96 protein-coding genes and 1 tRNA gene (2 of these 97 cut by a window edge) are annotated in these 115343 nt (G+C 60.2%); 53 read left to right on the plus strand and 44 right to left on the minus strand.

What is annotated here, in order from left to right; translation table 11 throughout:
- On the plus strand, nucleotides 1-134 hold the 3' end of the coding sequence (gene serB, locus K0F88_RS01785; RefSeq protein ID WP_054053330.1) for a phosphoserine phosphatase SerB. Its footprint begins 1081 nt before the window's first position; only the last 134 of its 1215 coding nucleotides appear in the window; its start codon lies beyond the left edge, outside the window; the stop codon is at nucleotides 132-134.
- A gap of 147 nt (nucleotides 135-281) precedes the next feature.
- Here serB and K0F88_RS01790 read toward each other — a convergent pair whose 3' ends face one another.
- Nucleotides 282-2060 (minus strand): molecular chaperone, encoded by a 1779-nt coding sequence (locus K0F88_RS01790; protein WP_094469426.1) that lies wholly within the window; start codon nucleotides 2058-2060, stop codon nucleotides 282-284.
- 198 nt (nucleotides 2061-2258) lie between these two features.
- Here K0F88_RS01790 and K0F88_RS01795 point away from each other — a divergent pair, with 198 nt between their 5' ends.
- Nucleotides 2259-2660, plus strand: a complete 402-nt coding sequence (locus K0F88_RS01795) for a lectin OAA (RefSeq protein WP_219093588.1) — start codon at nucleotides 2259-2261, stop codon at nucleotides 2658-2660.
- Nucleotides 2661-2716: 56 nt separating this feature from the next.
- Here K0F88_RS01795 and asd read toward each other — a convergent pair whose 3' ends face one another.
- Genes asd through K0F88_RS01810 form a run of 3 tightly spaced genes read right to left on the minus strand, consistent with a single transcriptional unit; the run spans nucleotide 2717 to nucleotide 5993 of the window.
- A complete protein-coding gene (asd, locus tag K0F88_RS01800; protein WP_083375180.1) occupies nucleotides 2717-3577 on the minus strand; it encodes an archaetidylserine decarboxylase in 861 nt (286 codons plus the stop codon).
- 18 nt (nucleotides 3578-3595) lie between these two features.
- On the minus strand, nucleotides 3596-4411 hold the full coding sequence (gene rhdA / locus K0F88_RS01805; protein WP_219093591.1) for a thiosulfate sulfurtransferase: 816 nt from the start codon (nucleotides 4409-4411) through the stop codon (nucleotides 3596-3598).
- Nucleotides 4412-4454: 43 nt separating this feature from the next.
- Nucleotides 4455-5993, minus strand: coding sequence for an HDOD domain-containing protein (locus tag K0F88_RS01810; protein ID WP_219093594.1), 1539 nt, complete (start codon nucleotides 5991-5993; stop codon nucleotides 4455-4457).
- Between the two features lie 166 nt (nucleotides 5994-6159).
- Here K0F88_RS01810 and motA point away from each other — a divergent pair, with 166 nt between their 5' ends.
- The 3 genes from motA to K0F88_RS01825 all read left to right on the plus strand — a co-directional run bounded on the left by motA (nucleotide 6160) and on the right by K0F88_RS01825 (nucleotide 9112).
- Entirely contained in the window at nucleotides 6160-7011 is an 852-nt protein-coding gene (motA, locus tag K0F88_RS01815; RefSeq protein WP_219093597.1) for a flagellar motor stator protein MotA, read from the plus strand.
- Nucleotides 7012-7014: 3 nt separating this feature from the next.
- Nucleotides 7015-8049: a flagellar motor protein MotB gene (gene motB / locus K0F88_RS01820; protein WP_219093601.1), complete on the plus strand. Its 1035-nt coding sequence runs from the start codon at nucleotides 7015-7017 to the stop codon at nucleotides 8047-8049.
- 793 nt (nucleotides 8050-8842) lie between these two features.
- On the plus strand, nucleotides 8843-9112 hold the full coding sequence (locus K0F88_RS01825; RefSeq protein ID WP_219093604.1) for a hypothetical protein: 270 nt from the start codon (nucleotides 8843-8845) through the stop codon (nucleotides 9110-9112).
- Nucleotides 9113-9202: 90 nt separating this feature from the next.
- On the opposite strand, the gene rsgA is transcribed toward K0F88_RS01825, so the two are convergent.
- The gene (rsgA, locus tag K0F88_RS01830) at nucleotides 9203-10234 is read right to left on the minus strand and encodes a small ribosomal subunit biogenesis GTPase RsgA (RefSeq protein WP_074873186.1); all 1032 of its coding nucleotides are present in this window, start codon (nucleotides 10232-10234) and stop codon (nucleotides 9203-9205) included.
- A 107-nt stretch (nucleotides 10235-10341) separates the two neighbouring features.
- Between rsgA and orn the strand changes: the two genes are divergently transcribed.
- Nucleotides 10342-10884 (plus strand): oligoribonuclease, encoded by a 543-nt coding sequence (gene orn / locus K0F88_RS01835; RefSeq protein ID WP_008035288.1) that lies wholly within the window; start codon nucleotides 10342-10344, stop codon nucleotides 10882-10884.
- 212 nt (nucleotides 10885-11096) lie between these two features.
- Complete coding sequence (locus K0F88_RS01840) at nucleotides 11097-11708, plus strand: trimeric intracellular cation channel family protein (protein ID WP_007945604.1); 612 nt, start codon at nucleotides 11097-11099, stop codon at nucleotides 11706-11708.
- On the opposite strand, the gene queG is transcribed toward K0F88_RS01840, so the two are convergent.
- Nucleotides 11690-12769, minus strand: coding sequence for a tRNA epoxyqueuosine(34) reductase QueG (queG, locus tag K0F88_RS01845; RefSeq protein ID WP_219093607.1), 1080 nt, complete (start codon nucleotides 12767-12769; stop codon nucleotides 11690-11692). The genes K0F88_RS01840 and queG overlap by 19 nt on opposite strands.
- A 63-nt stretch (nucleotides 12770-12832) precedes the next feature.
- Here queG and K0F88_RS01850 point away from each other — a divergent pair, with 63 nt between their 5' ends.
- The 12 genes from K0F88_RS01850 (at nucleotide 12833) to K0F88_RS01905 (ending at nucleotide 27838) form a co-directional block, all read left to right on the plus strand.
- Nucleotides 12833-14332 carry an NAD(P)H-hydrate dehydratase gene (locus K0F88_RS01850; protein WP_094469415.1) on the plus strand — a complete coding sequence of 500 codons (1500 nt, stop codon included), beginning with the start codon at nucleotides 12833-12835 and terminating at the stop codon, nucleotides 14330-14332.
- On the plus strand, nucleotides 14320-14790 hold the full coding sequence (gene tsaE, locus K0F88_RS01855) for a tRNA (adenosine(37)-N6)-threonylcarbamoyltransferase complex ATPase subunit type 1 TsaE (RefSeq protein ID WP_094469414.1): 471 nt from the start codon (nucleotides 14320-14322) through the stop codon (nucleotides 14788-14790). Before K0F88_RS01850 ends, tsaE begins: the two co-directional genes overlap by 13 nt.
- Nucleotides 14791-16218, plus strand: a complete 1428-nt coding sequence (locus tag K0F88_RS01860; RefSeq protein WP_306823106.1) for an N-acetylmuramoyl-L-alanine amidase — start codon at nucleotides 14791-14793, stop codon at nucleotides 16216-16218.
- Complete coding sequence (gene mutL, locus K0F88_RS01865) at nucleotides 16215-18125, plus strand: DNA mismatch repair endonuclease MutL (RefSeq protein ID WP_374039693.1); 1911 nt, start codon at nucleotides 16215-16217, stop codon at nucleotides 18123-18125. Before K0F88_RS01860 ends, mutL begins: the two co-directional genes overlap by 4 nt.
- Nucleotides 18125-19096, plus strand: coding sequence for a tRNA (adenosine(37)-N6)-dimethylallyltransferase MiaA (gene miaA / locus K0F88_RS01870; protein ID WP_219093609.1), 972 nt, complete (start codon nucleotides 18125-18127; stop codon nucleotides 19094-19096). Before mutL ends, miaA begins: the two co-directional genes overlap by 1 nt.
- A gap of 94 nt (nucleotides 19097-19190) precedes the next feature.
- Nucleotides 19191-19451, plus strand: a complete 261-nt coding sequence (gene hfq, locus K0F88_RS01875; RefSeq protein ID WP_007902656.1) for an RNA chaperone Hfq — start codon at nucleotides 19191-19193, stop codon at nucleotides 19449-19451.
- A 12-nt stretch (nucleotides 19452-19463) separates the two neighbouring features.
- Nucleotides 19464-20765: a ribosome rescue GTPase HflX gene (gene hflX / locus K0F88_RS01880; RefSeq protein ID WP_219093612.1), complete on the plus strand. Its 1302-nt coding sequence runs from the start codon at nucleotides 19464-19466 to the stop codon at nucleotides 20763-20765.
- Nucleotides 20766-20861: 96 nt separating this feature from the next.
- Complete coding sequence (gene hflK / locus K0F88_RS01885; protein WP_219093615.1) at nucleotides 20862-22034, plus strand: FtsH protease activity modulator HflK; 1173 nt, start codon at nucleotides 20862-20864, stop codon at nucleotides 22032-22034.
- Nucleotides 22034-22903 (plus strand): protease modulator HflC, encoded by an 870-nt coding sequence (gene hflC, locus K0F88_RS01890; RefSeq protein ID WP_219093618.1) that lies wholly within the window; start codon nucleotides 22034-22036, stop codon nucleotides 22901-22903. The genes hflK and hflC overlap by 1 nt, the downstream gene beginning before the upstream one ends.
- 315 nt (nucleotides 22904-23218) lie before the next feature.
- Nucleotides 23219-24406 (plus strand): ATP phosphoribosyltransferase regulatory subunit, encoded by a 1188-nt coding sequence (locus K0F88_RS01895; RefSeq protein WP_219093621.1) that lies wholly within the window; start codon nucleotides 23219-23221, stop codon nucleotides 24404-24406.
- A 54-nt stretch (nucleotides 24407-24460) separates the two neighbouring features.
- Nucleotides 24461-25753 carry an adenylosuccinate synthase gene (locus K0F88_RS01900; protein ID WP_010464193.1) on the plus strand — a complete coding sequence of 431 codons (1293 nt, stop codon included), beginning with the start codon at nucleotides 24461-24463 and terminating at the stop codon, nucleotides 25751-25753.
- Nucleotides 25754-25903: 150 nt separating this feature from the next.
- The gene (locus tag K0F88_RS01905) at nucleotides 25904-27838 is read left to right on the plus strand and encodes a methyl-accepting chemotaxis protein (RefSeq protein WP_219093623.1); all 1935 of its coding nucleotides are present in this window, start codon (nucleotides 25904-25906) and stop codon (nucleotides 27836-27838) included.
- A gap of 122 nt (nucleotides 27839-27960) precedes the next feature.
- On the opposite strand, the gene K0F88_RS01910 is transcribed toward K0F88_RS01905, so the two are convergent.
- The 3 genes from K0F88_RS01910 to K0F88_RS01920 form a co-directional block, all read right to left on the minus strand.
- Nucleotides 27961-29526 (minus strand): iron ABC transporter permease, encoded by a 1566-nt coding sequence (locus tag K0F88_RS01910; RefSeq protein WP_219093625.1) that lies wholly within the window; start codon nucleotides 29524-29526, stop codon nucleotides 27961-27963.
- Nucleotides 29526-30536: an extracellular solute-binding protein gene (locus K0F88_RS01915; RefSeq protein ID WP_219093628.1), complete on the minus strand. Its 1011-nt coding sequence runs from the start codon at nucleotides 30534-30536 to the stop codon at nucleotides 29526-29528. The genes K0F88_RS01910 and K0F88_RS01915 overlap by 1 nt, the downstream gene beginning before the upstream one ends.
- Nucleotides 30537-30762: 226 nt before the next feature.
- Nucleotides 30763-30849 (minus strand) — tRNA-Leu (locus K0F88_RS01920).
- A 226-nt stretch (nucleotides 30850-31075) separates the two neighbouring features.
- Between K0F88_RS01920 and rnr the strand changes: the two genes are divergently transcribed.
- The 11 genes from rnr (at nucleotide 31076) to K0F88_RS01975 (ending at nucleotide 47963) form a co-directional block, all read left to right on the plus strand.
- Entirely contained in the window at nucleotides 31076-33706 is a 2631-nt protein-coding gene (gene rnr / locus K0F88_RS01925; protein ID WP_219093631.1) for a ribonuclease R, read from the plus strand.
- Nucleotides 33703-34464, plus strand: a complete 762-nt coding sequence (rlmB, locus tag K0F88_RS01930; protein ID WP_219093634.1) for a 23S rRNA (guanosine(2251)-2'-O)-methyltransferase RlmB — start codon at nucleotides 33703-33705, stop codon at nucleotides 34462-34464. The genes rnr and rlmB overlap by 4 nt, the downstream gene beginning before the upstream one ends.
- A 283-nt stretch (nucleotides 34465-34747) precedes the next feature.
- Entirely contained in the window at nucleotides 34748-35170 is a 423-nt protein-coding gene (gene rpsF / locus K0F88_RS01935) for a 30S ribosomal protein S6 (protein ID WP_003236224.1), read from the plus strand.
- Nucleotides 35171-35198: 28 nt separating this feature from the next.
- Nucleotides 35199-35429: a 30S ribosomal protein S18 gene (gene rpsR / locus K0F88_RS01940; protein WP_002551829.1), complete on the plus strand. Its 231-nt coding sequence runs from the start codon at nucleotides 35199-35201 to the stop codon at nucleotides 35427-35429.
- 36 nt (nucleotides 35430-35465) lie between these two features.
- Complete coding sequence (locus K0F88_RS01945; protein ID WP_219093637.1) at nucleotides 35466-36359, plus strand: hypothetical protein; 894 nt, start codon at nucleotides 35466-35468, stop codon at nucleotides 36357-36359.
- Between the two features lie 19 nt (nucleotides 36360-36378).
- The gene (gene rplI / locus K0F88_RS01950) at nucleotides 36379-36825 is read left to right on the plus strand and encodes a 50S ribosomal protein L9 (protein ID WP_003197251.1); all 447 of its coding nucleotides are present in this window, start codon (nucleotides 36379-36381) and stop codon (nucleotides 36823-36825) included.
- Between the two features lie 109 nt (nucleotides 36826-36934).
- Nucleotides 36935-38329, plus strand: a complete 1395-nt coding sequence (gene dnaB, locus K0F88_RS01955) for a replicative DNA helicase (protein WP_045061826.1) — start codon at nucleotides 36935-36937, stop codon at nucleotides 38327-38329.
- Nucleotides 38330-38520: 191 nt separating this feature from the next.
- Nucleotides 38521-40824, plus strand: coding sequence for a YgiQ family radical SAM protein (locus K0F88_RS01960; protein ID WP_219093640.1), 2304 nt, complete (start codon nucleotides 38521-38523; stop codon nucleotides 40822-40824).
- 398 nt (nucleotides 40825-41222) lie between these two features.
- Entirely contained in the window at nucleotides 41223-44498 is a 3276-nt protein-coding gene (locus K0F88_RS01965) for a DUF2126 domain-containing protein (protein WP_219093643.1), read from the plus strand.
- An 88-nt stretch (nucleotides 44499-44586) separates the two neighbouring features.
- Nucleotides 44587-47073, plus strand: coding sequence for a circularly permuted type 2 ATP-grasp protein (locus K0F88_RS01970; RefSeq protein ID WP_219093646.1), 2487 nt, complete (start codon nucleotides 44587-44589; stop codon nucleotides 47071-47073).
- Nucleotides 47073-47963 carry a transglutaminase family protein gene (locus tag K0F88_RS01975; protein WP_219093649.1) on the plus strand — a complete coding sequence of 297 codons (891 nt, stop codon included), beginning with the start codon at nucleotides 47073-47075 and terminating at the stop codon, nucleotides 47961-47963. The genes K0F88_RS01970 and K0F88_RS01975 overlap by 1 nt, the downstream gene beginning before the upstream one ends.
- Before the next feature lie 219 nt (nucleotides 47964-48182).
- Here the strand turns inward: K0F88_RS01975 and K0F88_RS01980 are convergent, their stop codons facing one another.
- On the minus strand, nucleotides 48183-48371 hold the full coding sequence (locus K0F88_RS01980; protein WP_007947526.1) for a hypothetical protein: 189 nt from the start codon (nucleotides 48369-48371) through the stop codon (nucleotides 48183-48185).
- 68 nt (nucleotides 48372-48439) lie between these two features.
- The gene (locus K0F88_RS01985; protein WP_219093652.1) at nucleotides 48440-49027 is read right to left on the minus strand and encodes a TIGR00730 family Rossman fold protein; all 588 of its coding nucleotides are present in this window, start codon (nucleotides 49025-49027) and stop codon (nucleotides 48440-48442) included.
- Between the two features lie 343 nt (nucleotides 49028-49370).
- Between K0F88_RS01985 and azu the strand changes: the two genes are divergently transcribed.
- A complete protein-coding gene (gene azu / locus K0F88_RS01990) occupies nucleotides 49371-49817 on the plus strand; it encodes an azurin (protein ID WP_219093655.1) in 447 nt (148 codons plus the stop codon).
- Nucleotides 49818-49982: 165 nt separating this feature from the next.
- On the opposite strand, the gene nadE is transcribed toward azu, so the two are convergent.
- The 3 genes from nadE to K0F88_RS02005 all read right to left on the minus strand — a co-directional run bounded on the left by nadE (nucleotide 49983) and on the right by K0F88_RS02005 (nucleotide 53060).
- Nucleotides 49983-50810, minus strand: coding sequence for an ammonia-dependent NAD(+) synthetase (gene nadE, locus K0F88_RS01995; protein ID WP_219093658.1), 828 nt, complete (start codon nucleotides 50808-50810; stop codon nucleotides 49983-49985).
- Between the two features lie 4 nt (nucleotides 50811-50814).
- Nucleotides 50815-52050, minus strand: a complete 1236-nt coding sequence (gene pncB / locus K0F88_RS02000) for a nicotinate phosphoribosyltransferase (protein WP_219093661.1) — start codon at nucleotides 52048-52050, stop codon at nucleotides 50815-50817.
- A gap of 101 nt (nucleotides 52051-52151) precedes the next feature.
- A complete protein-coding gene (locus tag K0F88_RS02005; RefSeq protein ID WP_219093663.1) occupies nucleotides 52152-53060 on the minus strand; it encodes a LysR family transcriptional regulator in 909 nt (302 codons plus the stop codon).
- A 175-nt stretch (nucleotides 53061-53235) separates the two neighbouring features.
- Here K0F88_RS02005 and K0F88_RS02010 point away from each other — a divergent pair, with 175 nt between their 5' ends.
- The 9 genes from K0F88_RS02010 (at nucleotide 53236) to K0F88_RS02050 (ending at nucleotide 63237) form a co-directional block, all read left to right on the plus strand.
- Complete coding sequence (locus K0F88_RS02010) at nucleotides 53236-54726, plus strand: aldehyde dehydrogenase family protein (RefSeq protein WP_219093666.1); 1491 nt, start codon at nucleotides 53236-53238, stop codon at nucleotides 54724-54726.
- A 162-nt stretch (nucleotides 54727-54888) separates the two neighbouring features.
- Nucleotides 54889-56172 carry an FAD-binding oxidoreductase gene (locus K0F88_RS02015; protein WP_219093669.1) on the plus strand — a complete coding sequence of 428 codons (1284 nt, stop codon included), beginning with the start codon at nucleotides 54889-54891 and terminating at the stop codon, nucleotides 56170-56172.
- Between the two features lie 364 nt (nucleotides 56173-56536).
- Nucleotides 56537-57670: an ABC transporter substrate-binding protein gene (locus K0F88_RS02020; RefSeq protein WP_219093672.1), complete on the plus strand. Its 1134-nt coding sequence runs from the start codon at nucleotides 56537-56539 to the stop codon at nucleotides 57668-57670.
- Nucleotides 57671-57841: 171 nt separating this feature from the next.
- Nucleotides 57842-58756 (plus strand): branched-chain amino acid ABC transporter permease, encoded by a 915-nt coding sequence (locus K0F88_RS02025; protein WP_046064350.1) that lies wholly within the window; start codon nucleotides 57842-57844, stop codon nucleotides 58754-58756.
- 3 nt (nucleotides 58757-58759) lie between these two features.
- A complete protein-coding gene (gene livM / locus K0F88_RS02030; protein WP_219093675.1) occupies nucleotides 58760-60043 on the plus strand; it encodes a high-affinity branched-chain amino acid ABC transporter permease LivM in 1284 nt (427 codons plus the stop codon).
- Complete coding sequence (locus tag K0F88_RS02035) at nucleotides 60040-60915, plus strand: ABC transporter ATP-binding protein (RefSeq protein WP_109627727.1); 876 nt, start codon at nucleotides 60040-60042, stop codon at nucleotides 60913-60915. The genes livM and K0F88_RS02035 overlap by 4 nt, the downstream gene beginning before the upstream one ends.
- Nucleotides 60912-61628 carry an ABC transporter ATP-binding protein gene (locus K0F88_RS02040; protein WP_219093678.1) on the plus strand — a complete coding sequence of 239 codons (717 nt, stop codon included), beginning with the start codon at nucleotides 60912-60914 and terminating at the stop codon, nucleotides 61626-61628. Before K0F88_RS02035 ends, K0F88_RS02040 begins: the two co-directional genes overlap by 4 nt.
- A 329-nt stretch (nucleotides 61629-61957) precedes the next feature.
- Nucleotides 61958-62359 carry a hypothetical protein gene (locus tag K0F88_RS32205; protein WP_255142024.1) on the plus strand — a complete coding sequence of 134 codons (402 nt, stop codon included), beginning with the start codon at nucleotides 61958-61960 and terminating at the stop codon, nucleotides 62357-62359.
- Nucleotides 62360-62469: 110 nt separating this feature from the next.
- Nucleotides 62470-63237 (plus strand): SDR family oxidoreductase, encoded by a 768-nt coding sequence (locus tag K0F88_RS02050; protein WP_219093681.1) that lies wholly within the window; start codon nucleotides 62470-62472, stop codon nucleotides 63235-63237.
- Nucleotides 63238-63359: 122 nt separating this feature from the next.
- On the opposite strand, the gene K0F88_RS02055 is transcribed toward K0F88_RS02050, so the two are convergent.
- The 7 genes from K0F88_RS02055 to K0F88_RS02085 form a co-directional block, all read right to left on the minus strand.
- Nucleotides 63360-64487, minus strand: a complete 1128-nt coding sequence (locus K0F88_RS02055; protein ID WP_219093683.1) for an AGE family epimerase/isomerase — start codon at nucleotides 64485-64487, stop codon at nucleotides 63360-63362.
- Between the two features lie 201 nt (nucleotides 64488-64688).
- Entirely contained in the window at nucleotides 64689-65261 is a 573-nt protein-coding gene (locus K0F88_RS02060; protein WP_094469380.1) for a HupE/UreJ family protein, read from the minus strand.
- A 29-nt stretch (nucleotides 65262-65290) separates the two neighbouring features.
- Nucleotides 65291-65905: an urease accessory protein UreG gene (gene ureG, locus K0F88_RS02065; protein ID WP_219093686.1), complete on the minus strand. Its 615-nt coding sequence runs from the start codon at nucleotides 65903-65905 to the stop codon at nucleotides 65291-65293.
- Between the two features lie 23 nt (nucleotides 65906-65928).
- Entirely contained in the window at nucleotides 65929-66603 is a 675-nt protein-coding gene (locus tag K0F88_RS02070; RefSeq protein WP_219093689.1) for an urease accessory protein UreF, read from the minus strand.
- The gene (gene ureE, locus K0F88_RS02075) at nucleotides 66600-67100 is read right to left on the minus strand and encodes an urease accessory protein UreE (protein ID WP_219093692.1); all 501 of its coding nucleotides are present in this window, start codon (nucleotides 67098-67100) and stop codon (nucleotides 66600-66602) included. Before ureE ends, K0F88_RS02070 begins: the two co-directional genes overlap by 4 nt.
- Before the next feature lie 269 nt (nucleotides 67101-67369).
- Nucleotides 67370-68002 (minus strand): TetR family transcriptional regulator, encoded by a 633-nt coding sequence (locus K0F88_RS02080; protein WP_219093695.1) that lies wholly within the window; start codon nucleotides 68000-68002, stop codon nucleotides 67370-67372.
- Between the two features lie 175 nt (nucleotides 68003-68177).
- Nucleotides 68178-68564, minus strand: a complete 387-nt coding sequence (locus K0F88_RS02085) for a hypothetical protein (protein ID WP_219093698.1) — start codon at nucleotides 68562-68564, stop codon at nucleotides 68178-68180.
- 386 nt (nucleotides 68565-68950) lie between these two features.
- Between K0F88_RS02085 and K0F88_RS02090 the strand changes: the two genes are divergently transcribed.
- The gene (locus K0F88_RS02090; protein WP_219093701.1) at nucleotides 68951-71026 is read left to right on the plus strand and encodes an AsmA family protein; all 2076 of its coding nucleotides are present in this window, start codon (nucleotides 68951-68953) and stop codon (nucleotides 71024-71026) included.
- A gap of 117 nt (nucleotides 71027-71143) precedes the next feature.
- Here the strand turns inward: K0F88_RS02090 and K0F88_RS02095 are convergent, their stop codons facing one another.
- The gene (locus K0F88_RS02095) at nucleotides 71144-72046 is read right to left on the minus strand and encodes a LysR substrate-binding domain-containing protein (RefSeq protein ID WP_094469372.1); all 903 of its coding nucleotides are present in this window, start codon (nucleotides 72044-72046) and stop codon (nucleotides 71144-71146) included.
- 117 nt (nucleotides 72047-72163) lie between these two features.
- Here K0F88_RS02095 and K0F88_RS02100 point away from each other — a divergent pair, with 117 nt between their 5' ends.
- From K0F88_RS02100 to K0F88_RS02110, 3 genes are all read left to right on the plus strand, one after another.
- Nucleotides 72164-72802, plus strand: a complete 639-nt coding sequence (locus tag K0F88_RS02100; protein WP_094469371.1) for an FMN-dependent NADH-azoreductase — start codon at nucleotides 72164-72166, stop codon at nucleotides 72800-72802.
- On the plus strand, nucleotides 72802-73107 hold the full coding sequence (locus K0F88_RS02105; RefSeq protein WP_094469370.1) for a multidrug efflux SMR transporter: 306 nt from the start codon (nucleotides 72802-72804) through the stop codon (nucleotides 73105-73107). Before K0F88_RS02100 ends, K0F88_RS02105 begins: the two co-directional genes overlap by 1 nt.
- A gap of 108 nt (nucleotides 73108-73215) precedes the next feature.
- On the plus strand, nucleotides 73216-74106 hold the full coding sequence (locus K0F88_RS02110; protein ID WP_219093704.1) for a triacylglycerol lipase: 891 nt from the start codon (nucleotides 73216-73218) through the stop codon (nucleotides 74104-74106).
- A gap of 62 nt (nucleotides 74107-74168) precedes the next feature.
- On the opposite strand, the gene K0F88_RS02115 is transcribed toward K0F88_RS02110, so the two are convergent.
- Complete coding sequence (locus K0F88_RS02115; protein WP_219093707.1) at nucleotides 74169-75056, minus strand: DMT family transporter; 888 nt, start codon at nucleotides 75054-75056, stop codon at nucleotides 74169-74171.
- A gap of 97 nt (nucleotides 75057-75153) precedes the next feature.
- Here K0F88_RS02115 and K0F88_RS02120 point away from each other — a divergent pair, with 97 nt between their 5' ends.
- From K0F88_RS02120 to K0F88_RS02135, 4 genes are all read left to right on the plus strand, one after another.
- The gene (locus K0F88_RS02120; RefSeq protein ID WP_094469367.1) at nucleotides 75154-75936 is read left to right on the plus strand and encodes a helix-turn-helix transcriptional regulator; all 783 of its coding nucleotides are present in this window, start codon (nucleotides 75154-75156) and stop codon (nucleotides 75934-75936) included.
- 148 nt (nucleotides 75937-76084) lie between these two features.
- Nucleotides 76085-80485: a dermonecrotic toxin domain-containing protein gene (locus K0F88_RS02125; RefSeq protein WP_255142021.1), complete on the plus strand. Its 4401-nt coding sequence runs from the start codon at nucleotides 76085-76087 to the stop codon at nucleotides 80483-80485.
- A 98-nt stretch (nucleotides 80486-80583) separates the two neighbouring features.
- Complete coding sequence (locus tag K0F88_RS02130; protein ID WP_219093710.1) at nucleotides 80584-80889, plus strand: PsiF family protein; 306 nt, start codon at nucleotides 80584-80586, stop codon at nucleotides 80887-80889.
- A gap of 247 nt (nucleotides 80890-81136) precedes the next feature.
- Complete coding sequence (locus K0F88_RS02135; RefSeq protein ID WP_219093713.1) at nucleotides 81137-82150, plus strand: AI-2E family transporter; 1014 nt, start codon at nucleotides 81137-81139, stop codon at nucleotides 82148-82150.
- Nucleotides 82151-82291: 141 nt separating this feature from the next.
- Here the strand turns inward: K0F88_RS02135 and K0F88_RS02140 are convergent, their stop codons facing one another.
- Nucleotides 82292-83566: an Hsp70 family protein gene (locus K0F88_RS02140; protein ID WP_219093716.1), complete on the minus strand. Its 1275-nt coding sequence runs from the start codon at nucleotides 83564-83566 to the stop codon at nucleotides 82292-82294.
- A gap of 296 nt (nucleotides 83567-83862) precedes the next feature.
- On the opposite strand from K0F88_RS02140, the gene K0F88_RS02145 reads away from it, so the two are divergent.
- Complete coding sequence (locus K0F88_RS02145; protein WP_219093719.1) at nucleotides 83863-84810, plus strand: DnaJ C-terminal domain-containing protein; 948 nt, start codon at nucleotides 83863-83865, stop codon at nucleotides 84808-84810.
- 23 nt (nucleotides 84811-84833) lie between these two features.
- Nucleotides 84834-85139 (plus strand): chaperone modulator CbpM, encoded by a 306-nt coding sequence (locus tag K0F88_RS02150; protein WP_094469361.1) that lies wholly within the window; start codon nucleotides 84834-84836, stop codon nucleotides 85137-85139.
- Nucleotides 85140-85288: 149 nt separating this feature from the next.
- Here the strand turns inward: K0F88_RS02150 and K0F88_RS02155 are convergent, their stop codons facing one another.
- Entirely contained in the window at nucleotides 85289-86416 is a 1128-nt protein-coding gene (locus tag K0F88_RS02155) for a sensor histidine kinase KdpD (protein WP_094469360.1), read from the minus strand.
- A gap of 237 nt (nucleotides 86417-86653) precedes the next feature.
- On the opposite strand from K0F88_RS02155, the gene K0F88_RS02160 reads away from it, so the two are divergent.
- Nucleotides 86654-91939 carry an NEL-type E3 ubiquitin ligase domain-containing protein gene (locus K0F88_RS02160; protein ID WP_094469359.1) on the plus strand — a complete coding sequence of 1762 codons (5286 nt, stop codon included), beginning with the start codon at nucleotides 86654-86656 and terminating at the stop codon, nucleotides 91937-91939.
- Between the two features lie 65 nt (nucleotides 91940-92004).
- On the opposite strand, the gene ureC is transcribed toward K0F88_RS02160, so the two are convergent.
- From ureC to K0F88_RS02225, 13 genes are all read right to left on the minus strand, one after another.
- The gene (gene ureC / locus K0F88_RS02165; RefSeq protein ID WP_219093722.1) at nucleotides 92005-93705 is read right to left on the minus strand and encodes an urease subunit alpha; all 1701 of its coding nucleotides are present in this window, start codon (nucleotides 93703-93705) and stop codon (nucleotides 92005-92007) included.
- 167 nt (nucleotides 93706-93872) lie between these two features.
- On the minus strand, nucleotides 93873-94178 hold the full coding sequence (locus K0F88_RS02170; RefSeq protein ID WP_008146494.1) for an urease subunit beta: 306 nt from the start codon (nucleotides 94176-94178) through the stop codon (nucleotides 93873-93875).
- On the minus strand, nucleotides 94178-94711 hold the full coding sequence (locus K0F88_RS02175) for a GNAT family N-acetyltransferase (RefSeq protein WP_094469357.1): 534 nt from the start codon (nucleotides 94709-94711) through the stop codon (nucleotides 94178-94180). The genes K0F88_RS02170 and K0F88_RS02175 overlap by 1 nt, the downstream gene beginning before the upstream one ends.
- Nucleotides 94712-94717: 6 nt before the next feature.
- Nucleotides 94718-95251, minus strand: a complete 534-nt coding sequence (locus K0F88_RS02180) for a GNAT family N-acetyltransferase (protein ID WP_219093726.1) — start codon at nucleotides 95249-95251, stop codon at nucleotides 94718-94720.
- A gap of 9 nt (nucleotides 95252-95260) precedes the next feature.
- A complete protein-coding gene (ureA, locus tag K0F88_RS02185) occupies nucleotides 95261-95563 on the minus strand; it encodes an urease subunit gamma (RefSeq protein ID WP_007907366.1) in 303 nt (100 codons plus the stop codon).
- 146 nt (nucleotides 95564-95709) lie between these two features.
- Nucleotides 95710-96549, minus strand: coding sequence for an urease accessory protein UreD (locus K0F88_RS02190; RefSeq protein ID WP_219093729.1), 840 nt, complete (start codon nucleotides 96547-96549; stop codon nucleotides 95710-95712).
- A 30-nt stretch (nucleotides 96550-96579) separates the two neighbouring features.
- Nucleotides 96580-97278 carry an urea ABC transporter ATP-binding subunit UrtE gene (gene urtE, locus K0F88_RS02195; RefSeq protein WP_219093732.1) on the minus strand — a complete coding sequence of 233 codons (699 nt, stop codon included), beginning with the start codon at nucleotides 97276-97278 and terminating at the stop codon, nucleotides 96580-96582.
- A 131-nt stretch (nucleotides 97279-97409) separates the two neighbouring features.
- Entirely contained in the window at nucleotides 97410-98279 is an 870-nt protein-coding gene (gene urtD / locus K0F88_RS02200) for an urea ABC transporter ATP-binding protein UrtD (protein ID WP_219093735.1), read from the minus strand.
- Entirely contained in the window at nucleotides 98276-99301 is a 1026-nt protein-coding gene (urtC, locus tag K0F88_RS02205; RefSeq protein WP_257605171.1) for an urea ABC transporter permease subunit UrtC, read from the minus strand. Before urtC ends, urtD begins: the two co-directional genes overlap by 4 nt.
- Nucleotides 99302-99354: 53 nt before the next feature.
- The gene (urtB, locus tag K0F88_RS02210) at nucleotides 99355-100857 is read right to left on the minus strand and encodes an urea ABC transporter permease subunit UrtB (RefSeq protein ID WP_219093738.1); all 1503 of its coding nucleotides are present in this window, start codon (nucleotides 100855-100857) and stop codon (nucleotides 99355-99357) included.
- A gap of 160 nt (nucleotides 100858-101017) precedes the next feature.
- A complete protein-coding gene (gene urtA / locus K0F88_RS02215; protein WP_219093741.1) occupies nucleotides 101018-102283 on the minus strand; it encodes an urea ABC transporter substrate-binding protein in 1266 nt (421 codons plus the stop codon).
- Between the two features lie 226 nt (nucleotides 102284-102509).
- Complete coding sequence (locus tag K0F88_RS02220) at nucleotides 102510-102809, minus strand: hypothetical protein (RefSeq protein WP_219093744.1); 300 nt, start codon at nucleotides 102807-102809, stop codon at nucleotides 102510-102512.
- A 75-nt stretch (nucleotides 102810-102884) separates the two neighbouring features.
- On the minus strand, nucleotides 102885-103256 hold the full coding sequence (locus tag K0F88_RS02225; RefSeq protein ID WP_094470930.1) for a DUF6124 family protein: 372 nt from the start codon (nucleotides 103254-103256) through the stop codon (nucleotides 102885-102887).
- A gap of 442 nt (nucleotides 103257-103698) precedes the next feature.
- Here K0F88_RS02225 and K0F88_RS32210 point away from each other — a divergent pair, with 442 nt between their 5' ends.
- Together K0F88_RS32210 and K0F88_RS02230 are read left to right on the plus strand one after the other, a co-directional pair.
- On the plus strand, nucleotides 103699-104079 hold the full coding sequence (locus tag K0F88_RS32210; RefSeq protein ID WP_257605162.1) for a hypothetical protein: 381 nt from the start codon (nucleotides 103699-103701) through the stop codon (nucleotides 104077-104079).
- Nucleotides 104080-104103: 24 nt separating this feature from the next.
- Nucleotides 104104-108447, plus strand: a complete 4344-nt coding sequence (locus K0F88_RS02230) for a hypothetical protein (RefSeq protein WP_257605163.1) — start codon at nucleotides 104104-104106, stop codon at nucleotides 108445-108447.
- A 58-nt stretch (nucleotides 108448-108505) separates the two neighbouring features.
- On the opposite strand, the gene K0F88_RS02235 is transcribed toward K0F88_RS02230, so the two are convergent.
- The 6 genes from K0F88_RS02235 to K0F88_RS02260 form a co-directional block, all read right to left on the minus strand.
- Nucleotides 108506-109516: an iron ABC transporter permease gene (locus K0F88_RS02235; protein ID WP_219093747.1), complete on the minus strand. Its 1011-nt coding sequence runs from the start codon at nucleotides 109514-109516 to the stop codon at nucleotides 108506-108508.
- Nucleotides 109513-110460, minus strand: coding sequence for an ABC transporter substrate-binding protein (locus tag K0F88_RS02240; RefSeq protein WP_219093750.1), 948 nt, complete (start codon nucleotides 110458-110460; stop codon nucleotides 109513-109515). Before K0F88_RS02240 ends, K0F88_RS02235 begins: the two co-directional genes overlap by 4 nt.
- The gene (locus tag K0F88_RS02245) at nucleotides 110457-111245 is read right to left on the minus strand and encodes an ABC transporter ATP-binding protein (RefSeq protein ID WP_219093752.1); all 789 of its coding nucleotides are present in this window, start codon (nucleotides 111243-111245) and stop codon (nucleotides 110457-110459) included. Before K0F88_RS02245 ends, K0F88_RS02240 begins: the two co-directional genes overlap by 4 nt.
- A 116-nt stretch (nucleotides 111246-111361) precedes the next feature.
- On the minus strand, nucleotides 111362-113482 hold the full coding sequence (locus K0F88_RS02250; protein ID WP_219093755.1) for a TonB-dependent siderophore receptor: 2121 nt from the start codon (nucleotides 113480-113482) through the stop codon (nucleotides 111362-111364).
- A gap of 150 nt (nucleotides 113483-113632) precedes the next feature.
- Nucleotides 113633-115012: a PepSY domain-containing protein gene (locus K0F88_RS02255; RefSeq protein ID WP_219093757.1), complete on the minus strand. Its 1380-nt coding sequence runs from the start codon at nucleotides 115010-115012 to the stop codon at nucleotides 113633-113635.
- 131 nt (nucleotides 115013-115143) lie between these two features.
- Nucleotides 115144-115343 carry the final stretch of a TonB-dependent copper receptor gene (locus tag K0F88_RS02260; protein WP_219093759.1) on the minus strand. Its footprint extends 1918 nt past the window's final position, so 200 of the gene's 2118 nt are visible here — the last part of the coding sequence; the start codon falls outside the window, past its right edge — the gene reads right to left on this strand; its stop codon occupies nucleotides 115144-115146.

Here is a 115343-nt window from a genome sequence, read left to right on the forward strand (position 1 = left end):
CAATTGCCGGCCTGGGCGTGGCGTTCCGGGCCAAACCGCTGGTGAAGCAGTCGGCAAAGCAGGCAATTTCCACCCTTGGGCTGGATGGTGTGCTGTATCTGCTGGGTTTTCGGGATCGCGACGGACAGCTCTGAGTTTCCTCAGGGCTGAAAGGCTCTTGTGGCGAGGGAGCTTGTCGGATCGCCGCACCGTCCCGCTGGGCTGCGAAGCGGCCCCAAAAAAGGACTGCTACGCAGTCCATACGGGAGCAAGCTCCCTCGCCACAGGTATTGGAATCACCCTCAAAGCGATTTCCACAACGAATCAAAATCCTCCTCGACGCCGCTCCCCGCGGCGTTGTCGTTCTTGGTCGCCTCCAGCGAACGATAGGCAAACTGATTGAAGCTGTTGGTGCTCGCCACCCGCCGATCAAGCCCGGCGCGGCGTTCCTGGCCGTTGGTGTTGATCAGCACTTTGCTGCCTTCCTGAAAGGGCAGGCGCGGGGCGAGCAACGTGGCGGGCAGGTCGATGGCGCTGATTTCCGGCAACAACAGGCCACGCAGATATTGACTGTGGTCGTCCCGCGTTCGCACCAGTTGCAACCCGCAAGGCTCGGCGTAGGGCGCGACCTGCTCGATCCCCATCTGCGTCCCGCCGCCCCGCACCTGACGAATCCAGCGCACCACCGCAATACTCCAGCCCTGATTGGCAGAATCCTGAATGCCGACCATCTCGCCAGCCTGTAACTCGGCGGGCACCGCGTTGGGCCACGCCAGGCAATAACCGCCGGGACTGTGGTTGATGACCGGCAGGGCGTAGGTCGGAAAGTGCCGATTGCTATCGGCCGCTTCCTGGCTGTCGTCGTTCTGAAGGTGCGGGTATTCAATTTCTTCGTAGGGCAGCAGGGTATCGGCGCTGCCATGGGGGGCGGCGTCGAACGCCTGGTGCCATTGGTCCTTTCCCTGGTTCGTCGGGGACGCTGCCGAGAACTGCGCGAGTCGGGTGCCGGGGTTTTTCAGAATATCGCTGAACGAACGTTCCCCGCCCAGGTAGAAGTGCAATGCGCTCATGCCCACGCACAAGGTCAAGGTGCCTTGGCCGACTGTGCGTTGAAAACTGCGCTCAGCCGCTTGACCCCAGGCGGCGTGCAGGTGTTGCAGCGTATCCAGGCTGAGCCCGGTCGGCACGGGCAGCGGCGGCGTGCCGTCATTGCCTTGCAGATGTGCTTCGATGGCGGCGACCAGGGGCTGCGGATCAATCCCCAGCAAACCGGCCTGCTGCTCGGCCCTGAACTTCGAACGATAGCGCGGCCCGGTATCGAGGTCCGGCGCGACGGCAAACAAGCCGTCTACGGGTTGGCCGGATTGCAACTTTATCCATTGGCTCCAGGGCTCCAGTACCTCGGCGAGCCGGGCGATCTGGCTCTGGCGCAGTTGATTGCAGCGTGAGGCGCCTAGCAGCAGGGCGGTCACGTAAGTCTCTTCGATGCTCAGGGTTTTGGTCTGGCTGGCCAGTTCATCGCGCAGGCTCAGGTGCTGAAGTTTGAGTGCGCAGGCGATCCGATACAGCTGATGCAGCTCCAGCCACAGGCCTTCCGGTACCGGGCAATAGAGTTGAGTCGAGCGAATCAGCGGCCCGTTCAGGCAATGAATCGCCCGCTGCAACGCTTGGGTCAGCAGCGATGCTCGATCCTTGCTGAAGCGCGGGGTGATGCGCACGACAATCTGTTTGTAACCAATCGCCAAGTGACTTTGCAGGGCCTGGCAGAGGTTGGCGATCTTGCGCGAACGCTCGTCGAGCACAATCGCCTGGTGCAGGAAATGCCGTTCCAGGTGTTTGCAGACGTAATACACCTCGGGTCGCAACAGTTCGAGCAGTTGCAGGCGATTGTCGCTGGGGGTGAGCAGTTGGTTGAGTTCGCTCAAGCCTTGATAGAGCAGGCGAGCGGTTTCACCGATGTTGGCTTTGGGCAGGTTGGCGATCCAGCGCTTGAGGTCGCGTGGTGTCGGTTCACAGAACGACAGGCGCAACTGCGTCGGGATCGGGGCGCGTAGCAGCAGGTGAGGGCTGGTTTCATTCATGCCGTAGAAAAACTCCAACCGGGAAATGGGCAGTGAATGATCTGACTGTAGCAGTTACAGATGTCGACCGTTTGTCTGTCAGTCGAGTGCCGCCCGGGCGTACTACTAATCTGACACACGTGCGACTGGATACGCACGGTCGTGCGGCCTGCTGCCTACGCAGGGCAGGTCTCTTGTAACTTCAAGGAGATGAGGTTCATGTCTAGATACGTAGTGGCAAATCAATGGGGCGGTAGTTCGGCACCCTGGCATCCGGGAGGAGACTGGACGTTAGGTGCGAGGGACAACCAGAACGTGGTCGCGATCGAAATCAAATCGGGCGATGGCGGGAAGAGCTTCACCGGCACCATGACTTACGCGGGTGAAGGTCCCATTGGCTTCAAGGCTCAGCGCACGGGCCAGAACCAGTACAACGTGGAAAATCAGTGGGGCGGCAACGACGCTCCATGGCATCCGGGTAGCAAGTGGGTCATCGGCGGCCGTGATAATCAGAACGTTGTGGCGTTGAGCGTCACCTCCAATGATGGAGGGAAAAACCTCAGTGGCACCAATACCTACGCCAACGAAGGGCCGATCGGCTTTCGTGGACAGATAGAGTAACGGCGCTACCGAAATGTCCGCCCCTTCGAAAACGTTCGACGGGGCGGATCAGCCCATCAGGCTGTTGGCAGGCCCAGCGCCTGGCCCATTTGTACTGGCGACAGGGCACCGAGCCCCTCAGCCCATTTCACTTGGTCCGGCCCGAACAGCACCACGGCGGTCGAACCTAGCTTGAAGCGACCCAGTTCCGCACCTTTTTCCAGATGGATCGGCGCGCGGGCGGCTTCGTCGTAACGGAAGGTTTTCAGCTCGCGTTTCGGCGGCGTTACCAGCCCGGCCCACACGGTTTCAATCGACGCCACGATCATCGCGCCCACCAGCACCACGGCCATTGGCCCGCGCTCGGTGTCGAAAATGCACGCCACGCGTTCGTTGCGGGCAAACAGTTCCGGCACGTTTTCGGCGGTGGTCTGGTTGACCGAGAAAATCCGCCCCGGGATGTAGACCATCTCGCGCAGGGTGCCGGCCAGCGGCATGTGCACGCGGTGATAGTCTTTCGGCGACAGGTAAATCGTCGCGAAATCGCCACCCATGAACGGCGCGGCATTGGCAGCATCACCGCCCAGCAATTCCAGCACGCTGAAGCTGTGGCCCTTGGCCTGGAACACGCGGCCGTGTTCGATCGGGCCGAGTTGGCTGACTGCACCGTCGGCCGGGCTGAGAATGGCACCCGGGGTTTCATCGAGCGGGCGAGCGCCGTCTTTCAAAGCGCGGGTGAAGAACGCGTTGAAGTGCTCGTAAGCGGTGAGGTCTTCGACCAGCGCCTGGGACATGTCCACCTGATAGCGCTTGGCGAACCAGGCGGTAAAGGCGTTCTTGAACCAGCGCACGCGGCATTCGGCAATGCAGCCGGCCAGTCGCGACAGCAAATGGTGAGGCAGCAGGTATTGGCTGAGGATAAACAAACGCTTATTCATTGACTGTCCTTAAAAACCTTAAATCTCTACGGGCGTATCGGGGTGGTTGCCCCATTCGCCCCAGGAACCGGCGTAGCCTTTGACCCGCGGATAACCGAGGGATTTGGCCACCAGATAAGTGAAGCCAGAGCGATGGTGGGTCTGGCAGTGGGTAATGACTTCTTTGTCTTTGGTGATACCGAGTTGTTCCAGGATCTGGGGCATGTCCGTGCGGATGCGCAGGTTGCGCGCCTGATCCATGCCGGCCGTCCATTCGAAATTCACCGCGCCGGGAATATGCCCGGCCTTGGCTGCCAGGACTTTCTCGCCGGAGTATTCCAGCGGGCCGCGCGCGTCCCAGATCGCCAGGTCGGCGGCACCGAGACGGCTTTGCAGGTATTCGCGGGTGGCGGTCGGTTCGTCGTGCAGGGTCAACGCAACCGGGCCTCCAACGGGGGCCGGGACCTGGATCGACATGGGCATGCCTTCTGCCAGCCAGGCTGTCAGGCCACCGTCAAGATAGTGGTAGTTACGATGGCCGATGACATCGAGCAGCCAGATAAAACGCCCGGCCCAGCCGCCGCCTTCGTCGTCATAGACCACGTAGGTCGCATTGGCGTTATGTCCCAACTCACCGAACAACGCTTCGAGTGCCGCTTGCGGCGGCATCAGCCCGGGGGCAGGCGCCTGGCCGAGTTGTGTGCGTTTGGGATCGACAAAACGCGCACCGGGAATATGCCCTTCGGTATAGCGGGCACTGCTGGTCAGGTCCACCAGAATCAGTTCGCGGGACTCAAGGCGAGGGAGCAAGTCGCTCGGCTCGATGACCAGCGCCAAGCCAGAGAAGTCAGACATGTGAGGTCTCCAGAGCACAAAGGGGAGGATTGTAGCGCAGCATTCATTGACCGCGCTGGCTAAAGCTTTGGAGTGCCTTTTCAATGCACTGCGCGGTTTTGCCGAAGGCTTGCACGGTGATTTCCGAAAACGGCCCGCCGCCCTGATCCGCCACAACGACCATGATCACCCGACCATTGTTGACCAGCGAGCGCAGCAGCAGGTGTTCGCCGCGAAACTGCGCGCGCAGGCTGGCGGGTAGCAACGCCGAGAACTGTGCGTTGTTGGCCGGGGTCAATCGCACCTGGGCCTGTTGCGAGAGCAACCGTTGCAGCACGGTGCTCTGACTCACGACCAGATTCAGCCCCGCCGCTTCCTTCGCCAGCCCGGCCGTCTGATGCGCACGCAAATTGGCGTGGGTGCGGTCAGCCATCAAAATCATCACCCGACGCATGCCGCACGCGACCAGGGCGTCCCGGGCCGACGTGGTCAAGTGCATCGCATTGGTGAAGCGGCTCGGCTCGACCAGCAGTTCGGCACATTGTTTACGCCATGCCGTCAGGTCTTCGGTGGTCGGCGCCGGTGCCGGCAGCAACCCGGCGTGAATGCGGTTCACGCCCGAGGGCCAGATCAACGCTATGGCAGGGTGCCAGATGTCCGGCATGGCATGCTGGTGCGCGCTGTTGACGGCTTGTTGATGCAGTTGCTGCTGCACGTCGCTCATCGGCATTTGCAGGTAAAGGCTGGTCAGGTATTGCCAGCGCTCGCTGTGCGGACTGTCCCAGGCCTGTTGCGCCGACAGTGCCAGCCCATTGGCCAGCAACACGGTATTGGCCGGTTGGTTGAGCCAGCGACGCAAAGTCGGATCGTCATCGAGGCGGTTTTGCTGACGCAATGGATGCTCGCTGTCCCGGGCAATGCGCAGGACTTTGACCAGTTCGCGCTGCTCGTTGAGCAGCAGGCGATAACCTTGCTGCACCCAGATCGGCAGGCGCCAGATGTCCACCAGCGCCTGGCAGATGTCCAGCAGGCGAACGCCGAACAATTGCTTTTCGACTTTGCGCGCCGACTCGCCTTTATGGATGACCCGCAACTCCCACTCTTCGAGCAGTTGCGGATGAGTCAACGCCATCGGCCAGAGCGGTGAGAGAAACAGCAGGCTGCCCCAGTGGATGTCCTGCCAGAGCCGCGCCAGCCGACCGGCGAAAAAGCCGTTGGCCTGTTGGGTCGCGTGCTGGCTGATCATCTGCAGCTGACGCAACGCCACCGGGATCTGGGATTGAGGTTCGGCAGGCAACCGGGCGAGCAGTTCCTCAGTGCGTTTCAACCCGAGACGATTGATCGCCACCTCAAGGTTTTCCGCCGGCTCGGTCATGCTGCCGTGGGTGTGGCGATTGGCTTCGCGAATCACGCTCAAGGCCAGTGCCGGGCTGTCCTGCAACAATTCGGCGATGTCGCGAAGCGAGCTGCGATTATCGGCGAGGGCCTTGCAGACACGGTCGTGACTGTCTTGCGGAACCGGCAGGCGCACGCCGTCGAGAAGCTTGACCCAGCCTTCAAGGGTGGTCGGTTTTGGGGTTGGGGTGTTCGTTTCGTTAGCCATGGTTGGACGTGATCATCGTCTGCATTACCTATGCCCGGAGAGGGCTAAATTAGCTTTTCGCTTGAACGGGCTATAGTCTGGCGCAGTTTTGCCGATAAGTAGAAGAAGAGATTTTTTAACTTCCGAATATGACCTTGAACCCGACTCAGTAAGTGCTCTCCTACCTATGGCTAAAATAATCGGCATCATCGTCGTATTCGCGAGCGTGCTCGGCGGATACGTGCTCTCCCACGGCAAGATTGCCGCCCTGATTCAACCTTTCGAGGTGATGATTATCGGTGGTGCGGCCCTCGGTGCATTCCTGCAGGCCAACCCTGGTCACATGTTCAAGCTCGTTCTCAAGAAAGCCTTGGGAATGTTCAGCTCGCGCTTCAGTCACACGTTCTATCTGGAAGTGCTGGGTCTGATTTACGAGATCCTCAACAAAAGCCGCCGCGAAGGCATGATGGCAATCGAAGGCGACATTGAAGACGCCGCCGCGAGCCCGATCTTCGCCAAGTACCCGGCGGTACTGAAAGATGACCGCATGACCGCGTACATCTGCGATTACCTGCGCATCATGTCCTCCGGCAACATGGCTCCCCACGAGCTCGAAGGCCTGTTCGACATGGAGCTGACCAGCCTCAAGGAAGATTTGGATCATCCTTCCCATGCGGTGAACGGCATCGCCGACGCCATGCCCGGTTTCGGTATCGTCGCGGCCGTACTGGGTATCGTGGTGACCATGGCCTCCCTGGGTGAAAGCGACCAGAAAATGATCGGCCTGCACGTGGGTGCGGCACTGGTGGGTACCTTCTTCGGTATTCTCGCCGCCTACGGTTTCTTTGGCCCGTTGGCCCATGCCCTGGCCCACGAAGCCAAGGAAGAACTGAACGTCTACGAAGCCATCAAGGCCTCGCTGGTGGCTTCGGCTTCCGGCATGCCGCCATCGCTGGCGGTGGAGTTCGGCCGCAAGGTTCTGTACCCGGCGCACCGTCCTAGCTTCGCTGAGCTGGAACAAGCGGTTCGCGGTCGCTAAGTCATGGAAAATAACCAGCCGATAATCATCAAGCGCGTAAAAAAATACGCGGCCGGGCATCACGGGGGCTCCTGGAAAATAGCCTTCGCTGACTTCGCGACGGCGATGATGGCGTTCTTCCTGGTGCTGTGGCTGCTGTCTACCGCCACGCCGGAACAGAAGATCGCCATCGCCGGTTACTTCAAGGACCCGGTCGGCTTCACCGAAAGCGGCACGCCGTACATCATCGATCTGGGCGGTTCGCCGACCCTGGCGCCAGAGAACACCCTCAACCCCGAGGTGAAGTCCCAGCCGCAGCCCGACCGCGTCACCGTCGATACTGAACAGGTCGAAGGCATGGCCGAACAGGTCGAGAAGGAACGCCTGGAACTGTTGCTGCAAGAATTGCAGAACAAGGTTGATGAAAATCCGCAGCTGCAAAAATTCAAGGACCAGATCCTGTTCGAAATCACACAGGACGGCTTGCGCATCCAGATCATGGACGCGGAAAACCGGCCGATGTTCGACTCAGGCTCAGCACGTCTAAAACCGTATTTCGAAGACATCCTGCTGGCCATGGCCGACACCATCAAAGCGGTGCCGAACAAGATCAGCATCAGCGGCCACACCGATGCCAAGCCGTACTCGGGCACCGGTGATTTCGGCAACTGGGAACTCTCGGCCAACCGTGCCAACGCCGCTCGCCGTGCGCTGGTCGCTGGCAGCTATCCGGATCAGCAAGTGGCGCGGGTCGTCGGTTATGCCTCGTCGGCGCTGTTCGACCGCGAGAACCCGTTCAACCCGGTCAACCGCCGGATCGACATCGTGGTGCTGACCAAGAAAGCCCAAAAGGCCATTGAAGGTTCGCAAGGTGCTGAACCTGCGCCGGAGCCAACGCCAGCGCAAGGCCAGGGTGGCCCGGGCGAAGTGCCGGCCACGCCGGTCGATCCGAACGCGTTGCCGGCGGATAAACAACCGCTGCCGGCCCATGAGCTTCGCGAGCGTTTGAATATCTTTGAAAACCCGGCGCCGAAACCGGCGGAACCGCCGAAGCAGTGACCTACAAAAAAGCCGACAGAGATGTCGGCTTTTTTGTGCGGCTTTCACGGGTTTGGACGTCACTGCATTTTTCGCGTGGGCATGGCCCCTGTGGGAGCGAGCCCGCTCGCGAAGGCTTTGAGTCAGGCGACGGGGGGAGGGCGGTGTACATATCCATTTCTGCGGTAACGGCCGCCAATGGTTTCGCTCTTACAGCGAGTCACTTTGGAAGAGCCCCAAAGTAACCAAAAGGCTCTTGCCCCTTTCGTTCGGTGCCTCGCTAAGGCTCGGCATGCCCTCGCTCCGGTCCTGCTCCGTGGGCCGCCGCCATCGGCCATCCATGGCCGGGGGCGGCTAACCCGGCATCCATGCCGGGTTGCCCACTACGCAGAACCTCCACTCGGCCTCTCGAGGGGGCGTGCACCGCAACAGCGCCGCGAGGCGGCCTGATAGCCGACCTGATTGTCAGGGGGTGTTTCCCTGTCGGAACCGGTTTGCTGGTGAGATTAGAAGTTGTAGGAACGGTCTGAAATTTTGTGGCGGGGTTCTCAGACTTGCGGGCGTCTGCCTATAGTTTCGCTGTCGCCGACAAATCGGTGATCGACTTTAGCCGGTCGTATCAGATGATGCACAAGCGCCCGTATAATCGCGGCGTTTTTGCTGCCTGGCATCTATGTCTATGGTGGCTGTGCGTGGGACACCTCAGGGTGTGCCGGGTTCATCTGTCCGGTCGGCTAACCCGCGCACAGCTACCACCCCAATTCGTTTAGCCGCGAAAGGGTGGGAGTTTCACCTATCAGATGAGATTCAAGTCATGTCCAAATATCACCCGCTCCAAGGCAATTTCAGCGTCGGTCCGACGCTGTTCATCGACACCGAAGCCAAAATTTCCGACCTTTTGGAAACCGCTACTCACCGAATCAAAGCCGCCCGTAACCTGCTCAACAGTGTCACGTGCCTGTGCGTCAAAGACGCCGAAGGTCACGACCTAGAGCATTTCGCCAATGCTGCGCATATGTTGTTGCAGGATGGGTGTGACGCCTTGGATGCGTTGGGCTGGAGGCTGGAAAAAGCAGCCCCCTGAAACCAGAAAGCCGCGAGATGATCGCGGCTTTTTGTGTCTGCTGCTTTCTGCTGATCATGTTCGTGGCATCACGAACATGATCACGGCTACTTAATAACTGGTTTCCGGCAAACTGGCGATGATCGAGCGATAACTGTTCATCCGTTGCTGCTGCACACGACCCTCTTCCAGTGCCTTGAGCAAGGCGCAACCCGGCTCGCGGTCGTGCTTGCAGTCGCGGAAGCGGCAGGTGCCGATCAAGTCGTTGAACTCGATGAAACCGGCTTCGACGTCGGCGCGGCTGACGTGGCCCAGGCCGAATTCGCGGATACCCGGGGAGTCGATCAACTCACCGCCACCGGGGAAGTGGAACAACCGCGCGGTGGTGGTGGTGTGGGTGCCCTGGCCGGACAGCTCGGACAGCGGGCCGACACGGGCTTCGACTTCAGGCAACAGGGTGTTGACCAACGAGGATTTGCCGACGCCGGACTGGCCGACGAACACGCTGATGTGCCCGTCCAGTTGTGCCTGCAATTGCTCCATGCCATTTCCGTGGTGCGCCGAGACTTCCAGCACCGGGTAACCCAGCGTGCGGTAAACCGCCAGCAAGGCATTTAGCGCGGGGGCGTTCTGCTCGTCGATCAGGTCGAATTTGTTGAGCAGTAGCAGCGGACGAATCCCTGCATGCTCAGCGGCGACGAGATAACGGTCGATCAGGTTCGCGTGAGGCTCGGGCAGCGGGGCGAAGACGATGACAATCATGTCGACGTTGGCCGCAACAGGCTTGAGCTGGCCACGGCTGTCCGGGCGGCAGAGTTCGGTTTTACGCGGCAGTTGCGCCACGATCACACCGATGCCCTGGTTGCCGGCACGCCAGACCACTTGGTCGCCGGTCACCAGCGCTGGCAGGTTGGCGCGCAAATGGCAGCGGAACACCTGGCCGGCTAAATCGCCATCAAGCGCTTCGACTTCGACCTGCACACCGAAGTGCGCGATCACCAGGCCCGTCTGTTCGGGCCCCAGGTCGCCACCCTCGAGTGCTTCGACAGCCGAGGACTCGCGTTTGGCGGCGCGGGCAGCGCGTTCGCCCTGAATCTTTTCGATGCGCCAGTTTTGACGACGATTGAGTTGGCGTTTGGCCATGGGTGTTCCGTATCAAGAATGCAGCGATTAGGTAAAACGGCCGCGAGTTTAGCACGCCCCGGCACCGCCCTAGGCTAAACTGCGCAGCATTGCCTAGGAGCCGACACATGCAAAACCCGCAGAATCTGATCTGGATCGACCTGGAAATGACCGGTCTGAACCCTGATACCGACGTCATCATCGAGATGGCCACCATCGTCACCGACAGTGACCTGAACACCTTGGCCGAAGGTCCGGTGATCGCTATCCACCACAGCGACGAGATTCTCGCCGGCATGGATGAGTGGAACACCCGTCAACATGGCGGCTCCGGGCTGACCCAACGGGTGCGCGACAGCCGCATCAGCATGGCCGAAGCCGAAGCCGAGACCATTGCCTTCCTGGAGAAATGGGTGCCAAAGGGCAAGTCGCCGATCTGTGGCAACAGCATCTGCCAGGACCGTCGCTTCCTTTATACCCACATGAAATCCCTGGAAAGCTTCTTCCATTACCGCAACCTCGACGTGTCGACCCTTAAAGAGCTGGCCGCACGCTGGGCGCCGGACGTGCGCGATAGCTTCAAAAAGGGCAGCACTCACCTGGCCCTGGACGACATCCGCGAGTCCATCGCCGAGCTGCAGCACTACCGCAAGCATTTCATCAAATTCTAAATCTGGAATACGGACTGTAGGCGCCGGCTTGCTGGCGATGGGGCCCTTGAGTACGCCATCGCCAGCAAGCCGGCTCCTACGGGATCTGCGTTGTGCCCGTGGGAGCGAGGCTTGCCCGCGAAGCAGGTAACTCGGCCTTCCTGGGAGATCACCCTCTTTTGGTGCCGGGACTAAATGGCTAGACTGCGCGCCTTTCTGCAAGGACCGCCACCATGTTGCTGATGCTTTACCTGATCGCCATCACCGCCGAAGCCATGACCGGTGCCCTGTCCGCCGGCCGTCGCGGCATGGACTGGTTTGGTGTGGTGCTGATCGCGTGCATCACGGCGCTCGGCGGCGGTTCGGTGCGTGATGTGTTGCTCGGTCACTACCCGCTGACCTGGGTCAAACACCCGGAATACCTGGTGTTGACCTCGATCGCGGCGATGTTCACCGTCTTCGCTGCACGCTGGATGCGACACTTGCGCTCGCTGTTCCTGGTGCTCGACGCCGTGGGGCTGGTGGCATTCACCCTGATTGGCTGCATGACCGCCCTGGAAATGGGCCACGGCATGCTGGTGGCGTCGGTCAGCGGCGTGATCACCGGGGTGTTTGGCGGCATCCTGCGCGACATCTTCTGCAACGACATCCCGCTGATCTTCCGCCGCGAACTCTACGCCAGCGTCTCGTTCGCTGCCGCGTGGTGCTACATGCTCTGCATCTACCTGCAATTACCCGGCGAACAGGCGATTCTGATCACGCTGTTTGGCGGCTTCCTGCTGCGGTTGCTGGCGATTCGATTCCACTGGGAAATGCCGAAGTTCGTTTATAACGACGAAGCCTGACGCTCGGCGTGTTGTTTCAGTGCCCACTCGACATGTTCCCGCACCAGTTCCGACGGATAGTCGCGGCGCGCCTTCAACGCTTCCAGCACCGGAATGCTCGACGGTGCGTTCCCTAGCCCCACTGCGAGATTGCGCAACCAACGCTCGTAACCGGCACGGCGCAGCGGTGATCCTTCGGTGCTGCTGAGGAACCTGTCCTCATCCCACATGAACAGTTCGGCCAATTCGGCGTTGTCCAGGTTGTGCCGTGGCTTGAAGTCGCTTTCGACGGACGGGCGGGCGAAGCGGTTCCACGGACAGACGATCTGGCAGTCATCGCAACCGAACACTCGATTGCCGATCAACGGGCGCAAATCTTCGGGGATCGCGCTTTTTAGTTCGATGGTCAGGTAAGAAATGCAGCGCCGGGCGTCCAGCACATAGGGGCCGACGAAGGCGTTGGTCGGGCAAATGTCCAGGCACGCAGTGCAGCGCCCGCAATGTTCGGTGCTGTGCGGTGGATCGACCGGCAGTGGCAGATCGACAAAGAGTTCGCTGAGGAAGAAGTAACTGCCGGCCTTGCGATTCAACACCAGGGTGTTTTTGCCGATCCAGCCCAGGCCGGCCTTTTCTGCAATGGCCTTTTCCAGCACCGGCGCGCTGTCGACGAAGGCGCGGTAGCCGAACGGCCCGATGACCGCCTGAATTTTTTCTGCCAGGTGTTGCACACGTTTACGGATCAATTTGTGGTAATCGCGGCCCAAGGCATAACGCGATACGTAGGCTTTTTCCGGTTGCGCCAGTAATTGCGCCATTTGGGTGTCACCGGGCAGGTAGTCCATGCGCAGGGAAACTACGCGCAACGTGCCGGGAACGAGCTCTTCGGGATGTGAGCGTTTGCTGCCGTGGGCGCCCATGTAGTCCATTTCGCCGTGGTAGCCGGCCGCAAGCCAGCGCTCCAGGTGCTGCTCATGCTCGGCCAGGTCCAGGCCGCTGATGCCGACTTGCTGAAAGCCCAGCTCGCGGCCCCAATCCTTGATGGATTGGGCGAGGGCGGGCAGGTCTGTAGTAATAGCGGGCATGAGGCGAGAGAAACCGGAGCTGAGGTGCGTATAATTCTGCCAGACATCGGAGCCCGAAGACGCATGCCGCACACTAAAGATGAATTACCCGACGCGCTGTACAGCGCCGCGCACGTGCGAGCCCTCGATGCGAACCTGATCGCGGCCGGCACGCCGGGCTTCGAATTGATGCAGCGGGCAGCGCGAGCGACCTGGCGTGCGCTGGTCCGTCAGTGGCCGTCGGCGAATGAATTGAGCGTGGTGGCCGGTCACGGCAATAACGCGGGCGACGGTTATCTGGTGGCGGTGCTGGCCCGGCGTGCCGGTTGGCATGTGCGGGTGTTGGCGGCCGGTGATCCCCAGCGTTTGCGGGGCGATGCGGCATTGGCCCATGCCGAGGCCGTGTCAGAGGGCATCGCGGTTCAAGCCTTCACTGTGCAGTCGGAGTTGCGTGGGATCGTACTCGACGCCTTGCTCGGCACCGGTTTGACCGGCGAGGTGCGAGAGCCCTTCTCCAGTGCGATTGCCGCGATCAATGCCAGTGGCCTGCCGGTGGCGGCAGTGGATATCCCTTCGGGTTTGTGCGCCGATACCGGGCGCATTTTGGGTTCGGTTGTTCAAGCTGATCTGACCGTGACGTTCATTGGCTTGAAGGTCGGATTGTTCACGGGCGACGCGGCGGATGTGGTCGGCGAGCTGGTGTTCAACGATCTGCAAGCCAGCGCCGAGTCGTTTAACGGGGTCGACATAGATGCACGGCGCCTGACAGCCGGTAACTTGCCGCGTCTGGCGGTTCGCACGCCAACCGCCCATAAAGGCAAATTCGGCCACGTCTTGCTGATCGGCGGTGATCGTGGCTTTGGCGGCGCCATTCTGCTGAGCGCACAAAGTGCCCTGCGCAGTGGTGCGGGCATGGTGTCCGTGGCCACGCGCAGTGAACACGTGCCTGCGGCGTTGGCGAGAATTCCCGAGGCCATGGTGCTGGGCACTTCGTCGGCCAATCAACTGATGGAACTGCTGCAAAAGGTTTCCGTGCTGGTGGTCGGCCCGGGCCTGGGTCAGGCTGCCTGGGGGCGCAGTCTTTTGTCGGCAGCTGCCAATGCGCCGTTGCCGCAAGTCTGGGATGCCGATGCGTTGAATTTGCTGGCTTCAAGCCATATGAGCCTGCCCAAGGGTTGTGTGATCACGCCGCATCCGGGTGAAGCGGCGCGGTTGCTGGGGATCAGCACCGCCGAAGTCCAGGCTGATCGCCCGGCGGCGGCGCATGCATTGAGCAAAAAATATACAGCTGTAGTGATTCTGAAAGGCGCGGGCAGTCTGATTGCCAGCCCCGATGGGCGCCTGTCGTTGTGTCATCAGGGCCATCCGGCCATGGCCACCGCGGGTTTGGGTGATGTGTTGGCCGGTCTGGTTGGTGCGTTGCTGGCCCAGGGCATGGACGCATTCGACGCCGCCTGCCTGGCTGTCTGGCTGCACGCCAATGCCGGCGCGCAACAAGGTAAATCGGGCCGTGGGCTGGCGGCCAGTGATCTGATCCCAGCCATTCGTCAGTTGTTGGAGGAGCAAGCACCGTGTCTGAAGTAACCCTGTACCTGGCCGATGAAGAGGCGATGACCGCATTTGGCGCACGCATCGCACAAACCACCCAAGGGCACGGTCTGATTTTTCTGGAAGGCGATCTGGGGGCGGGGAAAACCACGCTTTCACGGGGCATCATCCGTGGCCTGGGGCATGTCGGCGCGGTAAAAAGTCCGACGTTCACCCTGGTCGAGCCTTACGAGATCGGCGACATCCGGGCCTTCCATTTCGACCTCTATCGCCTGGTCGACCCGGAAGAGCTGGAGTACCTCGGTATCCGCGACTACTTCGATGACGACGCGCTGTGCCTGATCGAATGGCCCCAGAAGGGTGCAGGCTTTTTGCCAAAGCCCGACCTGACCATTACCATTAGCCCGCAAGACAGCGGGCGTTCGCTGAAAATTTTGTCCCAGGGCTCGCGCGGCGAGTCGTGGTGTGCCGCTTTGGCATTGGAATCCAATTAAATGATGGGGTCTGGTATGCGCTTTCGCGCGATGGTAGCTGCCGTAGGGTTGTTGTTTTTGGCGGTGACCGTCAACGCTGTGGCCGAAACAAAGGTCAACAGCGTTCGTTTGTGGCGGGCGCCGGACAACACGCGGTTGGTGTTCGACCTGACCGGGCCGGTGCAACACAGCGTTTTCACCCTGACCTCCCCGGATCGGCTGGTGATCGATATCAATGGTGCGACCCTCGGCGCCCCCCTGAACGTCAATGCTTCGAATACGCCAATCACCGCCATGCGCTCGGCTCAACGCACGCCGACCGACTTGCGCGTGGTCATCGACCTGAAAAAAGCCGTCACGCCAAAAAGCTTCACCCTGGCGCCGAACGCCCAGTACGGCAATCGTCTGGTGGTCGATCTGTTCGATAACGCCGCCGACGCCGCACCGATTCCGCCGCCGACCAACGTTGCGACGGTCGCGCCGGTTCCAGTCACCCCGATAGACCCGCCGGTCAAGCTGCCGCCTGCTCCGGCGGGCAAACGCGACATCATCGTGGTGATCGACGCCGGCCACGGCGGCGAAGACCCGGGTGCCTCGGGCTCTCGCGGTCAGCGTGAAAAAGACGTGGTACTGGCCATCGCCCGCGAATTGCAACGCCAGGTCAACGGCATGAAAGGCTTCCGCGCCGAACTGACCCGTACCGGCGACTACTTCATTCCATTACGCGGCCGTACCGAAATCGCCCGCAAGAAAGGCGCCGACCTGTTCGTCTCGATCCACGCCGATGCCGCGCCTTCCGCTGCTGCGTTCGGTGCGTCGGTGTTTGCCCTGTCTGATCGCGGTGCCACCTCGGAGACGGCCCGCTGGCTGGCCGATAGCGAAAACCGTTCCGACTTGATCGGCGGTGCCGGCAACGTCAGCCTCGACGATAAGGACCGCATGCTCGCGGGCGTGCTCCTCGACTTGTCGATGACCGCTTCCCTGACGTCCAGCCTGAACGTTGGCCAAAAAGTCTTGAGCAACATCGGTCGCGTCACGCCGCTGCACAAACAGCGTGTGGAGCAGGCCGGGTTCATGGTGTTGAAGTCGCCGGACATCCCGTCGATCCTGGTGGAAACCGGGTTCATCTCCAACGCCAACGAAGCGTCCAAGCTTGCCGCAGCGAACCACCAGCAGGCGCTGGCGCGTTCGATCAGCAGTGGCGTGCGCCAGTTCTTCCAGCAGAACCCGCCACCGGGCACCTACATCGCCTGGTTGCGTGATTCCGGCAAGATCGCTCAAGGCCCACGTGATCACCGGGTGAGCCCGGGCGAAACGCTGGCGATGATTGCCGTGCGTTACCAAGTGTCTCCGGCCACCTTGCGCAGCGCCAATAACCTGAAAAGCGACGAGCTGAAAATCGGTCAGACCCTGACCATTCCCGGCACAGAACTGGCGTCCAAAGAATGAATCAGGTGCTGACCAACACGGCTCGCATCGAGCTGCTCAGCCCGCGACTGGCGAACCAGATTGCCGCCGGTGAGGTGGTTGAGCGTCCGGCGTCGGTGATCAAGGAGTTGCTGGAAAACAGCCTCGACTCCGGCGCCCGGCGCATCGATGTCGATGTGGAACAGGGCGGCGTCAAGCTGCTGCGGGTGCGCGATGACGGCAGCGGCATTTCGGCCGATGACTTGCCGCTGGCCCTGGCGCGACACGCCACCAGCAAGATCCGTAACCTCGAAGACCTCGAGCAGGTCATGAGCCTCGGGTTTCGCGGTGAAGCACTCGCCTCGATCAGCTCCGTGGCGCGTCTGACCCTGACGTCCCGCACCAAGGATGCCGATCAGGCCTGGCAAGTCGAGACCGAAGGCCGGGACATGGCGCCTCGTGTGCAGCCGGCGGCCCATCCGGTGGGTACTTCGGTTGAAGTGCGCGACTTGTTCTTCAACACCCCGGCGCGGCGCAAATTCCTCAAGACTGAAAAAACCGAATTCGATCACCTGCAAGAAGTGATCAAACGCCTGGCGCTGGCGCGTTTCGACGTGGCGTTTCATTTGCGCCACAACGGCAAAACCATCCTCAGCCTGCACGAAGCCCATGACGACGCGGCTCGCGCGCGGCGAGTGGCGGCGATTTGCGGTTCAGGTTTCCTGGAGCAGGCGCTGCCGATCGAAATCGAACGCAATGGTCTGCATTTGTGGGGTTGGGTCGGGTTGCCGACGTTCAACCGCAGCCAGGCGGATTTGCAGTATTTCTTTGTGAACGGCCGTGCCGTGCGCGACAAACTGGTGGCCCACGCGGTGCGTCAGGCGTATCGCGACGTACTGTTCAATGGCCGGCATCCGACGTTCGTACTGTTTTTCGAAGTCGATCCGGCCGGTGTCGACGTCAACGTGCACCCAACCAAACACGAAGTGCGCTTCCGTGACGGGCGCATGGTTCACGACTTCCTCTACGGCACTTTGCACCGCGCCTTGGGCGATGTGCGTCCGGATGATCATCTGGCTGCGCCGGTGGCGACGGCGATTGTTCGGCCGACCGGTATCGATGCGGGTGAGTTCGGTCCCCAGGGCGAAATGCGCCTGGCGGCCAATGCCTTGCTGGAACAACCTCAAGCGCAGCCGTCGTTCAATACGACAGCAGGCTCGGGCGCTGGCGCCGGTTATCAGTATCAATACACGCCGCGTCCTCAGTCGGGCGTGCCAGCGGCTGAAGCCCAGGCGGCGTACCGGGAGTTTTTTGCACCTTTGCCAGAGGCAAATGCCGTCGCGCTCCCGGCCGGGCAGGATGATATTCCTCCATTGGGCTACGCATTGGCGCAGCTCAAAGGCATCTACATTCTCTCGGAAAACGCCCAGGGCCTGGTGCTGGTGGACATGCACGCCGCCCACGAACGGATCATGTACGAACGCCTGAAGATCGCCATGGCCAGCGAAGGCCTGAGCGGCCAGCCGCTGTTGGTGCCGGAATCGTTGGCGGTGAGCGAGCGCGAAGGCGATTGTGCCGAAGAAAACGTCGCGTGGTTCCAGCGCCTGGGCTTTGAGCTGCAGCGACTCGGCCCGGAAACACTGGCGATCCGGCAGATTCCGGCCTTGCTCAAGCAAGCCGAAGCCAATCGATTGGTGAGTGACGTGCTGGCAGACCTGATGGAATACGGCACCAGTGACCGTATCCAGGCGCACCTCAACGAACTGCTTGGCACCATGGCCTGCCACGGCGCGATTCGGGCAAACCGGCGTCTGGCGCTGCCGGAAATGAACGGTCTGCTGCGGGACATGGAAAACACCGAGCGCAGCGGTCAATGCAATCATGGCCGACCGACCTGGACCCAATTGGGCCTGGACGATCTGGACAAACTGTTCTTGCGCGGTCGTTGATGAGCCAGCTCCCACCTGCGATTTTCCTGATGGGCCCGACCGCAGCGGGCAAGACTGATCTGGCCATCGAGCTCACCAAGGTCCTGCCTTGCGAGCTGATCAGTGTCGATTCGGCGCTGGTCTATCGCGGTATGGATATCGGCACCGCCAAGCCTTCGAAAGAAACGCTGGCGGAATTCCCGCACCTTTTGATCGATATCCTTGACCCGGCCGAGAGCTATTCGGCGGCGGATTTTCGCCGTGATGCGCTTGAGGCGATGGCCGAGATCACTTCGCGAGGCAAAATTCCGCTGCTTGTAGGCGGCACGATGCTCTACTACAAGGCTTTGGTCGAAGGACTGGCAGAAATGCCGGCGGCCGATCCCGAGGTCCGCGCGCAGATCGAAGAAGAGGCTGCACGCCTTGGCTGGCAAGCCCTGCACGAACAATTGGCGCTCGTTGATCCGGTTTCGGCAGCGCGAATTCATCCGAACGATCCGCAGCGACTCAGTCGAGCGCTGGAAGTTTATCGCGTCAGCGGTCAGAGCATGACCGAGCTGCGACTGAGACAAAGTGCGCAAAGTACTGAAGCAGCCGCTTCGGGACTGCAACAATTGCCCTATACTGTCGCGAACTTGGCCATTGCTCCGGCAAATCGCCAGGTATTGCACGAGCGAATTAAACAAAGATTCACAGTTATGTTGGAACAGGGATTCATTGACGAGGTCGTAGCCCTGCGTAAGCGAAGTGACCTGCATTCCGGGTTGCCGTCTATACGTGCGGTAGGCTACCGACAAGTCTGGGACTACCTGGATGGCAAGCTGACCCAAGCCGAGATGCAGGAGCGTGGAATCATTGCCACGCGCCAATTGGCAAAGCGTCAGTTCACCTGGCTGCGCAGCTGGGCTGATTTACACTGGTTGGACAGCCTGGATTGCGACAATCTGCCGCGCGCCTTGAAATACCTGGGGACCATCTCCATATTGAGCTGAGTCCTTGCAATTGCCGTCTATCCTTGGGGGTGTGACGGCCACAAGCCATCTGTTTACCTATTTTTTATATTGAATCCTTAAAGGAGTGCGGCACATGTCAAAAGGGCATTCGCTACAAGACCCTTACTTGAATACTTTACGTAAAGAGAAAGTTGGGGTGTCCATCTACCTGGTGAACGGGATCAAACTGCAAGGCACGATCGAGTCTTTCGACCAGTTCGTTATCCTGCTGAAGAACACCGTCAGCCAGATGGTTTACAAACACGCTATCTCTACAGTGGTGCCGGTTCGTCCAATTCGTCTGCCTAGCGCAACCGAATCCGAAGCAGGTGACGCTGAGCCAGGTAACGCCTGATAGGAGTCTCCTTTGTTCTTTGAGCGCCACGGTGGTGGTGAGCGAGTGATCCTCGTTCACTTGGATGGACAGGACCCTGAGGCGCGCGAAGATCCGCAGGAGTTTCAGGAGTTGGCTAATTCGGCCGGCGCCGAGACCGTTGCGTTTTTTAACGTGCCGCGTCATCGGCCAACCGCCAAATTCCTGATTGGCAGCGGCAAGGTCGAGGAACTTCGCGACCTGGTCCATGCCGAGAAGGCAGATCTGGTGATCTTCAATCACATCCTCACGCCCAGTCAGGAACGTAACCTCGAACGTGTTTTCGAGTGTCGCGTGATCGACCGCACCGGTCTGATTCTCGATATTTTCGCCCAGCGCGCCCGTACCCATGAAGGCAAGCTCCAGGTAGAACTGGCCCAGCTTGACCACATGAGCACCCGGCTGGTTCGTGGCTGGACTCACCTTGAGCGTCAAGGTGGCGGTATCGGCATGCGTGGCCCGGGTGAAACCCAGCTTGAGACCGACCGCCGTTTGCTGCGGGTTCGCCTGCGACAGATCAAGGGCCGGCTGGAGAAAGTGCGCAGCCAGCGCGAACAGTCGCGACGTGGCCGTATGCGTGCGGATATCCCTACCGTGTCTTTGGTGGGGTATACCAACGCCGGTAAATCCACGCTCTTCAATAATGTGACGAAATCCGACGTGTACGCGGCTGACCAGTTGTTTGCCACGCTGGACCCGACCTTGCGCCGTCTGGAACTGGACGACCTGGGGCCGATTGTCCTGGCAGACACGGTGGGTTTCATTCGCCACTTGCCCCACAAGCTGGTCGAGGCATTTCGGTCTACCCTCGAAGAGTCGAGCAACTCGGACCTGCTGTTGCACGTGATCGATGCGGCCGAACCGGATCGCATGTTGCAGATCGAGCAGGTGATGGTGGTGTTGGGCGAGATTGGTGCCCAGGACTTGCCGATCCTCGAGGTCTATAACAAACTCGATTTGCTTGAAGGCGTTGAGCCACAAATTCAGCGCGACGAAAACGGCAAGCCCCAGCGGGTCTGGCTGTCGGCGCGTGATGGCACTGGTCTGGAATTGCTTGAGCAAGCCATTGCCGAGTTGCTCGGCAGTGAGTTGTTTATCGGTACCTTGCGCTTACCGCAGCGATTCGCTCGACTGCGTGCGCAATTCTTCGAACTCGGAGCGGTGCAGAAAGAAGAACACGACGAAGAAGGTGTCAGCTTGCTGGCCGTTCGATTGCCGCGTTCGGAGCTCAATCGGCTGGTCAGCCGTGAAGGCGTAGTGCCGACGGAGTTCATCGAGCAACACACTTTGCAATAAAAGCCTGAGAAAGCGGTTGTGCCGTGGTGACAGGCATTCTGTAGCATTGGTCGGCGCGCCGTGGGTGCGTCTTTGCTTTATCAGATGGAGAGCGCTATGGCTTGGAATGAGCCGGGTGGCAACTCGAATAATCAGGATCCTTGGGGTGGCAAGCGCCGCAATAACGGCGACCGCAAGGGACCACCGGATCTCGACGAGGCCTTCCGAAAGCTGCAGGAAAGCCTGAACGGGTTGTTCGGTGGTGGTAAGAAACGCGGTGATGACGGCGGTGGTTCGGGCAAGAGTGGCGGCTTCGGCGGCCTGCTCGGCATCGGCCTGGTCGTGTTGGCGGCCGTGTGGCTGTACAGCGCGGTCTACGTAGTCGACGAGCAGGAGCAAGCCGTGGTGCTGCGCTTCGGCAAGTACTACGAAACCGTCGGACCGGGCCTGAACATCTATTTCCCGCCGATCGATCGCAAGTACCTGGAAAACGTCACGCGTGAGCGTGCCTATACCAAGCAGGGTCAAATGCTCACTGAAGACGAGAACATCGTCGAAGTGCCGCTGACCGTGCAGTACAAGATCAGCAACCTGCAGGACTTCGTGCTGAGCGTCGATCAGCCGGAAATCAGCCTGCAGCACGCGACCGAAAGTGCCTTGCGCCATGTGGTGGGTTCCACCGCGATGGACCAGGTGCTGACCGAAGGTCGTGAGTTGATGGCCAGCGAGATCAAGGAGCGTCTGCAACGCTTCATGGATACCTATCGCACCGGTATTACCGTCACTCAGGTCAACGTACAGAGCGCAGCGGCACCGCGTGAAGTGCAGGAAGCCTTCGATGACGTGATCCGTGCCCGTGAAGACGAGCAGCGTTCGCGCAACCAGGCTGAAACCTACGCCAACGGCGTCGTGCCGGAAGCCCGTGGTCAGGCCCAGCGTATTCTCGAGGATGCCAACGGCTACCGTGACGAAACCGTCTCGCGCGCCAAGGGTGAGGCTGATCGCTTCACCAAACTGGTGAGCGAGTACCGCAAGGCCCCTGAAGTGACCCGTGAGCGTCTGTACCTGGACACCATGCAGGAAGTCTTCACCAACACCAGCAAGGTGCTCGTGACCGGCAACAAGAATGGCCAGAGCAATCTGCTGTACTTGCCGCTGGACAAGATGGTCGAAAGTGGTCGCAACACCAGCACTCCGGTGACCGGTGCGGCAGCCACCAGCAATGAAGCGAATGCGCGTGCGGCAGCTGATCTGCAGCAACAGCAAGCACGTACCAGGGAGAGTCGCTGATGAGCAATAAATCGCTGATCGCCCTTATTGTCGGCGTCGTCGTGGCCATCGCTGCCTGGAACTGCTTCTACATCGTGGCTCAGACCGAGCGTGCGGTGCTGCTGCAGTTCGGTCGTGTGGTCCAGGCCGATGTTCAGCCGGGCCTGCATGTGAAAGTGCCTTACGTTAACCAGGTGCGCAAATTCGACGCACGCCTGATGACGCTGGATGCACCGACGCAACGCTTCCTGACGCTGGAAAAGAAAGCCGTGATGGTCGATGCCTACGCCAAGTGGCGCGTGAAGGACGCTGAGCGTTACTACACCGCAACCTCCGGCCTCAAGCAGATTGCCGACGAGCGTCTGTCCCGTCGTCTGGAATCGGGCCTGCGTGACCAGTTCGGTAAGCGCACGCTGCACGAAGTGGTTTCCGGTGAACGTGATGCGCTGATGTCCGACATCACCGCCTCGCTGAACAAGATGGCGGAAAAAGAGCTGGGTATCGAAGTGGTCGATGTCCGGGTCAAGGCCATCGATCTGCCGAAAGAAGTGAACCGCAGTGTGTTCGAGCGTATGAGCTCCGAGCGTGAGCGTGAAGCTCGCGAGCACCGCGCCAAGGGTAACGAGCTGGCAGAAGGCATCCGTGCCGACGCCGATCGTCAACGCCGCGTGCTGCTGGCTGAAGCCTATCGTGAATCTGAAGAGGTTCGCGGTGACGGTGATGCCCAGGCTGCTGCGATCTACTCCAAGGCCTACGGCCAGGATCAGGAGTTCTACGGTTTCTACCGTAGCCTGCGCGCCTACCGTGAAAGCTTCGCGAACAAATCCGACGTCATGGTCCTGGACCCAAGCAGCGACTTCTTCCGTTACCTGGAAAAAGCCAAGCCTTGATACGACGTTGACCTGAATCATCCCCCGCCTGGCGGCTAAAGCCTCGGGCGGGGTGATCCTTTGGGAAAACGTGTGTATGATGCGGCAGCCGGGAAATTCCCGGCTTTTTTGCGTCTGCACGTTTGATTGCTGTTTTTAAGCGGGCGCCCGAGTTGAATGACTCGACAGGTTTTTCGAGGAAAGTGGTTGGCGAAGCCGGTTTCAGGCTTTTCGCCACGTTGTTTATGCGCGTGGTTTGCACATAAGCCGATCATTTTCTGCTTCACTCAAGGCTCGCCCAACGGCTGGCCGCCCGGATCATAGGGGAATGGCGTAATGGCAACGGTAGACCGCTGGCTGCTGCCAGATGGCATCGAAGAAGTACTGCCACCAGAGGCGGCGCGCATTGAAGTCGCGCGTCGTCAGGTGTTGGATCTGTTCCAGAGCTGGGGTTACGAGTTTGTCGTGACTCCCCATATCGAGTACCTGGAATCCCTGCTGACCGGCGCGGGCTCAGACCTCGATCTGCGTACCTTCAAGGTCATCGACCCGCAATCGGGCCGGCAGATGGGTTTCCGTGCCGACATCACGCCGCAAGTGGCGCGCATCGATGCGCACACCCTGCGTCGCGAAGGCCCGAGCCGTCTGTGCTATGCCGGCAGCGTGCTGCATGCCCAGCCGCGCGCCCTGTCGTCCTCACGCAGCCCGATCCAGCTGGGCGCCGAGTTGTACGGCGATGCCAGCCCGAGCAGCGACGTGGAAGTCATCAGCCTGATGCTGGCCATGCTGCAACTGGCCGATGTGCCGGATGTGCACATGGACCTCGGTCATGTCGGCATCTACCGCGGCCTGGCCCGTGCGGCCGGTCTGTCCGGTGAAGTTGAACAACAGTTGTTCGATGCATTGCAACGCAAGGCCATCGACGAGGTCATTACTTTGACCGAAGGCTTGCCTGCCGATCTGTCGGGCATGCTGCGTGCGTTGGTCGATCTGTGTGGCGGCCGTGAAGTATTGAGCGCTGCCCGCGAGCGTCTTGCGCATGCGCCGACGCCGGTTCTGGCGGCGCTGGACGATTTGCTGGCGATTGCCGAGCGTCTGTCCACGCGTTTCCCGGAACTGCCGCTTTACTTCGACCTGGGCGAGTTGCGTGGCTACCACTACCACACCGGTGTGGTGTTCGCGGTGTTCGTACCGGGCGTTGGCCAGTCCATTGCCCAGGGCGGTCGTTACGACGACATCGGCGCCGACTTCGGTCGCGCGCGTCCGGCAACCGGCTTCTCCACCGATTTGAAAACCCTGGTGACCCTGGGGCGTGCTGAGATCGAGCTACCGTCTGGCGGTATCTGGATGCCTGACAGTACGGATGCGGCACTCTGGCAGCAGGTTTGCCAGTTGCGCAGTGAGGGTCAGCGTGTCGTTCAGGCGTTGCCTGGACAACCTTTGGCCGCCGCCCGTGAAGCGGACTGCGACCGGCAATTGATTCAGCAGAACGGGCTTTGGCAAGTATCGCCACTGGCTTCTTGAGTTTTCCTGTCGGCTGCGGCCGGCACCAAGTTTGCGCGAATGAGGACAAGTGTTATGGGTAAGAATGTCGTAGTCCTGGGCACCCAATGGGGTGATGAGGGCAAAGGCAAGATCGTTGATCTGCTGACCGAACATGCTGCCGCCGTAGTGCGCTATCAGGGTGGCCACAACGCGGGTCACACCTTGGTGATCGACGGCGAAAAAACCGTCTTGCACCTGATTCCGTCGGGCGTATTGCGCGAAGGCGTGCAGTGCCTGATCGGCAACGGTGTGGTGGTTGCACCCGACGCTCTGCTGCGGGAAATCATCAAGTTGGAAGAGAAAGGCGTACCGGTGCGTGAGCGCCTGCGTATCAGCCCGTCCTGCCCGCTGATCCTGTCCTACCACGTAGCGCTGGACCAGGCCCGTGAAAAGGCCCGTGGCGAGCTGAAGATCGGTACCACCGGTCGCGGCATCGGCCCGGCTTACGAAGACAAGGTTGCACGTCGCGGTCTGCGCATCGGTGACTTGTTCCACCGTGAGCGTTTCGCCGCCAAGCTGGGCGAGTTGCTGGATTACCACAACTTCGTGCTGGTCAATTACTACAAAGAACCGGCCATCGACTTCCAGAAGACTCTCGACGAGTGCATGGAATACGCCGAGCTGCTGAAGCCGATGATGCTCGACGTCACCGCCGAGCTGCACGAACTGCGTCGCGCTGGCAAAGACATCATGTTCGAAGGCGCCCAAGGCTCCCTGCTGGACATCGACCACGGTACCTACCCGTACGTCACCAGCTCCAACACCACCGCGGGCGGCATCGCTACCGGTTCGGGTTTTGGCCCGATGTACCTGGATTACATCCTGGGCATCACCAAGGCGTACACCACTCGCGTCGGTTCGGGTCCGTTCCCGACTGAGCTGTTCGACGATGTTGGTGCATTCCTGGCCAAGCGCGGCCACGAGTTCGGCGCTACCACCGGCCGTGCCCGTCGTTGCGGCTGGTTCGATGCCGTCATCCTGCGTCGCGCTATCGACGTCAACAGCATCTCGGGCCTGTGCCTGACCAAGCTGGACGTGCTGGACGGTCTGGAAACCATCAACATCTGTGTTGGCTACAAGAACCAGGATGGTGCAGTGATCGACGCACCGACTGACGCCGACAGCTACATCGGCCTGGAGCCGGTGTACGAAGAGATGCCAGGCTGGACCGAATCCACCGTCGGTGCCAAGACGCTGGAAGAGCTGCCGCAAGCTGCTCGCAACTACATCAAGCGCGTCGAAGAGTTGGTCGGTGCGCCGATTGACATTATTTCGACGGGCCCGGACCGCAACGAAACCATCGTTTTGCGTCACCCGTTCGCTTAATAAGTCGTTGATGTAGAAAGCAAAGGGTCCTTGATTGGACCCTTTGTCGTTTGTGCCTGCCGGACGGCATGACCTTTGCTGTGATGTTGAATAAAAGCATCGCTTCCAGCGCGCCATCAATTTAATGGCGCCAAAGCAGAGGGATTCCAAGTGTCGGCCGTTCTCTCATTGTTACAAAGCCGTTTGTTGCGGCCAGTGTTCGTTACCCTTGGTATCGCCCTTTTGGTGCAGGTGCTGGTGGCTGTTGCCCTGACTCGGAGCACAGTGACTGCGCTTGAAGCCGATCTCGGCGTGCGTCTTGGGGCGGACAGTCAAAAACTGTCTGGCGAACTCGAGCAGGCCGGGCGTGAAGTCACGTCGAGCCTGGACAATCTCTCCACCAGCACCCGTCAGCGACTCACTGCCGGCTTGTCTACGCGATTGAAAGACGAGCAGGTGCAATTGCGTGCAACGTTGGAAAAGGATCTCAAGGATTCGGCCAACGACATGGCACAACTGCTGGCCTCGGTCGCCCCACGTGCCATGTGGGACAGCGACGTTCCAACCCTGTCCGAATTTGCCCGTCGGGCCCAGCGCAATCCCAACGTGTTGTTCGTGGTGTATGACGACGCGACGGGTCAGCACCTGACGCGCTACCTCAACCGCGAAAATCCGATCAACAAGGCGCTGCTGGAGAAGGGCCAGGGCGAGCGTGCGCTGGACAAGGTGCTGGACGCGGCGAAGAACGATCCGTCGGTCTACTACCTCGAAGCCTCGATCAACCCGAATGGCGTAGAAATCGGCAAGGTCTTGATGGGCGTCTCGACCGCGTCGGTGGAAACCGATCTGGCGGCCCTGGATAAACGTTTTGCGGCGCTGATTGCCAGCGGTGATCAACTGGTTGGCGACAGCCTCAAAGGCGCAGCCGCCGACAGTGCCACGGCGATGCGTGCGCGCCTGACGTCTGCGCAGGCCACGGCTTCTGAAATGAAAGCCAACACCACCAGCACTGTGCAGGAAGCGGCGTCGACATTGCGCTGGCGCATCGGGATGTTCCTGGCGCTGGTCGGTTGCGGTGTGCTGCTGTTGCTCGCGGTGGTGCTGGGCCGTCGCGTGGTCAATCGCTTGAAAATGCTCATCGCCGCCATGGATGACCTGGCAGCGGGCGAGGGCGATCTGACCAAGCGCGTGCAGATCAACAGCAAGGACGAAATTGGCGACATGGCCTCGGCGGTCAATCGCTTTGTGGATAAGTTGCAGCCGATCGTGCGCGAAGCCGGCGATGTGGCCCAGCGCACCGGTGTGGAAATCGGCGCCATGACACTGCGCAATGCCGGAGCCGATGCGGCGGCGGGCATGCAGCGAGATGAAGTGGCCGAGAGTCTGCGGGCGTTGTCGCAAATGGCGGATGAAGCCCAATCGGAAAGCCACGCCATGCAGGCTGCGCTGCAGCAAGTGGTGGACATTCGTTCTGCCACCGATGAAAACACTCGGACTTCGGCCAAGGTCGGCAGCCTGATCGAGGCGTTGGCCGGGCAGGTCGATACCGGGGCGAAAGTCATCGAGCGTCTGGCGCAACAGAGTGAGCAGATTGAAGTGGTGCTGACCGTTATTCACGGGATCGCCGAGCAAACCAACCTGCTGGCACTGAACGCCGCCATCGAAGCGGCGCGTGCCGGCGAAACCGGTCGTGGCTTTGCGGTGGTGGCGGACGAAGTCCGGGCGTTGGCGAGCAAGACCCAAAGTTCCACCGGCGACATCCAGGCGCACATCGTGGCCTTGCAGCAAGGTGCGCGTGAAGCGGTGGCAGCGATCGGCCAGGCCGGGCGTCAGGCCAATGAAGGTTTGCTGGTATTGCGTGACAGCGCAAGGCTGCAGCAGTCGGTGCAGGCATCGGTCGAGCAGGTGCATGCGGCGATTGGGCTGGCGACGCAAGCAGCGGCGCATCAGGCGCAAGGTGCGCAGGCCGTGCGGGGTCGGGTCGAGACCATTCATGCACAGGCTGAGAAAGCGGCTCAGGCAGTGGTCGAAACCACGGCCAGCGGCAAGGTGCTGGATGGGTTGGCGGCGCAACTGAAGGCGAGCCTGGGGCAGTTCCGGGCTTAAATTTGTATTGATCGGGCTGACGCTATCGCGGGCAAGCCCGCTCCCACAGGGATTTCTGTCGCACACACATTGTGTGTTCACTGAAGAACATTGTGGGAGCGGGCTTGCCCGCAATAGCGGCTTCAGCGACTCAGATACATCCGCGTCGTAAGAAGATAGACCGGCAACCCCGACACCAGAATCAACAACGCCGCATAAGGCGCCGCCGCCGCAAACTCCACATTCGCGGTATGTGCCCAAACCTCCGTCGCCAGCGTATTGAGCCCGGTCGGACTCAACAGCAACGTCGCCGTCAGTTCCTTCATCGCATCCAGAAATACCAACGCAAACGCCGCCCCCAGCGCCGGGAAAATGATCGGCAGCGTCACCCGACAAAACGCACTGAAAGACGACGCCCCCAGCGTGCGTGCCGCCTCTTCCAGTTGCGGCGCCGCCTTGTTCAGCGCCGTGCGAATCGGCGCCTGCGCCAAGGGCAAAAACAGCAACGCATAAGCGATCAGCAGCAGTGCCGAAGTCTGGTACAGCACCGGCACGTAGTGCAGGGCGAAATACACCAGCGTCAGCGCAATCACCAAGCCTGGCAGTGCGTGCAACAGATACGGCAAGCGCTCGGCCCAGATCGCGAGCCGGCCTTTATGACGCACCACCAGCAGTCCCACCGGTACCGCCAGCACCAGGCACAACGCGGCGCCACCCAGCGACAACGCCAAGGACGACAGCAGCGCCTCACTGATCGCGGCCACCGGGAATGCCGCCGACGAACCTACCGCCAGCCAGTACGCCAGCATCCCCAGCGGAATGCCGCTGCCGATGATCGCCAATACCAGGCAGTAAACCTGTCCAGCGACCGTCCACGGCCCCAGTCGAACCTGTTCTGCCTGCCGCGCTGCGCCTTGGCCGGTGCGCACGTGCCGGCCTTTGCCGCGTACTCGCAACTCAAGCCACAACAACACCAGGCAAAGCGCCAGAAGCACCGCCGACAGCATCGCCGCGTTGGCGTTGCTGAATTCCAGTTCGAACTGCTGATAGATCGCGGTGGTAAAGGTTTGCAGGCCGATGATCGACAGGGCGCCGAACTCCACCAGCATGTGCAGGGCAATCAACAGCGAGCCGGCAAGCAGGGATGGCCACAGCAGGGGGAGGGTAATCCTGAAGAATACGCCCCAGCGATTCTGTCCCAGGGTGCGGGCAGATTCTTCCAGGGAGGGATCGAGATTGCGCAGGGTCGCTGCGACGGGCAGAAAGATCAGCGGGTACTTCGACAGGGTCATCACCAGGATCGCCCCGCCCAAGCCTTCGAAATGCGCGCTCAGGGATACCCAGGTAAAACTGCTGACGAACGCCGGCACGGCGAACGGCAAGCACAGGATCACGCCCCACAAACGCCGTCCCGGCAGATTGCTGCGTTCCAGCAGCCAGGCAAGGGATAAGCCGATCACGCCGCAAGCAACCGTCACACCGATCATCAGCGCCAACGTATTGCGCAGCAGCCCGAACACATAAGGCCGCCACAGCAAATGCAGCGCCTCGGCCCAGCCGGCCTGCCAGGTCTTGAGTCCGACATACACCAGCGGTAAAAGGCTGAGCACCACCAGCAGCAAAACCGGCAGCAGCAGCCAGATCGACGGCCGCTTGCGCCGTGGCACGTAACCCCCGCGCGAGGCGGGGGCGGATAACGATGCGCTCATCAGTTCAGGCCAACGTCACGTTCCAGGTCCAGGGCTTCTTCGGCATTGCCGAGGTCGGCCGGGGTGACTTTCGGTGCCTCCAGTTCGCTGAACGGCTTGAGACCGCGATCCGATGCCATGCCTTTGTGCAGCGGGTATTCGGCGGTGGTCTGAGTGATCACGCGCTGACCTTCTTCGCTGGCCATGTAGGCAAGGAATTGCTGGGCTTCTTTTGGATGTTTGCTGGATTTCAACACGGCAGCGCTGGAAACGGTGATCAGCCCGCCGACATCGCCGCCGGTGAAGTAATGCAGTTTCGAATCGAGCTGGCCTTTTTCGCGCTGCAAGGCGAACCAGTAATAGTTGTTCACCAATACGGTGGCGACTTCACCGTTTTCCACCGCCTTCAGCGCCACCATGTTGTTGCTGTAAGTTTTGCCAAACGCGCGCAGGCCGGTCAGCCATTCTTCGGCCGCATCCATGCCGTGGACTTTGATGATTGCCACGGCCTGTTCCTGGAACGCGCCGCTGGTGGGTACGAAACCGACCTTGCCTTGCCATTTCGGATCGGAGAATTCCATCACCGACTTGGGCAGGTCTTTTTCATCGATCAGTTTCGGGTTGAAGGCGACCACACGGACCCGGGCGGTAATGCCGATCCAGGTGCCATTGCCCGCGACGTAGTCTTTTGGCAGAACGGCAAGGGTGGCGGCGTCGGTCTGGGCCAGTAGGCCTTGTTCGCCGAGCTTGTTCAGCGGTGGCGATTCTTCGGTGTAGATCACATCGGCAGGGGAGCGTTCGCCTTCTTCGACGACCTGGCTGGCGAGCTGGTTACTGCTGCCTTTGCGCACGTTGACGTGAATGCCGGTCTTGGCCTGGAAGGCTTTGGCGATGGCGTCGCCGACTTCCTTGTGTTGGCCGTTGTAGAGGGTCAGGGAAACTGGATCAGCAGCCTGGGTGAGGGGAGTGGCGAGAGCCAGGCCGAGCAGGGTGAAGGTCAGGCCTCGGCGCAGGGTATTTCGAAACATCATTCGCAGGGTTCCTCTCTGTCGCATTGCAAAAACTTGAAACAATGATAAACGATATTGTTTCTCAAGTGCGCCTTGCGGTTCGGGTGAGGCCTTGCTAGAGCAGCTGCTACAGGTTCCATGAGTTTGCGGGTAGGGTGTGTGGCTTTGATTTTCTGAACGCCAGAAACGCAAAAACCCGCTTTCGCGGGTTTCTGTGAAATTCAAGATTGTGAACTTGAATTTGAATTGGTGCCCAGAAGAAGACTCGAACTTCCACGACCTTGCGGTCACCAGCACCTGAAGCTGGCGTGTCTACCAATTTCACCATCTGGGCAGTATCGGCAACGCTAGTGCGTCGTCGATGGCGCGCACTATACGGAGCGTCTTTTTAACTGTAAACCCCTGGCATCAAAAAAACCTGGAAAATTTTACCGACGGCATTTAAATCAGCTTTGCGCTGTCGATATAAGGCTTTAGATGGGCTGTCGCAGTCTGAAATTTCCCGTTTCATTACGCCTATGCCAAACTAACCCGCATATAGACAAGGTGAAAACTCTCTAATGGCCGATTGGCAGTCCCTCGATCCCGAGGCCGCTCGTGAAGCGGAAAAATATGACAACCCTATTCCTAGCCGCGAACTGATCCTTCAGCACCTTGCTGATCGGGGTTCGCCTGCTAACCGCGAGCAGTTGGTGGAAGAGTTTGGTCTGACCACAGAAGACCAGATCGAAGCCCTGCGTCGTCGCCTGCGCGCCATGGAGCGCGATGCTCAACTCATCTATACCCGTCGCGGCACCTATGCGCCGGTGGACAAGCTCGACCTGATCCTCGGCCGCATCAGCGGTCACCGTGACGGCTTCGGCTTCCTGGTCCCGGACGACGGCAGCGACGACCTGTTCATGAGCCCGGCGCAAATGCGTCTGGTGTTCGATGGTGACCGTGCCCTGGCCCGTGTGTCCGGCCTCGACCGTCGCGGTCGCCGCGAAGGCATGATCGTCGAAGTGGTGTCCCGTGCCCACGAGACCATCGTCGGTCGCTACTTCGAAGAAGGCGGTATCGGCTTCGTGGTGGCGGACAATCCGAAGATCCAGCAAGAAGTGCTGGTCACCCCGGGTCGTAACGCCAACGCGCAGATTGGTCAGTTCGTGGAAGTGAAGATCACCCACTGGCCGACGCCACGCTTCCAGCCGCAAGGCGACGTGGTCGAAGTCGTGGGCAACTACATGGCGCCGGGCATGGAAATCGATGTCGCCCTGCGCGCGTACGATATCCCGCACGTCTGGCCTGAAGCGGTCTTGAAAGAAGCCGCCAAGCTCAAGCCTGAAGTCGAAGAGAAAGACAAAGAGAAGCGCGTCGACCTGCGTCATCTGCCGTTCGTGACCATCGACGGTGAAGACGCGCGCGATTTCGATGACGCCGTTTACTGCGAAGCCAAGCCGGGCAAGCTGCGACTGTTCTCCGGCGGCTGGAAGTTGTACGTGGCGATCGCCGACGTCTCCAGCTACGTGAAGATTGGTTCGGCCCTGGACAACGAATCCCAGGTTCGCGGCAACTCGGTGTACTTCCCCGAGCGCGTCGTGCCGATGCTGCCGGAGCAGCTCTCCAACGGCCTGTGCTCGCTGAACCCGCACGTCGATCGCCTGGCCATGGTTTGCGAGATGACCATCTCCAAAACCGGCGAGATGACCGACTACTGCTTCTACGAAGCGGTCATTCACTCCCACGCTCGCCTGACCTACAACAAAGTCAGCGCGATGCTGGAAACGCCGAAACTCACCGAAGCACGTCAGCTTCGCGGCGAGTACACCGACGTTCTGCCACACCTCAAGCAGCTTTACGCACTGTACAAAGTGCTGCTCGGCGCCCGTCACGTGCGTGGCGCGATCGATTTCGAAACGCAAGAAACCCGGATCATCTTCGGGACCGAGCGCAAGATTGCCGAAATCCGTCCGACCGTTCGCAACGATGCGCACAAGCTGATCGAGGAATGCATGCTGGCGGCCAACGTGGCCACCGCTGAATTCCTGAAAAAGCACGAAATCCCTGCGCTGTATCGCGTTCACAACGGCCCGCCACCGGAGCGTCTGGAAAAACTGCGCGCCTTCCTTGGCGAGCTCGGCCTGTCCCTGCACAAAGGCAAGGACGGCCCGTCGCCGAAGGATTACCAGGCCTTGCTGGCCAGCATCAAGGATCGTCCGGATTTCCACCTGATCCAGACCGTCATGCTGCGTTCGTTGAGCCAAGCGGTGTACAGCGCTGATAACCAGGGCCACTTCGGCCTGAATTACGAAGCCTATACCCACTTCACCTCGCCGATCCGCCGTTACCCGGACTTGCTCACGCACCGGGCGATCCGCAGCGTCATCCATTCCAAGCAGGACACGCCGCACGTTCGTCGTGCCGGCGCGATGACCATCCCGAAAGCGCGCATCTATCCATACGACGAAGCGGCGCTGGAGCAGCTCGGCGAGCAATGCTCGATGAGCGAGCGCCGTGCCGACGAAGCCACTCGCGACGTGGTGAACTGGCTCAAGTGCGAGTTCATGAAAGACCGTGTGGGCGAGTCGTTCCCGGGTGTGATTACCGCCGTGACCGGTTTTGGTCTGTTCGTCGAGCTGACCGACATCTACGTCGAAGGCCTGGTGCACGTCACTGCGCTGCCGGGTGATTACTACCACTTCGACCCTGTGCACCACCGCCTCGCCGGTGAGCGTACCGGTCGCAGCTTCCGCCTTGGCGACACCGTTGAAGTGCGCGTGATGCGCGTTGACCTCGACGAACGCAAGATCGACTTCGAGATGGCTGAAAAAACCATCAGCGCGCCGATCGGCCGCAAGAAGCGCGGGACCGAAAAGACCGAACCGGCCGCCAAGACAACGGCCAAAACCGCAGCAGAACCGGCCCCGGCTAAAACCGGTCGTCGTCCTGCCAAGGAAAAGGCAGTCGAGGCCTATCGCCCAAGCGATGCCGCGGCGAAAAATGCCGAACTGCGTAAAAGCCGTGAATTGAAACAGGCGTTGCTGTCTGAAGCGAAAAGCGGCGGTAAAGCGGCGTCTGGGGGAAAGACCGGACGGTCGGCGCCTGACAAGGCCCCCGGCAGCAAGCCAAGCAAACACCGTAAAGGCCCGCCGAAAGCGGGTTCGGCCCCAGCCAAAAGCGGCGGGGCGCGTAAACCTAAGGCCAAGTCATGAGTCATTTGGAAAAGATCTACGGCGTGCACGCTGTAGAAGCGTTGCTGCGTCACCACCCGAAACGCGTCAAGCAGATCTGGCTGGCTGAAGGCCGCAGTGATCCTCGGGTTCAGACACTGATCGCCCTGGCTGCGGAAAATCGCGTGGCCGTCGGCCAGGCTGAGCGCCGTGAGCTGGATGCCTGGGTTGAGGGCGTGCACCAAGGCGTCGTGGCGGATGTGAGCCCGAGCCAGGTCTGGGGCGAGGCGATGCTCGACGAATTGCTCGATCGCACCGAAGGCGCACCACTGTTGCTGGTGCTCGACGGCGTGACCGATCCGCACAACCTTGGCGCTTGCCTGCGTTCGGCCGATGCGGCCGGTGCGCTGGCGGTGATCGTACCGAAGGACAAGTCAGCCACCCTGACCCCGACGGTACGGAAGGTGGCTTGTGGTGCGGCGGAAGTGATTCCGTTGGTCGCCGTGACCAACCTGGCGCGCACTCTGGAAAAACTCAAGCAGCGTGGCTTGTGGGTTGTCGGTACGGCGGGCGAGGCTGAGCAGAGTCTGTATCAGCAAGACATGACCGGCCCGACCATCCTGATCATGGGTGCGGAAGGCAGTGGCATGCGTCGCCTGACTCGCGATCTTTGCGACTACCTGGTACATCTGCCGATGACTGGCAGCGTCAGCAGCCTCAACGTGTCCGTGGCGACCGGCGTTTGCCTGTTTGAAGCCCAGCGCCAGCGCAGCGTAAAGGCCGCCACCAAAAAAGCCTGACACTCCCCTATAGGAGCCGGCTTGCTGGCGATCCAGGCGCCGCGGTTCATCTGACACCGCGTCGCCTGGATCGCCAGCAAGCCGGCTCTTACAGATATGGGGGCGCGGGTGGTTGTTCAAATAATCACCAATTGCCTTGCACCTCTCCTGTCCCTTCTCTACAATTGCGCCCCTTGCTGTGACGGCAGGCACTGATGTGTCTATCGCAAGCAAGTCCATAAGTGTCATTCACTCCTTGTCTGACCGTTTTTGAACGGCAGGCTACAACCCGTAAGGAGCATTCATGCGTCATTACGAAATCATCTTTTTGGTCCACCCGGATCAAAGCGAGCAAGTCGGCGGCATGGTAGAGCGTTACACCAAGCTGATCGAAGAAGACGGCGGCAAAATCCACCGTCTGGAAGATTGGGGCCGTCGTCAACTGGCCTACGCAATCAACAATGTTCACAAGGCTCACTACGTGATGCTGAACGTTGAGTGCACTGGCAAGGCCCTGGCCGAGCTGGAAGACAACTTCCGCTACAACGATGCAGTGATCCGTAACCTGGTCATCCGTCGCGAAGAAGCCGTTACCGGCCAATCCGAGATGCTCAAGGCTGAAGAAAACCGCAGTGAGCGCCGTGAGCGTCGCGACCGTCCTGAGCACGAAGGCGCTGATAGCGCTGATAGTGATGACAGCGACAACAGCGATAACGCTGACGAGTAATCCACGGACCTTTTAAGGAGCCTATCAAATGGCACGTTTCTTCCGTCGTCGTAAATTCTGCCGCTTCACCGCTGAAGACGTGAAAGAGATCGATTACAAAGATCTCAACACTCTGAAAGCCTACGTATCCGAGACCGGCAAAATCGTTCCAAGCCGCATCACCGGTACCAAAGCTCGTTATCAGCGTCAGCTGGCCACCGCTATCAAGCGCGCCCGCTTCCTGGCCCTGCTGGCCTACACCGACAGCCACGGCCGCTGAGACCGGGCAGTCGACACGTAGCAAAGGATTGAATGCATGCGCGCCTTAGCTGAGTTCATCATGCGCGGCCGTATGCAGGCCACTCTGGTAGTGGCTGGATGCGCAATATTGCCGTTGTTGTATTGGTTGGGTGCTGCCGCTGGATGCCTCGTGCTCCTGCGGCGCGGATTGAAGGACGCCATTGGCGTACTTGCTCTGGGACTGCTGCCGGCGTTGATCTGGTGGCTTTACTCCGATGACCCACGGGCACTTCTGGTGCTGCTGGGGTCTTCGAGCCTTGCGTTGGTTTTGCGCGCAAGCGAGTCCTGGAACCGCGTGCTGCTGGTCAGCATAGCGATGGGAGTGGTGTTTGCAGTGGTGCTGGGGACAGTTTTTGCTCCCCAAATCGAGATGCTGGCGCAGGCTTTGATAAAAGTCATGCCGTCGCTACTCGGTGATGTCTACCAGAAGTTGTCGGTAGACGAGCAAGCGCATTTTGCGTCCCTGATTGCACCGGTCCTGACCGGCCTGATTGCGGCCTTGTTGCAAATCGTCAGTGTGCTGAGCCTGATTGTCGGGCGCTACTGGCAGGCGTTGTTGTACAACCCGGGTGGTTTTGGTCGCGAGTTTCGCGCCATCCGATTCCCGCTTTTACCAGCGATGTTGCTGCTGGCGTTCATGCTTCTGGGGCCGAATATCGGTCCACAGATGGCCATGTTGACGCCGTTGTGCAGCGTACCGCTGGTGTTCGCCGGGCTGGCCCTGATTCACGGGCTGGTGGCGCAAAAGCGACTGGCCAGGTTCTGGCTGGTGGGGTTGTACGTCACGCTGTTGCTGTTCATGCAGCTGATCTATCCGTTGCTGGTGGTCTTGGCCATCGTCGACAGCCTGATTGATTTTCGCGGTCGTTCGGCACCGAAAGATGCCGATAGCGCGAACGGTGAAGGTTAAAAGTTAAGAGGATTTTCACATGCAACTGATCCTTCTGGAAAAAGTCACCAACCTGGGCAACCTGGGTGACAAAGTAAACGTTAAGGCTGGTTACGGTCGTAACTACCTGCTGCCTTACGGCAAAGCTACCGCTGCGACCGCTGCCAACCTGGCTGCGTTCGAAGAGCGTCGCGCTGAGCTGGAAAAAGCCGCAGCAGACCGTAAAACTTCGGCTGAAAGCCGTGCCGCCCAACTGGCTGAGCTGGAAGTGACTATCACTGCCACCGCTGGTGACGAAGGCAAGCTGTTCGGTTCGATCGGTACTCACGACATCGCTGATGCACTGACCGCCTCTGGCGTTGAAGTGGCAAAAAGCGAAGTTCGTCTGCCGAACGGCACCATCCGCAACGTAGGTGAATTCGACGTAGCCGTGCACCTGCACGCCGAAGTTGAAGCCACTGTACGCGTTGTCGTGGTAGCAGCTTAAGCAGCACTTGATCGGCTGGCGGCTTGCCCGTCAGACGGTTAACATCGGGCACGATCCTGTTTACAGGTCGTGCCTTTTGTTTTTCTGAAATTCCTAATTCCAAGTGGCCATGAACGATATCTCCGCTCCTGAGCAATACGATCTGCAAACCGCTGCCCTGAAGGTGCCGCCGCATTCCATCGAGGCCGAACAGGCCGTGCTCGGTGGTTTGATGCTGGACAACAACGCCTGGGAACGCGTGTTGGATCAAGTGTCGGACGGCGATTTCTATCGGCATGACCACCGTCTGATCTTCCGTGCGATCGCCAAGCTCGCCGACCAGAACTCCCCCATCGACGTCGTGACCCTTGCCGAGCAATTGGACAAGGAAGGTCAGACCTCGCAGGTCGGTGGCCTCGGTTACCTGGGTGAACTGGCGAAAAACACGCCGTCCGTCGCCAACATCAAAGCCTATGCGCAGATCGTCCGTGCGCGGGCGACCTTGCGACAGCTGATCGGCATTGCTTCCGAAATCGCCGACAGTGCCTTCAACCCGGAAGGGCGCACGGCGGAAGAGATTCTCGACGAAGCCGAACGGCAGATCTTCCAGATCGCCGAGGCCCGGCCAAAAACCGGCGGCCCGGTGAGCGTGAATGACCTGCTAACCAAGGCCATCGACCGCATCGACACCTTGTTCAACACCGACAACGCCATCACCGGCCTGTCCACCGGCTACACCGACCTCGACGGGATGACCAGCGGCCTGCAACCGTCTGACCTGATCATCGTCGCCGGCCGTCCGTCCATGGGTAAAACCACCTTTGCGATGAACCTGGTGGAAAACGCCGTGTTGCGCAGTGACAAGTGCGTTTTGGTTTACTCGCTCGAGATGCCAGGCGAATCGCTGATCATGCGTATGTTGTCGTCCCTGGGCCGTATCGACCAGACCAAGGTCCGTGCCGGTCGCCTGGACGACGACGATTGGCCGCGCCTGACGTCGGCGGTCAATCTGCTGAATGATCGCAAGCTGTTCATCGACGATACGGCCGGTATCAGCCCGTCAGAAATGCGTGCGCGGACCCGGCGTCTGGTGCGTGAGCACGGCGATGTTGCCTTGATCATGATCGACTACCTGCAATTGATGCAGATCCCGGGGTCGGGCGGCGACAATCGGACCAACGAGATTTCCGAAATCTCCCGTTCCTTGAAAGCACTGGCCAAGGAATTCAACTGCCCGGTGGTGGCGTTGTCCCAGCTCAACCGCTCCCTGGAGCAGCGCCCGAACAAGCGCCCGATCAACTCCGACCTCCGGGAATCCGGAGCGATCGAGCAGGATGCTGACGTGATCATGTTCGTGTACCGGGATGAGGTGTACCACCCGGAGACGGAGCATAAAGGCATCGCCGAGATCATCATCGGCAAGCAGCGAAACGGCCCGATCGGCACGTCGCGGCTGGCGTTCATCGGCAAGTACACCCGCTTCGAAAACCTCGCGCCGGGCAGCTATAACTTCGACGACGAATAACCCTGTGGGAGCGGGCTTGCTCGCGAAGGCGCCGTGTCAGACAACATCACTGTCAACTGACACATCGCTTTCGCGAGCAAGCCCGCTCCCACAAGGGTTAGTCGCAATTTCCGACCATAGCCGTCGGAATTGGTTATTTTTTGTGCTATATTCCGCGCCCGCGATTTTTCATCTCAACACCGGTCATCGTCATGCAAACAGCCAAGCCGTTATTTGACTATCCCAAGTACTGGGCCGAATGTTTCGGTCCAGCGCCATTCCTGCCGATGAGCAGGGAGGAGATGGATCAGCTTGGCTGGGATTCATGCGACATCATCATCGTCACCGGTGATGCCTACGTTGACCATCCGTCGTTCGGCATGGCAATCATCGGCCGGCTGCTGGAGTCGCAAGGCTTTCGCGTCGGGATCATTGCCCAGCCAAACTGGCAGTCCAAAGACGACTTCATGAAGCTCGGCGAGCCGAACCTGTTTTTCGGCGTCGCGGCCGGCAACATGGATTCGATGATCAACCGCTACACTGCCGACAAGAAAATCCGTTCCGACGACGCCTACACCCCCGGTGGCCTGGCGGGCAAACGTCCGGACCGCGCGAGCCTGGTTTACAGCCAGCGCTGCAAGGAAGCCTACAATCACGTGCCAATCGTGCTTGGTGGCATCGAAGCTTCCCTGCGCCGCATCGCCCACTACGATTACTGGCAGGACCGGGTGCGCAACTCGATCCTGATCGACGCCTGCGCCGACATCCTGCTCTACGGCAACGCCGAGCGTGCGATCGTCGAAGTCGCCCAGCGTCTGTCGTACGGTCACAAGATCGAAGACATCACCGACGTGCGCGGCACCGCGTTCATTCGTCGTGACACGCCGAAAGACTGGTACGAAGTCGACTCCACGCGCATCGACCGTCCGGGCAAGGTCGACAAGATCATCAACCCGTACGTGAACACCCAGGACACCCAGGCTTGCGCCATCGAGCAGGAAAAAGGCCCGGTTGAAGATCCGGAAGAAGCAAAGGTCGTGCAGATCCTGGCCAGCCCGAAAATGACCCGCGACAAAACCGTGATTCGTCTGCCCTCGGTTGAGAAAGTCCGTGGCGACGCGGTTCTGTACGCTCACGCCAACCGCGTGCTTCACCTGGAAACCAATCCGGGCAACGCCCGCGCGCTGGTGCAGAAGCATGGCGAAGTCGACGTCTGGTTCAACCCGCCGCCGATTCCGATGACCACTGAAGAAATGGACTACGTGTTCGGCATGCCCTATGCGCGCATTCCGCACCCGGCGTATGGCAAGGAAAAAATCCCGGCCTACGACATGATCCGCTTCTCGGTGAACATCATGCGTGGCTGCTTCGGTGGCTGCACGTTCTGCTCGATCACCGAGCACGAAGGCCGGATCATCCAGAACCGTTCCGAAGAGTCGATCATTCGCGAAATCGAAGAGATCCGCGACAAGGTCCCAGGTTTCACCGGCGTCATTTCCGACCTCGGCGGCCCGACCGCGAACATGTACCGCATTGCCTGCAAGAGCCCGGAAATCGAATCCGCGTGCCGCAAGCCGTCGTGCGTGTTCCCGGGCATCTGCCCGAACCTGAACACCGATCACTCGTCGCTGATCCAGCTCTATCGCAGTGCCCGTGCCTTGCCGGGTGTGAAGAAGATCCTGATCGCGTCCGGCCTGCGCTATGACCTCGCGGTCGAGTCGCCGGAATACGTCAAAGAGCTGGTGACTCACCACGTCGGTGGTTACCTGAAGATTGCCCCGGAACACACCGAGGAAGGTCCGCTCAACCAGATGATGAAACCGGGCATCGGCAGCTATGACAAGTTCAAGCGCATGTTCGAGAAGTACTCCAAGGAAGCCGGGAAAGAGCAGTACCTGATTCCATACTTCATCGCCGCTCACCCGGGCACCACCGATGAAGACATGATGAACCTGGCCCTGTGGCTCAAGGGCAACGGCTTCCGCGCCGACCAGGTGCAGGCGTTCTACCCGTCGCCGATGGCCACCGCCACCGCGATGTACCATTCGGGCAAGAACCCGCTGCGCAAAGTCACTTACAAGAGTGACGCCGTGACCATCGTCAAGAGCGAAGAGCAGCGTCGCCTGCACAAGGCGTTCTTGCGTTATCACGACCCGAAAGGCTGGCCGATGCTGCGTGAAGCGCTGACCCGCATGGGCCGCGCCGACCTGATCGGGCCGGGCAAGAACCAGTTGATCCCGCTGCATCAACCGGCGACCGACAGCTACCAGAGCGCCCGTCGCAAGAACTCGACACCGGCCGGCAGCCACAAGGTTGCAGGGGAAAAGACCACCAAGATCCTGACCCAGCACACCGGCCTGCCACCGCGTGCCAGCGATGGCGGCAATCCGTGGGACAAGCGTGAACAGGCCAAGGCGGCGGCATTCGCCCGCAACCAGCAGGCGGCCAAGGATCGCAAGGACGCGGCCAAAGGCAAAGGGCCCAAGCCTGCGCGTAAGCCGGTTGTACCGCGCTAAACGCTGACCGCTGATAACAGAACGCCAACCTTCGGGTTGGCGTTTTGCGTTGTGCGCCACGGAAAACCGGAGCGACGGGCCGGAAGCTGTGTTGGGGCAACTGGCCTCTTCGCGGGCAAGCCCGCTCCCACAGTGTTCGAGGTTGCTCCCAATTCTGTGTTCACAGCAGATCCCTGTGGGAGTGGGCTTGCCCGCGAAGAGGCCGGTACAGCCGCAGCAAATTCAGCTGACAGCCCACTGGCCGCAACATTTCCGTGCAACTCCTTCCAACCAATTTCCCGCATCGCCCGATTTTGGTGCTGTACTGCCTCAAGCAACCGAAGAAAGCGCCAGCGCCGCTGGATGGCATAAGTCTTGCGCGCTTTCCCAATACGCTTAAGGCTCGCAGGAGGCACGCCGTGTCGATTCATGTCGCATTGCACCACGTCACGCATTACCGCTACGACCGCGCCGTCGAGCTCGGTCCGCAAATCGTTCGCCTGCGCCCGGCCGCCCACAGTCGCACGCGGATTCTGTCCTATGCGCTGAAAGTCACCCCCGAGCAGCATTTCATCAACTGGCAGCAGGACCCCCAGGGCAATTACCTGGCGCGGTTGGTGTTCCCGGAGAAAACCGATGAGCTGCGCATCGAGGTCGATCTGCTGGCGGAAATGGCGGTGTTCAATCCGTTCGACTTCTTCCTCGAGCCCTATGCGGAAAAGATCCCGTTCACCTACGCCGCGGACGAGCGCAAGGAACTGGCGCCGTACCTGGAAACCCTGCCGCTGACGCCGAAGTTCAAGGCCTATCTGGACGGCATCGACCGCACGCCGCTGCCGAGCGTGGATTTCCTGGTGGCGCTCAATCAGCGCCTGAGCGAAGACATCGGCTACCTGATCCGCATGGAGCCGGGGGTGCAGACACCCGAGCACACCCTTGAACATGCTTCCGGTTCCTGCCGTGACTCGGCGTGGCTGCTGGTGCAATTGCTGCGCAACCTCGGGCTGGCGGCGCGTTTCGTCTCCGGCTACCTGATTCAGCTGACCGCCGACGTCAAAAGCCTCGATGGCCCCTCGGGCACGGAAGTGGATTTCACCGACCTGCACGCCTGGTGCGAGGTCTATTTGCCCGGTGCCGGCTGGATCGGCCTGGACGCGACGTCAGGGCTGTTTGCCGGTGAAGGACACATTCCGTTGGCGTGCAGCCCCGATCCGGGCTCTGCGGCACCGATCAGTGGCCTGGTGGAACCGTGCGAGTGCGAATTCACTCATGAAATGTCCGTGGAGCGGATCTGGGAAGCGCCCCGGGTCACCAAGCCCTACACCGAAGACCAGTGGCTGGCGATTCAGGCGCTGGGGCGGCAGATCGATGCCGACCTGCTGGAGGGCGACGTGCGCCTGACCATGGGCGGCGAGCCGACGTTTGTTTCCATTGACGATCCGGACGGTGCCGAGTGGAACACCGCCGCGCTCGGGCCGGACAAGCGTCGACTGTCTGCCGAATTGTTCCAGCGCATGCGTAAACACTACGCGCCCAAAGGCCTGGTGCATTTCGGTCAGGGCAAGTGGTACCCCGGCGAGCAACTGCCGCGCTGGTCGCTGAACTGCTATTGGCGGCGCGATGGCGTGCCGATCTGGCACAACAGCGCGCTGATTGCCGATGAGCAGCAAGACTACGGCGCCGATGGCGAGTTGGCCGGGCGTTTTCTATCGAGTGTCGCCGAACGCCTGAACATTCCGACACGTTTTGTTTTCCCCGCCTACGAAGACAATTTCTATTACCTCTGGCGCGAAGGCACGTTGCCGCTGAACGTCAGCGCTGAAGATTCACGTCTCGAAGAACCGTTGGAGCGGGCGCGCCTGCGTAAAGTCTTCAGCCAGGGCCTGGACAAGGTGATCGGCCAGGTCCTGCCACTGGCGCGCACCGCCAAGGGCGATCAATGGCAAACCGGTCGCTGGTACCTGCGTGACGAGCATTGTCGGCTAGTGCCGGGGGATTCGCCGCTGGGTTATCGCTTGCCGCTGGCTTCACAGCCTTGGGTGAAAGCGGCCGAATATCCGTTCATTTACCCGAACGACCCCAACCAGGAATTCCCCGCGCTTCCGGACACTCAGCAGTTGAACAGCCCGGGCACGCCGGCCGAAGCGCTCGAGCGCGATCTGGAGGTCGATGAATCCGCCGATTGGCTGACCCGCACCGCGTTCTGCGCCGAGGCTCGGGAAGGGCGGTTGTACCTGTTCATGCCGCCGCTGGAACGGGTCGAGGACTATCTGGAACTGGTCACCGCAATCGAGGCCACGGCCCAGGAAATGCATTGCCCGGTGTTACTCGAAGGCTACGAGCCACCGAGCGATCCACGCCTGAGCAACTTCCGCATTACTCCCGATCCGGGCGTGATCGAGGTCAACGTGCAGCCATCCGCTACGTGGGATGAGCTGGTCGAGCGCACCGAGTTTCTCTACGAAGAAGCGCGCCAGACCCGACTGACCACCGAGAAATTCATGATCGATGGCCGGCACACCGGCACGGGCGGCGGCAACCATTTCGTCCTCGGTGGCGCGACACCGGCTGACTCACCGTTTCTGCGCCGTCCCGATCTGCTGCGCAGCCTGATCAGTTACTGGCATAACCACCCGTCCTTGTCCTACCTGTTTTCCGGATTGTTCATCGGCCCGACGTCCCAGGCGCCGCGTGTCGATGAAGCGCGCAACGATGCCTTGTACGAACTGGAAATCGCCTTCGCCCAGATGCCCGAACCGGGCGAGGAGTGCGCGCCGTGGCTGGTCGACCGGTTGCTGCGCAACTTGCTGATCGACGTGACGGGCAACACGCACCGCGCCGAGTTCTGCATCGACAAGCTCTATTCGCCGGATGGCGCGACGGGGCGGCTTGGATTGCTCGAATTGCGCGCCTTTGAAATGCCACCGCATGCGCGCATGAGCCTGGCGCAACAGTTGCTGCTGCGGGCGCTGGTGGCGCGGTTCTGGCGCGAGCCGTATGCGCCGCCGAAACTGGCCCGTTGGGGCACTGAGCTTCACGACCGGTTCCTGTTGCCACACTTTATCGAGCAGGATTTCGCCGATGTGATCGTCGATCTCAATGCCGCCGGTTATCCCGTGCGGGCGGAGTGGTTTGCCGCGCATCTGGAATTTCGTTTTCCCAAGGTCGGCGATTACGCGGTCAGCGGCATCGAGTTGGAAGTGCGTCAGGCGCTGGAACCTTGGCATGTGCTGGGTGAGGAGGGCGCGGTCGGCGGCACGGTGCGCTACGTGGATTCGTCCCTGGAACGCTTGCAGGTGAAGCTCACCGGTCTGGCACCGCAGCGCTATTTGCTGACCTGCAACGGCGTTCCCGTGCCCTTGCAGCCGACCGGACGCGTCGGCGAGTTCGTCGCTGGCGTGCGCTTCCGTGCCTGGCAACCGGCCAACTGCCTGCAACCGACCATTCCGGTCCACGCGCCGTTGGTGTTCGACTTGCTCGACACCTGGATGCAGCGCTCGCTGGGGGGCTGTCAGTACCACGTCGCCCATCCGGGCGGGCGCAATTACGACAGCTTGCCGGTGAATGCCAATGAGGCCGAGAGCCGACGGATGGCGCGTTTCTTCCGCATCGGACACAGCCCGGGGAAACTTCCGATACCGATTCTGGAAATTAATGACGAGCTGCCGATGACGCTCGATTTACGACGTTTCTAAACCGTACACGACGCTCGGATTTTTCGTCTATCCGGGCGTCATGAGCCTGCGTTAGTCTGACCGTTCTTTGCTGTCTGCCGAGCTTTCCATGCCTGACCTGCTAGACCGCTACCCGCTGACGGCGGGCACTTATCACGAACTGCTCGACGACAGCGGCGCCGTGCGCCCGCACTGGCGCCGGTTGTTCGACCAATTGCAACGCAGCACGCCAGCGCAATTGGTGCAGCGTCAGGCCCTGTTGACCCGGCAGATCCAGGAAAACGGCGTGACTTACAACGTCTACGCCGACCCCAAGGGCGCGGATCGGCCGTGGGAGCTCGACCTGCTGCCGCATGTGATTGCCGCTGATGAATGGCAGCAGTTATCGGCCGGGATCGCCCAGCGAGCTCGGCTGTTGAACGCCGTGCTAGCTGATCTCTACGGCCCGCAGCGGTTGATTGCCGAAGGGCTGCTGCCGGCTGAACTGGTATTCGGCCACAACAATTTTCTCTGGCCCTGTCAGGGCATCACGCCGCCGGACGGGGCCTTTCTGCATTTGTACGCCGTGGATCTGGCGCGCACGCCGGACGGTCGTTGGTGGGTGACGGCGGACCGGACTCAGGCACCCTCCGGCGCCGGTTATGCGCTGGAAAACCGCACCATCGTGTCCCGGGCCTTTCCCGAGTTGTACCGCGACCTGAAAGTGCAGCATCTGGCCGGGTTCTTCCGCACGCTTCAGGAAACCCTCGCCCGTCAGGCGCCAAGCGATGATGACGTGCCGCTGATCGTGTTGCTGACACCGGGGCGTTTCAACGAAAGCTATTTCGAACATTTGTACCTGGCACGCCAGCTCGGTTATCCGCTGGTAGAAGGTGGCGACCTGACGGTGCGCGATGCCACGGTTTACCTGAAGACCCTCAGTGGCCTGCGCCGGGTTCACGCGATCATGCGTCGGCTCGACGACGACTTCTGCGATCCGCTTGAGTTGCGTACCGATTCGGCACTCGGTGTGCCGGGTTTGCTCGAAGCCGTGCGGCAGGGGCGCGTATTGGTGGCGAATGCCCTCGGCAGCGGCGTACTGGAATCGCCGGGGTTGCTGGGCTTTCTGCCGAAGATCAATCAATTCCTGTTCGGCGAAGAACTGATCCTGCCGTCCATCGCGACCTGGTGGTGTGGCGAAGCGCCGGTACTGGCCCAGGCGTTGGAGAAGCTGCCGGAATTGCTGATCAAACCCGCGTTTCCATCACAGAGCTTCGCACCTGTATTTGGCCGCGATCTGAGTGAAAAACAGCGCCAGGCTCTGGCTGAGCGCATGCAGGCACGGCCTTACGCCTATGTTGCGCAAGAATTGGCGCAATTGTCCCAGGCGCCGATCTGGCAGGCCGAGGACGGTCAACTGCAACCGCGAGCCATCGGAATGCGTGTGTATGCAGTGGCCAGTCGCGACGGCTATCGAGTTTTGCCCGGCGGTTTGACCCGGGTGGCCGCCGAAGCAGACGCCGAGGTGGTATCGATGCAGCGCGGCGGTGCGAGCAAGGACACTTGGGTGTTGGGGGATCGTCCTCCCAGCGGCGAGCAATGGAAAACCCAGCGCACAATCGGTGTGCATGACCTGGTTCGACGCGATCCGTACCTGCCGTCGCGGGTGGTCGAGAACCTGTTCTGGTTCGGCCGCTATTGCGAACGGTGTGATGACAGCGCGCGATTGTTGCGGATCATGCTGGCGCGCTACGTCGATGGCGATGACCCGCAGGCTCTGGAAGCGGCGGTCGACCTCGGCGAGCGACTGAATCTGTTGCCAGACGAAGGTGAGTTGCCCGAGCGGCTGTTGGCGGCGCTACTCGGCGATGATTGGCCCTTCAGCCTGCGCTCCAACCTGCAGCGCTTGCAGTGGGCTGCCTCGCAAGTGCGCGGCAAGCTCTCGCGGGAAAACTGGCAGGCGCTGGTGGAGTTGCAGCGTGAAGCCATGGAGCTGGAAACCGAAGAGCCGGATTTCGGCGAGTTGCTGGATTTCCTGAACCGCTTGGTGATGTCCCTGGCGGCGCTGTCCGGTTTTGCCTTGGATGACATGACACGGGATGAAGGCTGGCGTTTTCTGATGATCGGTCGGCGGATCGAGCGCCTGCAATTTCTCAGTGCCAGCCTGGCGGCGTTTCTGCGCGGTGCCGGTGCCTTCGATCAGGCCGGGCTGGAGTGGCTGCTGGAACTGGGCAACAGCAGCATCACCTACCGCTCGCGGTACCTGGCGGTGGCGCAGTTGATTCCGGTGCTCGACCTTTTGCTGCTCGACGAGCAAAACCCTCATGCGGTGCTGTTCCAGTTGAAACTGGTGACCCGCACACTGAAACGCTTGAACGACGATTTCGGCGCGCCTCGCGAAGCGGGTCTGCCACAACTGGTGGAGCGCCTGGCGCGTTTCGATCTGGGTTGCCTGGAAAACTCGCTGTTCGGCGAAGCCAGCGTTCGCGCCGCCATCAACGGTCTGGCCGATTTGCTGCAGGGGATCGCCGATGCCAGCGGGCAAGTGTCGGATCGTCTGGCCTTGCGCCATTTCGCCCATGTCGATGATGTCAGCCAGCGCACGGTGTCCGTCTGATGAGCGCCCGTTACCAGATACTCCACGACACCCATTATCACTACGACAGCCCGGTGTCCCTGGCCCAGCAACTCGCACACCTGTGGCCACGGGCCTGTGCCTGGCAGCGATGCACCGAGCAGCACTTGCAGATCAGTCCCGACCCGACCGCGCGCCGGGATGAGCTGGATGTGTTTGGCAATCCGCTGACCCGGTTGGCGTTTGAGCGGCCGCACGATGAATTGCTGGTCAACGCCCGGCTTACGGTCGAGGTGCTGGCCCGGCCAACGCTGGATTTCAATCAATCCCCCGCGTGGGAAGAAACCCGCAATGCGCTGACCTACAGCAGCCGGCCGCTTTCTACAGCGTTACTGGAAGCGTGCCGTTACCGGTTCGAATCGCCCTATGTGCATTTGAAACGCAACTTTGTCGAGTTCTCGGAAAGCTGTTTTCCACCGGGGCGACCTTTGTTGCTGGGCGTCCAGGCGTTGATGGAGACGATCTTCAGCGAGTTCACCTTCGATGCCGAGGCGACGCAAGTGGCCACGCCATTGGTGGAAGTGCTGGAGCGTCGGCGCGGTGTCTGTCAGGACTTCGCGCACCTGATGCTCGCTTGCGTGCGTTCCCGTGGACTGGCGGCGCGTTACATCAGCGGGTACCTGCTGACCCAGCCACCGCCCGGCCAGCCACGACTGATCGGCGCCGATGCCTCGCATGCCTGGGTTTCAGTGTTTTGCCCGGTACTGGGCTGGGTGGATTTTGATCCGACCAACAATGTTCAACCGGCGCTGGAGCACATCACCCTGGCCTGGGGACGGGATTTTTCCGATGTGTCGCCGTTGCGTGGGGTGATTCTGGGGGGCGGCAGTCATGATCCCGAGGTGCGGGTGACGGTTATGCCACTGGAGTAACAGAAATCAAATGTGGGAGCGGGCTTGCTCGCGAAAGCGATCACACAGTCACATAGATGTTGGATGTGCCGCCGCTTTCGCGAGCAAGCCCGCTCCCACAAGGAAATGTGCAATTCTTGAGAAGGGGTGTTTCAAATTGGCCTGTGAGGGTCAGCAAGGAACTGCTGACCCTGGACACAGATCCGGTGGGCCTGATCAGATCATCGGGCCCTGAGGGTCTCAGGCGTCGGGCGCCTGATCTTTCGGTGCTTCAGTTTCGTCTGTAGCCACTTCGCCTTCGGCATCCGGGTTCAGTGCTGCTGCTTCTTCTTCAGCTGTAGCTTTCTTGCGCTGAAGCTTTTCCTCTTTCTTCTGCTCCTTGGCCAAGTCTCTCTGACGTTTGGCGAAGGAATAATTAGGTTTAGCCATGGGCGATCCTCTGGGGTCGAAGGTGAGGTTGAGCGGCGCATATTCTGCCCTGTATCGGGACCGAGCCGTTAGCTGGGTTTTTGCTCTGTCCATTTGGGCACCACTGTCGGCTGCCAAGCGTCCAGCGCATCGATCAGGGTTTGCGGCGATTCGCTCACTTGCAGCATGTCACGGTGCGCTTCGCGAACGAAGCCTTCGCCGACGATATGATCAAGAAAACCGGTCAATTTGCTGTAGAAACCGTTCACTTCCAGCAACCCGAGCGGTTTGCCGTGGTAGCCGAGCTGGCCCCAGGTCCAGACTTCGAACAGTTCTTCCAGGGTGCCGAGTCCACCGGGCAGCGCAATGAAGGCGTCGCTGAGCTCTGCCATCCGCGCCTTTCGCGCATGCATGCCGTCGACCACTTCCAGACGCGTCAGGCCGCTGTGGCCGATTTCCTTGTCTTTGAGGCTTTGCGGAATGATCCCGATCACTTCGCCACCGACTGCCAGTGCCGCATCGGCGACGATGCCCATCAGCCCGACGGCGCCGCCGCCACAGACCAGGGTCAGCTTGCGCTCGGCCAATGCTCGCCCGAGGGCGACAGCCGCTTCACGATAAGCCGGATTGGTGCCGGTGCTGGCACCGCAAAATACACAAATGGACGCTAAAGACATGCCTTACTCCACGGTCAGGATGGCCACAGAGTAAAGCCACGCGAGCGGCGCTCCAAGGTCTAAACTTCGCGTTCAGGTGTTTCGTAGGTGCCGCTGGCGCCGCAGGCATAGGCGGCGAGCAAACTGCGCAACAGGCTGTTAAAGGACATGACAGGCGCTCCAGATGAGGGATGACGGCCTGATGATAGGGCCGGGCCAGGCGTCTGGCTGGTAGATTGTTTCGATAGGTGTCATAGCCCGAAAGTTGTATACAATTTTTGATTCAGGTCATAGGAACTTGCGAAGTTTTCAGGCAGTCTTCTGTCCATTCGCACTTTTGTTAACCCTGCCTTGGAGATTCACCATGTTTGCCAAACTTGTTGCGGTATCCCTGCTGACACTGGCCAGCAGCCAACTGATGGCTGCCGAATGCAAGGTCACTGTCGACTCCACTGACCAGATGTCTTTCGATACCAAGGACATCGCCATCGACAAGAGCTGCAAGACTTTCACCGTGGAATTGAAGCACTCCGGCAGCCTGCCGAAAAATGTCATGGGGCATAACTGGGTGCTGAGCAAAACTGCTGATATGCAGCCGATCGCAACCGACGGCCTGGCTGCCGGTATTGACAAGAACTACTTGAAAGAAGGTGATACACGCATCATTGCCCACACCAAAATCATTGGTGCTGGCGAAACCGATTCGGTGACCTTTGACGTATCGAAACTGGCAGCTGGCGAAAGCTACGGCTTTTTCTGCTCGTTCCCGGGCCACATCTCGATGATGAAAGGTACGGTTACCCTGAAGTAATCGATTCGAGTACATAAAAAAAGCGTCCCGATTGGGACGCTTTTTTTGGCCTGACGAAAGACCGAGTCATCGTTCTTCGCGGGCAAGCCTCGCTCCCACAAGGACAGCGCTGATCCTGTGGGAGCGAGCTTGCTCGCGATGGCGTCATTACAGACGCCAATAGTTTCAAGGTGCGAAAGGCATCACCCGCTTGTGATGCGTCTTCTTATACGTATCGCAAATAATCTTGAACGCTTCCTCTCGCACCGGCTTACCGTGCAGGAATGCGTCGATCTCTGCATAGGTCACGCCGTGGGACGCTTCGTCCGGTTTGCCCGGCGACAGGTCTTCCAGGTCGGCAGTCGGGATTTTTTCAACCAGCGATTCCGGCGCGCCGAAACTACGGGCAATGTCTCGAACCTGGTTTTTCACCAGACCACTCAACGGGGCAAGGTCGCAGGCGCCATCACCGAACTTGGTGAAGAAACCCATCACCGCTTCCGCCGCGTGGTCGGTACCGATGACCAGCCCGTGCGCCGCGCCGGCGATGGTGTACTGGGCGACCATGCGCATCCGCGCCTTGGTGTTGCCAAGCACGAAATCCACCGAGACCGCGTGCTTGCCTTCGAAGGCCGCCACTTCATTGGCCAGGGATTTCACTGCCGGGCCGATGTTCACAGTGTGACGTTCGTCCGGGGCGATGAAATCCACCGAGGCTTGGGCATCGTGTTCATCGAACTGGGTTTCGTAAGGCAGGCGCACGGCGATGAACTTGTAGCTTTTGTCGCTGGTTTGCTCGCGCAACTCACGCATGGCGCGTTGGGCCAGCAGGCCGGCGGTCAGCGAATCGACGCCGCCGCTGATGCCGAGCACCAGGGTCTTGAGCCCGGAATTGACCAGGCAATCCTGAATGAAGCTGACCCGCCGGGCGACTTCGGCCTCGAGGGCGGCGTGGTCGGCGAATGGCGGCTGAACCTTGAGCTGCTCAGCAATCTCACGCTGTACGGCTTGCATGAATTCACTCCTTGCTAGTGGTGCCAGATGTGCTGGAAAGGGCGGCAGGTACTTTGAAAACGTGTCGCAAATAGGCGACGAAATTCGGGTCTTTGCAGTGAGTCTTGCCAGGCTCATCGGAAATCTTTGCCACGGGCTGGCCGTTGCAGGCCGCCATTTTAAGCACGATGCTCATCGGTTCGACACCCGGAATATCGCAGGTCAGGTTGGTGCCGATACCGAAGCTGACATTAATCCGACCGCGCAACGCCCGGAATATTTCCAGGGATTTGGGCAGTGTCAGGCTGTCGGAGAACGTCAGGGTCTTGCTCATCGGGTCGATGCCCAGCTTTTGATAGTGGGCGATCGCCTTTTCTGCCCAGATCACCGGATCGCCGGAGTCATGGCGCAGGCCGTCGAAGAGCTTGGCAAAGAACAGGTCGAAGTCGTTGAGGAAGGCATCCATGGTGATGCAGTCGGTGAGCGCAATCCCCAGCAGGCCCCGGTACTCGCGGACCCAGCAATCGAGGGCGGCAATCTGGCTGTCGATCAACCGTGGACCGAGCTGCTGATGCGCCATGATCCATTCGTGGGCCATGGTGCCCAAAGGCTTCATGTCCAGTTCCCGTGACAGATGCACGTTGCTGGTGCCGACGAAACGCCCGGGGAAATCGTGCTTGAGCACATTCACCACTTCTTCCTGCACCCGGTACGAGAAACGACGGCGTGTGCCGAAATCGGCTACCTGCAATTCGGACAACTCATCGCTGCTGGCGTTGGCGGTCAGCCAGTCGAATTTGCGGTAGAGCTGCTCGCGAGCCTGTTCCAGAACGATTTCGCGGTAGCGATAGCGGTTGCGCACTTCGCTGACGATGGACAGCAGCGGCACTTCAAACAGGATCACATGCAGCCACGGCCCGCGCAGACGGATGAACAGTTCGCCGTTTTCAATCCCGGTGTGGACGTAGCGCAGGTTGAAGCGGAACAGTCCGAGAAAACGCAGGAAGTCCGGCTTCATGAAGCTGATGCGTTCCATGAAGCTCAACTGATCGGCGCTCAGGCTCAACTCGGCCAGGCGTTCGATCTGGAAACGTATCTCTGCCAGATACGGGCGCAGATCCTCACTGTTACGGCAACGAAACTCCCATTCGACTTCCACGTTCGGGTAGTTGTGCAGCACCGCCTGCATCATCGTCAGTTTGTAGAAGTCGGTGTCGAGCAGGTTCTGCACGATGCGATCGCCAAACACGCTCTCGCTCATAACGGGGTTCTCCACATTGAATAGCGATAGTGGCGCATATCGGTGATGGGTATTGCCAGCAATTTCTGCGTTGACCGTGACCTACACAGCTCCAACAGGGGCTATTCGGCGGGCGTAGGATTGTCGATCTGCTCCAGCATCCACTTCACAAAATCCCGCACTTTGGGCACTTCCGCCGAATGCTCGGGGTACGCCAGGTAATAGGCATCGGTGCTGGGCATCGCGTGCTGCCAGGGTATGACCAGTTTGCCGTCGGCCAATTCCTCTTCCACCAGAAAACGCGGCAGCAGTGCCACGCCGCAGCCGACCTGGGCGGCGCGGATGCACATATAAAAAGTTTCGAAGCGCGGGCCGTGGTAGCTGTGTTCGGTGTGGTAGCCCTGACTGTCGAACCAGTCATGCCAGGCCTGGGGCCGCGAGGCGTTTTGCAGAAGGACGAGGTCGGCGAGCTGCGTAGGGTCGGTGAACGGCGTGTCCGGCAGACTGCCCGGCGCACAGACGGGCACCAGCTCCTCGCCAAACAGCTTCAGGCATTCGGTGCCGGGCCGCGAGCCCTGGCCGAAGTAGAACGCCAGGTCGCTGCGACCTTGCAGCAAATCGTCGGCTTCCTGCTCGCTGCACAGGTCCAGATGGATTGACGGGTGGCGCAGGCGCCAACCTTTCAGGCGTGGCACCAGCCAGCGCGCGCCGAAGGTCGGCGGCGTCGAAACCCGCAAGACTTCGGTCTCGCCGCCGTAGGAGCGCAGGTAATGGGTCGACATCTCGACCTGGGTGAGGATTTTTCTTACCTCCACCAGATACAAATCACCGGCCGGGGTCATTTGCAGGCGTCGGCGCACCCGGCGGAACAACAAGTGCTGCAACAACTCTTCGAGTTGCGCGACCTGTTTGCTGACGGCGCTCTGGGTCAGGTTCAGCTCTTCGGCGGCCCGGGTGAAGCTCAAATGCCGGGTCACGGCCTCGAAACACTGCAGCGCGGTGATCGACGGCAAATAGCGTTTATTCAGCATGGACGGTCCTTTTTCTTGTTTCTTTTACTGCCAGCAATTCAAAGCATGAATAAACGGAATGATATCTCTCTTAAAGGTCGTTTGTTGGGTAACCTCCGGGGAGCTAAAACTACAGGTCTGATCAGCCGTGAATATCCGGCTGCACGTTTTCTGTTTTTTGCTCGAGGAGTGACCCATGGTTGCCGCATTGCTTGATCGTCTTGGTGTGAACCCGGCCCTGTACCAGAACGGCAAAGTGCCGGTGCATTCGCCGATCGATGGCAGCCGGATCGCTGCCGTGAACTGGGAAGGCGCCGCTGAAGTCGAGCAGCACATCAGTCGTGCAGATCATGCGTTCGAATTGTGGCGCAAGGTCCCGGCCCCGCGCCGTGGCGAGCTGGTGCGCCAACTGGGCGACATCCTGCGCGAATACAAGGCTGACCTTGGCGAGCTGGTGTCCTGGGAAGCAGGCAAGATCACTCAGGAAGGCCTGGGTGAAGTTCAGGAAATGATCGATATCTGCGATTTCGCGGTCGGCCTGTCCCGTCAGCTGTACGGCTTGACCATCGCTTCCGAGCGTCCTGGCCACCACATGCGCGAAACCTGGCACCCGCTGGGCGTCGTCGGCGTCATCAGCGCCTTCAACTTCCCGGTCGCGGTCTGGGCCTGGAACACCACGCTGGCGCTGGTATGCGGCAACCCGGTGATCTGGAAACCGTCCGAGAAAACCCCGCTGACCGCACTGGCCTGCCAGGCGCTGTTCGACCGCGTACTGAAGAACTTCAGCGACGCACCTCCACACCTGAGCCAAGTGATCATCGGCGGCCGCGATGCCGGCGAAGCGCTGGTCGATGACCCGCGTGTCGCGCTGATCAGCGCCACCGGCAGCACCCGCATGGGCCGCGAAGTGGCACCGAAAATCGCCGCACGTTTCGCCCGCAGCATTCTGGAACTGGGCGGCAACAACGCCATGATCCTCGCGCCAAGCGCCGACCTGGACATGGCCGTTCGCGCCATCCTGTTCAGCGCCGTCGGCACCGCCGGTCAGCGTTGCACCACGTTGCGTCGCCTGATTGCCCATGAGTCGGTGAAGGAAGAAATCGTCACCCGCCTCAAGGCTGCCTACTCCAAGGTCCGCATCGGCAATCCGCTCGAGGGCAACCTGATCGGTCCGCTGATCGACAAAAACAGTTTCGAAAACATGCAGGACGCGCTGGAACAGGCCTTGAGCGAAGGCGGCCGGGTGTTTGGCGGCAAACGCCAGCTGGAAGACAAATACCCGAACGCTTATTACGTCTCGCCGGCCATCGTTGAAATGCCCGAGCAGAGCGATGTCGTCCGTGACGAAACCTTCGCGCCGATTCTGTATGTGGTCGGTTACAAGGACTTCGACGAAGCGCTGCGCCTGAACAACTCGGTGCCACAAGGCCTGTCCTCGTGCATTTTCACCACCGACATGCGTGAAGCCGAGCAGTTCATGTCGGCGGTGGGCAGCGACTGCGGCATCGCCAACGTCAACATCGGCCCGAGCGGCGCGGAAATCGGCGGCGCGTTTGGTGGTGAGAAAGAAACCGGTGGTGGTCGTGAGTCGGGCTCCGATGCATGGCGCGGGTACATGCGTCGCCAGACCAACACCGTGAACTATTCGCTGGAGTTGCCGTTGGCTCAGGGCATCACGTTCGACTAAACACAGTTCTTGAACCCATGAAGAACCCTGTGGGAGCGAGCTTGCTCGCGATGAGGGCCTGTCAGCCGACATCAATGTCGACTGACAGGTAGCAATCGCGAGCAAGCTCGCTCCCACAATGAATGGTGTGTGGATTGGTTAGGTTTCTGTTGGAGTCTGGCAATGCCGTTACGCGAAGAGTGTCTGTGGGAAAAACTGACGCCGCAAAGGCCTGACAACGCGGCGCTCAAGGGTGAAGTGAAGGTTGATGTCTGCGTCATCGGCGCCGGTTTCACCGGTTTGTCGGCGGCAGTGCATCTGCTGGAAAAAGGTAAAACGGTCTGCGTGCTCGAAGCCCATCGCGCCGGTCACGGCGGTTCGGGGCGCAACGTCGGGCTGGTCAACGCAGGGATGTGGATTCCACCGGACGAGATCGAAGCCGGGTTCGGCGAAGCGGTGGGCAGTCAGCTCAATCGCATGTTGGGTGCAGCGCCGTCCCTGGTGTTCAGCCTGGTCGACAAATACAACATCGATTGCCAGTTACGCCGTGAAGGCACGCTGCACATGGCGCACAACGCTCGTGGCGAAGCTGATCTGCGCAGTCGTGAAGAACAATGGAAACGTCGCGGCGCGCCGGTCGAGCTGCTGACCGGACAAGCCTGCGAGCAAGCGACGGGCACCAAAAAGATCGCCGCCGCGTTGCTCGACAAGCGTGCCGGCACGATCAACCCGATGGCTTACACCACGGGCCTGGCCAAAGCGGCCATCAGCCTCGGCGGTCAGCTGTTCGATCATTCCCCGGTGACCCGACTCGAACGTCAGGGCCAACGCTGGTCAGTGCAAACTGCTCAGGGTTCAGTGCTCGCCGAGCAAGTCGTCATCGCCTCCAACGCTTACACCGAAGGCGACTGGACGGAGTTGCGGCGCAATTTCTTCCCCGGTTATTACTATCAAGTGGCGTCGGTCCCGCTGACCGAAGACGCCGCGCAGCAAATTCTGCCCGGCGGCCAGGGTTCCTGGGACACGCGCCAGGTATTGAGCAGTATTCGTCGCGACAAAGACGGTCGTCTGTTGCTGGGCAGTCTCGGCAACGGCAATCAGAAACCGGCCTGGTTCCTCAAGGCCTGGGCTGATCGGGTGCAGCAGCACTATTTCCCCTACCTCAAACCCGTGGAATGGGAATGCACCTGGACCGGTTGCATCGCGTTTACCCCCGACCATTTGATGCGTTTATTCGAGCCAGCGCCCGGTTTAGTGGCAGTCACCGGTTACAACGGCCGGGGCGTGACGACGGGGACGGTGGTCGGCAAAGCCTTTGCCGATTATCTGTGTAACGGAAATCCTCAGGCGCTACCGATTCCCTTCGCCCCCATGCAGCCATTGGCCGGGGTGGGTTTGCGCAGTTGTCTGTACGAGGCCGGTTTCTCGCTGTATCACGCAGGCCAGTGCTTGCGGATCGTTATTTGATTGTTGAAATTTGTTGCTGGGAGCGGCGCTTTTTCGCGCAGCGACTAGCCTGTAAAAGGTGCGGGTTGTAGCAGTTCCGCACCAGCAGTGTGCACTTCGGTGACGCACGTTGTTACAGGCTGGTTGCACGTCGTTTGGCGCCGCGGTTGCAATGATGGCGCGCGTGGGTTGCGCCTTTAAAAATAATTGGTTTCACCTTCCGCGGTTTAGACGGTTGCACGCCCAATGAAAATGGGATCGAAACAGTCGAAATAACAATAAAGCAGCGACTTTTTTCAGAATAAAAAACCGATGGCACGGCCCTTGCTCTGAGCATTCAGAGAAGTCGCAGTGCCAACTAAAAAAAAACTTGGAGCACCACCTCATGTCCCAGACGTTTTACAAGAAAGGCTTTCTGGCCCTCGCAGTGGCAACTGCGTTGGGTGTTTCTGCGTTTGCACAGGCTGATGTGAAAATCGGTGTGGCGGGTCCGATGACAGGTGCCAACGCGGCATTTGGCGAGCAGTACATGAAGGGTGCACAGGCTGCAGCCGACGCGGTCAACGCGGCGGGCGGCGTTAACGGGGAAAAAATCGTACTGGTGAAGGGCGATGACGCCTGCGAACCGAAACAGGCTGTGACGGTCGCCAAGGACCTGACCAACCAGAAAGTCGCCGGCGTGGTCGGTCACTTCTGCTCCTCGTCGACCATCCCGGCCTCCGAGATCTACGACGAAGCGGGCATCATTGCAATCACCCCAGGTTCCACCAACCCGGCAGTGACCGAACGCGGCCTGAGCGCCATGTTCCGTATGTGCGGGCGTGACGATCAGCAAGGCATCGTGGCCGGTGACTACATCGTCGACGTGCTCAAGGGCAAAAAAGTCGTTGTCCTGCACGACAAGGACACCTACGGTCAAGGCCTGGCGGACGCTACCAAGGCCCAACTGGAAAAACGCGGCGTGAAGCCTGTGCTGTATGAAGGCCTGACCCGTGGCGAGAAAGACTTCAGCACCATCGTCACCAAGATCCGCGGCGCTGGCGCCGACGTTGTTTACTTCGGCGGTCTGCACCCGGAAGCCGGTCCTCTGGTCCGTCAACTGCGTGAGCAAGGCCTCAAAGACGTCAAGTTCATGTCCGATGACGGCATCGTGACCGACGAACTGGTGACCACTGCTGGCGGCCCGCAATTCGTTGACGGCGTGCTGATGACCTTCGGCGCCGACCCGCGTCTGCTGCCAGACAGCAAAACCGTGGTAGATGCGTTCCGCAAGGCCGGTACCGAGCCTGAAGGCTACACCCTCTACGCCTACGCTTCGGTCCAGACTCTGGCCGCAGCTTTCAATGGCGCCAAGTCCAACAGTGGCGAAAAAGCCGCCGAGTGGCTGAAGAAAAACCCGGTCAAAACCGTGATGGGCGAGAAGACCTGGGACGCCAAGGGCGACCTGAAAGTCTCCGACTACGTGGTTTACGAGTGGGACAAGGACGGCAAATACCACCAGCTGGAAAAACAGAAGTGATATGACCTGCTGATCTGCCCGGTGCCTTGTGCGCCGGGCAGTCAATGAACATGTCCGTGCAGTACCTGTCTTTTCTCGTAGAGCTGCACACAACCGTGTTGCCCCGGCGGCTGAACCCCGGTCCGTTGCACCCGGCTTCTGTGCAGTCTCTCAAATGCGTGAGATTGCGTTATGGATGGTATTTTCCTGCAGCAACTGGTCAATGGCCTGACCCTCGGGTCGGTCTATGGCCTGATCGCCATCGGCTACACAATGGTCTATGGCATCATCGGCATGATCAACTTCGCCCACGGCGAGGTTTACATGATTTCCGCTTACCTCGCGGCAATCAGTCTGGCTCTGCTGGCATACTTCGGTATTGAATCCTTCCCGCTGTTGATGCTCGGCACCCTGATCTTCACCATCGTAGTTACGGCGGTGTATGGCTGGGTCATCGAGCGCGTCGCCTACAAGCCCCTGCGCAACTCCACCCGACTGGCACCGCTGATCAGCGCCATCGGGATTTCGCTGATCCTGCAAAACTATGCCCAGATCGCCCAAGGCGCCAAGCAACAGGGCGTTCCGACCTTGTTGACGGGAGCCTGGCGCGTCGAAGTCGGCACCGGCTTCGTGCAGTTGACCTACACCAAGGTGTTTATCCTGATTGCCGCATTCGCCGGCATGGCGCTGCTGACCTACATCATCAAGTACACCAAGCTCGGCCGCATGTGCCGCGCCACTCAGCAAGACCGCAAGATGGCCTCGATCCTGGGGATCAACACCGACCGCGTGATTTCCTACGTGTTCATCATCGGTGCAGCGATGGCGGCCCTGGCCGGCGTACTGATCACCATGAACTACGGCACGTTCGACTTCTATGCCGGCTTCATCATCGGCATCAAGGCGTTCACCGCTGCGGTACTTGGCGGCATCGGCTCGCTGCCTGGTGCGATGCTTGGCGGGATCATCCTCGGGATCTCCGAGTCGCTGTTCTCAGGTTTGGTCAACTCGGACTACAAAGACGTTTTCAGCTTCTCGCTGCTCGTTCTCGTTCTGGTCTTTCGGCCCCAAGGCCTGCTCGGCCGTCCTCTTGTGTCGAAGGTGTAAGCGATGTCTTCAACCACTAAAAAAACCATTGATCTCAAAAGAAGCCTGGTTGACGCGATTCTTGCCGGCCTTGTCGCCCTGATTGTGTTCGGCCCGATTGTCGGCGTGGTCCTCGACGGCTACGGCTTCAATCTGGAAACGACCCGGGTGGCGTGGATTGTCGCCATCGTCATGGCTGGCCGGTTTGCCCTGAGCCTGTTCCTGCAAACGCCCAAGGGCCTGAAAATCCTTGAAGGCTTTGAAAGCACCGGCTCCGGGGTTCATGTACTGCCACCTGATTACAAATCCCGCTTGCGCTGGATTATCCCGCTGTTGATCCTCGTTGCCGTGGTGTTTCCGTTTTTTTCCAACTCCTACCTGCTGGGCGTGGTCATTCTCGGGCTGATCTACGTATTGCTGGGCCTGGGCCTGAATATCGTGGTCGGCCTGGCCGGTCTGCTCGACCTCGGTTACGTAGCGTTCTACGCCATCGGTGCCTACGGCCTGGCACTGGGTTATCAATACCTCGGACTGGGTTTCTGGACGGTGCTGCCGCTGGCGGCCATCACCGCGGGCCTTGCCGGTTGCATCCTCGGGTTCCCGGTGCTGCGATTGCACGGTGACTACCTGGCGATCGTGACCCTGGGGTTCGGTGAAATCATTCGCCTGATCCTCAACAACTGGCTGTCCCTGACCGGCGGCCCGAATGGCATGGCGGCTCCGTTGCCAACCTTCTTCGGCCTCGAGTTCGGCAAGCGCGCGAAGGAGGGGGGCGTCCCGTTCCATGAATTCTTCGGCATCGCCTATAACCCGGACGTGAAGTATTACTTCATCTATGCGGTGTTGTTCCTGGTGGTGCTGGCCGTGCTGTACATCAAGCATCGTCTGGTCAAGATGCCGGTCGGCCGCGCCTGGGAAGCCTTGCGTGAAGACGAAATCGCCTGCCGCTCCATGGGCCTGAACCACGTACTGGTCAAGCTCTCGGCGTTTACCATCGGCGCCTCGACGGCCGGCCTGGCCGGGGTGTTCTTTGCCACCTATCAAGGCTTCGTCAACCCGACCTCGTTTACCTTTTTCGAATCGGCACTGATCCTCGCCATTGTGGTCCTCGGCGGCATGGGCTCGACCATCGGCGTGGTGATTGCAGCCTTCGTGCTGACCGTTGCCCCGGAACTGCTGCGCGGCTTTGCGGAATATCGCGTGCTGCTGTTCGGTGTGCTGATGGTGTTGATGATGATCTGGCGACCGCGCGGCCTGATTCGGATCAGCCGTACCGGTGTGACCCCGCGTAAAGGAGTAGCGCCATGAGCGAAGTCGTACTCTCGGTCGAGAAGCTGATGATGCACTTCGGCGGCATCAAGGCGTTGAGCGATGTCAGCCTCAAGGTTCATCGCAACTCGATCTTTGCCCTGATCGGCCCCAACGGCGCCGGCAAGACCACCGTGTTCAACTGCCTGACCGGTTTCTACAAGGCCTCCGGCGGCAAGATCGAACTCAATACCCGCGGCGAGCGCACCGATGTCATCCAGCTGCTGGGCGAATCGTTCAAAGCCACGGATTTCGTTTCGCCGAAAAGCTTCATCACCCGGATGCGCTACAAGATGTTCGGCGGCACCCACCTGGTGAACCGTGCCGGGCTGGCGCGCACCTTCCAGAACATTCGCCTGTTCAAGGAAATGTCGGTACTGGAAAACCTGCTGGTCGCCCAGCACATGTGGGTCAACCGCAACATGCTGGCCGGCATCCTCAACACCAAGGGCTACCGCAAGGCCGAAAGCGATGCGCTGGACCACGCCTTCTACTGGCTGGAAGTCGTGGACCTGGTGGACTGCGCCAACCGTCTGGCCGGTGAACTGTCCTACGGCCAACAGCGCCGTCTGGAAATCGCCCGGGCCATGTGCACCCGGCCGCAGATCATCTGCCTCGACGAACCGGCTGCCGGCCTCAACCCTCAGGAAACTGAAGCGCTGAGCGCGATGATCCGTCTGCTGCGCGACGAGCACGATCTGACTGTGGTGCTGATCGAACACGACATGGGCATGGTAATGAGCATTTCCGACCACATCGTGGTGCTGGACCACGGTATCGTCATCGCCGAGGGCGGGCCTGAAGCGATTCGCAACGACCCGAAAGTGATTGCGGCCTATCTGGGCGCTGATGAAGAGGAAGTGGTGCTATGAGTCAACCCATCCTCGAACTCAAGGATCTGGATGTGTTTTACGGGCCGATCCAGGCTCTGAAAAAGGTCTCGCTGCATATCGAAGAAAGTGAAACCGTCAGCCTGATCGGCTCCAACGGCGCCGGTAAGTCGACCTTGCTGATGTCGATCTTCGGCCAGCCGCGAGCGGCTAACGGGCAGATCATTTATCAGGGCGTGGACATCACCCACAAGTCGTCGCACTACATCGCGTCCAACGGCATCGCTCAGTCGCCTGAAGGCCGGCGGGTGTTCCCCGACATGACCGTCGAGGAAAACCTGCTGATGGGCACCATCCCTATCGGTGACAAGTACGCTTCCGAGGACATGCAGCGCATGTTCGAGCTGTTTCCGCGGCTCAAGGAGCGCCGTAACCAGCGCGCCATGACCATGTCCGGCGGTGAACAGCAGATGCTCGCCATCGCCCGTGCGTTGATGAGTCGGCCCAAGCTGTTGTTGCTCGATGAGCCGAGCCTGGGGCTGGCGCCGATCGTGGTGAAACAGATCTTCGCGACCCTGCGGGAACTGGCGAGTACCGGCATGACCATCTTCCTGGTCGAGCAGAACGCCAACCACGCGTTGAAGCTGTCGGACCGGGCATACGTGATGGTCAACGGCGAGATCCGCATCACGGGCACCGGCAAGGAGCTGCTGGTCAACGAGGAGGTGCGTAACGCCTATCTCGGCGGGCATTGATGCTCCGCTGAAATATCCACAGCCTCGACGAGCAATCGCCGGGGCTTTTTTACATCCCCAATACTCCCCTGATCCCTGTGGGAGCGAGCTTGCTCGCGATAGCGTCATCACCGTCACAATTGTGGTGACTGACCCACCGCCATCGCGAGCAAGCTCGCTCCCACAGGTGTCCGCCGTGTGCTTCCCGGAAATTGTGGAAAACAATATTCACAAGCTCTCAAAGCGCGACATAAAGCCGCTGCAAATAGTTGTTTTGTCACGCTTTTGACTTGTCCCCGTTTGCTGTGGAGCTGGCTGTGAATAACGTGGGAGTAGCTGTCTGAGAGCCTTTGAATCCGTGGCTTGCAGCGATGTGGTTGTTTTTTGATCAGCTGTTTTTGCTTGACCCGGAACAGGCTTTGTCAACCTTTTTGTTGGCGACCACATCGGCTGAAAATGTGATGGACCAGCCTGTGGATAAGTCTGTGGTTAAACTCTGGAAAGACTCGGCTGAAGGCCGTAGTTACTGGCTTGGCGCCATCGTCGGTTTGACCAGTCCATCGTGCAAAATGCCATGGGCTACACCGCTGGCATTCGAGGGTCAAGCGAAAAACTTTGTAATCTGCCCGCAAAGCCTTGTGGATAGCGGCTCCCGGCTTTTCCACTTGCCCCCGGAAATTGTGGACCTGCCTGTGGATAACGTGCGCGTACATAGCTGCAGGCCACGCCCGGCAAGGCGTTGCCATGATTGATTACTTTTTATACAAAAACACGATGGTTGCCCGTGGGAGCGGGGCCGGGCATGCTGCCAGCTGATTTTCTATTCCAATGGCTGTCCATTAGCCGAAGCAAGGAGAACACGATGTCCAACACCCTGTTTATTACCGGCGCGACCTCCGGTTTTGGTGAAGCCTGTGCCCGTCGTTTTGCCGAGGCCGGCTGGAAACTGGTGCTGACAGGCCGTCGTGAAGAACGCCTCAATGCCCTGTGCGCCGAGTTGTCGAAGCAGACCGAGGTGCATGGCCTGGTGCTCGACGTGCGTGATCGCAAGGCCATGGAGGAGGCGATCGCCAATCTGCCGCCGTCCTTTGCCAAGTTGCGCGGGCTGATCAACAACGCTGGCCTGGCACTGGGCGCTGACCCGGCGCCGAAGTGCGATCTCGATGATTGGGACACCATGGTCGACACCAACATTAAAGGCCTGATGTACGCCACTCGCCTGCTGTTGCCACGCCTGATTGCCCACGGTCGCGGTGCCGGTATCGTCAACCTCGGCTCCGTTGCCGGCAACTATCCGTACCCCGGCAGCCATGTTTATGGTGGGACCAAGGCATTCGTTGGACAGTTCTCGCTCAACCTGCGCTGCGATCTGCAAGGCACTGGTGTGCGCGTCAGCAACATTGAACCGGGCCTGTGCGAGAGCGAGTTCTCGCTGGTGCGTTTTGCCGGAGACCAGGAGCGTTACAACGCGACCTACGCCGGTGCCGAGCCGATCCAGCCTCAGGACATCGCCGATACCATTTTCTGGGTGCTCAATGCGCCGGCGCACATCAACATCAACAGCCTGGAATTGATGCCGGTGAGCCAGACGTGGGCCGGGTTTGCGATTGAGCGTAATGCCAAGGCTTAAGGCCGTGTAACGGCCAATCGCGAGCAGGCTCGCTCCCACAGTAGATTTTCTTTGGCCACATTATTTGTGAACAACAGAGATCAAATGTAGGAGCGAGCCTGCTCGCGAAGGCGGTCGATCAGTCAGCGAAGATAATCGACCAGCCCGCTGTAGCAAGTAGCCAGGTGATAAGGCGTGGTCGATGGCATGTCCTTGCGGCTGACTTCGCCCTGCTCATCGCGACATTCATACCACCCTCCTGCATGCAAAAAGCGTTGCTGCAATGCCTGCAATTGGCGTTGCACCGTGCCTTCGCTGTTTGGACGCAGGGTCAGGGCGCGCAGGTATTCAGCCTGGGCCCAGATGCGCTGGGTGGCATCCTTCGCCGAGCCATCGAGACCAAGCATTGCCGCTACGGCACCCGTCTTCGGATCAACGCCCAGTTGTTCGGTGAGTACAAATGCACGGTCCAGCGAAACATGCAGTTTTGAACCGTGCAGCAGTGGCGAAGACTCCAGCAGGAAATACCACTCGAACTGATGCCCCGGTTCAAACCAGTTATCCACAGCGCCCAGCGGCTTCTCCATCAACACGCTGTGTTGCGGGTCGATAAAACGCTTCTGCATGGCTGTGCATAACTCGACCAGCGCGCGCTGTACGGCGATGTCTTCGCGCACCGACAGGGTCGCGAGGAAAGCTTCGGCCAAGTGCATCAGGGGGTTTTGCAGGGGGCCAGAGTCGAGCGAGGACCAGTCACGCTCGAGGCTGGCTTCATACAGGCCGTCGCCCGTGGCGAAGCGCTGGGCCAGCACTTCCAGTGTCGCGTTGAGGACCGACTCCACCAGCGGCTCGCGCACCTTGCCCCAGTAATGGGCGCAGGCGAAGAGGATGAAAGCGTGGGTGTAGAGGTCTTTGCGCTGATCCAGTGGCGCACCTTGCGGGTCGATGCTGTAGAACCAGCCGCCGTGCTCGGCGTCGTGAAAATGCTGTTGCAAGGAACGGAACAGCGCAGCGGCGCGTTCCTCGGCGGCCGGCACCTGGCCGATCAGGCTGGAAAACAGATACAGCTGTCGCGCGCAGGCCATCGCCCGATAGCGCTGGGGGGGCAGCGGTTGATGCCCGGCGTCCAGCGCTTCATAAGGCAACGCCATGTCGGCATTCCAGCCGGGGCCTTGCCAGAGCGACACGATCACGTCCTGGAAATGCTGTTGCACCGAGGCGAACAGAGCGGTCAATTCAGGCTGGGAGGCGGAGCGGGAAACAGGCGGCATTGGCTGGCGTCGTCACGGCAGGGTTGATTGCGCGACATGTTAGCAGAGAGCCAGGCTTGAGAGAGGCGGTGTCTGTTCGGACGCTATCGCGGGCAAGCCCGCTCCCACAGGGAACATCGGTATTCACACAATCTGTGCTGGCGGCGAATGACCTATGGGAGCGGGCTTGCCCGCGATGAGGCCGGTTCAAGCGTTAGAGAATCAGCCCGCCAGTAACCAAACTCCGGTCGCCGCCGAAGCCGCACCGGCCAATCGAACCAACGGTGCCGCCGCTTGCGGCAACACGCGCACCACGCCATAACCCGCGGCATGCAACGCAGCCGTCGCCGCGACAAACCCCGCCGCATACGCCCAAGGGCTCGACATGTCCGGCAACTCCAACCCATGGGCCACACCATGGAACAGCGCAAACAAAGCCGTCGCACCGACTGCCACGCTCAACGGCGGACGCACGGCCAGGGCCACTGCCAGGCCGAGCGCCAGCACCGACGCCGCAATGCCGCCTTCCAGCGCCGGCAGGTTCAGTCCTTCAAAACCCAACAGTCCGCCAATCAACATGGTGCCGACGAACGTGCACGGCAGCGCCCAGCGCGCGGCGCCTTTCTGCTGCGCTGCCCACAAGCCGACCGCCAACATCGCCAGCAGGTGATCAAGGCCGCCAATCGGGTGGCTGATGCCGGCGATCAAACCGTTGTCGCCGTGGCCCGGGTGAGCGAAGGCGATGGCCGGGGTCAGCAGCAGGGCCAGGGCGCCCAGGATGCGTTTCAGTGTCATGGATAAGCTTCCTTGTTGATAAGTCGAGATCAGGCTGCGGTCAGCAGGCCTTGGCGTTCGATGAAGGCGATGATTGCTTCCAGGCCCAAACCGGTTTTCTGATTGCTGAAGACAAACGGCTTGCCGTTGCGCATGCGCGTGGTGTCGCTGTCCATCATTTCCAGCGACGCGCCCACCAGCGGCGCGAGGTCGACCTTGTTGATCACCAGCAAGTCGGACTTGCAGATCCCCGGCCCGCCCTTGCGCGGCAGCTTGTCGCCCGCCGAGACGTCAATCACGTAAATGGTCAGGTCGGACAGTTCCGGGCTGAAGGTCGCCGACAGGTTGTCGCCGCCGGACTCCACCAGAATCAGATCCAGCCCCGGAAAGCGACGGTTCAGTTGATCCACCGCTTCGAGGTTGATCGAGGCGTCTTCGCGGATCGCCGTGTGCGGGCAGCCGCCGGTTTCCACGCCGATGATGCGCTCAGGCGCCAGGGCTTCGTTGCGTACCAGGAAATCGGCGTCTTCGCGGGTGTAGATGTCGTTGGTGACGACGGCCAGGTTGTAGCGGTCGCGCAGGGCCAGGCAGAGCGCCAAAGTCAAAGCGGTTTTACCGGAGCCGACCGGGCCGCCGATGCCGACGCGCAGGGGTTGTGTGTTCATGTGATTCTCCAAGTAAAAAGGCCCTAGGAACGGAACAGACGGCTGTACTGGCGCTCATGGGCCATGCACGCCAGGGACAGGCCGAACGCGGCGCTGCCGTAGTGTTCGGGATTGATTCGTGTGGCGTCCTGCTGCGCTTGTTGCAGCAGCGGCAGCAGTTCGCTGGTCAGGCGTTGCGCGGCTTGCTGGCCCAGCGGCAGGGTTTTCATCAGCACCGCCAATTGATTTTCCAGCCAGCTCCATAGCCACGCCGCCAGCGCATCTTGCGGGCTGATCTGCCAGGCGCGAGCGGCAAGCGCCCAGCCGAGGGCCAAATGTGGCTCAGGACGCTGCTGGAGAAAGGCGCGGGCCGGCGCATCGAGTTCCGGCAAGCCGTTGAGCAGTTGTTGCAACGAATAGCCCATCTGCCGGCTTTCCTGGTGCAACTCGCGGGTTTCCCGGCTGGCGCGATGTTCTTCGCAGCGTTGCAGCAACTCAGTCCAGTTTTCTTCGGTGGCGGCGGTGCAATGGGCGAGTAGCAGCGGCGCTTCGAAGCGTGCCAGGTTCAGCAGCAACTGATCGCTGATCCAGCGTCGCGCGCTGTCTGCATCGTTCACCCGGCCGTTATCCACTGCCATCTCCAGGCCTTGCGAATAGCTGTAGCCGCCAATCGGCAGTTGTGGGCTGGCCAGGCGCAGCAGCGCCCAGGCCGGGTTCATAACCGGACGCCGAACTGGTGCAGTTTCGGCGGGTAGTTGAAGTCCTCGTCGCCGTGGCGGGAATGGTGATGGCCGCCGCCATAGGCGCCGTGTTCCGGCTGGAACGGTGCCTCGATGTTGTCGACCTTGGCCTCCAACTGTTCGAGCATGGCCTTGAGCACGTAATCATCGAGCAGGCGCAACCAGCCATCACCGACTTGCAGGGCGACGTGGCGATTGCCCAGGTGATAAGCCGCGCGAGTCAGTTCGAACGCGTTGGCGCAAGTGACATGCATCAGTTGCTCGGGGCGGGCGCAGACACGGACGATGCGCCCGTCTTCGGCTTGCAGGCACTCGCCGTCATACAGTGGCGGCTGACCGCGCTCCAAAAACAAACCGACGTCCTCACCTTCGGCACTGAAACAGCGCAAACGGCTTTTGCTCCGGGCCTCGAAGGTCAGGTGCAACTCGGCGGCCCAGACGGGTTGAGGGTCGATTCTGCGATGAATCACCAGCATCGGGAGGCTTCCAGCAATGGACAATGTTCAGGCTAGAGCAAGGGGCTTGCCAATCGGGCGATACGTAGGAAATACCTGTCGGAGCGGAGTGGGTGCTTCAGGAGGCTGCAGGATTCTGACCTGCAATGGTGCGAGGATTTTTCGGCGGCACCAAATTGATGCCTTGACTGGTTTTTGTGGGAGCGGCGGTGCGACGATTCGACGTGCTCACGAAAGCGTCGGCACAATCAACATTGATGTGGCCGACATTCCGCTATCGCGAGCAGGATTTATTCGGTGCTGCCCAGGCCTTGCCAGTGTTTGAGGCCGATGAAGATGAAGCGCAGTTGTTGAGTGATTTTTGCCTGTGGTGTCAGGTGCTCGGGTAGCGCCTCGGGCGGCGGATCGATAATGTCCGGCAAGGTCGCGAACACGCTTTTGACGATCAGGTCCGCCATGACGCTCAGGCCGGCGATGTCCAGATGCTGCAATTTCGGCATCAAGGACAGGTCGGCCGCGAGGTCCGAGCTGATGTCTTCACGCAGGCGGCCAATGGCCTGGCGCACGGGCAGCGATCCACCGTACTGCTCCCGGGCCAGAAACAGGAACTGCGAGCGATTGGCCGAGACCACGTCGAGAAAGATCCGAACCGAAGCGTCAATGATGCCGCCCATGACGAACTCGTTATGGCGCACCAGGCGAATGGTTTCGCGAAAGGTCTGGCCGACTTCGCTCACCAGCACCAGGCCCAGTTCATCCATATCGGCGAAATGCCGGTAGAAACCGGTGGGCACGATCCCGGCGGTTTTCGCGACTTCGCGCAGGCTCAGGCTGCCGAATCCTCGACCACATTCCATCAGGTGACGGGCAGCGTCCATCAGGGCGTTGCGGGTTTGTTGTTTCTGTTCGGCGCGGGGCAGCATCGCAAGGGTGTTTTTCTGGACAGGGACAGCGGCGCACTCTAGCAAATCGGCTTCGCTGGCGTCGAACGACTAATCGGGGGATCAAGCGGGGATATGCAACTTCCAACAAGGCCAAACCCTATAAAGTCAAAAGCCCAATCCGGGGATTGGGCTTTTTTTCAGGGCCGCCATGGGCTCAGCTCAAAGCGCTGTTGCGTTTGATTACACGGTCACCACCACCTTCGGCCAGGGTTTGACCTTGTGGAGTGCGGTCGGAACCATCAGCAGCCAGGGTCTGGCCTTGTGGAGTGCGGTCGGAACCGTCAGCAGCCAGGGTTTGGCCTTGTGGAGTGCGGTCCGAGCCATCCTGAGTGATCAGGCCTTTTTCTTTCAGGCGATCATTGCCACCTTCGGCAAGGGTCTGGCCCTGTGGAGTGCGGTCGGAACCATCGGCAGCGACGGTTTGGCTGAACACCGAGCGGCTGTCTTTGACTTGTGGAGTGGCTTGGTCAGCAGCAGGCAGAGCGAAAGCGGTGCTGGCCAGCATTGAGAGGGTAAGGCTAAGCAGTAATTGGCGTTTCATGATGGGTTGCTCCTTGGGAGGGCGATAAAGTGGGTACGAGGGCAATGCTACTCTCGATAAGTCGATATAAAAGTTCATAAACGCAATGGTAATAATCAACGGAATTGATTGTTCCGTCGAAGCGCTCTAGAACGGGCGTCTCCGGCGATCATTTTTGCCCTGCGATGGGTATTTTCGACCCACTCGTGCCGCACAAAAGTGCGGGGGCGGTAACGCCGGATTCGGGGGCAGTCTCTCCCCGGTCGATTATTTGAGGATTAATCGGTGTTTGGTTTAAACCTGTGGGCCGTTTTCCAGTCGTAGTTTCCATGGCAGGCCGGTTCTGGCCTGACGTTTCACACGTGCGTCGCAGTCAGGACGCTCAGTCGTATCAGGAGCCCTGTGCAATGACGCGCACTCGTAAAATTGTTACCTGGACCTTCGCCAGCCTGATTGTCTTGCTGGCGGTATTGGTTCTGATCATCGTGTTCTTCGATTGGAACCGGATCAAACCGCCCCTTAACGCCAAAGTTTCTGAAGAGCTGCATCGTCCGTTCGCCATTAATGGCAACCTCGCGGTGGTCTGGCAGCGCGAGCCCGACGAGGGCGGTTGGCGGGCCTGGGTGCCGTGGCCGCACGTGGTGGCCGAAGACCTGAGCCTGGGCAACCCGGACTGGTCGAAGAAACCGCAGATGGTCACCCTCAAACGCGTCGAACTGCGTATTTCACCCCTGGCTTTGCTGGCGCAGCGGGTGGTGATCCCGCGTATTGATCTGACCGAGCCGAATGCCGACCTGCAGCGCCTGGCCGATGGCCGCGCCAACTGGACGTTCAAGTTCGATCCCAAGGACCCGAACGCCGAGCCTTCAAGCTGGGTGGTGGACATCGGTGCCATCGGCTTCGACAAGGGCCACGTCACCCTCGACGACCAGAACCTCAAGACTCAGCTCGATGTGCTGATTGATCCGCTGGGCAAACCGATTCCGTTCAGCGATATCGTCGGCGACAAAGCCGCAAAAACGGCGCAGGAGAAAGGCGCGGCTCCCCAGGATTACGCGTTCGCGCTGAAGGTCAAAGGCCAATACCACGACCAGAAACTCGCGGGCGAAGGCAAGATCGGCGGGTTGCTGGCGTTGCAGGACGCGGCCCGGCCGTTCCCGCTCCAGGCACAAGTGAAAATCGCCGATACCCGCGTCGAACTGGCCGGTACGCTGACCGATCCGCTGAACCTCGGCGCCCTGGACCTGCGCCTGAAGCTGGCCGGCACCAGCCTGGGTAATCTCTATCCGCTGACCGGTGTGACCCTGCCGGATACGCCGCCCTACGAGACCGACGGGCATCTGATCGCCAAACTGCATGAGCCCGGTGGCGCGGTGTTCCGCTATGAAGAATTCAACGGCAAGATCGGCGAGAGTGACATCCACGGCAGCCTGGCCTATGTCGCCAGCCAGCCGAGGCCGAAACTCAGCGGCTCGCTTGTTTCCAATCAACTGCTATTCGCCGACCTCGCCCCGTTGATCGGCGCCGATTCCAACGCCAAGCAAAAGGCCCGTGGTGGCGAAAGCAAGCAGCCGACGGACAAGGTGTTGCCGGTCGAGGAGTTCAAGACCGAGCGTTGGCGCGAAATGGACGCCGACGTCGAATTCACCGGCAAGCGCATCGTCCACAGCGAAAAACTGCCGTTCAAGGACCTCTACACGCATCTGGTACTGACAGACGGCGTCCTGAGTCTTGAACCCCTGCGTTTCGGCGTGGCGGGCGGCACTCTGGATGCGCAAATTCGCCTCAATGGCCGCACCGAACCGTTGGAAGGCCGCGCCAGGCTCACCGCGCGCAAGTTCAAGCTCAAGCAGCTGTTCCCGACGTTTGAACCGATGAAAACCAGTTTCGGCGAGCTCAACGGCGATGCCGACATCACCGGCCGTGGCAACTCGGTGGCCAAGCTGTTGGGCAGCGCCAATGGCAACTTGAAAATGCTGATTAACGACGGCGCCATCAGCCGCGAGCTGATGGAACTGGCCGGGCTCAACGTCGGCAACTATGTGGTGGGCAAGATCTTTGGCGACAAGGAAGTAAAGATCAATTGCGCGGCGGCAGACTTCGATATCAAGACCGGTTTGGCCACCACCCGACTGTTCGTCTTCGATACCGAGAACGCGATCATCTATATCGACGGCACGGCGAACATGGCGACCGAGCAACTGGACCTGACGATTACCCCGGAATCCAAAGGCTGGCGGTTGATTTCGTTGCGGTCGCCGCTGTATGTGCGGGGCAAGTTCATCAAGCCGGATGCGGGCGTGAAGGCGGTGCCGCTGATTTTGCGTGGCGCGGGGATGGTTGCGCTGGGCGTGATTGCAGCGCCGGCGGCGGGGCTGCTGGCGTTGGTGGCACCGAGCGGGGGTGAGCCAAATCAGTGTGCGCCGTTGTTGGAGCAGATGAAGGCGGGGAAGGCGCCGGTGACCGTCAAGCCCACAAAATAGTGTGGGCGCCTTCGCGGGCAAGCCTCGCTCCTGCAGGGGAATACTGAACCTGTAGAAGCGAGGCTTGCCCGCGAAGGCGATCTGAAAGGCGCTAAAGGTCTTTCAGAATGTCAGCCATCAAGCCAGCGCATGCCCGGACAGCAACGCCTCCTCGCGCAACCACGCAAAGAACGCCCGCACCGGCGGATGTCGTTCGCGCCCAGGTACGCAAAGCGCGCTGTAGCCGGCGCCATCCACCTGAACGTCGCCCCGGTAGGCGACCAGCAAACAGCTGGCCACGCTTTCCGACACCAGGATATTGCTCGCCAGCACCAGGCCTTGCCCGGCGATCGCCGCTTGCAGGGCGTAATGCTCCTCGTCGTATTCACGGACCGCCGGTTGCCCGGTCAGCCAGGTCTCGCCGGACTGCGCGCACCAGGCCGCCCAGCCGTGGGCGTACAGTTTGGAGTTGTGCCAGCGCACGCTGATCAGCGTGGGCGCCCGGTCGGCCGCCAGCGCCACTTGCTCGGGCGAGCCATAGACACCGAACGATTCGTCGAACAGGCACAGTCCATACAGGTTTGGGTAATCACCCAGGCTGTAGCGCACCACCAGGTCGACGCTGGCGTCCTGATGCAGATCGATGACCTCGCAATGGGTGTCCAGGCGCAGGCTGATATTCGGATGGCGGGCGTAGAACCGACCCAACCGCGGTACCAGCCACAGCGCTGCGAAGGCGGCCGTGGTGGAAATCGTCAGGCTCGCGCTGCTGCGTTGCGGGCGCAAGGTGTCGACGCTTTGCGCCACTTCCAGCAACGCGCCGTGCAGGCTGCGATACAACCGTTCGCCGCCGTCGGTGAGGCGTACTTGCCGTGGCAGCCGCTCGAACAGCTGCACACCGAGCCAACTCTCCAGCGAGCGGATCTGGTGGGACACCGCTGTCGGTGTCACTGAGAGTTCTTCGGCGGCCGCCTTGAAACTCAGCAGGCGCGAGGCAGATTCGAAGGCGCGCAGGGCGGTCAGCGGCAGCGAGGCGAACATTTAAATACTCCATGGATGAAATAAACTCATCCAGACTGATTTCTGCTCAGTTGAAGAAGGGCGGCTGCGAGCATCAATCTGCAGGCCACAGGCAGTTTAGCCCTTAAGGAGATTCAGATGAGCAAGATTCTTGCGATCCATGCCAGCCCTCGTGGCGAGCGTTCCCACTCCCGGCGTCTGGCGGAAGTGTTTCTTTCTGCCTGGCAGGCGCGACATCCGCAGTCGCAGCTGACTCGCCGGGAAATCGGTCGGGCATTGATACCGCCGGTCAACGAAGCCTTTGTGGCTGCGGCGTTTTACCCCGAGCCCCACGCACGTCCCTTGTCGATGCAGGCCGACCTGGCGTTCAGCGATGAACTGGTCGGCGAGTTGCTCGGTCACGATTTGCTGGTAATTTCCACGCCGATGTACAACTTCAGCGTACCCAGTGGCCTCAAGGCGTGGATCGATCAGATTGTGCGGCTCGGGCTGACGTTCAATCACACTCTGGACAATGGCGTGGCGCAGTACGAGCCGCTGGTGCACGGCAAAAAAGCGCTGATCGTCACCAGTCGCGGCGGCTTCGGTTTCGGGCCCGGCGGCGAACTGGAGGCAATGAACCATGCCGATCCGTTGCTGCGCACCGCGCTGGGGTTCATAGGCATCACCGACATCACCGTGGTGGCCGCCGAAGGCGAAGAGTCGGCCGAGCGCACATTCGCGATTTCGCTGGCCGAGGCCGAGCAGCGTTTGCTGGCGCTGGCCCGGGCGTTCTGATGGCCTGGCTGTTTCTGCTGATCGCCGCCGGGTTCGAAGTCACCTTCGCCATGGGCATGAAGTACGCCGAAGGCTTTACCCGGCTCTGGCCATCGCTGATCACGGTGGTGGCCGCCGTCGGCGGGATTTACTTCCTGACCCTGGCCATGCGCGAGTTGCCGGTGAGCATCGCCTACCCGATCTGGACCGCCATCGGTTCACTGGGCACGGTGTTTCTCGGCTTTGCGCTGTTGGGCGAAAGCCTCACGGCGATCAAACTGGTGTCGGTGGGGCTGATCGTGGTGGGCGTGGTGGGGCTGAAGTAGGGTGGATGTCATAGACTGGTCGTCGAGTTGTCATCTTGGGTGACGATGCTTGGCTAATGTCTTGCATCGCGCCTTGCTTCATCTCACCGATCACAAGGATGTCCGCCCATGTCGCAAGGTTCTGCCACGCGTTATCCGTTGGTGCTGGTCCCGGGAATGCTCGGGTTTATCCGTCTGGTGCTGTATCCGTACTGGTACGGGATCATTTCGGCGTTGCGCCGGGGCGGGGCGACGGTGTTTGCGGTGCAGGTTTCGCCGCTCCATTCCAGCGAGGTGCGCGGCGAGCAGTTGCTGGCGCGGATTGAAGAGATTCTGCGGGAAACGGGGGCCGAGAAGGTCAACCTGATCGGTCATAGCCAAGGTTCGCTCACGGCCCGTTATGCGGCCGCCAAACGCCCGGATCGCGTGGCGTCCGTCACGTCGGTCGCAGGGCCGAATCATGGCTCGGAGCTGGCGGATTATCTGGAAAAACATTACCCGGCGGACACCGCCAAAGGTCGGCTGCTGGCGGTATTGCTGCGGTTTATCGGCGCGTTGATGAGTCTGTTGGAAACTGGTTATCGCGGGCCGAAATTACCGGTGGATATCCACGCCTCCCACGAGTCCCTGACGAGTGCAGGCGTGGCGGCGTTCAATCAACGTTATCCACAGGGCTTGCCTGAAACGTGGGGCGGTCATGGCCCGGAAGAGGTCAACGGTGTGCGCTATTACTCGTGGTCCGGGACGTTGCAGCCGGGCAAGACGGATCGCGGCGGTAACCTGTTCGACGGCACCAACCGCAGTTGCCGGCTGTTTGCCAGAACCTTTGTGCGCGAAACCGGGCATTGCGACGGGATGGTCGGGCGTTACAGCTCGCACCTGGGGACGGTGATTGGCGATGAATATCCGATGGATCACTTCGACATCGTCAATCAGTCGCTGGGGCTGGTGGGGAAAGGGGCGGATCCGGTGCGGTTGTTTGTCGAGCATGCGGCCCGGTTGAAAGCGGCTGGCGTGTAAACGTCAGTTGGACCGCGTTATCGTTCTTCGCGGGCAAGTCGGATCGCCGCGAAGGCGTCGGGTCAGGCGACGCTAACCTTGCGGGCCAACACGGTGGTCCAACGCTCCGAAAGCACCACCCCACCCAGCGTCAACACCCCACCCACCAGGTGATACAGCGCCAGCTGTTCATGCAGCACTACCGCTGCAATCAACGCCGTAATCAACGGCAGCAAATTGAAGAACAGCGTGGTCCGGCTCGGTCCCAGACGCACCACGGCTTGCATCCACGCCAACGGCGCCAGCATCGAAGCCAGCAAGCAGGCATAAAGCACCAGCGGAATATTCTGCAAGGTCGGTCCGACCTTCGGTGAAGCAACAAACAGCGGAAACAGCACCACCACCGCCACCAGCACCTGCAAATACAACAACACCAGCGGCGGCAAGCGCAGCTGCCATTTTTTCAGCAGCGTGCTGTAGATCGCATAGGCCAGCGTGGCGATCAGCATCATCGCGTCACCCAGGTTCACGCCATGCTCCAACAGCGCGCCCAGGCTGCCGGACGACACCACCACCAACACCCCGGCGAACGACAACACCGCGCCGGCCAATGCGCCCGCCGTCAGGCGCTGACCGAGGCTGACGATGGCCATGGCCAGCGACATCAAGGGCATCAGCGACAGGATGATCCCCATGTTGGTGGCGGTAGTCAGCGTTGCGGCGAAGTACGCCAGGCTCTGATAGACGGCCATGCCGAGCACGCCAAGGATGAAAACCTTGCCCAGGTTCGGGCGAATCTGCGGCCAATGCGCGATCACCGGTTTGAGCATGAACGGCGTGAACAGAATCCCGGCCAGCAGCCAGCGATAGAAGCCGATTTCCGCGGGGTAGATCACCCCGGCTGACATCTTGGTGATCACGGTATTGCCGGCCCAAATAAAAATGGCCAGCAGGGGATAAGCGTATTGCATCAGAAAAACCATCAACGTTAGTGAGGAGCGATTATCCGCTTGTCTGGATGCAAGCCTATACTTCGATCCAGACAACCTGCCCCGAATGACGGACAGCATGACCAGTAAACACATCGACCTGCTCGACTTCGCAGAATTGCCGTCCCCGGTCTATTTCCGTTATGCCGATTTCGACACCCACGAATATGCCTCGGCCCACCGTCACCCGTGGGGCACCCTCGAGTATTCGGCCAACGGTGTGTTGCACATGGAAATCGGCAGCCGCCGTTTCATGTCGCCGCCGCAATACGCCGTGTGGGTGCCGCCTGAGACCGAGCACAGTTTCTATAGCAATCAACCGATCAACTATCGTGCGGTCTGCCTGGCGCCGGCGTTGTGCCGCGCGTTGCCGCAGCAAGCATGCACGCTGGCGATCAGCGACATTCTCAAGGCGATCCTCAAGGACTTCGCCGCCCGTGACGTGAAAATTCCCGAACACGACGCGGACAAACGTCTGGCGCAGGTGTTGGTGGACCAGTTGCAACAGGTGCCCATCCAAGAGTGTTATTTGCCTTACGCCAGCAGTTCGGGACTGCTCGTAATACTTGAAGCCCTGCAAGCCGAACCCGGGGACAATCGGCCATTGGCACACTGGGCCGCGCAGGTCCACGTCAGCGAACGCACCTTGGCGCGGCAGTTTGTCCGTGAGCTGGGCATGAGTTTCGGCGAGTGGCGGCAACGCTTGCGCTTTCTCGCGGCGATCGAAGCGCTGGACAGTCAACGCAGTGTTCAGAACATTGCCTTTGACATGGGTTACAGCACGGGGTCGGCATTTATTGCGATGTTTCAACGTCAGGCCGGGTGTACGCCTGAGCAATATCGGCGGCAACGGGTTGTCTGAGGTAAGGAAGTAAGTTTGTGTTAGAAGGTTTAAGTGGTGAAGTTTCTTACAGGCTAATCGGAATTGCACTTCATTTGATCAAGTGTTTAACGTTGTACGCTAGTTGCATAAGCCGTTCTTCTTCAGCTTACTTATGCAGAGTATCAATGTGACCACTTCAACCCGAATCGATGAAACATCAGTAACCGCTACACAACAAAAAAGCATTCACCACGAACTTATAAAAAAAGCTATCCCCGAATGGATACGCCAGACTTCACCCCATAGGATCAGCGCGTTAAAAAGCGCGATAGCCCCTCTTCCAGAATGGATCATCTCCGCTTCACCGATGCAGCGCGCCGCCCTGCAGCGTGCGTCGGAGGAAAGCTGGCGCGCGCAGAACGATGTCGACCGGATGTTGAGCGAGGCGCAAGACGTCTACGCCTTTGCTGAACCGCTGCTTCGTCAGGCGTTGAAAGACCAATACGGTGTGGACGTCGATGTGAAGGAAACGTTTTTGCAGTTGTTTTCTCCGCCTCACTTATCGCCATGGGCCAATAATTTCAATAACGGCGTGGAATCGCGCATTGTTTCGCTGCTGGATGCGGCATTGCATAATTTTTCGGATAAAGAAGTATTAACCTCTGATTCGCAGTTTATTACCCGGCCCGACAAGTCGAATCGATTCGACATCACCGGTATTCGCAACAACATGAGTATCGATCAATTCAAGACGCTGTGCCGACGTCTGGATATCGGTGCTAAATATAAAGTGCATCTCGAAGACTATGTGCGCCCGGTCGATGGACTGGCGCGTGCTGTGGTGCAGCAAAAAATCAGTAAAAGCCAAAAGGCTGCGTTAAAAGCAGCCCTGTATCTGGCCAGCCTCAAAAATGACATCTCGGGAAGTGGCTATCTGGCCGTACAAAGTCTGCTCAAAGATGTTAAAGCGTGGAAGATGGACGGTCTTCCCGTTCATTACTATCAGCTGAAAATGCTCGATGTACAGTTGAGAGGCATCGTGCTGATCGCGCCTGATCTGCATCTCCACGACAGCGCCGCCCGGCGAGTCATTGCCTATGTGCCGCACGATCCGGAACATCCACTGAAAGAGTACGCCTCGAAGGCCGAGTTCGCCCGTGAGCTCACTCGTCAATTGCGTGACTCCCCAAAGGATTCGACAAACAGCTATCAGCAGTTCTTCAGCCGTTTTGTCGACCATCAACAACGGGGGCGCTTCTTCGCAGCACTCAACGCCGCGCTGGTGGAAATCACCCAGCACGACAAAGTCCCGGGCGTCGATCAGCCGGTGTGGCGCGAAACGCCCATCGAGAATCCGCGCCTGCATTTTGACCACGTTCGGTTCGAGAACGACACCCATACATTGTTTAGTGGCGACCCTTGGCGCTATCTCTACCAGCAACAGCAAAACAAAATCCTGAACGATGCCCGGGAAATGGTGATCTCGACGCAAGATGCCGATCGAATGGAGCGCTGGGCGTGGTTCGACAACCTGGAAAAAATGCTTTCCGACATCTTCAATGCTGCGTTGATGGTGGTGGGGCCTTTCATACCCTTTGTGGGCGAGGTAATGATGGGTTACATGGTTTATCAGTTGGTCAGCGAGGTCGTCGAAGGCCTTGTGGATCTGGCTGAAGGTCTCTATCTGGAGGGGGCCGAGCACATCATTGGGTTTGTCGAAAGCGTGATCCAGTTAGCGGCCTTCGCCGGCGGCATGAAAATCGGCAGGGAGGTTGTACTGCCCAGGTTGTCATCGTTCATCGAGTCGACAACACCGGTCACGCTTGCCAACGGCGCCAAACGCCTATGGAGCCGCGACCTGGAACCCTATCAGAAAAAAAACCTGACCCTGGCTGCGGATTCAAAGCCTGATGAAACCTGGCTGCACCGGCATGAGGGCAAGCCGATTCTCAAGCTGGACACCCGGCACTTCGAACTGACGAAAGATCCACAGAGCAGCAAACACCGGGTTAAACATCCGACCCGCTCCGATGCCTATCAACCCGTGGTGGACAGCAACGGCGAAGGTGCCTTCGTGATTGAAGGCGAGCAGCCCCACACCTGGGATGACTCGACTTTGATGGCGCGACTCGGGCCAGACATGGGTGAGTTGGCCGAATCCTACGGCGACATCCGCATGGTCAGCCAGACCGACGCCAGCGCGATCCGCCGAATGTATGCCGACAATCAGCGGCCGTCGCCCTTGCTCAGCGATACCGTGACCCGGTTCCGTATCGATCGCGACATTCAGGCCTTCATCGAGCAGATGGGCAGCGAACGTGCGCAAGATTACTTGAGCGCCGATCCCGAGATGCAATTTCAGTTGCTCGATGGTCTGTGGCCGGGCAATGCGATTGAACTGGTAGACGCCCGTGGCGAAGTGCTTCGGGTCATTGGTCGCGTGGATGGGCCGCGTGTCCGGATAAACAGCAATCGTCTGTCTGACGTTGATCTGGTCAAGCGGCTGTTATCGCACCTGGATGACGCACAGCTGAACACCTTGTTGAACGTCGAGTTTCGTATTGCGCCCAGCACGCAGGAAATGAACGCCAAAAATCTGCGGGCCGAGTTGGCGAAACGGGCCAAGAGCAAGCGCACGTCGCTATTCGACGCGCGTTATCGGCGTATCGAAGCCGCCACGAGTGACAGCGCCAAAACCATCCAGGCCAAAGTGCCGGGCCTTCCCGGCACTGTTGTCCGCGAGTTGCTGTCCATCGCCAGGTCCTCCGAAGTCCAGGCGATTGAGCGCGGACAGTTGCCCGCAAGGCTGGAAAACCTCGCGCGTTGGGCGCTTCGAGACGTGCGCATGAGCCGTGCTTATGAAGGTTTTTACCTGGCCTCGGTCGAGAGTGCTGACCTGGACAGACTGGCGCTGCACTCCCTTGAGCATCTTCGCGGCTGGAATCCCGATGTGCGCATTGAAGTCCGGCGGTTCGAGTACAACGGTCACCTGCTCGACAGTATTGGCCAGGACGACGCGGGGATTCGCCGCACGCTCGTCGAGCTTCACGACTCGACATTCGTCGCTTATGACGAAGACGGTAACGCCCTGCATTCGGGCATGGATTTGTTTTCCGCTATTTTGCAGGCGTTGCCGGATGCCGAGCGTAACGCGCTGAACATCCATATCGGCCAGGGACCCAAACTGAAGCTGGCCCTGCGCGACAACGCGTTGAAGCCCTATCAGTTGCTGAAGGTGCTGGACGGTCTGCCGGTTCTTGACCCGCTCACTTACGATCCTCAATGGATGCGCCTGCGTGGCGGCGCGCCGGCTGCTGGCGGCGAACGTGCAGCTCTGGAAGACATCGGTGTGCAATACAGCGACCTGGTCACGGTAGCGTTCCATCCTTCTGTTGCAGCGTTCAAGCAATTCGATTATCTGCGTGGCCTGAAACTGATTCACGACAGCTTTCCACAGGATTACCTCTTTGATCTGTTCGAGGCCCTGAACGCCGCCAATGCGACTGGCGAGGCCGGGCCAGGCCTGGACATCGTTCAAAGCATCGAGGCGTTGCCCGATCTGCAGAAGCTGATGCTGCCAGAGCAGTTCAACGCGTTGACCGGGCGCCTGTTTACCGTAGAGGGGTTGGTACCGCTCTCGGAACTGGAACGAAACCTGGGTTTGAATGCGCGCAATCTGGAACAGACCGGGCGGGCCAAAGCCTACCAGGCGTTATTAGGTTCAGTCCGGGAGAACGGTTTAACGCCAAGTCCGGAGCTAAGGGATTTAAGTGAATATGGAGAGCTGCTGTCCGCAGACGTAGCCACGCCCGGGGAACCGATTCAGGTGTCGGCTCAAACCATGGCCAACTTGAAAATGGCGCAGGAAGCGATCTATCGAGCCAAGGAGCTTCTGCCGTTGTCCGGTAATCAGTTGCCGAGCATGTGGGAAAACGGCGGTTCGGCGATTGCCAAAATCAAAGGCCTGCGAGGGATGGACCTTGAGGAGGGCGGATTCTCCGCCAAACTGACCACCGCCGAAGCCGCTCGCAAAGCCATCGAGATCAAAGGGGGCAATTGTTCGGAGAATTCGAAGGTCACGTTTTCGATTCTGGCGAGCCAGCCCCGGACGTCCAGTGTTCACATTGTCAGGGCCACCCTTTTTGACCATCAATATGTAGTGATAGGGGATGATCTGAGCAATCTCGATGCATTGGTCGTCGCTGACTCCTGGCCGGAATTTCCCGCAGCGCACGTGGCCAGCAATGCACACTTCGATTTTGAAATGCCGCCAGTGACCACACTAGCCCCCGGACCGGCCGTGGCTGAATACAACTTTATCAATGAAGCACCGACAGGGCCTGCGGCATTACCTGCGATTTCCGAGGCGAACACGTTCCGGCAGATAAAAATCAACAAGCTCTATGAGGAGGGCGCGGCATACGCTCAATGGACGTCGTTACGTGAGCTTGGACAGACTTATGCTGTCGAAGGGGGCACGCCGATCTTGTTCGAGCGGATGCCCGCATCGGTCATTGATAAGCGGGTTGATGCCTATCAGCGATACCGGGAAGCCTTCAAGGATCTTCTGGATCCGGTGGTTGATTGAGGGCCATCTGTTGCATCGGCGGATGAAGGTGTAACAGGGCTTGTCTACACTCCAGATTGAGGCCGCACCCCTCGGTGCGGCAACAAGGAGAAAACTCCATGAAGATGTTGCGTGTCCCATTGTTGATGATCGGTTTGCTGCTTAGTGCCCAGGGTTTCGCCGCCACTGCGCAACAGAACAAGATGACCACCTGCAACGCTGACGCTACCGCGAAAAGCCTCAAGGGCGACGAGCGCAAAGCCTTCATGAGCACCTGCCTCAAGGCGGCGCCGGCCGCCAATGACGCCAAGACCCTGACCCCTCAGCAAGAGAAAATGAAAACCTGCAACGCCACCGCTGCCACCCAGGCTTTGAAAGGTGATGCACGTAAAGCTTTCATGAGCGATTGCCTGAAGAAAAAATAAAACTTTGATTGGGGCGGCTACTTGCGGTGAGCGTGCTGGCCTCATCGCAGGCAAGCCCGCTCCCACAGGGATATCTATCGTCTGCACACGTTTTGTTCAACATCAAACCTGTGGGAGCGGGCTTGCCCGCGATGAGGCCAGAAAGGACACGGAAAGCCCCACTAAAGTCGCCCTACACAATCCCTAGTGCTGGCCTGCGAACGCTGGCAGACTGCCAATCCTTTTACGTCGTTCGTTTTGAGGCTGTATGCCAACGTTTTCTCAACGCCACGTTTTGCTGCTGATCAGTTGGGTCATCATCTTTGGTGGTTTGCTGCTGGTGATCCCGCTGCGACTGCTGCCCAGCCTGCTGGCCGGGTTGCTGGTGTTCGAACTGGTCAACATGCTCACCCCGCAATTGCAGCGGCTGATCGAAGGTCGACGCGCGCGCTGGCTGGCGGTGGCGTTGTTGGGGACGTTAGTGGTCAGCGTGTTGACCCTGATTTTTGCCGGCGCCATCAGCTTTTTGCTGCACGAGGCGGAAAACCCCGGCGCGTCCCTCGACAAGTTCATGCACGTGGTTGACCGCGCGCGCGGGCAACTGCCGCCGTTCATCGACGCCTATCTGCCCGCCAGTGCCGCGGAATTTCGCGTGGCCATCGGCGAGTGGATGAGCAAGCACCTGAGCGACTTGCAACTGGTCGGCAAGGACGCGGCGCACATGTTTGTGACGCTGCTGATCGGCATGGTGCTCGGGGCGATCATCGCCTTGCAGCGCATCCCGGATGTGACCAAGCGCAAGCCGCTGGCTGCTGCGTTGTTCGACCGCCTACACCTGCTGGTCCAGGCGTTTCGCAACATCGTTTTCGCGCAGATCAAGATTTCCCTGCTCAACACCTTCTTTACCGGGATCTTCCTGGCGGTGATCCTGCCGATGTTCGGCATCAAACTGCCGCTGACCAAAACCCTGATCGTGCTGACCTTCCTGCTCGGCTTGCTGCCGGTGATCGGCAACCTGATGTCGAACACGCTGATCACCATCGTCGGCTTGTCGCTGTCGATCTGGGTCGCCATGGCGGCGCTCGGCTATCTGATTTTTATCCACAAGCTCGAATACTTCCTCAACGCGCGCATTGTCGGCGGGCAGATCAGTGCCAAGTCGTGGGAGTTGCTGCTGGCGATGCTGGTGTTCGAGGCCGCGTTCGGCCTGCCGGGGGTGGTGGCGGGGCCGATTTATTACGCGTACCTGAAGAGCGAGTTGAAGCAGGTGGGGATGGTTTGATCAGGTCGATATGCATCGCCTGATCTGACGCCATCGCGGGCAAGCCCGCTCCCACAGTTCCAGTGTCGTATCCAATGCCTGCGAACGACACAAAACCTGTGGGAGCGGGCTTGCCCGCGATGGGGGCGCCTCGGTCTTGGATCAATCCATCGTGCCGTAACGCTTCATCGCCTCGATCGCCAACCCGCTGCCGATGCTGCCGAAGATGTTCCCTTCCACATGCCGCGCATTCGGCAACATCGCCGACACGCTGTTGCGCAGCGCCGGAATCCCGCTCGAACCGCCCGTGAAGAACACCGTGTCGACCTGATCGACCCGCACGTTGGCGTCGTTCAGCAGTTGGGTCACGCTGTTGCGCACGCGCTCCAGCAGGTTGTCGATGGCCGACTCAAACAGCGCGCGGCTCAGCTCTACGCTCAAGCCCGGCTCGATACGGTCCAGCGGCACATGGCGGCTGTCGGCGTGGGTCAGCTGGATCTTGGTTTCTTCCACTTCCATGGCCAGCCAGTGGCCGGCGCGCTGCTCGATCAGCTTGAACAGGCGATCGATGCCGCCGGTGTCTTCGATGTCGTAACGCATGCTGCCCAGCGCCAGGGTCGACTTCTGCGAGTACACCGAGTTGATGGTGTGCCAGGTCGCCAGGTTCATGTGGTGGCTGGTGGGCATGTAGGCGCCGCTCTTCATGCGGCTGCCGTAGCCGAACAGCGGCATCAGGCCTTGCAGGCTCAACTGCTTGTCGAAATCGGTCCCGCCGATGTGCACGCCGCCGGTGGCGAGGATGTCATCGTGACGGTTGTCGTGGGTGCGGCGCTCCGGTGACAGGCGCACCAGCGAGAAGTCGGAGGTACCGCCGCCGATGTCGACGATCAGCACCAGCTCTTCCTTTTCGATGGTCGACTCGTAGTCGAATGCCGCCGCAATCGGTTCGTACTGGAACGACACATCCTTGAAGCCAATGGCGCGGGCCACGTCCACCAGGGTGTTCTCGGCTTCCTGGTCGGCCATTTCATCGTCGTCGACGAAAAACACCGGGCGACCCAGTACCACTTCCTCGAATTCCCGACCGGCGGCGGTCTCGGCGCGCTTCTTCAATTGGCCGATAAACAGCCCGAGCAGGTCCTTGAACGGCATCGCCGTACCGAGGACGCTGGTGTCGTGCTTGATCAGCTTGGAGCCCAGCAGGCTCTTGAGCGAGCGCATCAGCCGGCCTTCGTAGCCTTCCAGGTACTCGTGCAGCGCCAGCCGGCCGTACACCGGGCGGCGTTCTTCCATGTTGAAGAACACCACCGAGGGCAGGGTGATCTTGTCGTCCTCCAGCGCGATCAGCGTTTCCATGCCGGGGCGCAGCCAGCCGACGGTGGAGTTGGACGTGCCGAAGTCGATACCACAGGCACGGGCTGGAGATGCGTTTTTCATGACTTTCAGGTTCCGGTTAAAAAACGGCCGCGCAGTGTATGTCAGTGCGGCGCAGATTCGAAGGCCGACTATCCGCTAAATACACCAATGACGCCTTGATAAGATGGCCGGATGCCCCAAACTTGTCTGCATTGAGCCTGGCAGCCATCGGACGGTCGCAAGAACCGCCCACCGCTGCCGATAAACTTCTGACGCGCTACCCGGTCACAAACTTGAGATCGGTCAACCCGGCGACTGGAAATACGCGCAGACTGCCGGTGACGGCGCGATTTCGATAACGGATGGTGATTCCCTCGATGGACTTCAAAGACTATTACAAGATTCTCGGTGTGGAACCGACCGCGGACGATAAGACCATCAAGGCGGCTTATCGGAAACTGGCGCGCAAATACCACCCCGATGTCAGCAAGGAAAAGGACGCCGAGGCCAAGTTCAAGGACGCCTCGGAAGCCTATGAGGCGCTGAAAAGTGCCGACAAGCGCGCCGAATACGACGACTTGCGCAAGTACGGCCAGCACGGCCAACCGTTCCAGGGGCCGCCGGGCTGGCAGGGTCGTGGCGGCGGTGGTTTTGGTGGTGGTCAGGACACGGGCGATTTTTCGGACTTCTTCAGTTCGATCTTCGGCAACCGTGGTCCTGGTTTTGGCGGTGGAGAGTCGCGTCGCAGTGCCGGACGTCGGGGGCAAGACGTGGAAATGGAACTTGGGATTTTCCTGGAAGAAACCCTTTCGAACGAGTCGAAGAAGGTCACCTTCCAGGTGCCGCAATACAACGCTGCCGGCCAGCATGTCAGCAACACCAGCAAAAGCCTGAACGTGAAAATCCCGGCCGGCGTGACCGACGGCGAGCGCATCCGCCTCAAGGGCCAGGGCGCTCCAGGCATCGGTGGCGGCGCCAATGGCGACTTGTTCCTGATCATTCGCTTTGCGCCGCACCCGAAATTCGACGTCGAAGGCGAGAACCTGATCATTACCTTGCCGCTGGCTCCCTGGGAGTTGGCGTTGGGTGCCGAAGTGGCAGTGCCTACACTCACCGGCAAGATCAACCTCAAGGTGCCGGCCGGCAGCCAGAATGGCCAGCGCATGCGCGCCAAGGGGCACGGTCTGCTGAACAAGGCGGGCGAGCGTGGCTACCTGTTCGTGCAATTGAAGGCGGTCATGCCCAAGACCTCGAGCGATGAGGTCAAGGCGCTGTGGCAGGAACTGGCGAAAAAAGCCGCTTTCGACCCGAGAGAAAATTTCTGATCCAAGAGACGGAGTAGCCCATCATGAGCAACCCCCTGATCGTTCAACTGGACATGGCAGAATTCTGTGAGGCGACCGACCTGTCGGACGTCTACGTGATCGAAATCGTCGAGCACGGCATCCTCGAACCTCAGGGCAAGCAGCCCAAGGATTGGGTTTTCAACGATTATGAGCTGGCACTGGCCAAGCGCGCCGCCAAGCTGCGGCGCGATCTGGAACTGGAGTGGGAAGGCGTCGCCCTGGCGCTGGACCTGCTTGAAGAGGTCCAGCAGCTGCGGGCCGAGAATCGCATGCTCAAGCAGCGGTTGGGGCGGTTGGTGGTCGAGTAGCTGACCTGATGTTTTTGTGTTGCCTGATATGGCCTCTTCGCGAGCAAGCTCGCTCCCACAGGGATCTCTGTCGTTCACGCGTTCTGCATTCACAGAAAAACTGTGGGAGCGGGCTTGCCCGCGATGAACGATGACGCGGTCTCACGCCGTCAGAACTTGCGCGGCAACACCACCGTAAACATCGTGCCATCCGCCTCACTGGAACTGACTTCTATCGTCCCGCCGTGTGCATCGACCACTTCCTTGACAATAAACAACCCCAGGCCAAGGCTGGTAGAGGGTTGGCCAAGTTCCTCGTCAGCGCTGCGCACCAGCGGATCGAAAATCGTGCCGATCGCTTCCTCGGGGATCGGAGCGCCGTAGTTATGCACCGTGAGGCGGACCGTGTCCGGCTCGCCTGTCAGGGTCAGCGTCACGTCACGCTTGTTCAACCCATGCTGCAAGGCGTTGCCGATCAGGTTCTGCAACAGCTGACTCACTCGTCCGGCATCCCAGGCACCTCGGGTATCACCCTTTACGTGGACCGTCGGATCGCACTCCGGGTTACCGGCGCAGGCTTGGGCAATCGCCGCATGGGCGGCATCGGCCAGGTCCATGGGCGCCGGTTCGATCGGCAGGCTTTTACCCAGGCGACTGCGCACCAGCTCCAGCAAATCGCTGACCATCGCCGCCATGTGCCGCGCGCCGTGCTTGATGTTGACCGCGCAGGCCAGGGCATCGCCTTCAAGTGTGGTTTTGCGCATCAGCAATTCGGTGGACATGCTCACCGCTTGCAAGGGTGCCCGCAGGTCATGCCCCAGGATCGCCAGAAAGATATCCCGCGAATGATTGACCTGCTCGGCGTAGGCCGCGGTGGATTCGGCGAGTGCCTCGTCAATGGCTTCGTTGAAACGGATCATGTCCTGGAAATAGGCCAGGTCCGGTGACGCCAGGCTGTCGACCCACATACGGATGACGCACGCACGCAAATGGCGGAACTCCGACGTCATTTGCACCAGATCAAACCCCACGGTATGCCGCAGTTCGCCATGGCTGGCGCCGGCTTCGTCGAGGCTCGGGGTTTTTTCCGGGCCTTCGCCCTTGGCCTTGGCCATCTGTTCGCGGGTGGTTTGCGCGGTGGTCATGTCACGCGCGGCGGCCAGCAAAATGGCCTTGGCGTGATCGCGCAGGGCGACCCTGTCCATGTGCTCGGCCGCCGGGGTAATGGTGCTGGCGAACTGCTCCCATTCATCGACGATACGGTCCACGTGTAGCCTGATGAAGTCGGGTAGACGCATGTCCGGTTTCCTGATGGGAAGTCTGGCGCATCTTAGCCCCTTTGACGCTCGCTAAAAACTACCATTACGCGGGGACGCTCCTTTGCGCGGGGAGCGGGTGGTAATTAATTGTTTTTTAGATTCTTAAATCAGATGCGACGTTGATGCATTCGTGATTTCGGCGCTGTTTTTTGATCTTTTGTTTTCGTCGCCTCTCAATAATCTGGTGGTTCAATTCATCGCATAAGGATTTGCGAAATGAGCGAACGTTCGGATACGCCAGATCGACCCGTCATTGCCGGGCAGGCAAGAGACGTGGAGCGCAATGTTTATCGTGATTATCTGCTGGGCAAACTGCCCCCGCCGGTAAAAGACGCCCCCGCTTCGCGCCTGGTTGCCTTTGCCCATTCGAAACCGGAATTTGCGGAATGGTATTTGAATTCAAGGGCCATGGATCGCCAGTACCTCAAGGAGTTGATCGACGAGCGCTGGCGCCTGCAGGGGCCATTGGACGAGACGCTGAAGAATGTGCAGCAGGACATTCTTGCCTTCGCCGAGCCCTTGCTGGTCCAGGCATTGAAAGAGCATTTGAACCTGGAACTGGACGTCAACGCGACGCTGATTCGGCTGTACGTCCCCGCCAATCTGGCCATTGGCATCGATACCCATGCCAGTCGGCTCAGGCAATCATCATTGCTGGAAGCGGCCCTGCACAATTTTGAGGCCCCCGAAACGCAGGCGGGCGCGTTTCGCGATGGCTCGGGCATCTTCACCCGGGACGACGAAAACGAACTTCAGCGACATACGCTCACGGTCGAGAGATTTGCCGCCCTGTGCCGGACGCTCGATATCGGTACGCAATATCAACGTCACATCAACGCATTACTGATGCCCGAGGCGGTCACGGCGAGGGCGACCGTCGTGCGGGAATGCATGGCCAGTGAAAAAGCCGCGTTTCACGAATCGGCGCTGATCGCGTATCTGAAGAAAGACATCACGTTCTATGGCTACGGGAAACTTCGGCAGATCCGTGACAACGAACAAGGCATTCTGATCGGGCGTCGGCCCCTGCAAAGCCATCGGCTTTCAATCATGGGCTTCAGGCTGTCCGGCATTGTGTTGTTCAGTGCGGTGGCGGACCCTTCAAAAATCAAACGGGTTTACGACGCGCTGATTCCAGAACATCAACAAACGATGCTGGAATGGTCGCAACGTCTGGCACTGCTCCCGGGGCAGGAGTTTGAACAGTTCAAGCTGCTCCAGGCGTTTTTCGCCAATGGCCCCACTGGTCTCGTTGAGGCCATGTTGCAACGGGATGATGCTTATCAACAAAGTCGTCTGGAGGGGACGCTGCTTGCGTATGTTCCCGATGATCCCGACCACCCCCTCAAGGAATATCAGTCCTTCACTGATTTCATGAAGGAACTGACGAGCCAGTTGCGCTCGCCAGGCTACCAGCAGTTTTTCAGCCGTTTCGTGGCGCAAAAAGACCAGGGCAAGTTTTTTGCCCGGGTTCGCGAGCGTCTCTCGATATACACCTGGAAACAGCGCGAGCCGCTGGACATGGGGCCGTGGTGGCGGGAAACCGCAGTTGAAAACGCCAACGCAGAGCCTGTCACCCATCTCATTTCAGGCGATCTCTGGACGCAAACAAGTCTGTGGCGCAGGGAGAAGGCGATTGCAGATGCGCGGCAAATCGCCGTGCCGACTGGCGATGAAGATGCCACCACCCGCTGGAACCGGTTGAACAGCTATCTGAACATCGGCTGGAACGTGTTCAACTTCGGCGCCATGTTGGTTCCCGGTCTGGGCGAAGCGATGCTGGCCGTCATGGCCGGGCAGATGGTTTTGGAAACCCTGGAAGGCTTCGAGGACTGGAGCAAAGGGGACAAGGAAGAAGCAGCGTCCCATCTCACCAGCGTCATGATCAATTTCGCACAGTTGGCGATTATGGGCGCCGGGCATGTCTTGCCGTCCGGCGCGGCGGCGGCCGTCAAACCCTCGGCATTTATCGACCGGTTGAAAAAGATTGAGCTGGCGGACGGCAAGACGCGCCTCTGGAACCCGGACCTTTCGCCCTACGCCCATGACAGGGTGTTGCCCGCAGAGGCAAAGCCAAGCGAGCAGGGCCTGTACCGGCAAAGCGAAAAGGACATCCTCAAGCATGAAAACCAACACTTCGAAGTCATAACCGATCCACGCACCGGCCAGCCACGCCTGCAACATCCGACTCGGCCAAAGGCTTATCAGCCAACACTGGAGCACAACGGTTGCGGCGCGTGGAAGACCGAACTCGACCGCCCCATCGAGTGGGACAAAACCACCCTCATGCGGCGCCTGGGCCCGACGGTCGAGGGCTTCTCTGATAACACCCTGGAACAGATTCGTCTCGTCAGCGGCATGGGGGAGGACGAATTGCGTCGGTTGCATGTCGTCAGCGACCCGCCGCCCGCGTTGCTGAACGACACGATCGAACGCTTCCAGGCCTGGGCCGAGGTGCAAAAGCTACCCGGGCAGATAAGGCTCAACGAGGTTCCGCCAGCGTTCGTCGAGCAAGTGCCGCAGTTGCTGGTTGAATTGCCGAGATGGCCGGAGCAAAAAAGCATCGAGTTGTTTGACGGCCCTGGGCACGGCGGGCGCTCGATCAAATTTGGCAACGCCGATGCACTGCCGGCTGACACGCTGAAGATCAACCGTGCCGAGGTCAGCGTAGGAAAACTGCCGGAGCGTGCCGTGAAGTTTGCCAACGAGAGCGACATTCACGCGATGCTCGGGCAGGGCATTTCAACGGACGAGCGAGTCCGCATCAACGCCTTGAAAAACCTGCTGGCCGGGCGAGCAGGCAGTCGTCGCGGACCTCTGTTTGACGCGCTGAATCGTCGTTTGCAGCTGACCGACAACCCGCAGGTTCGGGTGCTTCAGGACGCGTTCAATGGGCTCCCCACTGCGGTAGCCCGGGAGTTGCTCGCTGACATTGAGCCGCAAGACCTGCTCAACATCACCGAGCCGTCGCGCATCCCCTTGCAACTCAAGGAACGGGTGAGCGTCACCTTGAAGGCGATACGAACCGCGCGCGCTTATGAAGGGCTCTTCCTCGATGCGCCCTACGGTGTGGACACCGAGCGGCTGGCCTTGCATTCGTTGCAGGCGCTACCCGACTGGCCCGCGAACCTCAGGATTGAAATCCGTGCGTTTTCTTTCGACGGACCGTTGCGCGACAGCGTCGGCCCGACGGATGCCACCCACCGCAGAATCCTGGTCAGCGAGGACGGCCAGTACCAGGCACGTGATGCCGATGATCTGCAGTTGCACGGGGCCGATGATCTTTATGCTTCGGTGTTGCACGCCCTGCCTGACGCCGAACGAAACGCGCTGGGGTATCACGTCAATCAAGGCGCCACGCTCAAGCTCGCCGTTCAAAACGCGCCGCTGCCACGGGACACGTTCAGCGCGCTGCTGGCGGATAACCCTGTGCGCAAACCGGCGTATGACCCAGCCACAATGCGTCTGCGGGGCGGCATGCGTGGGATTGCTCATGGGCTGCACAGAGTCAACGAGCCCATCACGCCGCAAGAGCGGGTGCGTGTCGTGCGTCCCGGATGGACCGAGGACGAAGCTTTGGCCTATCTGCAGGTGAGTGGCAGCGAACTCAGCCCGGCGCAGAGGGCGAGCGCACTCGAAGCGGAATTCGATCGGCTCAACGCCAATTTTCAACGCTGGTTGAAATCGCCGACCGAAGCGTACAGCTTCACGCCTGCCGGCGTCGCCGAATGGCAATCCAGAAACGCCTTGTACAAAGCGGTCAGAGAATGCTGGCAACACACCGGGTTGCGCCATGTGGATTCATTCGGTCATCTTCAGGGCGTTGTGCTCGACCTGGAAAACATTCCACTGGGGCGTCATCTACGCACCATGCCCGCCCTGGAAGGCCATTTCGATCACGTCACAAACCTCAATCTGACCCTGACCGAATTGACCGACTCACACAGCTCCTTCCTCGATCATTTTCCCCGTTTGCGTTCGCTCAACGTCAACGGCAATGCGCTCACCGGTGTTCCACGTGCCATCCGCCGCATGCGCGGGCTGACGGAACTCAACATGCGAGGTAACCGTATTGTCCTGGATACCCAAGGCGTCGCGGATTTGCGCAACCTGACACGACTTGAGGCCCTGGACCTGTTTGGCAATCCGTTGGGGCAAGCCCCGGATATCGGCAGCATGAGAATGTTGCATACGCTGATTCTGACTGACACCGGCATTCATACCTGGCCACAGGGGTTGTTCGCACAACCGCGCTTCCGGCACTTTTTCCTGGATATGCAGCGCAACGAAATCACGCAGATTCCGTCGGTGCCCTCGGGCTCCGTGCAGGCGGAATTGCTGGCACGCACGGTGCTGAGCCGTGATCCGCAGTGGTTGGCGGAGGCCAATCTGCAGACGCTCAGGGACTACATCGAGTCCGTCGGCCTGGACCCGGATCGACCGTATCCGCCCCGCGGTGTGCGCGACAGTCTCGACTGGGAGGCGGGCATGACCCGGCCGGAATGGGTGGCGAAGCAAGCGGTCTGGAACAGCGTCGAGGATGAGCACGGATCGGTCGGTTTTTTCAACGAGATCCGTAAACTCACCGAGTCGGGGCATTTCAAGAACGACCCCGGGTTTCGGGTCGATATGACCGCCAAGGTCTGGCGCATGCTCGAGGCGATGTCCAAAAACACCGAGCTTCGGCAAAAACTCTTCACCATGACCACGGTGCCCACGGCGTGCGTCGATGCCGGTGCGCAACTGTTCAATGCCATGGGCCTGGAAGTGCTGATTCACGAGGCCTATGAACTGGCCAATCCCGCGCTGGTGGAAGGGGAGCTGGTGTCGCTGGCGCGAGGCAAGTCACGTCTGGATGAACTGAGCAGGATTGCCCGCAAGACGATCTCCGAGCGCGAGGCGATGGGCGAGGCGTTCAGGCGTATCAACGCTACGGGGGAGGTGACGGGTACGATTGATGAGGTGGAAGTTCACCTGGCGTTCATGACCGATCTTGCCGAAAGGCTGGACCTGCCCTGGCAGTCTCGCAACATGCAGTTTAGAGGGGTCGCGGGTGTTACATCGCAGATGATCGATGATGCTTATCTGCGTGTGCTGGACCTTGAGGAAGGGGAGTTGCTCGGTGATTTGCTGGTCGAGCAGCCGTTCTGGTCATCCTATGTCGAGGGTGTCAACCGACGGGCTTTCAAAGTGTTCAGGCGCCGGATCGATGCCACGACAGACTTCTATATGGCACTGGACCAGCGTGCGAATGACACAACGCTTTCCCTTGAGCAAAAGGCTCGGTTGAAGGAGGAACTCACGGTGCTCGGTGCTGAACTGAAGAAACCGCAAAGCGACTTTTCGCCGGGCCGTGTCATGACCGAAGCGGACTATGCCGCTGAGTTAGATGCGATCGATGAAGACAAAAAGACGTTGCTCAAAACCTTCACCCAACAGGCGATCGACCGGGCAAAACTGCAAAGGGTAGAACTGCCCTTTGTCGTGCAGCCGGACAGCTGATTGCACCTGTTTTTCCCGGGGGCCTGGTACGCCAGGCCCCCGGGGTTGTCAGGCCTACCGAACGATCAAAACAGGAAATATCGCTGGGCCATCGGCAGCACATCCGCGGGCTCACACCACAGCAGCACGCCGTCTGCCTTGACTTGATAGGTCTGTGGATCGACATCGATGGTCGGCAGATAGTCGTTGTGGATCAAGTCGGTTTTCTGCACCTCACGGCACCCTTTGACCACTGCAATTTTCTTCTTCAACCCCAAGGCTTCGGGCAGGCCCGCCTCCTGCGCGGCCTGGCTGATGAAGGTCAGGCTGGTGGCGTGCAACGAGCCGCCGTAGCTGGCAAACATCGGTCGGTAATGCACCGGTTGCGGAGTCGGAATGGAAGCATTGGCATCGCCCATCAGGCTGGCTGCGATGGCGCCGCCCTTGAGGATCAAGGTCGGCTTGACCCCAAAAAATGCCGGACGCCAGAGCACCAGATCCGCCCATTTACCCACTTCGACCGAGCCCACTTCATGGCTGATGCCATGGGTGATTGCCGGGTTGATCGTGTACTTGGCGATGTAGCGTTTGGCGCGGAAGTTGTCGTTACCCTCGCCATCACCGGGCAGCGGGCCGCGCTGCTTTTTCATCTTGTCGGCGGTCTGCCAGGTGCGCGTGATCACTTCGCCGACACGGCCCATGGCCTGGCTGTCGGAGCTGATCATCGAGAATGCACCGAGGTCGTGCAGGATGTCTTCGGCGGCGATGGTTTCGCGGCGGATGCGGCTTTCGGCGAAGGCCACGTCTTCGGCGATGCTCGGGTCCAGGTGGTGGCAGACCATGAGCATGTCGAGGTGTTCGTCGATGGTGTTGCGGGTGAACGGCCGCGTCGGGTTGGTCGAACTCGGCAGCACGTTGGCAAAACCACAAGCCTTGATGATGTCCGGGGCATGACCGCCACCCGCGCCTTCAGTGTGATAGGTGTGGATAGTGCGGCCCTTGAAGGCGGCGAGGGTGGTTTCGACGAAGCCCGACTCGTTGAGGGTGTCGGTATGGATCGCCACTTGTACGTCGTACTGGTCGGCGACGTTCAGGCAGTTGTCGATACTCGCCGGGGTGGTGCCCCAGTCTTCGTGCAGCTTCAAGCCGATGGCGCCGGCCTTGACCTGCTCGATCAACGGTTCCGGCAGACTTGCGTTGCCCTTGCCGGTGAAGCCAATGTTCATCGGGAATGCATCGGCAGCCTGGAGCATGCGCGCCAGATGCCACGGCCCGGACGTGCAGGTGGTGGCGTTGGTGCCGGTGGCTGGCCCGGTGCCGCCGCCGATCATGGTGGTGACGCCGCTCATCAGCGCTTCTTCGATCTGCTGCGGGCAGATGAAATGGATGTGCGTGTCGATGCCTCCAGCGGTGAGGATCATGCCTTCACCGGCAATCACTTCGGTGCTGGCGCCGATGGCGATGGTGACGTTGGGCTGGACGTCCGGGTTACCGGCCTTGCCGATGCCGGCGACGCGCCCATCCTTGAGGCCGACGTCAGCCTTGACGATGCCCCAGTGGTCGATGATCAGCGCATTGGTGATCACCGTGTCGACGACCTCGGCGGCTAACAGTTGGCTCTGACCCTGGCCGTCGCGGATGACTTTGCCGCCGCCGAATTTCACTTCTTCGCCATAGGTGGTGAAGTCTTTTTCCACCTCGATCCACAGCTCGGTGTCGGCCAGACGGACCTTGTCTCCGACGGTGGGGCCGAACATGTCGGCGTAGGCTTGTCTTGAGATTTTCATGCGCATGCCTTGAGATTCAATTGTTTTTGAGACCGCTCGCGCTGCTCGCTAATCGCCAGCAAGCCGGCTCCTACAGGGGATCGCATTCCACCGGTATTTCCGCGTTGGAGTGCGATCCTGTAGGCGCCGGCTTGCTGGCGATGGGGCCGGTACTGGCGCCGAATGACTTAAAGGTCACCCATGATCCTGCCGGCAAACCCGAACACCCGGCGATGCCCGGCCAGGTCCACCAGCTCAACCTCACGACTCTGCCCCGGCTCGAAGCGCACGGCGGTGCCGGCGGGGATGTTCAGGCGCATGCCGCGACTGGCCGCGCGGTCGAAGGTCAGGGCGTCGTTGGTTTCGAAGAAGTGGTAATGCGAGCCGACCTGGATCGGCCGGTCGCCGCTGTTGGCCACTTTCAGGCTGACAGTGCGGCGGCCGACGTTGAGTTCGATGTCGCCGGGCTGGATCTGGTATTCACCGGGAATCATCAATGGGCTCCCTGAAGAATCTTGTAGTAGAGGGCGGTCGGTTTGTACTGGCCGCTCGGGTCGCAGGCGTAATCAGGGATTTCACCTGCTTTGGTGTAGCCCAGGGCTTTGTAGAAGTCCTCGGCGGGGGAGCCGGCTTCGGTGTCGAGGTAGAGCATGCCGCGCTTGTGCTGGAGCGCGGCCTGTTCCAGCGCGCTCATCAATTGTTGGCCCAGGCCACGGCGGCGCGCATGTTCACGCACCAGCAGTTTCTGCACCTCGGCACGGTTCAGGCCATTGGCTTTCTGGCACAAGGTCAGCTGCACGCTGGCCTGCACCTGCTCGTCCTTGACCACCACCCACAGCAGCACGTTGCCCTTGTTCAGGTTGTCCTGAACGTCATCGAAATAGGCACGGGCCTGAGTGGCATCCAGATTGGCCATGAACCCGACACTGGCGCCATAGCCGACGGCGTCGAGCAGCAAATCAATCAAACCCTGACGATAGTGCGCAAAGCTTTCAACATTGACGCGGCGCAGTTGGGCAGCGTTCATCGGCAATTACTCCTTGTTGGCGGGTGGCGGCTCCGCGCCAGGATTGAGGGTCAGTTGCATGAAGGTCAGGTCCAGCCAGCGGCCGAACTTGGTGCCTACTTGCGGCATTTCACCGGTGATCACGAAACCGGCCCGTTCATGCAATCGGATAGAAGCGGCATTGCCGCTTTCGATGGCAGCGACCATCACATGTTTGTCGCAGCCTTTGGCGCGCTCGATCAGCACCGTCATCAATTGCGGGCCGAGACCGTTGCCACGCTGGTCGCTGCGCACGTAGACCGAGTGCTCGACGGTGTGGCGGAAACCGTCGAATGGCCGCCAGTCACCAAATGAAGCGTAGCCCAGCACGCTGTTATCGCCGTCGACGATCACCAGGATCGGATAACCCTGGGCTTGCCGGGCGCTGAACCACGCCTGACGGTTGCCCAGGTCCACGGCCTGTTCGTTCCAGATCGCCGTGGTGTTGAGCACGGCGTCGTTGTAGATGTCGCGGATCGCCGGCAGGTCGGCGTGCAGCGCATCGCGAATTTGATAGGTCATGACGCGTCCTCAGGCGATAGGTTGGTGAACGGTGACCAGTTTGGTGCCGTCGGGGAACGTCGCTTCGACCTGGATCTCCGGGATCATTTCCGGGATGCCTTCCATCACTTGTTCGCGGCTGAGCAGGGTGGTGCCGAAGTGCATCAGCTCAGCCACGGTCTGGCCGTCACGCGCGCCTTCGAGCAGCGCAGCGGAGATGTAGGCCATGGCTTCCGGGTAATTGAGTTTCACGCCGCGCGCCAAACGCCGCTCGGCCACGAGGCCGGCGGTGAAGATCAGCAGCTTGTCTTTTTCGCGTGGGGTCAGGTCCATCGTTTGGAATCCATCTGGGCAGATAAAAAGTAATCGGATCTGTAAACACACAACTTGTAGGAGCCGGCTTGCTGGCGATGGCGTACTGACTGGCGCCATCGCCATCGCCATCGCCAGCAAGCCGGCTCCTACAAGGATATCGGTGTTCAGGTGCTCCATATTCTTGGGGGCAGGGCTTCGCGGCCGAGTAACGCCGGCCGGAGCAAGCGCCACAATTCAATCAACCAGCCCCGCGCCAACAGCGCTTCACTGGCCAGGCAACGAGCCACCAGAAGCCCGGGCAATTGCGTCAGATCCCCGCGTACTTCAGTGGGCAGCGAGCGACAGGTTTCCAGCAGTTCGCTATCAATCTCCCCGGTCACCAGCAACGTCGCAAACACCGGTTGTCCATCCAGGCCAATCGGCGAATCAAGCAAACCGTCATCCCCGACAATGCGCTGGCGTTCGTGCCAGAGCAACTGGCCGTCGCGGCGAATGTCCAGTTGCGCCTGAAAATGCCCGAGGTCGAAGCGCTCGCCACTGGCCGGTCGGCCCAGCGCAACGACGTCCCAGTAAAACAGCCGGGCGTCGCCCTCCAGATCAATCGAGGTGCTGAGTTCGGCTTGAGCGTCGCTGAAGATGATCGTCTCTTGTGGCAGCCATTCCAGTGTCGCACCGCACGCCACCTTCAATGTCAGCTGCTGATAGGCAGGCCCCGCCGCGCGATACCATTTGGCAGCGCCCGGGCTGGTGATTTGCGCCCAGGCATCCGGGCCGACGCTGGCCGAGATGTCCAGTCGATCACCGCCTGCGATGCCGCCCGGCGGATGAACGATGATGTGCTGGCACACTTGCGGCCCTTCGGCATACAGGTGCTTCTGCACCCGCAGCGGGCCTTTGTGCCGGCGCTGGACCGGGCGCGTGCTGTCGCCGAACCGGGCGTAGCCCAATTCCAGCTCGGCATGCCAGCTCGGGGTAAACAGGGCAGTGGGGAGAGGTAAGTTCATGTCTTCTAGTTATCGTCAGGACGCTTCAGATTAGATCGTAACCAGACCGCGTACACCCTCGGCTTCCATATTTTCGCCGCGACCTTGCTGCACGATCTCGCCGCGGGACATCACCAGGTACTGGTCGGCCAGTTCGGCGGCGAAATCGTAGAACTGCTCGACCAACAGAATCGCCATGTCGCCACGGGCCGCGAGCTTCTTGATCACCGCGCCGATCTCTTTGATCACCGACGGCTGGATACCTTCGGTGGGCTCATCGAGAATCAACAGCCGTGGACGGCTGGCCAGTGCGCGACCAATCGCCAATTGCTGCTGTTGGCCGCCGGACAAGTCACCGCCGCACCGTTGCTTCATTTGCAGCAAAACCGGGAACAGCTCGTAGATGAAGGTCGGGACTTCCTTGGCCTCAGAACCAGGAAACCGCGAAAGACCCATCAACAGGTTTTCTTCCACGGTAAGGCGGCCGAAAATTTCACGGCCCTGAGGCACGTAAGCGATCCCGGCATGCACCCGCTGATGCGGCTTGAACGCGGTGATCGGTTTGCCTTCCCAGTTCACCGCGCCTTCCTTGGCCGGCAGCAAACCCATCAGGCATTTGAGCAGGGTGGTCTTGCCCACGCCGTTGCGCCCCAGCAGGCACGTCACTTCACCGACCTTCACGTCAAACGTCAGGCCCCGCAGGATGTGGCTACCGCCGTAGTACTGGTGCAGCTTGTCGACTTGCAGCATTCTGGAATTCTCCTCACCCCCTGTAGGAGCCGGCTTGCTGGCGATGGCGGCGTATCGGCCAATATCAATGTCGCCTGATCCACCGCTATCGCCAGCAAGCCGGCTCCTACAGGGGGGTTGTATTCGCAATCCTAGCGACCGAGGTAAACCTCGATCACCCGCTCGTTATCCTGCACCTGTTCCAGCGACCCTTCGGCCAGCACGCTGCCCTGGTGCAACACGGTGACGTGGTCGGCAATCGACCCGACAAACCCCATGTCATGTTCCACCACCATCAGCGAATGCTTGCCGGCAAGGCTTTTGAACAGTTCGGCGGTGAACTCGGTCTCGGCATCGGTCATGCCCGCCACCGGCTCGTCGAGCAGCAGCAGTTGCGGGTCTTGCATGAGTAGCATGCCGATCTCCAGAAACTGCTTCTGGCCGTGGGACAACAGACCCGCCGGGCGATTGACCGAGGCTGTCAGGCGAATGGTTTCCAGCACCTCGCAGATGCGATCTCTCTGTTCGCCACTGAGGCGAGCCCGCAGGCTGGCCCACACCGACTTGTCGGTTTTCTGCGCCAGCTCCAGGTTCTCGAACACGCTCAAGGCCTCGAACACCGTCGGCTTCTGGAACTTGCGACCGATGCCGGCCTGGGCAATCTGCACTTCGCTCATCGACGTCAGGTCCAGGGTTTCGCCGAACCAGGCTTTGCCGTGGCTGGGGCGAGTCTTGCCGGTGATGACGTCCATCAACGTGGTCTTGCCCGCGCCGTTGGGGCCGATGATGCAGCGCAATTCGCCGACGCCGATGTACAGGTTCAAAGCGTTGAGTGCCTTGAAGCCATCGAAGCTGACGCTGATGTCTTCCAGGGTCAGGATCGTGCCGTGGCGCGTGTCCAGGCCGGGGCCGACACGTTGCCCGAGGCCGATGGCGTCGCGGCTGCTGCCGGCGTCCTTGTTGGGCTCCACAGGAAAAAATGCCGGTTCGAGCATGAATTCAGCCGTCGCAGTGACTCTCATTGCTCACCTCTCTTTTTCAGCAGGCCGATCACGCCTTTGGGCAGGTACAAGGTCACAACGATGAATAGCGCACCGAGGAAGAACAGCCAGTATTCGGGGAACGCCACGGTGAACCAGCTCTTCATGCCGTTGACCACTCCGGCACCGAGCAGCGGACCGATCAAGGTGCCGCGCCCGCCCAGTGCGACCCAAACCGCCGCTTCGATGGAGTTGGTCGGCGACATTTCACTCGGGTTGATGATCCCGACCTGCGGCACGTACAGCGCACCGGCCAGACCACACAGCACCGCGCTCAAGACCCAGACAAACAGCTTGAAACCCCGCGGGTCGTAGCCGCAGAACATCAGACGGTTTTCCGCATCGCGCAAGGCGGTCAGCACCCGGCCGAACTTGCTCTGCGCCAGACGCCAGCCGATGAACAGACTCGCCACCAGCAACACCACCGTGGCAAAAAACAGCACCGCGCGCGTGCCCGGCTCGGTGATGCCAAAGCCGAGAATCGTGCGGAAGTTGGTGAAGCCGTTGTTGCCGCCAAACCCGGTTTCGTTGCGGAAGAACAGCAACATCCCGGCGAAGGTCAGGGCCTGGGTCATGATCGAGAAATACACGCCCTTGATCCGCGAACGGAAGGCGAAAAACCCGAAGACCAGCGCCAGCAAACCCGGCGCGAGCACCACCAGACACATCGACCAGAGGAAGCTGCTGGTGCCGGTCCAGTACCACGGCAACTCGGTCCACGACAGGAACGTCATGAACGCCGGCAAGCCATCGCCCGACGCCTGGCGCATCAAGTACATGCCCATCGCATAGCCGCCGAGGGCGAAGAACAGGCCGTGACCGAGGGACAACAGCCCCGCGTACCCCCAAACCAGATCCAGCGCCAGGGCGACGATGGCGTAGCACAGAATCTTGCCCACCAGCGTCAGGGTGTAGGCCGAGACGTGAAAAACGCTGACCGGAGATAACAGCGAGAGCAGCGGCAACGCCAGCAACAGAACGAGGATCACCGCGCCAACGGCAATCGTGACCTTGGGACCGGCTTTTTATGTCGCGGTAACGAGCAGGGGCTGGTTCATCAGTCGATCACCCGTCCTTTCAGTGCGAAGAGGCCTTGCGGACGCTTCTGGATGAACAGAATGATCAGCGCGAGGATCAGGATCTTGCCGAGCACGGCGCCGATCTGCGGTTCGAGAATCTTGTTGGCGATGCCCAGGCCGAAGGCAGCCAGGACACTACCGGCCAACTGACCGACACCGCCGAGCACCACCACCAGGAATGAGTCGATGATGTAGCTCTGGCCGAGGTCGGGGCCGACGTTGCCGATCTGGCTGAGCGCCACGCCACCGAGCCCGGCGATGCCGGAGCCGAGGCCGAAGGCGAGCATGTCCACGCGCCCGGTCGGCACACCGCAGCAGGCCGCCATGTTGCGGTTCTGGGTGACGGCGCGCACGTTCAAACCCAGGCGCGTCCTGTTCAGCAGCAGCCAGGTCAGCACCACTACAAACAAGGCGAAGGCGATGATCACGATGCGGTTGTACGGCAGCACGAGGTTGGGCAGCACTTGAATCCCGCCCGAGAGCCAGGCCGGGTTGGCCACTTCAACGTTCTGCGCGCCGAACAGCAATCGCACCAGCTGAATCAGCATGAGGCTGATGCCCCAGGTCGCGAGCAGGGTTTCCAGCGGGCGGCCGTAGAGGTGACGAATCACCGTGCGCTCCAGCGCCATGCCGATCGCGGCGGTGACAAAAAACGCCACCGGCAACGCGATCAACGGGTAGAACTCGATGGCTTGCGGGGCAAAGCGCTGGAACATCAGCTGCACCACGTAGGTCGAGTACGCGCCGAGCATCAGCATCTCGCCGTGGGCCATGTTGATCACGCCGAGCAGGCCGAAGGTGATCGCCAGTCCCAGGGCGGCGAGCAGCAGGATCGAGCCCAGGGACATGCCGCTGAACGCCTGGCCGAGGATCTCGCCGATCAGCAATTTGCGTTTGACCTGGGCCAGGCTGGTTTCGGCGGCGGTGCGCACGTTGGCGTCTGCTTCGATGCCCGGCTCCAGCAGGCTTTCGAGGCGGGTGCGCGCGAGCGGATCGCCAGTTTCGCCAAGCAGACGCACCGCCGCGAGGCGCACGGCCGGGTCGGTGTCGACCAGTTGCAGGTTGGCCAGCGCCAGGCTCAGGGCCGCGTGGACGCTTTCATCTTTTTCGCCCGCCAGTTGTTGGTCGAGGAATTTCAGCTGGGCCGGTTTGGCACTTTTCTGCAATTGCTGCGCGGCGGCCAGACGGATTTTGGCGTCGGCGGCGAGCAATTGGTGGCTGGCCAGCGCGGTGTCGATCAGACCCCGCAGGCGATTGTTCAGGCGCAGGGTTTTGGCTTGGCCGTCGACGGTCAACTCGCCTTGTTGCAGGGCGTTGATCAATTCGATACGAGCCGGATCGGGCTGCGCAGCCCAGGATTCGAGAAGCTTGGCTTGCTGCACGGGATTGGCGGCGACGAAGTCTTCGGCGTCGCCGGCCTGCGCGGCCATCGGCAGTAAAAGCGCGATGGCGAGAATAAGACGGTAAAGGGCGGAGGGCATAGTTAGTCGCCTTGCACGGACTATGTGGGAGCTGGCTTGCCTGCGATGCAGACGACTCGGTGTATCTGATGCACCGAGGTGATGCCATCGCAGGCAAGCCAGCTCCCACAGGGATTTGTGTCTGGCCTTAACTGTGTGTTCAGGCCCGACACCCAGTGGCTTAGTTGCTCTTCACCGCATAGTCCGGCTTCTTGTCGTTACCCGAAATGAACGGGCTCCACGGCTGGGCACGGATTGGCCCTTCGGTCTGCCACACGACGTTGAACTGACCGTCGGCCTGGATCTCGCCGATCATCACGGGCTTGTGCAGGTGGTGGTTGGTCTTGTCCATGGTCAGTGTGTAACCCGACGGCGCGGCAAAGGTCTGGCCGGCGAGGGCTTCGCGGACTTTGTCGACGTCGGTGGATTTGGCTTTCTCAGCCGCTTGCGCCCACATGTGGATGCCCACGTAAGTGGCTTCCATCGGGTCGTTGGTCACCGCTTTGTCGGCGCCCGGCAGGTTGTGTTTCTTCGCGTAGGCTTTCCAGTCGGCCACGAACTTCTTGTTCGCCGGGTTCTCGACTGACTCGAAGTAGTTCCATGCCGCGAGGTTGCCCACCAGCGGTTTGGTGTCGATACCGCGCAGTTCTTCTTCGCCGACCGAGAACGCTACGACCGGAACGTCAGTGGCTTTCAGGCCCTGGTTGGCCAGCTCTTTATAGAACGGCACATTGGAGTCGCCGTTGACGGTGGAGATGACCGCAGTCTTGCCACCGGCCGAGAATTTTTTGATGTTGGCCACGATGGTTTGGTAATCGCTATGACCGAACGGGGTGTAGACCTCTTCGATGTCCTTGTCCGCCACACCTTTGGAGTGCAGGAACGAGCGCAGGATTTTGTTGGTGGTGCGCGGGTAGACGTAGTCGGTGCCCAACAGGAAGTAACGCTTGGCACCGCCGCCTTCTTCGCTCATCAGGTATTCCACCGCCGGAATCGCTTGCTGGTTCGGCGCGGCGCCGGTGTAGAACACGTTCGGCGACATCTCTTCGCCTTCGTATTGCACCGGGTAGAACAGCAGACCGTTGAGCTCTTCGAACACCGGCAACACCGATTTACGCGACACCGACGTCCAGCAACCGAACACCACGGCCACCTTGTCCTGTGTCAGCAACTGACGACCCTTTTCCGCGAACAGCGGCCAGTTCGACGCGGGGTCCACGACCACCGCTTCCAGCATCTTGCCGTTCACGCCGCCCTTGGCGTTGATCTCGTCGATGGTCATCAACGCCATGTCTTTGAGCGAGGTTTCGGAGATCGCCATGGTCCCGGACAACGAATGCAGAATACCGACCTTGATGGTCTCGGCGGCCTGGACGGTCCAGGTCATGCCCATCGCGGCAATGCTTGCCGTGAGTGTGAAAGCCTTGATCAAGCTACGACGCTTCATTGTGCGATCTCCATGAACATTAGAATTTTTTCTGGGTTGGCAGATGCGGACTACTGAAGGGTGTTTTGCAAAGGCTGTGCCCGGTCGGCAAAAGGCAGGGAAATGTCGTTTTAGAGCGGTCGCGCGCGGTGGCGGCGCACCATGAAGGGACGAGGGCGGGGCGGTGGTGCGAGGGTATGCGTCATTGTGGTGCTGCCGCTTGGCGGCAGCGGTGATGCAGAGGGGCTCAGTTGGGACCGGGAAATGAGTCGACGTATTGAATGGTGAAATCGGGGAAGGAATCGACGATCTGGACTTTGTAATCCGGGAAGCTGTCGACGGTTTTCCACTTGCCTGGCGAATCCGGGAAAGAGTCGACCTGCTGCACCTTCAGATCGGGAAACGAGTTCACCACCTGCACCTTGTAGTCCGGGAAACTGTCGACGAACTGGATCTTGCCGTAAATCTTCGAGACATCGACGGTGGTATCGGCCCATGCGGCGCTGGAGCCGAACACCAGCAACGACAGGAAAACAGATTTCAACATGAGGCTCATCCTGAGGGGCGTGAGATATGCAGTGTAGGGAATGTTGAGCCCCTGTGGGAGCGGGCTCAGGTGTTTCTAGGTGGGGACAACGTTATCCACCGCGCGGCTCACGGCCAATTCCGCGAGCATGATGACCTGCTGAATCGCCATCGCCTTATGGCGTTGCGGGCCGATCAGCTCGGCGGCGAAGTCGCTGGCCAGGACACTGGCGCACGCCAGGGATTCACAGGCATGAACCAACAGGCTTTCGCTGTCGTTGTCCGGGGCAATCATGAACATGGTGCTGGGGCGGCGGGGTTTTTCGGCGTAGTGGGTCGCGGGATCGAGGTAGTAGTCGAGGGCGCGGTTGATGGCTTCGCGGTCTCGGAGCAGGTCGTCGTTGCGTGATGTTTCGGGATCGGGCGTGGTGGTGTCGATGGGTGGATCTGGAACTATCTTTTTGCACATTTGGGGTCATCTCAATTGGGGCCACCACCTATCGTTCTCACACGATAGAAGGGTGGCAGCTATGTGCGGAGTGAGAAACCGGTAACCCCGAACCCGGCCGGACCGAAGTCCGCCCGCACACAGCCGCCATTGAGCATTGCAGGCAGCGGATAAGCCGGCGGCAATTATGGTGGTACTGATGTTGGATTAACAGGGGCTGCCGGGTTCTCACACCCGATCACTGAGTCTTCAGTGACACCCCCAGACTAGACAGCCCACGTCCGACGAACAACCTGAAAAAGTCGTGGGAAACGTCCGGTATTTTTGCATTCGTATAAACACACCTAAACAACCCCAGAATCACGCTCCCACAGTAGGTTTGTGTCGGACACGGAGCCTGTGGGCGACGATAAACCCCTGTGGGCGCGAGCCTGCTCGCGATAGCGGCATTTCAGGCGAAGTGATGCTGGATGTGCCGCCGTCATCGCTAGCAGGACAGAAAGGGGACGGACAGATGATTCTCAGATTTATTTTCGGTGCATCGGCGTGCGCAGCATCGGTGCTGGCTGCGTCAAAAGTAAAAAACCGGAGGGCGATACATATGTACCACCCGCTGCGCTCCGGGATCTTGATCATCGTGGCTTCTCAATCGAGTGAGCAGCGTATGAACGGCACCTCTACCAGTCCCCCTTCAGCCCCCCGGAAGACAACAACATTTCCTGCTTTTGGACCGACCTTCATCAGTGCGGATGACGCGGCCTATTGGGTTCACCGGCACATCGGCGCGAGCCGTGACAAAGCCTACGGCGGCGTGATCGTGCAGCGTGGCGACGGAAAATTTTAGCCTACATTGCCGGTGGCGGGTCGGATGGGGCATTTCGATTTCGACTTTCTGCTGACTCCCGGTACCCCCAATGAGTTGTTTGCCCCACCGGGTTACAGTGGCGCGGCGTATTACCTGTCTCATTCGGCCAGTCACGCCGACGTCCTGCGGGTTCATCCGGGCTGGACGACTGAGCAGGTCACGTTGAGCCTCGGTTTTTTTTCCAGAGCACATCTCCTGAGTCACATGCAGGACCCGGGCGCCTATGGCCAGCGTCATTATTTGTCGGGGCCGGATGGCTCGTTGATCAAGTACGAGTCAACTCAGCCTGCAGAAGAGAAAAATCTCTTTGAGCTGGGCTTCGAGGCTTTCGGGCCGTTCTCCGACGTTGAGCAGCTGATTCAGAAAGTCGCCCGGACCGGCACGCTGAGCGTACTGGTGGCCAATGAATCGTGGGGCGGCGTCCGAGGAAACGTGCCGGCGAACTGGACGCTCGGTACGGCTGCGGTGCGAAGTTCGACGTCGGTACAGCCGTTTTTTTGTGCGGTGTTCGACCAGGTGGACAAGGCCATCGAAGCCGCCGCCGCGACGGTAACCGCGTCCACCGGCAGCGTGTATCTGGGGTTTGTCGTGACCTCTGCCGGCAGCGCGGAGTGCATGGCGACCTATCCGGTACTTTCCAGCGAGCCCGCAGCCGAACTGCTCAAGACATTCCCGTTGAATGCTGATCGCACGCTGGAGCGCCTGCTCGATTTCGACCTGAACGGCGTCTACTTCATGCCGCAGGGCGATGCGACTCACAGCGCTAGCGAACCTTGGCTTTATGAGCGTTTTTTTTCACCGCAGGAGTTGGCTACGGGCATCAGGTTTTCGCTAGGGGATGTCCATCGGCAGGCGTACCCGGACTACCTGAAGGTCTACGCCCGGACCCGGGACGGCGCCGTGTTGCAATACCGCCCTTCGGCGCACCTTCGTGAAGTACCGCTGAAGGACAGCGCGGATTTCAACGTCCGGCTGAAGGCAGGCACGCTCAAGCCTTCGGATTACATCCGGCAGGTGGCAACGGCTGGCGAGTTGGCGGTATTGAAAGATAGCGCGTTGTGGGATGTTGTCGGGATCGTTGGCCCTGATTGGCGACCCTATGCCAGGTCGCGACGTTTGAGTCCCGCTTTCCTCATGGCGGACGATGCTGCACGTTTCGCTCATGAACATATCGGCAGCCGGCGTGAGCAGGGTTTTGTCGGGATGATTTTGCGGGATCGCAACCAACGCTTCGTCGCCACCGAGCCGGTGTTTGCCGCCAAACGGTTTGCACTGGACAGACTCTGCCCCCTCGATGCCACTGGCGCACCGATCATGTTGGTCGAGGGTCACTCTTTTCATGGGCTGTACGCTTCGCGCTGGCATGCGGATGCCGGAGCCATTGTGCGTACTGACTTGCAAGAGCAACTGACCCACGCACAAATGTTCACCACCGAAGACATTCGCTCGGTGTTCGAGAAGAGTGCGCATGTTGTCGATTTCTACCTGTCCGGCTCAGCCGACTCCCTGTTGGTTTATAGCCCCGACGTATCGAAAGTGGCGGCTCGCAACCGTCTGCAAAAGCGGGTGTCCGTACTCGTCGATGGCAAAACGCTGATAGACCAGGAGCTGGCGGCCGGCGCACTTGAGCCCGGTGCAGTGGTCGACGAACTGGCCGGCACGGGCAGATTACGCGTGGTGGTCGGCAGCGATGTGTGGGGGCCGCGGGGAACGGTGCCGGGGGATGAGTCAAATAACGAGGTCGCCCGCACAGACATTACCGCTCCGGTGCTGGGGGCTATTTTTACCAGCGCCGAAGACGCGGTGCTGAACGCCCGCCATCGCGCCAGGCTCGACTACCGAGCAGCTGCGGCGGGTTGGGGATTTATCCTCAAGCACAAGGAACGCGAGGAGTACGTGGCGACCGAAATGGTTACGCCCAGGCGCCTGGGGGCATTGAACCAGGCGAGCGACTTTGGCGCTCCCGTATTGATCGACGAGTTCAGGTCCTTCGGGCTTTATCACGCGGCAAGCTGGATGCCCAAAGATTTATCGACCGCGGAGGCCTGGTTTGCCCGGCATTTTGCGTCCATCCGCGATCTGGCCGCAGCGATCTACGACGAAAAGGGCACGCAACGTCTGACGCATTTTCAGGACTTGAACATTTTCATCGCGACGCTGGACGGGGCATTGTTGCTTTACCAGTACTCGGCCTCCTCAACACAATTCGACAATCAGGGATTGCCGCAACTGATGTCGGTCCAGGGCGAGGACACACCGCCCTATGCCAACGTCATTCAAATGCTTGCCAAGGCCGGAGAACTAAAGGTGCTGCGCACCAGTGAGCTGTGGGATGAGCCGGGCAGTGTCGGCCCAGACTGGGCACCTTTCGTGCAGATCCAGCGGCGAGCCCTCAGTCCGGTCTTTGTGTCGCAGGACGATGCCGCGTGCCATGCGCTGGCGCAGTTAGGCTCACGGCGTGAGCGGGTCTACGGCGGTCTGGTGTTGCGTCGCGCCGATGGCTTGTTTGTCGCAACGCTGCCGGTGCCCGTCGAGGTCGAGAACTTCCCTGCCAACTGGATTCGTCTGGATGAATTGCCTGAACAGGGTTTGTTTCTGGCGGGGAGTACAGTCGTCGCCCGGTACCATTCCCGAATGCCGGTCGAACCGATTTTCGCGCTGTCGAACCGCGAGCGGGATGTATACCTCGCGATGTTTTCCACGGATTTTATGGCGGAGATCCTGAGCGGTTCCGGGCGTTCCCCGTCTCTGTCGCCTGGCAAGGAATACCTGATGGGGCTCGATGGCAGTCTGATCAGCTACACCCTCAGTGCAAGCGCCAGCGAAAAGCAACTCGCCCGGGCATTGGTGCCACCCAGCCAGTTGCAGCGCCGGCACACCCCGATAGAGCTGAAAATGCGCAACGGCACGCAAACGCCGAGTGAGTACGTCAATCAGGTGGCAAGCGCCGGCCGGTTGCAAGTGATTCAGGGGAGCCGACTGTGGGGCGAGGCCAGGCAACTGTCACACTGGAGTGCTTATCCGGGGATTATCTCGACGGACGTGCATCGATTTGCCATTGCCGAGCCGGCGCTCAGCCCGGTCTTCACGCAGATGGACGATGCCCTGCGCCATGTCCATCGCACGGTGGGCGCCCGTGCCAGCCTGATGTTCGGTTTTGTGCTCAAGGCGCTGAACGGTGATCGGTACGTGACGACGCTGCCGATCGACGGGCGGCAAGGGCATCTCACGGTCGAGCGGGTATTTCCCAAAGGGTTATTACCGTCGGGGTATCGAGTCGAGGGCATTTATTTGTGTCCGTCGACACGTCCGGGACGATTGCCTCGCGACATTGCGCACAGCTTCATATCGCCTCGGGATCTGTCTTACGGGCTGGACGCTGTCGGTGTGCGCACGGCTGAAGGATCCACGTACCTCAACGTCTACATCTCCTGCGCCGACGGCGCCTTGTTGCGCTACGCCCCCAGGGCCAAGGCGCCGGAATGGACGCTGTTTCATGCCACGGTGGCTTACGAGAAAGTAGTGCAATCAGGCCGGGAATCGCTGATCGACTACCTGCGCAAAGTGATCGCCAACGGTGAGTTGCAAGTCGTGGTGCGCAGCGCTTTCTGGTCGCCGCTCAGGGTTGATGCCCGGGGTGTCAAAACCGGCATCGAGTTGATCAAGTGGGCGCTGGACAACCGGTTTGCGCTCGGCCCCGTCTTCGCTCGTGCCGATGATGCGGCTCGCTCGGCGCAGCGATTGATGGGCGAGTACGTCGGCCAACCGTATCTGGGCGGCGTGCTGATACACCCGGCGTCTTCTTCGTTCGTGGCCGTCGAACCGCTTGAGGACGGCGCCAACAGTGGGGCTGCCAGTGCGCTGTTTTACTCCGGGCCGGGCGGGCCTATTGCACCGGTCACGGTGCCCGGTGCGCGGCCTTTGCCGTTGCCGGTTTTTCCTCAGGGCTACAAATGGGCGGCTGTTCATCAGTTCTACAAGCGCTTCAATCTGTTCGTGAAGGACCCCAATGCGTCTGATCGGTTACTGATGGACAACCTGGCCCTGGCCGACCTGTGGTTCTGCAGAGACGTCGTGAAAAAGAGCGGCGTCTCCGGGGGGCGTTGCTATTTCACCGGTCGTGGCGGGGCCCTGTTCAAATTCACCCCCAGCTTCTCGCCGCAGGAAACGGCCTTGTTCAACGAGGAGGCAAAGGACGGGGTCGCTGCCTACCTCGCCGCGCTCGCCAGCGTCGGCCGGCTTGAGGTGCTGGACACCGATGGCTACTGGCAACGTCGCGGGCGATTGAAGGCGACCTGGCAGCCACCTGTGCAAACGACGGTGAAGCCCGATCGTGACGAACTGTGAAGTGCAGCGTTCATTGATCTGATCGCCGGATGAGCCGTGCCTTCCGGGCTGGAACGGCTCAGCGGCGTCGCATGAGGCCGATGAAAAACAATCCGCCAATCGCCGCCGTGGCCACGCCAATCGGCAAGTCCTCGGGGGAGATCAGGGTGCGCGCGGCGACGTCGACCCACACCAGAAACACGCTGCCCAGCAATACACACACCGGTAACAATCGCCGGTGCTCGGCCCCGACCAATCGACGGGCAATGTGCGGCACCATCAGCCCGACAAAGCCGATCGAGCCACTGATCGACACCAACACGCCGGTCATCAGCGACGCAATCAGAAACACCCGCAGGCGCACGGTCCGCGCATTCAAACCGAGGGTGACGGCGGTCTGTTCGCCGGCCATCAGCGCATTCAACGGGCGGGCCATGCCGAGCAACAACACCAATCCCAGCAACACACTGGCGGCTGGCACCGCCAGCAGCTCCCAGCGCGCCAACCCGAGCCCGCCGAGCATCCAGAACATCACCGCCGAACTCGCCCGATGGTCGCCGAGGAACAGCAGCAAATTGGCAATCGCCATCATCACGAACGACACCGCCACGCCACATAGCAGAAGCCGGTCGCTGTCCAGCCGACCGTTGCGATTGGCGATCATCAGCACAATCAACATGCTCAACAGCGCGCCGATAAACGCCGCGATCGGCAAGGTCAGCAGGCCGACGATTTCACCGACGTGCAGCACCACAATCACTGCACCTAGGGTCGCGCCGGAAGTGACCCCGAGCAGGTGCGGGTCGGCCAATGGATTGCGCGTCACCGCTTGCAGCACCGCGCCGATCAGCGCCAGGCCAGCACCGACCAGTGCACCCAACAGCATGCGCGGCACACGGATCAACCATACGATGTGTTCCTGCCCGGCGGTCCAGTCCTGACCGCCGACCCCCAGCATCTTGTGCAGCAAGATCCGCCACACCACGTCCACCGGCACCCGCGCCGGGCCGAAGCCCAGCGACACCACGCACGACGCCAGCAACAGCGCGCCGAGCATCACCAGCAGCAAGGCATAGCGACGATCCATCATTTGCCGTGGAAACCTTTGGCCAGGGTTTCGACCGCCAGCACGTTGTCGATGCCGGGCGTGGCCTGCACGTAGGGAATCACGATGAAGCGCTGGTTCTTGATCGCGTCCACCGATTGCAACGCCTTGTTGTCGAGCAGGAATTGCTCCTTCTGTTCGGCGGTGACTTCGCCGTAGTCGACGATCACGATCACCTGCGGATTGCGCTCGACCACGTTTTCCCAATTCACGCGGGTCCAGCTCGCCTCGACGTCATCGAGAATGTTGCGCCCGCCCGCTGCATCGATCAGCGCCTGCGGCATGCCGAGGCGGCCGGAGGTCATGGCGCGGTCTTCGCCGCTGTCGTAGAGAAACACCCGGGGTTTGTCGGCAGGCAGATCCTTGCGCACTTCGGCGACTTGCGCCTGCATCTGGGCGATCAGGGCATTGGCGCGATCCTGCACGTCGAAGATTTTGCCGAGGTTGCGCAGGTCGTTGTAGGTGTCTTCCAGGCTGGCCGGCGGACGCTTCATCACAAACGCGCAGGACTCGGTCAGCTCGTAGACATTGATGCCCAGCGGTTGCAACGTTTGCGGCGTGAGGTCACCGCCCACGCGCATGCCGTAATCCCAGCCGGCGAAGAAGAAATCGACGTTGGCGTTGAGCAGGGTTTCCACCGACGGGTATTTGGCTGCCAGCTCCGGCAAGCCGTCGAGGATGGTCTGCATTTCGGGCGTGACCGACTTCCATCCCGTGACGCCGCTGTAACCGGCCATGCTCGGTTTGAGGCCGAGGGCGAGCATCATCTGGGTCATGTTGATGTCGTGGCTGACCGCGTGTTTCGGCGCCTGCGTGAAGGTCACTTCGCGGTTGCAGCTCTGGATCGTCAACGGGTATTTCGTGGCCTCGGCCAGCGCGTGGGCACTGCCCAGCAACAGCGTGAAGCAAAGCAGGGAACGCAATGTCATGGTTGGGTTATCCAGGTGATTCGTGGGTAGCCGTGCAAGGGGTGTTCATCGATCAGCGCTTCGACGCCGAACACGTCGCGCAGCAGCGGGGCGGTCAGGACTTCTTTTGGTGTGCCGCTGGCGACGATGCGACCGTGATTGATCACGTACAAACGATCGCAGAAAGCGGCCGCCAGATTGAGGTCGTGGATGCTGGCCAGGGTGCCGATTTTCAGGCGTTTGACCAGCTGCAACAGTTCCAGCTGATAGCGTGGGTCGAGGTGGTTGGTCGGCTCGTCGAGGATCAGCAATTGCGGTTGCTGGGCCAGGGCGCGGGCGAGGATCACACGTTGTTTTTCACCGCCGGAGAGGGTGGCGAAGGCGTGGTCTTCGAAGCCTCTGAGGCCGACGGACGCCAATGCTTGAGTCGCCAGATGTCGGTCTTCAATGGTGTCGCCGTCGAACAGGCCTTTGTGCGGCGTGCGGCCCATGGCGACCACCTCGTCGACGGTCAGGCCGAAGGCGTCGGGGAACTCCTGCAACACCACGGCGATGCGTTGCGCGCACCAGCGCGAGGATTGCTTCCAGACGTTGTGGTGGTCGAGTCGGACCTCGCCGTTTTCGGGTTTGCTGAAGCGATAAGCGCAACGCAGCAGGCTGGTCTTGCCGCTGCCGTTGGGGCCGATCAACCCGACGAACTCACCGGCGGCCACCTGCAGGGACGCATCACGCAGCTGGAACTGGTGATGGCAGTGGCCGTGGCCCAAGGGCGTCCAGGCGAGGTTTGTGAGGTTCAGCGAGGTCATGCATCTACTCTGAAATGTTCGGTATTGCTGATGATGTCATCGCGAGAAAGCTCGCTCCCACAGGGACTGTGCAAAACCTGTGGGAGCGAGCTTGCTCGCGATGGGAGCGACACGGTTTAAAACTGATAATCAGCAGTGACAAAAAACGACCGTGGCTCGCCAAGGATCCACTGCTGCCCCTCATTGTATTGGCTTTGCGCGTACTGCCGGTCAAACAGATTGTTCACCTGCAACCCCAGCGTCGTATCACGCAGCGCCTTCCACGACAGCGTGGCATCCACCACGGTGTAACTCGGCAGCTCGTTGCGGTTGGCCATGTCCGCATAACGGGCATCAACGTAACGCACACCGGCACCGGCCTTCAGGCCATCATTGATCGCTTTGCTCAGCCACAGATTCGCCGTGCGCCGTGGCACGTCCACCGGGCGGTTGCCGTTGCGCGACACCGGAACACCGCTGACCACTTCTTCGAAATTGTCGTACCTGGCTTTGACGATGGCGGCGTTGGCCTGCAGTTGCCAGGCGTGTGCCAGTTGCAGATCGAGGCTGGCTTCCAGGCCATTGGACGATTGCTGGCCGACCTGCTGCTTGAGCGTCGGGTTGCCCGGATCGTCGGTCAACAGCTTCTTTTTGACGATGCGATACGCCGCCAGCGTCCACTCTGCGCGCTGGTCCCAGAACATCTGCTTCATGCCGATCTCGGTTTGCTTCGCCGTCGCCAGGTCATATTGCTGCTGGCTCGGGCTCAGTGAAATCAAGCCGCCGACACCGTCAGTGCTGGTGGCGTACTGGCCATAAAACGAAGTGTCCGGCGTCAGCGCGAACACCAGTCCGGCCTTCCAGTTGTTGCCGGTCAGGGTCTTGTCGCTTTGGCTGCCACCGACCAGGTTGTCGCGATCCACATGCACATAGTCGCGGCGCGCGCCGGTCACCAACGACAAGCGCTCGCTCAGTTGCGTGCGGTTTTCGGCGAAGGCCGACATTTGTCTGGTGGTGCTCTGAAACTGATCTCGGTACGGATCGGCGCTTTCAAATCGACCCGGTTGTGGCTGATACAGATCCACCCGTTGACCGTTCGGCAACACATCATTGAACGGCGAATTGCTGTCGAGCTGGAAGCGGATGCGGTTGTAATCGACGCCAGTCACGGTCTGGCTGTCGAGGCCGAACAACGTGTGTTTGAAGGTGAACGTCTGACGGTCGCCGACCTGTTCCTGTTTGTGGCCGATGCCGAAATAACCGCTGCGGCTCAGTTGCTGGCTGCCGCGGTCGAAGTTGTAGTTCTCGGCGTTCTGCCAGCGGCGCTGGGCCTTGAGGTAATACAGCTCGTTGCTCGAACTGACATTCTCGGAGATCTGCCAGTCGCTGGTCAGCCGGGTCCATTGATCGTTGTAGTGCTGCTTATCGTTGCTGACGTTGTAGTTCTTGTCCCGCAGGCTTTCTTTGAAGCGGCCATTGATCAGCGGCGTGCCGAAATAATTCATCGGCTTCTGGTCGCCGTAATCGTGGGCGAGGGTGAACGCGAGATCGTCGGTCGCCTGCCAGCGCAATGCGGCGCTGATGAAGTCACTGGACGAGTCGCCACGATCAACCCACCCATTGCTGCGCAGGCGATTGAGATTCAAGCGGTAGCTCAAGGTGTCACTCAGAGAGCCGCCGCTGTCGAACGCCTCTTGCTGGCTGTCGTAGGAGCTGTAGCCGAGGCGCACGTGATTTTCGATCTCGCCTGCAAACGGCTTTTTCGGGATCACGTTGACCACCGCCCCGGTCGCGCCTTCGCCGTATAGCACCGACGCCGGGCCGCGCAGCACATCGACGCGCTCCACCGACCAGGTGTCGACCGGGAAGGTGACAGTGCCCATGCCGGTGTACATGCGGTTGCCGTCATACAACTGCATCACCGAGCTCTGCCCGGTAAAACCCCGCGCCGACAACGACGTGCCGCCATCGCCCGGCGTACCGGTGCGGCTGATGCCGGTGCTGCGCGACACCGCGTCCTGCACGCTGCGATCACCGCGCGCGCGGATCTGCTCACCGGTCAGGCTTTCGACGCTGGCGGGGGTCTCCAGTGCCGTCAGGTTCAGGCGCGAACCGGCGGTGGTCGGGGTGTTGAGGTTGACAGTTTCGTCGTCATTGGCCTCGGCGGTGATGGTGCCGGTGGGCAGCGTCAACGGTTGCGCGTGCGCGCTGTGGTTCATGGCGAGCAGGCAGAGGCCGGACAAGAGGTACTTGTTCATCGGGACGGTGAATCACTTCTTCAAAAGAAAACCCGCAGCCAGGGCTGCGGGTCAGGCGGTGCATTTAGAGTTATGCAGTAACACTAAAATTCACCGGGAGCTAAGCGCGGAAAGTCTACAGATCCCTCTAAACCGCGCATCTCGCCTGCTTCATGATGAAGATGAGGCCGATTCAGTTTGCCGGGTGAATCGCGAAAACAGCACGCGATCCAGCACCCACACCACCACCAGCGAGGCGCCCACCAACGGAAACGCCACGGCCAGGGCGAACATGATGACCATCGCGGTTTTCCATTTCGGCAGGTCGTGGCGCAGCGGTGGAACACCGAACTTGCCTTGTGGACGACGTTTCCACCAGATCACCACGCCGCTGACGGCGCTGAGCAAAATCATCAGGCAGATCAGCAGCACGATGATCTGGTTGAACACGCCGAACATCTTGCCTTCGTGCAGCATCACGCCGATTTCAGTGGCGCGGGCGACGGTGCCGTATTGCTCGTAGCGCACGTCGGCGAGTACGTCGCCGGTGTACTGATCGACGTGCAAGGTGGCGTCGTTGCGCGGGTCGTCCGCGAACACGGCGATGGTGAACACGCCGGTCGCACTTTTCGGGAAGGTGATGCTGTAACCCGGTTCGACCTTGCGTTGCACGGCGATGTTCTGCACGTCTTGCAGGCTGATAGTCGGCGCGGCGGTGGCGGCTTGCGCACCTTCGTGGGCCATGTGTTCGGCGTGATCGCCGGACGTTGGCATCGGGGTGTTTTCCATCGCCCAAGGTACAGTCTGGCGTGTGGCGGTATTCAGGCTGCGGGCCTCAACGTCAGACTTCGGCACGTTGTCCCACATCGCCGCCGGAAACACGTTCCATACTTGCGCATATTTCTCACCCCAGAACCCGGTCCAGGTCATGCCGCTGAGCAGCATCACCAGCAGCAGCGATGCGCCCCAGAAACCGGTCACGGCATGCAAATCACGCCACAGCACCCGACCGCGACTGGTCAGGCGGGGCCACAAAATACCGGCCGCCTGGCCACGCGGCCACCACAGGAACACGCCGGAAACCACCAGCACCACGCCCCAGCCGGCGGCCAGTTCGACCAATCGATCACCGACGGTGCCTATCATCAATTCGCCGTGAATCGCTCGCGCCACCGCTTGCAGATTCATCTTGGCGTCTTGCTCGCCGAGGATGTCGCCCTGGTAGGGATCAATGAATACGTTGAGCTCGGTGCCGCCATTGATCACGACAAACTGAGCGCTGCGCTCGGCGTTCACCGGTGGCAGGTACTGTTTGATCGTGGCTTGTGGATACGCCTGTTTCACCCGTTTGAGCAGATCGTCGGCCGGGACGCTGTGATGCCCGGCCGGTACGTTCATCAGGCTGCCGTACATCAACGGATCGAGTTGCGGCTTGAACAGGTAAATGACGCCGGTCAAGGCCAACATCACCATGAAGGGCGCGACGAACAGACCGGCATAGAAATGCCAGCGCCAGGCCAGGTTGTAGAAATTTACTTTGGGCTGTTTCATCACGTGTGCTCCGCTTTGGCTTGGATCTTTTAGTTGTTTGTTTTTGCGGTTGCTGCGCAACCGATCGCGGGCAAGCCCGCTCCCACATGGGCGGCGTTGAACCTGTGGGAGCGAGCTTGCTCGCGAAGCGCTTAGAAGCTCATGTCCACCTTGGTCCAGAGCGTTCGTCCCGGTTCTTTAATGGCCTGCGGGTCATTGGCCGGGTAGCCAAAACCGGCGTTGCCGGCCAGGTTCAAATGCTCGGCGTACGCCTTGCCGAACAGGTTGTCGACGCCACTGCTGACCTTCCAGTTTTTGTTAATCCGGTACGCACCATTGAGCGAGAACACGC

It is taken from the genome of Pseudomonas sp. UMAB-40, assembly GCF_900095275.1.
Taxonomy (GTDB): Bacteria; Pseudomonadota; Gammaproteobacteria; order Pseudomonadales; family Pseudomonadaceae; genus Aquipseudomonas; species Aquipseudomonas mandelii_B.

Bases quoted from the DNA above. Each gene is read 5' to 3' on its own strand.
- K0F88_RS02180 (WP_219093726.1), bottom strand. From the start codon at position 95,251: ATGACCTATCAAATTCGCGATGCGCTGCACGCCGACCTGCCGGCGATC.
- K0F88_RS02170 (WP_008146494.1), bottom strand. From the start codon at position 94,178: ATGATTCCCGGTGAATACCAGATCCAGCCCGGCGACATCGAACTCAAC.
- K0F88_RS01980 (WP_007947526.1), bottom strand. From the start codon at position 48,371: ATGGCTAAACCTAATTATTCCTTCGCCAAACGTCAGAGAGACTTGGCC.
- ureA (WP_007907366.1), bottom strand. From the start codon at position 95,563: ATGGACCTGACCCCACGCGAAAAAGACAAGCTGCTGATCTTCACCGCC.
- azu (WP_219093655.1), top strand. From the start codon at position 49,371: ATGTTTGCCAAACTTGTTGCGGTATCCCTGCTGACACTGGCCAGCAGC.
- K0F88_RS02090 (WP_219093701.1), top strand. From the start codon at position 68,951: ATGACGCGCACTCGTAAAATTGTTACCTGGACCTTCGCCAGCCTGATT.
- urtD (WP_219093735.1), bottom strand. From the start codon at position 98,279: ATGAGAGTCACTGCGACGGCTGAATTCATGCTCGAACCGGCATTTTTT.
- K0F88_RS01860 (WP_306823106.1), top strand. From the start codon at position 14,791: ATGATGGGGTCTGGTATGCGCTTTCGCGCGATGGTAGCTGCCGTAGGG.
- K0F88_RS02010 (WP_219093666.1), top strand. From the start codon at position 53,236: ATGGTTGCCGCATTGCTTGATCGTCTTGGTGTGAACCCGGCCCTGTAC.
- K0F88_RS02070 (WP_219093689.1), bottom strand. From the start codon at position 66,603: ATGAACCCGGCCTGGGCGCTGCTGCGCCTGGCCAGCCCACAACTGCCG.
- miaA (WP_219093609.1), top strand. From the start codon at position 18,125: ATGAGCCAGCTCCCACCTGCGATTTTCCTGATGGGCCCGACCGCAGCG.
- dnaB (WP_045061826.1), top strand. From the start codon at position 36,935: ATGAACGATATCTCCGCTCCTGAGCAATACGATCTGCAAACCGCTGCC.
- K0F88_RS01850 (WP_094469415.1), top strand. From the start codon at position 12,833: ATGCCGCACACTAAAGATGAATTACCCGACGCGCTGTACAGCGCCGCG.
- K0F88_RS01985 (WP_219093652.1), bottom strand. From the start codon at position 49,027: ATGTCTTTAGCGTCCATTTGTGTATTTTGCGGTGCCAGCACCGGCACC.
- urtB (WP_219093738.1), bottom strand. From the start codon at position 100,857: ATGCCCTCCGCCCTTTACCGTCTTATTCTCGCCATCGCGCTTTTACTG.
- K0F88_RS02160 (WP_094469359.1), top strand. From the start codon at position 86,654: ATGAGCGAACGTTCGGATACGCCAGATCGACCCGTCATTGCCGGGCAG.
- K0F88_RS01810 (WP_219093594.1), bottom strand. From the start codon at position 5,993: ATGGCTAACGAAACGAACACCCCAACCCCAAAACCGACCACCCTTGAA.
- queG (WP_219093607.1), bottom strand. From the start codon at position 12,769: ATGCCCGCTATTACTACAGACCTGCCCGCCCTCGCCCAATCCATCAAG.
- K0F88_RS02155 (WP_094469360.1), bottom strand. From the start codon at position 86,416: ATGCGTCTACCCGACTTCATCAGGCTACACGTGGACCGTATCGTCGAT.
- K0F88_RS02055 (WP_219093683.1), bottom strand. From the start codon at position 64,487: ATGCCGCCTGTTTCCCGCTCCGCCTCCCAGCCTGAATTGACCGCTCTG.
- K0F88_RS01840 (WP_007945604.1), top strand. From the start codon at position 11,097: ATGTTGCTGATGCTTTACCTGATCGCCATCACCGCCGAAGCCATGACC.
- K0F88_RS01825 (WP_219093604.1), top strand. From the start codon at position 8,843: ATGTCCAAATATCACCCGCTCCAAGGCAATTTCAGCGTCGGTCCGACG.
- orn (WP_008035288.1), top strand. From the start codon at position 10,342: ATGCAAAACCCGCAGAATCTGATCTGGATCGACCTGGAAATGACCGGT.
- hflK (WP_219093615.1), top strand. From the start codon at position 20,862: ATGGCTTGGAATGAGCCGGGTGGCAACTCGAATAATCAGGATCCTTGG.
- K0F88_RS02175 (WP_094469357.1), bottom strand. From the start codon at position 94,711: ATGAACGCTGCCCAACTGCGCCGCGTCAATGTTGAAAGCTTTGCGCAC.
- pncB (WP_219093661.1), bottom strand. From the start codon at position 52,050: ATGAGCGAGAGCGTGTTTGGCGATCGCATCGTGCAGAACCTGCTCGAC.
- K0F88_RS02015 (WP_219093669.1), top strand. From the start codon at position 54,889: ATGCCGTTACGCGAAGAGTGTCTGTGGGAAAAACTGACGCCGCAAAGG.
- urtA (WP_219093741.1), bottom strand. From the start codon at position 102,283: ATGAAGCGTCGTAGCTTGATCAAGGCTTTCACACTCACGGCAAGCATT.
- rpsF (WP_003236224.1), top strand. From the start codon at position 34,748: ATGCGTCATTACGAAATCATCTTTTTGGTCCACCCGGATCAAAGCGAG.
- K0F88_RS02235 (WP_219093747.1), bottom strand. From the start codon at position 109,516: ATGATGGATCGTCGCTATGCCTTGCTGCTGGTGATGCTCGGCGCGCTG.
- livM (WP_219093675.1), top strand. From the start codon at position 58,760: ATGTCTTCAACCACTAAAAAAACCATTGATCTCAAAAGAAGCCTGGTT.
- K0F88_RS02220 (WP_219093744.1), bottom strand. From the start codon at position 102,809: ATGTTGAAATCTGTTTTCCTGTCGTTGCTGGTGTTCGGCTCCAGCGCC.
- K0F88_RS02100 (WP_094469371.1), top strand. From the start codon at position 72,164: ATGAGCAAGATTCTTGCGATCCATGCCAGCCCTCGTGGCGAGCGTTCC.
- K0F88_RS01910 (WP_219093625.1), bottom strand. From the start codon at position 29,526: ATGAGCGCATCGTTATCCGCCCCCGCCTCGCGCGGGGGTTACGTGCCA.
- asd (WP_083375180.1), bottom strand. From the start codon at position 3,577: ATGAATAAGCGTTTGTTTATCCTCAGCCAATACCTGCTGCCTCACCAT.
- K0F88_RS32210 (WP_257605162.1), top strand. From the start codon at position 103,699: ATGCTGGATGTGCCGCCGTCATCGCTAGCAGGACAGAAAGGGGACGGA.
- K0F88_RS02225 (WP_094470930.1), bottom strand. From the start codon at position 103,256: ATGTGCAAAAAGATAGTTCCAGATCCACCCATCGACACCACCACGCCC.
- rlmB (WP_219093634.1), top strand. From the start codon at position 33,703: ATGAGTCATTTGGAAAAGATCTACGGCGTGCACGCTGTAGAAGCGTTG.
- hfq (WP_007902656.1), top strand. From the start codon at position 19,191: ATGTCAAAAGGGCATTCGCTACAAGACCCTTACTTGAATACTTTACGT.
- ureG (WP_219093686.1), bottom strand. From the start codon at position 65,905: ATGAACACACAACCCCTGCGCGTCGGCATCGGCGGCCCGGTCGGCTCC.
- K0F88_RS02230 (WP_257605163.1), top strand. From the start codon at position 104,104: ATGGGGCATTTCGATTTCGACTTTCTGCTGACTCCCGGTACCCCCAAT.
- K0F88_RS02115 (WP_219093707.1), bottom strand. From the start codon at position 75,056: ATGCAATACGCTTATCCCCTGCTGGCCATTTTTATTTGGGCCGGCAAT.
- K0F88_RS02240 (WP_219093750.1), bottom strand. From the start codon at position 110,460: ATGACATTGCGTTCCCTGCTTTGCTTCACGCTGTTGCTGGGCAGTGCC.
- K0F88_RS01970 (WP_219093646.1), top strand. From the start codon at position 44,587: ATGCCTGACCTGCTAGACCGCTACCCGCTGACGGCGGGCACTTATCAC.
- K0F88_RS02095 (WP_094469372.1), bottom strand. From the start codon at position 72,046: ATGTTCGCCTCGCTGCCGCTGACCGCCCTGCGCGCCTTCGAATCTGCC.
- K0F88_RS02025 (WP_046064350.1), top strand. From the start codon at position 57,842: ATGGATGGTATTTTCCTGCAGCAACTGGTCAATGGCCTGACCCTCGGG.
- K0F88_RS02085 (WP_219093698.1), bottom strand. From the start codon at position 68,564: ATGAAACGCCAATTACTGCTTAGCCTTACCCTCTCAATGCTGGCCAGC.
- ureC (WP_219093722.1), bottom strand. From the start codon at position 93,705: ATGAAAATCTCAAGACAAGCCTACGCCGACATGTTCGGCCCCACCGTC.
- K0F88_RS02130 (WP_219093710.1), top strand. From the start codon at position 80,584: ATGAAGATGTTGCGTGTCCCATTGTTGATGATCGGTTTGCTGCTTAGT.
- K0F88_RS02050 (WP_219093681.1), top strand. From the start codon at position 62,470: ATGTCCAACACCCTGTTTATTACCGGCGCGACCTCCGGTTTTGGTGAA.
- K0F88_RS01915 (WP_219093628.1), bottom strand. From the start codon at position 30,536: ATGATGTTTCGAAATACCCTGCGCCGAGGCCTGACCTTCACCCTGCTC.
- motB (WP_219093601.1), top strand. From the start codon at position 7,015: ATGGAAAATAACCAGCCGATAATCATCAAGCGCGTAAAAAAATACGCG.
- urtE (WP_219093732.1), bottom strand. From the start codon at position 97,278: ATGCTGCAAGTCGACAAGCTGCACCAGTACTACGGCGGTAGCCACATC.
- K0F88_RS02120 (WP_094469367.1), top strand. From the start codon at position 75,154: ATGACCAGTAAACACATCGACCTGCTCGACTTCGCAGAATTGCCGTCC.
- nadE (WP_219093658.1), bottom strand. From the start codon at position 50,810: ATGCAAGCCGTACAGCGTGAGATTGCTGAGCAGCTCAAGGTTCAGCCG.
- K0F88_RS01975 (WP_219093649.1), top strand. From the start codon at position 47,073: ATGAGCGCCCGTTACCAGATACTCCACGACACCCATTATCACTACGAC.
- K0F88_RS01895 (WP_219093621.1), top strand. From the start codon at position 23,219: ATGGCAACGGTAGACCGCTGGCTGCTGCCAGATGGCATCGAAGAAGTA.
- K0F88_RS02080 (WP_219093695.1), bottom strand. From the start codon at position 68,002: ATGCTGCCCCGCGCCGAACAGAAACAACAAACCCGCAACGCCCTGATG.
- K0F88_RS02135 (WP_219093713.1), top strand. From the start codon at position 81,137: ATGCCAACGTTTTCTCAACGCCACGTTTTGCTGCTGATCAGTTGGGTC.
- K0F88_RS02190 (WP_219093729.1), bottom strand. From the start codon at position 96,549: ATGAACTTACCTCTCCCCACTGCCCTGTTTACCCCGAGCTGGCATGCC.
- motA (WP_219093597.1), top strand. From the start codon at position 6,160: ATGGCTAAAATAATCGGCATCATCGTCGTATTCGCGAGCGTGCTCGGC.
- K0F88_RS02250 (WP_219093755.1), bottom strand. From the start codon at position 113,482: ATGAACAAGTACCTCTTGTCCGGCCTCTGCCTGCTCGCCATGAACCAC.
- rnr (WP_219093631.1), top strand. From the start codon at position 31,076: ATGGCCGATTGGCAGTCCCTCGATCCCGAGGCCGCTCGTGAAGCGGAA.
- rsgA (WP_074873186.1), bottom strand. From the start codon at position 10,234: ATGGCCAAACGCCAACTCAATCGTCGTCAAAACTGGCGCATCGAAAAG.
- K0F88_RS02140 (WP_219093716.1), bottom strand. From the start codon at position 83,566: ATGAAAAACGCATCTCCAGCCCGTGCCTGTGGTATCGACTTCGGCACG.
- hflC (WP_219093618.1), top strand. From the start codon at position 22,034: ATGAGCAATAAATCGCTGATCGCCCTTATTGTCGGCGTCGTCGTGGCC.
- K0F88_RS02145 (WP_219093719.1), top strand. From the start codon at position 83,863: ATGGACTTCAAAGACTATTACAAGATTCTCGGTGTGGAACCGACCGCG.
- K0F88_RS02020 (WP_219093672.1), top strand. From the start codon at position 56,537: ATGTCCCAGACGTTTTACAAGAAAGGCTTTCTGGCCCTCGCAGTGGCA.
- rhdA (WP_219093591.1), bottom strand. From the start codon at position 4,411: ATGTCTGACTTCTCTGGCTTGGCGCTGGTCATCGAGCCGAGCGACTTG.
- K0F88_RS02110 (WP_219093704.1), top strand. From the start codon at position 73,216: ATGTCGCAAGGTTCTGCCACGCGTTATCCGTTGGTGCTGGTCCCGGGA.
- K0F88_RS01900 (WP_010464193.1), top strand. From the start codon at position 24,461: ATGGGTAAGAATGTCGTAGTCCTGGGCACCCAATGGGGTGATGAGGGC.
- K0F88_RS02040 (WP_219093678.1), top strand. From the start codon at position 60,912: ATGAGTCAACCCATCCTCGAACTCAAGGATCTGGATGTGTTTTACGGG.
- K0F88_RS01795 (WP_219093588.1), top strand. From the start codon at position 2,259: ATGTCTAGATACGTAGTGGCAAATCAATGGGGCGGTAGTTCGGCACCC.
- rpsR (WP_002551829.1), top strand. From the start codon at position 35,199: ATGGCACGTTTCTTCCGTCGTCGTAAATTCTGCCGCTTCACCGCTGAA.
- K0F88_RS01790 (WP_094469426.1), bottom strand. From the start codon at position 2,060: ATGAATGAAACCAGCCCTCACCTGCTGCTACGCGCCCCGATCCCGACG.
- K0F88_RS02105 (WP_094469370.1), top strand. From the start codon at position 72,802: ATGGCCTGGCTGTTTCTGCTGATCGCCGCCGGGTTCGAAGTCACCTTC.
- K0F88_RS02005 (WP_219093663.1), bottom strand. From the start codon at position 53,060: ATGCTGAATAAACGCTATTTGCCGTCGATCACCGCGCTGCAGTGTTTC.
- rplI (WP_003197251.1), top strand. From the start codon at position 36,379: ATGCAACTGATCCTTCTGGAAAAAGTCACCAACCTGGGCAACCTGGGT.
- K0F88_RS02150 (WP_094469361.1), top strand. From the start codon at position 84,834: ATGAGCAACCCCCTGATCGTTCAACTGGACATGGCAGAATTCTGTGAG.
- K0F88_RS02035 (WP_109627727.1), top strand. From the start codon at position 60,040: ATGAGCGAAGTCGTACTCTCGGTCGAGAAGCTGATGATGCACTTCGGC.
- mutL (WP_374039693.1), top strand. From the start codon at position 16,215: ATGAATCAGGTGCTGACCAACACGGCTCGCATCGAGCTGCTCAGCCCG.
- K0F88_RS01945 (WP_219093637.1), top strand. From the start codon at position 35,466: ATGCGCGCCTTAGCTGAGTTCATCATGCGCGGCCGTATGCAGGCCACT.
- K0F88_RS02255 (WP_219093757.1), bottom strand. From the start codon at position 115,012: ATGAAACAGCCCAAAGTAAATTTCTACAACCTGGCCTGGCGCTGGCAT.
- K0F88_RS02245 (WP_219093752.1), bottom strand. From the start codon at position 111,245: ATGACCTCGCTGAACCTCACAAACCTCGCCTGGACGCCCTTGGGCCAC.
- ureE (WP_219093692.1), bottom strand. From the start codon at position 67,100: ATGCTGGTGATTCATCGCAGAATCGACCCTCAACCCGTCTGGGCCGCC.
- K0F88_RS01960 (WP_219093640.1), top strand. From the start codon at position 38,521: ATGCAAACAGCCAAGCCGTTATTTGACTATCCCAAGTACTGGGCCGAA.
- K0F88_RS02060 (WP_094469380.1), bottom strand. From the start codon at position 65,261: ATGACACTGAAACGCATCCTGGGCGCCCTGGCCCTGCTGCTGACCCCG.